At 66.7% G+C, this 113,144-nt stretch carries 107 protein-coding genes, 2 tRNA genes and 1 pseudogene (2 of these 110 only partly in view); 53 read left to right on the plus strand and 57 right to left on the minus strand.

Going from position 1 to position 113,144, the window contains the following annotated elements; genetic code table 11:
* On the minus strand, window positions 1-159 hold the beginning of the coding sequence (locus ACLQ2Q_RS13150) for an EAL domain-containing protein (RefSeq protein ID WP_425820904.1). It extends 603 nt beyond the left edge of the window; 159 of the gene's 762 nt are visible here — the first part of the coding sequence; the start codon lies at window positions 157-159; the stop codon falls past the left edge of the window.
* A gap of 166 nt (window positions 160-325) precedes the next feature.
* On the opposite strand from ACLQ2Q_RS13150, the gene ACLQ2Q_RS13155 reads away from it, so the two are divergent.
* The 7 genes from ACLQ2Q_RS13155 (at window position 326) to ACLQ2Q_RS13185 (ending at window position 9,836) form a co-directional block, all read left to right on the plus strand.
* Window positions 326-1,138, plus strand: coding sequence for an alpha/beta fold hydrolase (locus ACLQ2Q_RS13155; protein ID WP_425820905.1), 813 nt, complete (start codon window positions 326-328; stop codon window positions 1,136-1,138).
* A complete protein-coding gene (locus ACLQ2Q_RS13160; RefSeq protein ID WP_425820906.1) occupies window positions 1,135-2,538 on the plus strand; it encodes a sensor domain-containing diguanylate cyclase in 1,404 nt (467 codons plus the stop codon). The genes ACLQ2Q_RS13155 and ACLQ2Q_RS13160 overlap by 4 nt, the downstream gene beginning before the upstream one ends.
* 81 nt (window positions 2,539-2,619) lie before the next feature.
* Window positions 2,620-3,339: a hypothetical protein gene (locus ACLQ2Q_RS13165; protein WP_425820907.1), complete on the plus strand. Its 720-nt coding sequence runs from the start codon at window positions 2,620-2,622 to the stop codon at window positions 3,337-3,339.
* A gap of 1 nt (window position 3,340) precedes the next feature.
* On the plus strand, window positions 3,341-4,963 hold the full coding sequence (locus ACLQ2Q_RS13170) for a DNA polymerase Y family protein (protein ID WP_425820908.1): 1,623 nt from the start codon (window positions 3,341-3,343) through the stop codon (window positions 4,961-4,963).
* A gap of 108 nt (window positions 4,964-5,071) precedes the next feature.
* Complete coding sequence (locus ACLQ2Q_RS13175; protein ID WP_425820909.1) at window positions 5,072-8,620, plus strand: error-prone DNA polymerase; 3,549 nt, start codon at window positions 5,072-5,074, stop codon at window positions 8,618-8,620.
* 123 nt (window positions 8,621-8,743) lie between these two features.
* Window positions 8,744-9,709: an NAD(P)-dependent alcohol dehydrogenase gene (locus ACLQ2Q_RS13180; RefSeq protein WP_425820910.1), complete on the plus strand. Its 966-nt coding sequence runs from the start codon at window positions 8,744-8,746 to the stop codon at window positions 9,707-9,709.
* Between the two features lie 55 nt (window positions 9,710-9,764).
* Window positions 9,765-9,836, plus strand: a tRNA-Arg gene (locus ACLQ2Q_RS13185).
* A gap of 209 nt (window positions 9,837-10,045) precedes the next feature.
* Here the strand turns inward: ACLQ2Q_RS13185 and ACLQ2Q_RS13190 are convergent.
* Complete coding sequence (locus tag ACLQ2Q_RS13190) at window positions 10,046-11,176, minus strand: tyrosine-type recombinase/integrase (protein ID WP_425820911.1); 1,131 nt, start codon at window positions 11,174-11,176, stop codon at window positions 10,046-10,048.
* Window positions 11,177-11,555: 379 nt separating this feature from the next.
* On the opposite strand from ACLQ2Q_RS13190, the gene ACLQ2Q_RS13195 reads away from it, so the two are divergent.
* Both ACLQ2Q_RS13195 and ACLQ2Q_RS13200 read left to right on the plus strand, forming a co-directional pair.
* Window positions 11,556-12,803, plus strand: coding sequence for a hypothetical protein (locus ACLQ2Q_RS13195; protein ID WP_425820912.1), 1,248 nt, complete (start codon window positions 11,556-11,558; stop codon window positions 12,801-12,803).
* Between the two features lie 182 nt (window positions 12,804-12,985).
* Window positions 12,986-14,143, plus strand: coding sequence for a DUF4041 domain-containing protein (locus tag ACLQ2Q_RS13200; RefSeq protein WP_425820913.1), 1,158 nt, complete (start codon window positions 12,986-12,988; stop codon window positions 14,141-14,143).
* Window positions 14,144-14,173: 30 nt separating this feature from the next.
* Here ACLQ2Q_RS13200 and ACLQ2Q_RS13205 read toward each other — a convergent pair whose 3' ends face one another.
* Window positions 14,174-14,587, minus strand: coding sequence for a (deoxy)nucleoside triphosphate pyrophosphohydrolase (locus tag ACLQ2Q_RS13205; protein WP_425820914.1), 414 nt, complete (start codon window positions 14,585-14,587; stop codon window positions 14,174-14,176).
* Window positions 14,584-17,664, minus strand: coding sequence for a DUF3427 domain-containing protein (locus tag ACLQ2Q_RS13210; RefSeq protein ID WP_425821073.1), 3,081 nt, complete (start codon window positions 17,662-17,664; stop codon window positions 14,584-14,586). Before ACLQ2Q_RS13210 ends, ACLQ2Q_RS13205 begins: the two co-directional genes overlap by 4 nt.
* Window positions 17,665-17,799: 135 nt before the next feature.
* On the opposite strand from ACLQ2Q_RS13210, the gene ACLQ2Q_RS13215 reads away from it, so the two are divergent.
* Window positions 17,800-18,120: a nucleotide pyrophosphohydrolase gene (locus ACLQ2Q_RS13215; RefSeq protein WP_425820915.1), complete on the plus strand. Its 321-nt coding sequence runs from the start codon at window positions 17,800-17,802 to the stop codon at window positions 18,118-18,120.
* Entirely contained in the window at window positions 18,107-19,879 is a 1,773-nt protein-coding gene (locus tag ACLQ2Q_RS13220; protein WP_425820916.1) for a DNA/RNA helicase domain-containing protein, read from the plus strand. Before ACLQ2Q_RS13215 ends, ACLQ2Q_RS13220 begins: the two co-directional genes overlap by 14 nt.
* Before the next feature lie 96 nt (window positions 19,880-19,975).
* On the opposite strand, the gene ACLQ2Q_RS13225 is transcribed toward ACLQ2Q_RS13220, so the two are convergent.
* A complete protein-coding gene (locus tag ACLQ2Q_RS13225) occupies window positions 19,976-20,137 on the minus strand; it encodes a hypothetical protein (RefSeq protein ID WP_425820917.1) in 162 nt (53 codons plus the stop codon).
* Between the two features lie 85 nt (window positions 20,138-20,222).
* Here ACLQ2Q_RS13225 and ACLQ2Q_RS13230 point away from each other — a divergent pair, with 85 nt between their 5' ends.
* Complete coding sequence (locus ACLQ2Q_RS13230) at window positions 20,223-20,390, plus strand: hypothetical protein (protein ID WP_425820918.1); 168 nt, start codon at window positions 20,223-20,225, stop codon at window positions 20,388-20,390.
* A gap of 46 nt (window positions 20,391-20,436) precedes the next feature.
* Here ACLQ2Q_RS13230 and ACLQ2Q_RS13235 read toward each other — a convergent pair whose 3' ends face one another.
* On the minus strand, window positions 20,437-21,195 hold the full coding sequence (locus tag ACLQ2Q_RS13235; RefSeq protein ID WP_425820919.1) for a DUF6338 family protein: 759 nt from the start codon (window positions 21,193-21,195) through the stop codon (window positions 20,437-20,439).
* A gap of 357 nt (window positions 21,196-21,552) precedes the next feature.
* Here ACLQ2Q_RS13235 and ACLQ2Q_RS13240 point away from each other — a divergent pair, with 357 nt between their 5' ends.
* Window positions 21,553-22,551 carry an HNH endonuclease gene (locus ACLQ2Q_RS13240; protein WP_425820920.1) on the plus strand — a complete coding sequence of 333 codons (999 nt, stop codon included), beginning with the start codon at window positions 21,553-21,555 and terminating at the stop codon, window positions 22,549-22,551.
* Window positions 22,552-22,635: 84 nt separating this feature from the next.
* Here ACLQ2Q_RS13240 and ACLQ2Q_RS13245 read toward each other — a convergent pair whose 3' ends face one another.
* Window positions 22,636-22,782: a hypothetical protein gene (locus ACLQ2Q_RS13245; protein ID WP_425820921.1), complete on the minus strand. Its 147-nt coding sequence runs from the start codon at window positions 22,780-22,782 to the stop codon at window positions 22,636-22,638.
* A gap of 114 nt (window positions 22,783-22,896) precedes the next feature.
* Between ACLQ2Q_RS13245 and ACLQ2Q_RS13250 the strand changes: the two genes are divergently transcribed.
* From ACLQ2Q_RS13250 to ACLQ2Q_RS13270, 5 genes are all read left to right on the plus strand, one after another.
* Entirely contained in the window at window positions 22,897-24,348 is a 1,452-nt protein-coding gene (locus ACLQ2Q_RS13250) for a hypothetical protein (protein WP_425820922.1), read from the plus strand.
* 28 nt (window positions 24,349-24,376) lie between these two features.
* Window positions 24,377-25,318, plus strand: coding sequence for a hypothetical protein (locus ACLQ2Q_RS13255; RefSeq protein ID WP_425820923.1), 942 nt, complete (start codon window positions 24,377-24,379; stop codon window positions 25,316-25,318).
* 82 nt (window positions 25,319-25,400) lie between these two features.
* A complete protein-coding gene (locus ACLQ2Q_RS13260) occupies window positions 25,401-25,898 on the plus strand; it encodes a hypothetical protein (protein ID WP_425820924.1) in 498 nt (165 codons plus the stop codon).
* A gap of 669 nt (window positions 25,899-26,567) precedes the next feature.
* Window positions 26,568-26,723 carry an Lsr2 family DNA-binding protein gene (locus ACLQ2Q_RS13265; protein ID WP_425820925.1) on the plus strand — a complete coding sequence of 52 codons (156 nt, stop codon included), beginning with the start codon at window positions 26,568-26,570 and terminating at the stop codon, window positions 26,721-26,723.
* Between the two features lie 360 nt (window positions 26,724-27,083).
* Window positions 27,084-29,825, plus strand: a complete 2,742-nt coding sequence (locus tag ACLQ2Q_RS13270) for an AAA family ATPase (RefSeq protein WP_425820926.1) — start codon at window positions 27,084-27,086, stop codon at window positions 29,823-29,825.
* 212 nt (window positions 29,826-30,037) lie between these two features.
* Here the strand turns inward: ACLQ2Q_RS13270 and ACLQ2Q_RS13275 are convergent, their stop codons facing one another.
* The 7 genes from ACLQ2Q_RS13275 to ACLQ2Q_RS13305 form a co-directional block, all read right to left on the minus strand.
* Window positions 30,038-30,283, minus strand: a complete 246-nt coding sequence (locus tag ACLQ2Q_RS13275) for a hypothetical protein (RefSeq protein WP_425820927.1) — start codon at window positions 30,281-30,283, stop codon at window positions 30,038-30,040.
* Between the two features lie 430 nt (window positions 30,284-30,713).
* On the minus strand, window positions 30,714-31,892 hold the full coding sequence (locus ACLQ2Q_RS13280) for a Wadjet anti-phage system protein JetD domain-containing protein (RefSeq protein WP_425820928.1): 1,179 nt from the start codon (window positions 31,890-31,892) through the stop codon (window positions 30,714-30,716).
* The gene (locus tag ACLQ2Q_RS13285; RefSeq protein WP_425821074.1) at window positions 31,892-35,320 is read right to left on the minus strand and encodes an ATP-binding protein; all 3,429 of its coding nucleotides are present in this window, start codon (window positions 35,318-35,320) and stop codon (window positions 31,892-31,894) included. The genes ACLQ2Q_RS13280 and ACLQ2Q_RS13285 overlap by 1 nt, the downstream gene beginning before the upstream one ends.
* Before the next feature lie 2 nt (window positions 35,321-35,322).
* Window positions 35,323-36,090 carry a DUF4194 domain-containing protein gene (locus ACLQ2Q_RS13290; RefSeq protein WP_425820929.1) on the minus strand — a complete coding sequence of 256 codons (768 nt, stop codon included), beginning with the start codon at window positions 36,088-36,090 and terminating at the stop codon, window positions 35,323-35,325.
* Window positions 36,087-37,595, minus strand: a complete 1,509-nt coding sequence (locus tag ACLQ2Q_RS13295) for a DUF3375 family protein (RefSeq protein WP_425820930.1) — start codon at window positions 37,593-37,595, stop codon at window positions 36,087-36,089. The genes ACLQ2Q_RS13290 and ACLQ2Q_RS13295 overlap by 4 nt, the downstream gene beginning before the upstream one ends.
* Before the next feature lie 3 nt (window positions 37,596-37,598).
* Window positions 37,599-37,940, minus strand: coding sequence for a hypothetical protein (locus ACLQ2Q_RS13300; protein ID WP_425820931.1), 342 nt, complete (start codon window positions 37,938-37,940; stop codon window positions 37,599-37,601).
* An 802-nt stretch (window positions 37,941-38,742) separates the two neighbouring features.
* Complete coding sequence (locus ACLQ2Q_RS13305) at window positions 38,743-39,900, minus strand: ImmA/IrrE family metallo-endopeptidase (protein WP_425820932.1); 1,158 nt, start codon at window positions 39,898-39,900, stop codon at window positions 38,743-38,745.
* A 491-nt stretch (window positions 39,901-40,391) separates the two neighbouring features.
* Between ACLQ2Q_RS13305 and ACLQ2Q_RS13310 the strand changes: the two genes are divergently transcribed.
* Window positions 40,392-40,934 carry a hypothetical protein gene (locus tag ACLQ2Q_RS13310; protein WP_425820933.1) on the plus strand — a complete coding sequence of 181 codons (543 nt, stop codon included), beginning with the start codon at window positions 40,392-40,394 and terminating at the stop codon, window positions 40,932-40,934.
* Window positions 40,935-41,239: 305 nt separating this feature from the next.
* Here ACLQ2Q_RS13310 and ACLQ2Q_RS13315 read toward each other — a convergent pair whose 3' ends face one another.
* Window positions 41,240-41,398 (minus strand): hypothetical protein, encoded by a 159-nt coding sequence (locus ACLQ2Q_RS13315; RefSeq protein WP_425820934.1) that lies wholly within the window; start codon window positions 41,396-41,398, stop codon window positions 41,240-41,242.
* 298 nt (window positions 41,399-41,696) lie between these two features.
* On the opposite strand from ACLQ2Q_RS13315, the gene ACLQ2Q_RS13320 reads away from it, so the two are divergent.
* Entirely contained in the window at window positions 41,697-41,879 is a 183-nt protein-coding gene (locus ACLQ2Q_RS13320; protein ID WP_425820935.1) for a hypothetical protein, read from the plus strand.
* A gap of 372 nt (window positions 41,880-42,251) precedes the next feature.
* Here ACLQ2Q_RS13320 and ACLQ2Q_RS13325 read toward each other — a convergent pair.
* Window positions 42,252-43,038 (minus strand): annotated as a pseudogene (locus ACLQ2Q_RS13325) (IS256 family transposase); the annotation flags it as partial.
* 378 nt (window positions 43,039-43,416) lie between these two features.
* On the opposite strand from ACLQ2Q_RS13325, the gene ACLQ2Q_RS13330 reads away from it, so the two are divergent.
* Window positions 43,417-45,696 carry a hypothetical protein gene (locus ACLQ2Q_RS13330; protein ID WP_425820936.1) on the plus strand — a complete coding sequence of 760 codons (2,280 nt, stop codon included), beginning with the start codon at window positions 43,417-43,419 and terminating at the stop codon, window positions 45,694-45,696.
* Window positions 45,697-45,984: 288 nt separating this feature from the next.
* On the opposite strand, the gene ACLQ2Q_RS13335 is transcribed toward ACLQ2Q_RS13330, so the two are convergent.
* Both ACLQ2Q_RS13335 and ACLQ2Q_RS13340 read right to left on the minus strand, forming a co-directional pair.
* Window positions 45,985-47,028 (minus strand): hypothetical protein, encoded by a 1,044-nt coding sequence (locus tag ACLQ2Q_RS13335; protein ID WP_425820937.1) that lies wholly within the window; start codon window positions 47,026-47,028, stop codon window positions 45,985-45,987.
* Window positions 47,029-47,136: 108 nt separating this feature from the next.
* On the minus strand, window positions 47,137-48,660 hold the full coding sequence (locus ACLQ2Q_RS13340; RefSeq protein ID WP_425820938.1) for a hypothetical protein: 1,524 nt from the start codon (window positions 48,658-48,660) through the stop codon (window positions 47,137-47,139).
* Between the two features lie 82 nt (window positions 48,661-48,742).
* On the opposite strand from ACLQ2Q_RS13340, the gene ACLQ2Q_RS13345 reads away from it, so the two are divergent.
* Entirely contained in the window at window positions 48,743-50,095 is a 1,353-nt protein-coding gene (locus ACLQ2Q_RS13345) for a hypothetical protein (protein ID WP_425820939.1), read from the plus strand.
* A gap of 375 nt (window positions 50,096-50,470) precedes the next feature.
* Here the strand turns inward: ACLQ2Q_RS13345 and ACLQ2Q_RS13350 are convergent, their stop codons facing one another.
* Window positions 50,471-50,665 carry a helix-turn-helix domain-containing protein gene (locus tag ACLQ2Q_RS13350; protein WP_425820940.1) on the minus strand — a complete coding sequence of 65 codons (195 nt, stop codon included), beginning with the start codon at window positions 50,663-50,665 and terminating at the stop codon, window positions 50,471-50,473.
* Window positions 50,666-50,784: 119 nt separating this feature from the next.
* On the opposite strand from ACLQ2Q_RS13350, the gene ACLQ2Q_RS13355 reads away from it, so the two are divergent.
* The gene (locus ACLQ2Q_RS13355; RefSeq protein ID WP_425820941.1) at window positions 50,785-51,429 is read left to right on the plus strand and encodes a hypothetical protein; all 645 of its coding nucleotides are present in this window, start codon (window positions 50,785-50,787) and stop codon (window positions 51,427-51,429) included.
* A 475-nt stretch (window positions 51,430-51,904) separates the two neighbouring features.
* Here ACLQ2Q_RS13355 and ACLQ2Q_RS13360 read toward each other — a convergent pair whose 3' ends face one another.
* From ACLQ2Q_RS13360 to ACLQ2Q_RS13370, 3 genes are all read right to left on the minus strand, one after another.
* Entirely contained in the window at window positions 51,905-52,099 is a 195-nt protein-coding gene (locus ACLQ2Q_RS13360; protein WP_425820942.1) for a hypothetical protein, read from the minus strand.
* Window positions 52,100-52,175: 76 nt separating this feature from the next.
* Window positions 52,176-52,787, minus strand: a complete 612-nt coding sequence (locus ACLQ2Q_RS13365) for a pyridoxamine 5'-phosphate oxidase family protein (RefSeq protein ID WP_425820943.1) — start codon at window positions 52,785-52,787, stop codon at window positions 52,176-52,178.
* Complete coding sequence (locus ACLQ2Q_RS13370; protein WP_425820944.1) at window positions 52,787-53,377, minus strand: sensor histidine kinase; 591 nt, start codon at window positions 53,375-53,377, stop codon at window positions 52,787-52,789. The genes ACLQ2Q_RS13365 and ACLQ2Q_RS13370 overlap by 1 nt, the downstream gene beginning before the upstream one ends.
* Between ACLQ2Q_RS13370 and ACLQ2Q_RS13375 the strand changes: the two genes are divergently transcribed.
* A complete protein-coding gene (locus tag ACLQ2Q_RS13375) occupies window positions 53,372-53,836 on the plus strand; it encodes an AAA family ATPase (RefSeq protein WP_425820945.1) in 465 nt (154 codons plus the stop codon). The two genes, ACLQ2Q_RS13370 and ACLQ2Q_RS13375, sit on opposite strands and share 6 nt — an antisense overlap.
* Before the next feature lie 234 nt (window positions 53,837-54,070).
* Here the strand turns inward: ACLQ2Q_RS13375 and ACLQ2Q_RS13380 are convergent, their stop codons facing one another.
* The 4 genes from ACLQ2Q_RS13380 to ACLQ2Q_RS13395 form a co-directional block, all read right to left on the minus strand.
* The gene (locus ACLQ2Q_RS13380; RefSeq protein WP_425820946.1) at window positions 54,071-54,874 is read right to left on the minus strand and encodes an ImmA/IrrE family metallo-endopeptidase; all 804 of its coding nucleotides are present in this window, start codon (window positions 54,872-54,874) and stop codon (window positions 54,071-54,073) included.
* A 10-nt stretch (window positions 54,875-54,884) separates the two neighbouring features.
* Window positions 54,885-56,690 carry an HD domain-containing protein gene (locus ACLQ2Q_RS13385; protein WP_425820947.1) on the minus strand — a complete coding sequence of 602 codons (1,806 nt, stop codon included), beginning with the start codon at window positions 56,688-56,690 and terminating at the stop codon, window positions 54,885-54,887.
* 104 nt (window positions 56,691-56,794) lie between these two features.
* Window positions 56,795-57,754, minus strand: coding sequence for a hypothetical protein (locus ACLQ2Q_RS13390; RefSeq protein ID WP_425820948.1), 960 nt, complete (start codon window positions 57,752-57,754; stop codon window positions 56,795-56,797).
* Window positions 57,751-58,653, minus strand: coding sequence for a hypothetical protein (locus tag ACLQ2Q_RS13395; protein WP_425820949.1), 903 nt, complete (start codon window positions 58,651-58,653; stop codon window positions 57,751-57,753). Before ACLQ2Q_RS13395 ends, ACLQ2Q_RS13390 begins: the two co-directional genes overlap by 4 nt.
* Before the next feature lie 236 nt (window positions 58,654-58,889).
* On the opposite strand from ACLQ2Q_RS13395, the gene ACLQ2Q_RS13400 reads away from it, so the two are divergent.
* The 3 genes from ACLQ2Q_RS13400 to ACLQ2Q_RS13410 all read left to right on the plus strand — a co-directional run bounded on the left by ACLQ2Q_RS13400 (window position 58,890) and on the right by ACLQ2Q_RS13410 (window position 60,621).
* Window positions 58,890-59,462: a hypothetical protein gene (locus ACLQ2Q_RS13400; protein ID WP_425820950.1), complete on the plus strand. Its 573-nt coding sequence runs from the start codon at window positions 58,890-58,892 to the stop codon at window positions 59,460-59,462.
* A 543-nt stretch (window positions 59,463-60,005) separates the two neighbouring features.
* On the plus strand, window positions 60,006-60,206 hold the full coding sequence (locus ACLQ2Q_RS13405) for a transposase (protein ID WP_425820951.1): 201 nt from the start codon (window positions 60,006-60,008) through the stop codon (window positions 60,204-60,206).
* A gap of 37 nt (window positions 60,207-60,243) precedes the next feature.
* Complete coding sequence (locus ACLQ2Q_RS13410) at window positions 60,244-60,621, plus strand: hypothetical protein (RefSeq protein ID WP_425820952.1); 378 nt, start codon at window positions 60,244-60,246, stop codon at window positions 60,619-60,621.
* Here ACLQ2Q_RS13410 and ACLQ2Q_RS13415 read toward each other — a convergent pair.
* From ACLQ2Q_RS13415 to ACLQ2Q_RS13430, 4 genes are all read right to left on the minus strand, one after another.
* Window positions 60,538-61,047 (minus strand): DUF302 domain-containing protein, encoded by a 510-nt coding sequence (locus tag ACLQ2Q_RS13415; protein WP_425820953.1) that lies wholly within the window; start codon window positions 61,045-61,047, stop codon window positions 60,538-60,540. The two genes, ACLQ2Q_RS13410 and ACLQ2Q_RS13415, sit on opposite strands and share 84 nt — an antisense overlap.
* A 54-nt stretch (window positions 61,048-61,101) precedes the next feature.
* Complete coding sequence (locus ACLQ2Q_RS13420; RefSeq protein ID WP_425820954.1) at window positions 61,102-61,419, minus strand: cupin domain-containing protein; 318 nt, start codon at window positions 61,417-61,419, stop codon at window positions 61,102-61,104.
* A gap of 136 nt (window positions 61,420-61,555) precedes the next feature.
* The gene (locus ACLQ2Q_RS13425) at window positions 61,556-61,918 is read right to left on the minus strand and encodes an alpha/beta fold hydrolase (protein WP_425821078.1); all 363 of its coding nucleotides are present in this window, start codon (window positions 61,916-61,918) and stop codon (window positions 61,556-61,558) included.
* Window positions 61,822-62,292, minus strand: a complete 471-nt coding sequence (locus tag ACLQ2Q_RS13430; RefSeq protein WP_425820955.1) for an esterase/lipase family protein — start codon at window positions 62,290-62,292, stop codon at window positions 61,822-61,824. The genes ACLQ2Q_RS13425 and ACLQ2Q_RS13430 overlap by 97 nt, the downstream gene beginning before the upstream one ends.
* Window positions 62,293-62,589: 297 nt before the next feature.
* On the opposite strand from ACLQ2Q_RS13430, the gene ACLQ2Q_RS13435 reads away from it, so the two are divergent.
* The 4 genes from ACLQ2Q_RS13435 to ACLQ2Q_RS13450 all read left to right on the plus strand — a co-directional run bounded on the left by ACLQ2Q_RS13435 (window position 62,590) and on the right by ACLQ2Q_RS13450 (window position 65,069).
* Window positions 62,590-62,793, plus strand: coding sequence for a hypothetical protein (locus tag ACLQ2Q_RS13435; RefSeq protein ID WP_425820956.1), 204 nt, complete (start codon window positions 62,590-62,592; stop codon window positions 62,791-62,793).
* A complete protein-coding gene (locus ACLQ2Q_RS13440; RefSeq protein WP_425820957.1) occupies window positions 62,790-63,161 on the plus strand; it encodes a type II toxin-antitoxin system death-on-curing family toxin in 372 nt (123 codons plus the stop codon). The genes ACLQ2Q_RS13435 and ACLQ2Q_RS13440 overlap by 4 nt, the downstream gene beginning before the upstream one ends.
* A gap of 242 nt (window positions 63,162-63,403) precedes the next feature.
* Window positions 63,404-63,643 carry a Txe/YoeB family addiction module toxin gene (locus ACLQ2Q_RS13445; RefSeq protein WP_425820958.1) on the plus strand — a complete coding sequence of 80 codons (240 nt, stop codon included), beginning with the start codon at window positions 63,404-63,406 and terminating at the stop codon, window positions 63,641-63,643.
* 22 nt (window positions 63,644-63,665) lie between these two features.
* Window positions 63,666-65,069 carry a plasmid pRiA4b ORF-3 family protein gene (locus ACLQ2Q_RS13450; protein ID WP_425820959.1) on the plus strand — a complete coding sequence of 468 codons (1,404 nt, stop codon included), beginning with the start codon at window positions 63,666-63,668 and terminating at the stop codon, window positions 65,067-65,069.
* A gap of 93 nt (window positions 65,070-65,162) precedes the next feature.
* Here the strand turns inward: ACLQ2Q_RS13450 and ACLQ2Q_RS13455 are convergent, their stop codons facing one another.
* A complete protein-coding gene (locus ACLQ2Q_RS13455) occupies window positions 65,163-65,507 on the minus strand; it encodes a type II toxin-antitoxin system PemK/MazF family toxin (RefSeq protein WP_425820960.1) in 345 nt (114 codons plus the stop codon).
* Window positions 65,500-65,739, minus strand: coding sequence for a hypothetical protein (locus ACLQ2Q_RS13460; protein ID WP_425820961.1), 240 nt, complete (start codon window positions 65,737-65,739; stop codon window positions 65,500-65,502). Before ACLQ2Q_RS13460 ends, ACLQ2Q_RS13455 begins: the two co-directional genes overlap by 8 nt.
* Before the next feature lie 618 nt (window positions 65,740-66,357).
* Here ACLQ2Q_RS13460 and ACLQ2Q_RS13465 point away from each other — a divergent pair.
* Window positions 66,358-67,761, plus strand: a complete 1,404-nt coding sequence (locus tag ACLQ2Q_RS13465) for a plasmid pRiA4b ORF-3 family protein (protein ID WP_425820962.1) — start codon at window positions 66,358-66,360, stop codon at window positions 67,759-67,761.
* Window positions 67,762-67,890: 129 nt separating this feature from the next.
* Here ACLQ2Q_RS13465 and ACLQ2Q_RS13470 read toward each other — a convergent pair whose 3' ends face one another.
* The 3 genes from ACLQ2Q_RS13470 to ACLQ2Q_RS13480 all read right to left on the minus strand — a co-directional run bounded on the left by ACLQ2Q_RS13470 (window position 67,891) and on the right by ACLQ2Q_RS13480 (window position 70,594).
* Window positions 67,891-68,985, minus strand: a complete 1,095-nt coding sequence (locus tag ACLQ2Q_RS13470; protein ID WP_425820963.1) for a hypothetical protein — start codon at window positions 68,983-68,985, stop codon at window positions 67,891-67,893.
* A 162-nt stretch (window positions 68,986-69,147) separates the two neighbouring features.
* Window positions 69,148-69,642 carry a hypothetical protein gene (locus ACLQ2Q_RS13475; RefSeq protein WP_425820964.1) on the minus strand — a complete coding sequence of 165 codons (495 nt, stop codon included), beginning with the start codon at window positions 69,640-69,642 and terminating at the stop codon, window positions 69,148-69,150.
* Window positions 69,643-69,796: 154 nt separating this feature from the next.
* Window positions 69,797-70,594, minus strand: a complete 798-nt coding sequence (locus tag ACLQ2Q_RS13480) for a hypothetical protein (protein WP_425820965.1) — start codon at window positions 70,592-70,594, stop codon at window positions 69,797-69,799.
* A gap of 180 nt (window positions 70,595-70,774) precedes the next feature.
* On the opposite strand from ACLQ2Q_RS13480, the gene ACLQ2Q_RS13485 reads away from it, so the two are divergent.
* Window positions 70,775-71,860, plus strand: coding sequence for a hypothetical protein (locus tag ACLQ2Q_RS13485; RefSeq protein ID WP_425820966.1), 1,086 nt, complete (start codon window positions 70,775-70,777; stop codon window positions 71,858-71,860).
* Window positions 71,861-71,896: 36 nt separating this feature from the next.
* On the opposite strand, the gene ACLQ2Q_RS13490 is transcribed toward ACLQ2Q_RS13485, so the two are convergent.
* Window positions 71,897-72,562, minus strand: coding sequence for a LuxR C-terminal-related transcriptional regulator (locus tag ACLQ2Q_RS13490; protein WP_425820967.1), 666 nt, complete (start codon window positions 72,560-72,562; stop codon window positions 71,897-71,899).
* Window positions 72,563-72,705: 143 nt separating this feature from the next.
* On the opposite strand from ACLQ2Q_RS13490, the gene ACLQ2Q_RS13495 reads away from it, so the two are divergent.
* Both ACLQ2Q_RS13495 and ACLQ2Q_RS13500 read left to right on the plus strand, forming a co-directional pair.
* Window positions 72,706-72,993 (plus strand): GlsB/YeaQ/YmgE family stress response membrane protein, encoded by a 288-nt coding sequence (locus ACLQ2Q_RS13495; RefSeq protein WP_425820968.1) that lies wholly within the window; start codon window positions 72,706-72,708, stop codon window positions 72,991-72,993.
* A gap of 22 nt (window positions 72,994-73,015) precedes the next feature.
* Complete coding sequence (locus ACLQ2Q_RS13500; protein WP_425820969.1) at window positions 73,016-73,819, plus strand: DUF1206 domain-containing protein; 804 nt, start codon at window positions 73,016-73,018, stop codon at window positions 73,817-73,819.
* A gap of 209 nt (window positions 73,820-74,028) precedes the next feature.
* Here the strand turns inward: ACLQ2Q_RS13500 and ACLQ2Q_RS13505 are convergent, their stop codons facing one another.
* Window positions 74,029-75,108, minus strand: a complete 1,080-nt coding sequence (locus ACLQ2Q_RS13505; RefSeq protein ID WP_425820970.1) for a ScyD/ScyE family protein — start codon at window positions 75,106-75,108, stop codon at window positions 74,029-74,031.
* 228 nt (window positions 75,109-75,336) lie between these two features.
* Between ACLQ2Q_RS13505 and ACLQ2Q_RS13510 the strand changes: the two genes are divergently transcribed.
* A complete protein-coding gene (locus ACLQ2Q_RS13510) occupies window positions 75,337-76,260 on the plus strand; it encodes a S1C family serine protease (protein ID WP_425820971.1) in 924 nt (307 codons plus the stop codon).
* A gap of 76 nt (window positions 76,261-76,336) precedes the next feature.
* Window positions 76,337-76,702 carry a UBP-type zinc finger domain-containing protein gene (locus tag ACLQ2Q_RS13515; protein ID WP_425820972.1) on the plus strand — a complete coding sequence of 122 codons (366 nt, stop codon included), beginning with the start codon at window positions 76,337-76,339 and terminating at the stop codon, window positions 76,700-76,702.
* A 49-nt stretch (window positions 76,703-76,751) separates the two neighbouring features.
* Here ACLQ2Q_RS13515 and ACLQ2Q_RS13520 read toward each other — a convergent pair whose 3' ends face one another.
* The gene (locus ACLQ2Q_RS13520; protein ID WP_425820973.1) at window positions 76,752-78,386 is read right to left on the minus strand and encodes an FAD-dependent oxidoreductase; all 1,635 of its coding nucleotides are present in this window, start codon (window positions 78,384-78,386) and stop codon (window positions 76,752-76,754) included.
* 133 nt (window positions 78,387-78,519) lie between these two features.
* Here ACLQ2Q_RS13520 and ACLQ2Q_RS13525 point away from each other — a divergent pair, with 133 nt between their 5' ends.
* On the plus strand, window positions 78,520-78,858 hold the full coding sequence (locus ACLQ2Q_RS13525) for an ATP-dependent DNA ligase (protein WP_425820974.1): 339 nt from the start codon (window positions 78,520-78,522) through the stop codon (window positions 78,856-78,858).
* 11 nt (window positions 78,859-78,869) lie between these two features.
* On the opposite strand, the gene ACLQ2Q_RS13530 is transcribed toward ACLQ2Q_RS13525, so the two are convergent.
* Window positions 78,870-79,199, minus strand: coding sequence for a hypothetical protein (locus tag ACLQ2Q_RS13530; RefSeq protein WP_425820975.1), 330 nt, complete (start codon window positions 79,197-79,199; stop codon window positions 78,870-78,872).
* A gap of 195 nt (window positions 79,200-79,394) precedes the next feature.
* Here ACLQ2Q_RS13530 and ACLQ2Q_RS13535 point away from each other — a divergent pair, with 195 nt between their 5' ends.
* Entirely contained in the window at window positions 79,395-79,736 is a 342-nt protein-coding gene (locus ACLQ2Q_RS13535) for a hypothetical protein (RefSeq protein ID WP_425820976.1), read from the plus strand.
* Between the two features lie 99 nt (window positions 79,737-79,835).
* Here ACLQ2Q_RS13535 and ACLQ2Q_RS13540 read toward each other — a convergent pair whose 3' ends face one another.
* Window positions 79,836-80,513: a DUF6766 family protein gene (locus ACLQ2Q_RS13540; protein ID WP_425820977.1), complete on the minus strand. Its 678-nt coding sequence runs from the start codon at window positions 80,511-80,513 to the stop codon at window positions 79,836-79,838.
* Window positions 80,514-80,815: 302 nt separating this feature from the next.
* Between ACLQ2Q_RS13540 and ACLQ2Q_RS13545 the strand changes: the two genes are divergently transcribed.
* Window positions 80,816-81,163: a sugar ABC transporter ATPase gene (locus tag ACLQ2Q_RS13545; RefSeq protein WP_425820978.1), complete on the plus strand. Its 348-nt coding sequence runs from the start codon at window positions 80,816-80,818 to the stop codon at window positions 81,161-81,163.
* A gap of 78 nt (window positions 81,164-81,241) precedes the next feature.
* On the opposite strand, the gene ACLQ2Q_RS13550 is transcribed toward ACLQ2Q_RS13545, so the two are convergent.
* The 5 genes from ACLQ2Q_RS13550 to ACLQ2Q_RS13570 form a co-directional block, all read right to left on the minus strand.
* Window positions 81,242-83,644, minus strand: coding sequence for a polysaccharide lyase 8 family protein (locus ACLQ2Q_RS13550; protein ID WP_425820979.1), 2,403 nt, complete (start codon window positions 83,642-83,644; stop codon window positions 81,242-81,244).
* 173 nt (window positions 83,645-83,817) lie between these two features.
* On the minus strand, window positions 83,818-84,177 hold the full coding sequence (locus ACLQ2Q_RS13555) for a histone-like nucleoid-structuring protein Lsr2 (RefSeq protein WP_425820980.1): 360 nt from the start codon (window positions 84,175-84,177) through the stop codon (window positions 83,818-83,820).
* A 32-nt stretch (window positions 84,178-84,209) separates the two neighbouring features.
* On the minus strand, window positions 84,210-85,076 hold the full coding sequence (locus tag ACLQ2Q_RS13560) for a helix-turn-helix transcriptional regulator (protein WP_425820981.1): 867 nt from the start codon (window positions 85,074-85,076) through the stop codon (window positions 84,210-84,212).
* A gap of 160 nt (window positions 85,077-85,236) precedes the next feature.
* Complete coding sequence (locus ACLQ2Q_RS13565) at window positions 85,237-85,839, minus strand: DNA-3-methyladenine glycosylase I (RefSeq protein WP_425820982.1); 603 nt, start codon at window positions 85,837-85,839, stop codon at window positions 85,237-85,239.
* A complete protein-coding gene (locus tag ACLQ2Q_RS13570; RefSeq protein WP_425820983.1) occupies window positions 85,836-86,351 on the minus strand; it encodes a methylated-DNA--[protein]-cysteine S-methyltransferase in 516 nt (171 codons plus the stop codon). Before ACLQ2Q_RS13570 ends, ACLQ2Q_RS13565 begins: the two co-directional genes overlap by 4 nt.
* Before the next feature lie 309 nt (window positions 86,352-86,660).
* On the opposite strand from ACLQ2Q_RS13570, the gene ACLQ2Q_RS13575 reads away from it, so the two are divergent.
* Both ACLQ2Q_RS13575 and ACLQ2Q_RS13580 read left to right on the plus strand, forming a co-directional pair.
* The gene (locus ACLQ2Q_RS13575) at window positions 86,661-90,281 is read left to right on the plus strand and encodes an AAA family ATPase (RefSeq protein WP_425821075.1); all 3,621 of its coding nucleotides are present in this window, start codon (window positions 86,661-86,663) and stop codon (window positions 90,279-90,281) included.
* Entirely contained in the window at window positions 90,268-90,468 is a 201-nt protein-coding gene (locus ACLQ2Q_RS13580; RefSeq protein WP_425820984.1) for a hypothetical protein, read from the plus strand. The genes ACLQ2Q_RS13575 and ACLQ2Q_RS13580 overlap by 14 nt, the downstream gene beginning before the upstream one ends.
* A gap of 191 nt (window positions 90,469-90,659) precedes the next feature.
* Here the strand turns inward: ACLQ2Q_RS13580 and mscL are convergent, their stop codons facing one another.
* The 3 genes from mscL to ACLQ2Q_RS13595 are packed head-to-tail and all read right to left on the minus strand — an operon-like array spanning window position 90,660 to window position 92,064.
* On the minus strand, window positions 90,660-91,076 hold the full coding sequence (gene mscL, locus ACLQ2Q_RS13585) for a large conductance mechanosensitive channel protein MscL (protein WP_425820985.1): 417 nt from the start codon (window positions 91,074-91,076) through the stop codon (window positions 90,660-90,662).
* A 34-nt stretch (window positions 91,077-91,110) separates the two neighbouring features.
* On the minus strand, window positions 91,111-91,446 hold the full coding sequence (locus tag ACLQ2Q_RS13590) for an FmdB family zinc ribbon protein (RefSeq protein ID WP_425820986.1): 336 nt from the start codon (window positions 91,444-91,446) through the stop codon (window positions 91,111-91,113).
* Window positions 91,447-91,467: 21 nt separating this feature from the next.
* Window positions 91,468-92,064, minus strand: coding sequence for a 5-formyltetrahydrofolate cyclo-ligase (locus tag ACLQ2Q_RS13595; protein WP_425820987.1), 597 nt, complete (start codon window positions 92,062-92,064; stop codon window positions 91,468-91,470).
* 72 nt (window positions 92,065-92,136) lie between these two features.
* Between ACLQ2Q_RS13595 and galU the strand changes: the two genes are divergently transcribed.
* From galU to ACLQ2Q_RS13620, 5 genes are all read left to right on the plus strand, one after another.
* The gene (gene galU / locus ACLQ2Q_RS13600) at window positions 92,137-93,027 is read left to right on the plus strand and encodes a UTP--glucose-1-phosphate uridylyltransferase GalU (RefSeq protein WP_425820988.1); all 891 of its coding nucleotides are present in this window, start codon (window positions 92,137-92,139) and stop codon (window positions 93,025-93,027) included.
* 22 nt (window positions 93,028-93,049) lie between these two features.
* A complete protein-coding gene (locus tag ACLQ2Q_RS13605) occupies window positions 93,050-93,679 on the plus strand; it encodes a GNAT family N-acetyltransferase (protein ID WP_425820989.1) in 630 nt (209 codons plus the stop codon).
* A gap of 66 nt (window positions 93,680-93,745) precedes the next feature.
* Entirely contained in the window at window positions 93,746-94,603 is an 858-nt protein-coding gene (locus tag ACLQ2Q_RS13610) for a large exoprotein (RefSeq protein WP_425820990.1), read from the plus strand.
* 74 nt (window positions 94,604-94,677) lie between these two features.
* Window positions 94,678-94,750 (plus strand) — tRNA-Ala (locus ACLQ2Q_RS13615).
* A 606-nt stretch (window positions 94,751-95,356) separates the two neighbouring features.
* Entirely contained in the window at window positions 95,357-96,508 is a 1,152-nt protein-coding gene (locus tag ACLQ2Q_RS13620) for a GDSL-type esterase/lipase family protein (protein ID WP_425821076.1), read from the plus strand.
* Window positions 96,509-96,515: 7 nt separating this feature from the next.
* Here the strand turns inward: ACLQ2Q_RS13620 and ACLQ2Q_RS13625 are convergent, their stop codons facing one another.
* Entirely contained in the window at window positions 96,516-97,712 is a 1,197-nt protein-coding gene (locus ACLQ2Q_RS13625; protein ID WP_425820991.1) for a polysaccharide pyruvyl transferase family protein, read from the minus strand.
* A gap of 117 nt (window positions 97,713-97,829) precedes the next feature.
* On the opposite strand from ACLQ2Q_RS13625, the gene ACLQ2Q_RS13630 reads away from it, so the two are divergent.
* Together ACLQ2Q_RS13630 and ACLQ2Q_RS13635 are read left to right on the plus strand one after the other, a co-directional pair.
* Window positions 97,830-99,974: a glycosyltransferase gene (locus ACLQ2Q_RS13630; RefSeq protein ID WP_425820992.1), complete on the plus strand. Its 2,145-nt coding sequence runs from the start codon at window positions 97,830-97,832 to the stop codon at window positions 99,972-99,974.
* Window positions 99,971-101,281 carry a glycosyltransferase gene (locus ACLQ2Q_RS13635; protein WP_425820993.1) on the plus strand — a complete coding sequence of 437 codons (1,311 nt, stop codon included), beginning with the start codon at window positions 99,971-99,973 and terminating at the stop codon, window positions 101,279-101,281. The genes ACLQ2Q_RS13630 and ACLQ2Q_RS13635 overlap by 4 nt, the downstream gene beginning before the upstream one ends.
* On the opposite strand, the gene ACLQ2Q_RS13640 is transcribed toward ACLQ2Q_RS13635, so the two are convergent.
* Window positions 101,242-101,913, minus strand: a complete 672-nt coding sequence (locus ACLQ2Q_RS13640) for a hypothetical protein (RefSeq protein ID WP_425820994.1) — start codon at window positions 101,911-101,913, stop codon at window positions 101,242-101,244. The two genes, ACLQ2Q_RS13635 and ACLQ2Q_RS13640, sit on opposite strands and share 40 nt — an antisense overlap.
* Window positions 101,914-102,429: 516 nt before the next feature.
* Here ACLQ2Q_RS13640 and ACLQ2Q_RS13645 point away from each other — a divergent pair.
* Window positions 102,430-104,460, plus strand: a complete 2,031-nt coding sequence (locus tag ACLQ2Q_RS13645; RefSeq protein WP_425820995.1) for a glycosyl hydrolase family 28-related protein — start codon at window positions 102,430-102,432, stop codon at window positions 104,458-104,460.
* Window positions 104,461-104,535: 75 nt separating this feature from the next.
* On the opposite strand, the gene ACLQ2Q_RS13650 is transcribed toward ACLQ2Q_RS13645, so the two are convergent.
* The 4 genes from ACLQ2Q_RS13650 to ACLQ2Q_RS13665 form a co-directional block, all read right to left on the minus strand.
* Complete coding sequence (locus ACLQ2Q_RS13650; RefSeq protein ID WP_425820996.1) at window positions 104,536-105,006, minus strand: DUF427 domain-containing protein; 471 nt, start codon at window positions 105,004-105,006, stop codon at window positions 104,536-104,538.
* Entirely contained in the window at window positions 105,003-105,380 is a 378-nt protein-coding gene (locus ACLQ2Q_RS13655) for a VOC family protein (protein ID WP_425820997.1), read from the minus strand. The genes ACLQ2Q_RS13650 and ACLQ2Q_RS13655 overlap by 4 nt, the downstream gene beginning before the upstream one ends.
* Before the next feature lie 87 nt (window positions 105,381-105,467).
* On the minus strand, window positions 105,468-107,075 hold the full coding sequence (locus tag ACLQ2Q_RS13660) for an AMP-binding protein (RefSeq protein ID WP_425820998.1): 1,608 nt from the start codon (window positions 107,073-107,075) through the stop codon (window positions 105,468-105,470).
* A gap of 93 nt (window positions 107,076-107,168) precedes the next feature.
* Entirely contained in the window at window positions 107,169-108,248 is a 1,080-nt protein-coding gene (locus ACLQ2Q_RS13665; RefSeq protein ID WP_425820999.1) for a Glu/Leu/Phe/Val dehydrogenase dimerization domain-containing protein, read from the minus strand.
* A gap of 561 nt (window positions 108,249-108,809) precedes the next feature.
* On the opposite strand from ACLQ2Q_RS13665, the gene ACLQ2Q_RS13670 reads away from it, so the two are divergent.
* Window positions 108,810-109,757, plus strand: a complete 948-nt coding sequence (locus tag ACLQ2Q_RS13670; protein WP_425821000.1) for an endonuclease domain-containing protein — start codon at window positions 108,810-108,812, stop codon at window positions 109,755-109,757.
* Window positions 109,758-110,042: 285 nt separating this feature from the next.
* Complete coding sequence (locus ACLQ2Q_RS13675) at window positions 110,043-110,423, plus strand: VOC family protein (RefSeq protein WP_425821001.1); 381 nt, start codon at window positions 110,043-110,045, stop codon at window positions 110,421-110,423.
* Window positions 110,424-110,444: 21 nt separating this feature from the next.
* Here ACLQ2Q_RS13675 and ACLQ2Q_RS13680 read toward each other — a convergent pair whose 3' ends face one another.
* Entirely contained in the window at window positions 110,445-110,885 is a 441-nt protein-coding gene (locus tag ACLQ2Q_RS13680; protein WP_425821002.1) for a pyridoxamine 5'-phosphate oxidase family protein, read from the minus strand.
* A gap of 72 nt (window positions 110,886-110,957) precedes the next feature.
* Here ACLQ2Q_RS13680 and ACLQ2Q_RS13685 point away from each other — a divergent pair, with 72 nt between their 5' ends.
* Window positions 110,958-111,434: a YbaK/EbsC family protein gene (locus tag ACLQ2Q_RS13685; protein ID WP_425821003.1), complete on the plus strand. Its 477-nt coding sequence runs from the start codon at window positions 110,958-110,960 to the stop codon at window positions 111,432-111,434.
* Window positions 111,435-111,477: 43 nt separating this feature from the next.
* On the opposite strand, the gene ACLQ2Q_RS13690 is transcribed toward ACLQ2Q_RS13685, so the two are convergent.
* The gene (locus tag ACLQ2Q_RS13690; protein ID WP_425821004.1) at window positions 111,478-112,968 is read right to left on the minus strand and encodes a DUF3482 domain-containing protein; all 1,491 of its coding nucleotides are present in this window, start codon (window positions 112,966-112,968) and stop codon (window positions 111,478-111,480) included.
* Window positions 112,965-113,144: the end of a DUF2868 domain-containing protein gene (locus ACLQ2Q_RS13695; protein WP_425821005.1), read on the minus strand. The gene runs 1,284 nt beyond the window's last position; 180 of the gene's 1,464 nt are visible here — the last part of the coding sequence; its start codon lies beyond the right edge, outside the window; it ends in the stop codon at window positions 112,965-112,967. Before ACLQ2Q_RS13695 ends, ACLQ2Q_RS13690 begins: the two co-directional genes overlap by 4 nt.

Here is a 113,144-nt window from a genome sequence, read left to right on the forward strand (position 1 = left end):
CGCGATGAGACCGAGCTCCGGATGCCGCCAGCGGCAGAGCCCCTCGACGGCCACGAGGTCGCCGGTGTCGAGCGCCACCTGGGGCTGGAAGACGGCGAAGACCTCCCCTCGCGAGACGGCGCCGCCGAGCGCGGCGGTCCAGTCTTCGATGTCTTCCATGGTTCCAGTCAGTCCTAACCGGGGCGTGAACGCAATGCCACGCCGATTACCGGCAGGAGGCGTACAGTTCGCCCTGCCCTCCCGTAGCCGTTTCCGGCGCGGATTCGCTTACGATCTGACTGGACGAATTATGGGCCGGCAAAGGCGCGACTCCTGGGGAGGATCAGTGGCACCGACATCCATCGACGAGGTCCTCACGCGGAACAACGTTCTCGTGAGCGGCAACGCCGACGGTCGCGCGATGATCTTCGCCCACGGCTTCGGCTGCAGTCTCGAATCGTGGCGCCTCATCGCGCCGGAATTCGAGGAGGACCACCAGGTCGTGCTCTTCGATCATGTCGGCTCCGGCAACTCCGACATCGCGGCATACGACCGCGGAAAATACGACTCGCTCGACGGGTATGCGCAGGACGTGCTGGAGATCCTCGAAGCCCTCGACCTGCACGACGTGATCTTCGTGGGGCATTCGGTGAGCTGCATGATCGGCGTCCTCGCGGCCAACCGTGATCCGTCGCGCTTCGGCGAGCTGATCCTCGTCGGGCCGTCCCCCAGGTACGTCAACGACGAGGCGTATCTCGGTGGATTCGAGCGCGTCGACATCGAGGCGCTGCTCGACACGCTGGATGCGAACTACCTCGGCTGGTCGGGCACCATGGCGCCGGTCATCATGGGAAATCCGGATCGCCCCGAGCTCGGCGACGGCCTGACGGCCAGCTTCTGCAGCATCGACCCGGCCATCGCCCGGCACTTCGCGCGGGTCACGTTCCTCTCGGACAACAGGAACGACCTGCCCGAGGTGTCCGTTCCCACACTCGTCATCCAGTCGAGCGACGACGTGATCGCGCCTCTGGAGGTGGGTCACTACGTGCATCGCTCGATCCCGCGCAGCCGGTTGACGGTGCTCTCCACCACCGGGCACGTCCCGATCCTCTCCGGGGCTGCGGAGCTGGTCGCCGAGATCCGGCGACATCTCGCATGAACGAGGACGAGTGGGAGAGGCGGTACAACGAGTCACCCTGCGGGCTGCTGTCGTCGACGGCGGAGGGGACCATCCTCGAGGCGAACGCCACGCTGCTCGAATGGATGGGCTACGGGCTCGACGAGCTCGTCGGTCGCCCTTTCACGTCGCTGCTGGAGCCCGGCAGCAAGCTCTTCTACGCGACCCGGCACCTCCCCGTGCTGCACCTGCAGGGGCGCGTGGACCAGGTCGCGCTCACGATGGTGACAGCGGATGGAACGCCGATGCCGGTGCTCGTCAATTCGGTGCTCATCCCCGAGGGTGCGTCCGCAGTGGTGCGCACCGCGGTGTTCGATGCGACCGAGCGCCTGGAGTACGAGCGGGAGCTCGTGAACGCCCGCAGGTCGGCGGAGTCATCCGAGTCCCGCGTGCGCATCCTGCAGGACGTCTCCAGCACCTTCGGCTTGAGCGCGAACGACGAAGACGTCGTCGAGTCGTTCGCCGAGATCGCCCGCGAAGCCTTCGCAGCGACGCATGCCTCTGTGCTGCTCTACGACGAAGCCGGCGAACTGCACCTCGCCGCCGGGACCAACCCGCTCTGGGGCAATGTTGCGCCCGTGGAAACGCTGCGGCGTTCTCCGGTCGAGATCGTGGTCACCGTCGACGACGCCGACACGGACTATCCCGACCTCGCGGCGGGGCTCCGGGCAGCGCGGCTGGATGCCCTCAGCATCATGCCGCTGTCGACTGAGAGTGAGCAGCTCGGCATCCTGGTCTGCCTCTTCTCGCGGCAGCGGGACTTCGACGCGCAGTTCTTCGAACTGCAGCGCGCCCTCGGCAGGCAGGCGTCGCAGACGCTCGTGCGCGTGCGGCTGCAGCGACAGCTCTCGCACATGGCGCTGCACGACCAGCTGACGGGGCTCGCCAACAGGCAGCTGCTGCTGCAGAGCATCGATGCGGCCATCGCCGACGCGGAGCGGAGCGGAGACGCCCTGTCGCTGGTCTTCCTCGACATCGACGGGTTCAAGGCGGTCAACGACCGACTCGGTCACGCGGCGGGCGACGCGGTGCTGCGCGAAGTCGCGGAGCGGCTGCGCAACGCCGTGCGCGCGGACGACATCCTGGGCAGGATGGGCGGCGACGAATTCGTCGTCATCTGCCCGACCGCCGACGCCAGGGCGGCGGCATCCATCGCCGAGCGACTCCGCTCCTTCAGTCGTCACCAGATCGAGGCCGGCCCCGAACCCCTGTGGGTGTCGGCCAGCATCGGGGTCGCGACCTACAGCCCCGAGGTCGACGGCCGGCCGTCGCCTCAAGAACTGCTCATCCGCGCGGACGCGGCCATGTACGAGTCCAAGGGCAGCGGGAAGGACAACGTGTCGCACGAGCAGCTGCAGCCTCCGACTCTCGAACATAGTTGACGGAAACGGGCCTCCGGGTGTCGGAGGCCAGCCTTAGCATCGGCTCACTACGTTGACCGACTAGAACATCTGTTCTAGCCTGTGGGAGTGAGGGCGATCGTGGGGGCGCAGCAGGACGAACGCAGCGGTGACGTGCTGCGGCTCCGCGCGCAGCTCGAGCGGGCGCAGGGGCGCAGGCTCGATGCTCCGGTGCTCCCCGCGCATCCGGCGCTCGCGTCGCTCCTCCCCGGGGGAGGGCTGCGTACCGGGGCCGCGTACTCGCTCAGTTCGTCCGCGTCGCTGCTGCTCGCCCTGCTGGCACCGCCTTCGCAGGCGGGATCGTGGTGCGGGGTGGTCGGGATGCCGAACTTCGGCGCCGAGGCGGCCGAGAGCATGGGCGTCGAGCTGCCCCGACTGGTGCTCATCCCCGATCCCGGCGATCGCTGGCTCGCCGTGACGGCGACCATCGCCGAGGTGCTGCCCGTCGTGGCGGTGCGGCCACCGCGACGCGCGGCGGACGCCGAGGTCTCGCGGCTCGCCGCCCGGCTCCGCGATCGAGGCACCGTGCTGCTGGTGCAGGGCCCATGGCCGCAGACCGAGGCGTCGATCGGGATCGAGGAGTCGCAGTGGAGCGGCCTCGGCCCAGGGCACGGCTACCTCGCCGGGCGCGAGGTGACCGTGACGGTGACGAGCCGGCGCACGCCCGTGGCGCGGCGCGGCCGCGTGATGCTGCCCGGCGCCGACGGAGCGGTCTCCGCCATCGAACGCCGTGTGCGGGAGACGCCCTTGCCGGAGTACCAGCCCCTCGAGGCGGTGGGCTGACATGCGACCCGGAGCGCCGGTGCGAAGCCTGGTGCTGTGGTTTCCGGACTGGCCGGTCACCGCGCTGGCGCGCGAGCGTGCACAGCCGCTGGATGCCGGTCCGGCCATCGCCGTGATGGAGCACAACACGGTGGTGGCGTGTTCCGCGGCCGCTCGGGCGGAGGGCGTTCGCCGAGGGCAGCGGCGTCGCGATGCGCAGGCCCTGTGCCCGGGTCTCGCGGTCGTCGCGGCGGATCCGATGCGAGACCAGCGGGAGTTCGCTCCTCTCGTGGCGGTCGTCGAAGAGCGGGCGCCGGGAGTGCAGATCCTGCGGCCCGGCATGTGCGCGCTGCGCATCCGCGGCCCGGCGCGGTACTACGGGGGCGAGGTCGAGGCGGCGCGCGTGCTGCTGACGGCGCTGCGGAAGGGCGGGGGAGAGGGCGCCACAGGGGCGGAGGGAGGGGTGGAGGGTGTGCGGGCGGGCATCGCCGACGGCCCCTTCACCGCCGAGCAGGCGGCACGGATCGGCACCGGGGTGGCGGACCCGGTCTTCGTCGTGCCGAACGGCGGAGCGGCGGGATTCCTGGCACCGCTGTCCGTCGCCACCCTGATCGATGCGTCGGCCGCCGTCGGCTCCGGAGCCGAGCTGGTCGATCTGCTCGCCCGGCTGGGTGTCAGAACCCTGGGTCAGTTCGCCGAGATGGATCCGGATCGTGTGCGCGAGAGGTTCGGCGACCGTGGCGTGCGGCTGCATTCCCTGGCCGCCGGTCAGGATTCACGCGAGGTGGAGCCCCGGGTGCCGCCGCCGGAGCTTCATCGCGAGGTGGCGTTCGAGCCCGCCCTCGAGATGGCGGAGCAGGTGGCCTTCGGCATCCGGATCGCGGCCGACGAATTCGTCGCACGCCTGGGCGCCGCGGGGCTTGTCTGCACGGAGCTGCGAGTGGAACTCCGCGGAGATCGCGGAGAGCGCAGCGAGCGGGTGTGGCTGCATCCGGGGTCGTTCGACGCGGCATCCGTCGTCGACCGCGTGCGGTGGCAGCTGAGCGAGGCGGCGAAGGAGCCCGAGGGCAAGAGCGTGCTCTCCAGCGGCGTCTCGCTCGTTCGGATCGCGCCCGAAGCGGTGGACGAGGCGTCGCACCACGTCGCGGCGATCTTCGGCTCGGGACCCGAAGAGCGCCTGCACCACGCGCTCTCGCGGGTGCAGGCGATGCTCGGACACCGGGGTGTGCTCACGCCGGCGATCGGCGGGGGCCGCTGGCTCGCCGAGCGGCAGGTGCTGGTGCCGTGGGGTGACCGCGCGGTGCTGGCGAAGGAGCGATCGCGTCCCTGGCCCGGAAGCCTGCCCGACCCGCTGCCCGCGACGGTCTTTCCCGACCCCGTGCCGGTGCAGGTCGCCTCTCCCGCCGGGGCGCCCGTCGACATCGACGCCCGGGGGAGGATCACGGCACCCCCGGCGATGTTCCTGGAGGGCGGTCGCCGGATGGCGATCGACGCGTGGGCGGGGCCGTGGCCGATCCTCGAACGTGGATGGGATGCCGCTCGCGCCCGCCGCGCGCACCGGGTGCAGATCATCGACGCCGAGGGGATGGCGTGGCTGCTCGTCTGCGAGGACGGCGCGTGGGTCGCCGAGGCGCGCTATGACTGAGCGGATGCCGGTCCCTGAGCCCGTCGAAGGGTCGCGGATGCCGGTCCCTGAGCCCGTCGAAGGGTCGCGGATGCCGGTCCCTGAGCCCGTCGAAGGGTCGGCCTCCTGATGGGCTTCCAGAACCCTCCCGTGCCCTGGTCGGAGATCGAGCGGACCCTCAGCGACACCCGTCGCCCGCGGGGGGTTCCGGCCGGCGCAGACGGGGGCGACAGCCCGGCGTGGTCGCACAAACGGGGCAAGTACGTGGCGCCGGTCATCCAGCGGCCCGACGACGTCGTGCCCTACGCCGAGCTGCACGCCCATTCGTCGTTCTCCTTCCTCGATGGGGCGTCATCTCCCGAAGAGCTCGCCGAGGAGGCCGAGCGCCTCGGCCTGCACGCGCTCGCTGTCACCGATCACGACGGCTTCTACGGCATCGTGCGCTTCGCCGAGGCGGCCGAGGCGCTCCAGCTGAAGACGGTGTTCGGGGCCGAGCTGTCGCTCGGGAATCAGGATCGGTCTCCGAGTCCGGCGAGGGGCGGCGAACCAGACCCCACCGGAGCACACCTTCTCGTGCTCGCGCGCGGCGAGGAGGGGTATCACCGCCTGGCAGCCGCACTGACGCACGCGCAGCTGAGCGGCTCGGAGAAGGGGCGTCCCGCGTACGACCTGGAAGAGCTCGCCGCGCAGGCCGATGGTCAGTGGGCGGTGCTGACCGGATGCCGCAAGGGCGTCGTTCGGCGAGCCCTGGCCGACGACGGTCCGGATGCCGCGGGGCGAGAGCTCGACCGGCTGGCGACGCTCTTCGGTCCGGATGCCGTGCACGTCGAACTGCTCGACCACGGCGACCCGCTCGACACGCGGACGAACGACGTGCTGGCCGGGCTCGCGGCGGAGCGCGGCCTTCCCCTGCTGGCCACGAATAACGTGCACTACGCCGCGCCGGAGCGGGCGCGGCTGGCGGCGGCCGTCGCCGCCGTCCGGGCGAATCGGGGCCTCGACGAACTGGACGGCTGGCTCCCCGTGCACGCCGGGGCGCACCTGCGCTCGGGCGCCGAGATGCAGGAGCGCTTCTTCCGGTATCCGGGGGCCGTCGCCCGCACGGTGACCCTGGCGGACGAGCTGGCGTTCCCCCTGCGTCGGGCGAAGCCCGCTCTGCCCAAGCAGGAGGTCCCGCAGGGTCACACGCCGATGTCGTGGCTCCGGCAGCTCGTATGGGAGGCGGTGCCGCGGAAGTACCCGGACCTCGCGCCGGAGGACCGGACTCGCATCGAGAAGGAGCTCGGCGTCATCGAGCTCAAGGACTTTCCCGGGTACTTCCTGATCGTCTACGGCATCGTTCAGGAGGCCCGGCGCCGCGGCATCCTCTGCCAGGGACGGGGATCCGCCGCCAACAGCGCGGTCTGCTACCTGCTGGACATCACCGCCGTCGACTCGATCGCCTACCAGCTGCCGTTCGAGCGGTTCCTCTCGAGCCTGCGGGATGAGGAGCCCGACATCGACGTGGACTTCGATTCCGACCGGCGGGAGGAGATCATCCAGTGGGTCTATGCGACCTATGGCCGGGAACGGGCCGCGCAGGTGGCCAACGTCATCCAGTACCGCCCGAAGAACGCCGTCCGCGACATGGCGAAGGCCCTGGGTCACTCGCCGGGTCAGCAAGATGCGTGGTCGAAGCAGGTGGAGCGATGGGGAGCCACCCTCGACACGGGCGCCGACCACGACATCCCCGCCCAGGTGATCGAGTACGCGTCGGAGCTGCTGAAGGCGCCGCGGCACCTCGGCATCCATTCCGGCGGCATGGTGCTCACCGACCGGCCCGTCGGAGAGGTGGTGCCCATCGAGCACGCCCGCATGGAGAACCGCACGGTCATCCAGTGGGACAAGGACGACGCCGCGTGGATGGGCCTCGTCAAGTTCGACCTCCTGGGCCTCGGGATGCTGGCGGCCCTGCAGTACTGCTTCGATCTCATCCGGGAGGCGACCGGCGAGGACTGGGAGCTCGCCACCCTGCCGAAGGAGGAGAAGGCCGTCTACGACATGCTGTGCCGCGCCGACTCGATCGGCGTGTTCCAGGTGGAATCCCGCGCGCAGATGGGGCTGCTGCCGCGCCTGCAGCCTCGGCGCTTCTACGACCTCGTGGTGCAGATCGCGCTCATCCGTCCGGGTCCCATTCAGGGCGGCGCGGTGCACCCGTTCGTGCGCCGCAAGCTCGGCCAGGAGCCGGTGACCTACGCGCATCCGAAGCTCGCCCCCGTGCTCGAGCGCACGCTCGGGGTGCCGGTGTTCCAGGAGCAGCTGATGCAGATGGCGATGGCCGTGGGGGAGTGCACGGGGGAGGATGCCGATCTGCTGCGGCGCGCGATGGGCTCAAAGCGCGGGATCGAGCGCATCGACTCGCTGCGCGAGAAGCTCTACGAGGGCATGGCGACGAACGGGCTCGTCGGTCAGGCGGCCGACGACATCTACGCGAAGATCCAGGCGTTCGCGAACTTCGGCTTCGCCGAATCCCACTCGCTCTCGTTCGCCCTGCTCGTCTATGCGAGCTCGTGGATCAAGCTGCACTACCCCGCGGCCTTCCTCGCGGGCCTCCTGCGCGCCCAGCCGATGGGCTTTTACTCGCCGTCAACCCTCACGGCCGACGCCCGCCGGCACGGCGTAGAGGTCCGCCGCCCCGACCTCCTCCGCTCGGGCGTCGAGGCCACCCTGGAGCCGGTCGCCGAGCCTGTCGAGGCGTCGCCCACCCCTACCCCGGTCGCCGAGCCTGTCGAGGCGTCGCCCACCCTCTCCCCGGTCGCCGAGCCCGTCGAGGCGTCGCCCACCCTCTCCCCGGTCCCTGAGCGAGGGAGCGCAGCGACCGAGACGAAGGGCCCCACCGGACTCCCTTCCTGCGCCGAGCGCATCCAACCCCCTGTCGGAGACTTTCACCTCCACTCACCAGACGAATCCGCCGCCCACCGCCGCGACGGAGCCTTCGCCGTCCGCCTCGGTCTCGCGGCGGTCACCGGCATCGGCAAGACCGTCGCTGAGCGGATCGTCGCCGAACGTGAGGCCAACGGCCCCTACACCGACCTCCGCAGCCTCGTCCGCCGCACCGGCCTCACCGCGGCGCAGCTAGAGGCCCTGGCCACGGCCGGAGCCTTCGAGTGCCTGGGTCTCAGCCGGCGCGAGGCCATTTGGCTCGCCGGTTCCGCGGCACAGGACCGCGCCGAGTTCCTCCCCGACTCGCTCATCTCCGTGCAGCCGCCGCTGTTCGCCGATCCCTCGAGCTACGAGCGTCTCGCCGCCGATCTCTGGGCCACGGGCATCTCGACCGACGACCATCCCATGACCCACTACCGATCCGGTCTCGACGCTCGAGGGGTGCTCACGTCTAGCGATCTGCGTACGAACGAGACCGGCCGGAGGGTCGAGGTCGCGGGGCTGGTGACGCACCGGCAGCGTCCGGCCACGGCATCCGGGGTCACGTTCTTGAATCTCGAGGATGAGCACGGTCTCGTCAACGTCATCTGCTCCGTGGGGATGTGGAACCGCTATCGCCGCGTCGTGCGGGATGCTCCGGCCCTGATCGTCCGCGGGATCCTGGAGCGCTCGACCGAGGGGGTGACCAACCTGCTCGCGGACCGCTTCGAAGACCTCAGGGTCGAGATCGATCACCGCTCCCGCGACTTCCGCTGAGCGTCGGCTGCAGCGTCGACCCCTTTCCCCTCGCTTCGGACGCCTGCCTTGAGACAGGAGACAGAGCGACCCGTACGCTGAAGCCAGCGCCCGGTCACATCTCCGGGGGAACGGCGGATTGATGTGAAGGCCGTCGTGTACGACCACTATGGGATGCCCGACCAACTGCGGGTCGAGCAGGTCCCGACACCGTCACCGGGCCGGGGCCAAGTGCTCGTCGAGGTCGTGGCAACCTCGGTCAACCTCAGTGATTGGGAGGGGCTGCGGGGTTCGCCGATGTACGCCCGCTTCGGTGGACTGACCCGACCGGCTCGGCGCATCCTCGGCTCGGACATCGCGGGCCGGGTCGCTGCCTTGGGCGCCGGCGTCACCCGCTTCGCGGTCGGTGATGAGGTCTTCGGGGACAACCTCACCCGCATGGGCGGCTTCGCGGAGTACGTCGTGGCACCGGAGTCGGTGCTGGCGCCCAAACCCGCTGAACTGTCCTTCGCCCAGGTATCGACGATCCCACAGGCGGGTGCCATCGCGGCGCAAGCCGTCGGCCGCGCGCAGAGGGGAGAGCGGATGCTGCTCAACGGCGCCGGGGGAGGCACGGGCATGTTCGCCCTGCAGTTGGCCTCTGCCGCCGGCATCCACGTCACCGGCGTCGACAACGAGGGAAAGCTCGACTTCATCCGGTCGCTGGGCGCACATCGGGCGATCGACTATCGGGTCGAGGACTTCACGCGCACCGGTCCGTACGACGTGATCATCGATCTTGTCGCGTCACGCTCGGTCTTCGCCTACCGCCGGGCGCTGGCCCGCGGGGGCAGGTATCTCGTTGTGGGCGGGACGGTGCGCGCGCTGCTGCGGGTCCTCACGGTCGGTGCGGCACTCGGGCTGGTCACCGGTGCGCGCCTGGGGGTACTGGTTGTGCGAGAAGGGCCTCAGCACTTCGGGGCTGTGGCCGAGCGGTGCGTCGCCGGAGACGTGCGCATCCACATCGATCGGGTCTTCCCGCTGGAGCAGACGGCGGACGCCCTGGCGTATGTGGGCGGCGGTCGGGCGCTCGGGAAGGTGGTCGTTGCGGTGGCGGCGGACGCTGGCTGACCCGGTGCAGGGTTGCCAGTGGTCTCCGCGTGGATCGGTAGACTGGATGCCGCCAGCCTCTGTAGCTCAATGGAAGAGCAGTTCCGTCCTAAGGAAACGGTTGGGGGTTCGAGTCCCTCCAGGGGCACAGCCGTTTTTTGCCTCTGATCAGGGATTCCTTCTGTGGTCAGACCACACAAAAGGCATTTTTGCCCGCTTTTTGCCCGCATTATGAAAATTCGGCGCACCGAAAACACTCGTCTGCAACGGCCTTCGTGCGCCGTCTAAGAGCGCCAAGAGCGAGCGTTTTGGGCGGTTTCTGCCTCGTCGAAAACCTGAGCAATCTGCTCTCTGCGGTTAACCCGGTCGGGCGTAGCGGGTCTGCGGACCCGACGGCAGCGCCACCAATGGCATCTGGTCGTTCAATCGCGTTGCCACGGCATCGAGATCGTCGTCGAAGAGATCGGCGTACGTGTCGAGCGTCATCGCGGCCGACGCGTGGCCGAGCATCCGCTGAACGGCCTTCACGTTGGCGCCTGAGCTGATCGCGAGCGACGCGGCGGTGTGACGGAGATCGTGCGGGGTGACCCGCGGGATCGACGGATCGAATTCCTGCGCGCGCCGGACAGCGTTCGCGAACCATCCCTTCTCGCCCGAGTTCTTCATGTGGTTCACTCCGTCGCCGAAGAGCAATCCTTCCGGGCCTTTTCCGGCGCACGCGTGCTCGATCAGCGGAGCGAGCCGCTCGGGGTAGGGGACTGAACGCTTCTCATGCGTCTTAGGCGTACCGACATGGATCTCGTACGCGATCATCACCGCGTTCTCTTCGATGACGAAGCGCCGACGCAGCCGGTTCACGCTGCGCACACGCAGCCCCGTCACCTCACCCCAGCGCAGGCCCGTGTAAGCGAGAGTCAGCACGAGTGTCGGATACGCCGAGCACGCGGCCAGCGTCGCCACTTGGTCGTGCGTGAGGTAGACACGACGCTTACCCGGTCCGTGCCGGGGGAGGTTGCGCACATGCCGGGCAGGATTGCTCGCGAGGCGCCGATCGTCGATCGCGACGTCGAGGATGCCGGCGAGGATCCCCAGCGAGCGAAGGACGACCGTGCGCGACGTCCGCGACGCGAGATCGGACACCCAGTCCTGGACCTCAGAGCGCCGGATCGACGAGATCTCCCGATCCGCCCACACCGGAGCAACGTGGTTCTTCCACGCCCGCTCGAGCGTCATGTAGTACGACGGCTTCGACATCGGCGGCTGCTTGGACCGCAGCCAGCTGTCCGCGAACATCCGGACTGGAACTCTCGACGAGGACGGGTCGATGTAGTCACCCTTCGACTTCGACACCGTGACCATGGACAGGTATAGCTTCGCTTCACGCATCGTCGTGAAGCCGCGCTTCTCACCCTCGGTGCGATCGGGCTTGCGATAGCGCACGCGGTAGCGGCGGCCCTTCGCCGATTCGTACGGAGTGATGCTGCCCATCTCAACCTCCGCTCATGCGCGCTCGACGGTCAGTATCGGCCCAGTCTCGGACACTGGTCGGACACCGTCAACGCCGCCGATGAAAGATGTGGATAGATGAGGGAAGACGTCGTCAACTGGCGTTTGGGTAGAGGGGCGTCTCGCTCCGACGCGGAGAGTGTAGCGATCGGGTGCGGCTCCGTTCCGGGCTTTCGCGACATATGCTCCGTCCTCCGCTTCGCTCCGGCCCTGCGCTATTTCACGGTCCCGGCACTCCACCGCGCCCGCCCGCTTGATTGGCTGAGTGTCGGAGAGCCGGCTGCCGATGTGACGATGGTCTGACGCTGACCTCTTTCTCTCTGCCTCATAGACTGACCAACAGTCGAGCGTTGGAGGACAAGTGGCACGTCGTCGCGGTTTTTTCGCTGAGATCCAGCATCAGTCGAGGGTGGCCGACCAAAGGCAGCAGGCTGCACTTCGCCAGCAGGCTGCCGGGGCCAGGCGTGCGGAACAGGCTCAGCGCGCCGCTGAGCGAGCGCAGCTCGCCGCCGGGCGCGCGTCTGAAGCCGACCGTAAGCGGCTCGAAAAGGCGGCTGCGGATGCCCACGTCGCCGCCCAGCTTGCGGAGGTCGACGATTTGAACGCGGACTTGCGCGGCAAGTACGAGACGTTGGACTCGCTGCTTCAGGCCACTCTTGATGTAGACGATTTCGTCAACCTTGAGGATCTGCGCGCAGTTGTGGTGCATCCTGCGTTCGGCAGGCCGGATCTTCGGAGGCCCTTCCCCGTCCCAACGCCCATCGCTGACCCGCCGCTCCCTGTCAAGAAGACCCCTGAGGAAGTCAAGGGCCTCTTCGGCAAGAGAAAGAAGGAAGCTGAAGCGCTTGCGGCCGTTGAGCAGGAGTATGCGACCGACTACTACGCCTGGCAGGCAGCCGTGGAAACTCTGCCCTCCCGAAGGGCAGAACAGCTTCAGAAGCACGAAGAGGTTGAGCAACGTCGTTTGGAGCAGCTTGCGCTCGAGACGGAGAAGTATGAGGCCGAATGCGCACTCCGCGAGAAAGAAGCAGCAGAACAGAACGAAGCACTAGACCAGTTGATTGCTGGCTTGGGCTACGGAACCGTGGATGCCGTCCAGGAGTATGTGGGGATTGTTCTCGCCAACTCTGTGTACCCGGAGTGGTTCGCTGTGTCGCACACGGCAACCTTCGATCCAGCCACGGCCGAGCTAGCCGTCCGGGTACTGATCCCTGCTCCTGACTCTGTTCCGTCCATCAAGCACTACAAGTACGTAAAGGCGACTGACGAGATCGCCTCGGTCGCGGGGACCCAAAAGGACACAAAGGACCGCTATGCCGGGATCGTTCACAACGTGGCGCTCCGCACCCTGCACGAGGTATTCGAAGCAGATCGGCGCGGCCTCTTCAAAGGGATATCGCTAGAACTCGGAACAGAGACCACGAACCCTGCCACAGGTAGGCCGACATACGTCCCGTTTGTTGCGGTCGCGACCGCGCGCGAACGTTTTGAGGAGATCGACCTCTCTGGTGTCGTTCCCGGCATGACGCTGGAGCATTTAGGAGCAGCCCTGTCCAAAAACCCACACGGACTTGTGCCGGCATCCGTAGGGGGAGTGAGGCGGGCATAGTGACTGGCGGACCAAGCTTCAATCCACCTCCGGGCTGGCCCAAGCCGCCTGCAGGCTGGGTTCCGCCGGCGGGATGGGTGCCCGATCCCGCGTGGCCGGAGCCGCCTGCTGACTGGGTCTTATGGACCACTGTCGAGGGCGCATCCGATGCGGAGTCTCAGGGGGAGGAAACTCTGCCTGCGGTGTCTGTACTTGCTCCTGAGGTCGTTGATCCGGCGATCGCCTCTTCGGCTGAACTGGACTTCTTGAGACGCGAGAACAGCACGCTACGCGCTCGACTAGCTGAAGTGACCTCGCCGGACTATGTCGAACTCAGCGATGCTCGCGTCCTCCAAGACGTGGGCATCTACCGTTATCACCACCCGCTCGAGTCGGCGGCGGCCTATCAAGATCGTCTCGCCTCGATAGAGACTCGGATAGCTGAAGTGGTGAAGGCGGGCCGGGCGATCGTCAAGTCGGAGATGTTTACGTTCAACAACTCGCTCGCGCAGGGTCGGCGGATGACCGAAGACCTCGCAAAGCTGATGCTCCGCGCCTACAACTCAGAAGCGGACAATGCCCTTCGATCGCTGCGCGCGGGCAACGTCGTTACGGCGAAACGGCGACTCGATGCTTCGCGGAGCGCGATTGCGAAGCTTGGTTCGATGATGGAGATGCGTATCAGCGATGAGTTTCACGATCTTCGATTTGAGGAGCTTGAGCTCACAGCCGACTGGCTGATGAAGAAGCAAGAGGAGCGCGAAGTTGCCCGTGACGAGCGCGCGCGACTGCGTGAGGAGCAGCGCGTCGCCAGGGAGCTGGCGGAAGAGCGGACCCGGCTTGATAAGGAGCGGGCGCATCTTGCCAACATGCTCGCCGCGCTCGAAGAGAGAGGTGAACTCGACCCGGTCCTTGCTGCCCGACTCGCTAAAGTCGACGACGCGATAGCCCAGAACGACTTCCGCGCCGCAAACATTCGAGCTGGGTACGTATACGTGATCTCCAACGAAGGCGCGTTCGGCAGGGATGTTGTGAAGATTGGACTGACACGTCGGCTCGAACCGCGAGAGCGAATCTACGAACTTGGCGGAGCCTCGGTGCCGTTCCGCTTTGATACGCACACGCTGTACTTTTCGGAGGATGCGGTGACGTTGGAAGCAGAGCTTCACCGGCATTTCGCCATGCGCGCTCTGAATCAGGCAAACTCCCGCAAGGAGTTCTTCTTTGCCACTCCGGGCGAGGTTCGGGACGTGCTCATTGAAAAGGTCGGCAGCATGCTCGAGTTCACCGAGACGGCTGACGCCACCGAGTACCGGCAGTCTGTCGGCGCCTGGCCGGCAAGAGTCACGCCACCGACGTAGTACGGCGGCATAGCCGGTATCGCGGGTCCCTCAGTCTGCTTGGGCGAGCAATCGCACAACGGCCTGCTGTACGAATGGCAGTGCCAGCTGATCTGAGGGAAGCCAGCTAATCCGACCTAGATCGCTCGCGGGAAGCCATCGAAGCAGATCGTGGTCCGAGCCCGGTACCGGCTCGCCGGAGAGCACCGTGGCGAGAAAGAGTCGAAGGACGTGCTTGTCGCTAATGCGCCAGGGGCCGTCGTGATCGATAACCTCATCCAGCACGTTGATCGTTGAACTCAACTCCTCTTCGATTTCTCGGACGAGGGCGGCGGGCAATTCCTCGCCCGGTTCGACTTTGCCTCCGGGAAACTCCCACTTTCCTGTTAGTTCCGCGGGACGTGTCCGTCGCGCCGCAAGAACCAGACCGTCGCGGACGACGACCGCGCCAACCACGACGCTCATTGCGCCGCCACCGACGCTCTCTGAAAGAAGTCCGATGGCATGGGGCGATCGAGTCGCCAAGTGATCGCAATTGGCCGTTCGCCGGCGTGCTGAACCAGCCTTGCAGTCCCGAGAAATAGGTACGGCGCCGTACCGAACTCGTTCTCCTTATGCTCGCGAACGAACAGAAGAATGTCGCTCGATCCCGACAGGTACCGCTGGCCTGTGGGGGAAGCGATGGTGGTTCCCGACTGACTCTCCCAGTGGAAGAGGTCGTGACTGATCGGGTAGTCGCGGTACATCGTGGTAGGTGAAAACGCTGCAGCCGACTTCTTGAGCGTGATGAAGAACGCGTCTACGTTCTCCGGAGCGACAAACAGGACGCCCTCTCGGAATGAGTTTGGCCGCCGTTGGATGGTCGCGTAACGGAGCGCCGCGAGAGCCTCCTCTCGTTGGTAGCGAGCGTGTACTTGGAGCGGCGTCCACGCGAGCCTGCCGGGCATCGCGGTCGGAATGTGTCGCGCGGAGTCGAATCCGAGCTCAATTACCGCGGCGAGCTCCTCACGAACTGCTCGCTCTGCTTTGAGGGAGCGCAATCCGTCTTCGACGGAGGAGAATCCGCCACCATCGGGCCACAGCGAAAAGAACAGCATGTCGGCGAAGAGACGGCTTCGTGCGGACAGCTCCGCGTACTCTGACGAATCGTCCGCCAGTAGATCCCGATACTCCCGCGCGCGCTCTCTATCGTCCGCGTGGACCAAAGCGCGCACGCGCTTCAGCAGCTCAGTTTCCCGCTCCGTCCCGCCGGAAGTTGGAAGCCCAGCATCTCTTCGAAGCTGGGTCCACGAACGACCGCGCTGCCCTCTCTTGAGCACATCGGCGAGCTCGACTCCGGCCTCCCCCAGGAACTCCTCCAGCGTCATGTCGCCATAGGAGCGCAGCTCGGTGGCGAGCTGATGCCATCGATTGGCGACCTGCCCCTTCAAGTTCTCGAGGATGAGACGTTGCGACTGTCGGTCAAGCACGATTTGTGACCCGGACGGCAGAAACGGAAAGCCGTGTTGAACCTGGCGAGCGACTGCCTGACGTGTCAGCCCGGTGAGCGCACGCAGCTTCATGTCCCAACGAAACTGCGTGCTCTGATGACCCACGAAATCGAGAGCCGTAAGCACGGCCTTGTCAGCAGTGCGGCGCAGGCCCCGACCCAGCTGCTGGAGGAAGACGGTCGCGCTCTCGGTAGGACGCAGGAAGAGCACAGTGTCCACATAAGGCACGTCGAGTCCCTCATTGAACAGCTCCGCCGAGAAGATGACGTTGACTTCCCGACTGCGGAGCCGGCGAAGTGCCTCGTCGCGCGGCGCTTGTGAGCGCCCGTCACCGCTGATCATCAAGGCAGGGATCCCGGCCTCGTTGAACACTCGGGCCATGTACTCCGCGTGTGAGATATCAACGCAGAAGCCGAGTGCACGCATGCCGAGCGGGTCAATCACCTTATCGAGGAGCTCGCTGACCACGATCCGCGCGCGGGCGTCATTTCCTGTGAAGAGCTTCGAGAGCTGCGTGGCGTCATAACCGCCGCGCACCCACGCGATCCTCGTCAGGTCTGTGCCGTCCGCGATAGCGAAGTAGTGGAAGGGTGATAGGAGCTCCTGGCCCAGGGCATCCCACAACCGCAGCTCCGCCGCCACGCGTCCATCGAAGTACCCCAAGATGTCATTGCCGTCGGCGCGCTCCGGGGTTGCAGTGAGGCCGAGCAGCTCTTTTGGCGCGAGATGGTCTAGAAGCTTCCGGTAGGTTGCTGAGCTGGCGTGATGAAACTCGTCAATCACGACGACGTCAAAGGCGTGGGCAGGAATGTTCTCAACCCCGTAGGAGGTGAGTGACTGAACGCTCGCGAAGACATGTTCCCATCGCTCTGGCCGGCTACCTGCGACGTAACTTTCGCCGAAGTTCTCGTCGCCCAGCACCTCGCGGTACGTGCGAGAAGCCTGCGTGAGAATCTCCTTCCGGTGGGCAACAAATAGCAGTGAGCGCTCCGGGCCGCCGAGCCGCTGATAGTCGAATGCCGCCAGGACTGTCTTGCCGGTGCCCGTGGCCGCAACCACGAGATTTCGGTGGCGGCCGTGCACCTCGCGCTCTGCGTCTAGTGCGTCGAGCATCTCCAACTGGTAGGGATACGGGCGAACCTCCAGGCCCGATAGTGACACCGTCATCCGGTCGTGGCGCCGCGTCCCGGACGCCTCCGCGAGCGCATCGTCGAGTCGGTCCCGATCGTGATCTGGGTCGTACACCTCGTAGCTCGCGTCGTTCCAGTAGGTCTCGAACGTGGCCTGGAACTTCTCCAGCAGCGCCGGCGTACCCACGCCGGAGAGCCGGACATTCCACTCGACTCCGTCGAGCAGCGCAGCCTTGGAGAGATTCGACGAGCCCACGTACGCTGTGTTGAACCCGCTGCGGCGCTGAAAGAGCCAAGCCTTTGCGTGCAGACGGGTGCGCATCGCGTCGTACTGCACCCGAACCTGCGCGCCGAACTCACGCGCCAGGCGATCGATAGCGGCACGCTCCGTAGCCCCCATGTAGGTCGTCGTGATGACTCGGAAGGGGCGGCCCCGGCGCCGGAGTCGTGCGAGCTCCGCCTCCAGGAGTCGGACCCCGTGCCACTTCACGAAAGCACAAAGGAGGTCTACCTGGTCTGCCGTGTCGATCTCCGATTTCAGCTCGGCATTCAGGTTCGGCTCGCCCCGGGTGTTCGTGAGCAGCGCGGCCTCACTGAGGGGCGTAGTCGGACGGACGTTCTCATACGTCGAGATTCCCGGACCAACGGGCGGCGAGAGTCGCTGGAGTTGGCGCGCGGGAGCCACCACAAGGTCGGGAGACGAAGCTAGGTCTTCCAGCAGCCGGTTCACGAGATCGAGTCGTTCGCCTTCACCTGAAATAGATGAGAGCCGGCGAACGGCTTGCTCATAAATCAGTCGCGCGAGCACGTGGGGCTGGTCTGCTTCGTCGACAGGCTCAAAGGTAGGTAGAAGTCCATCCAGAGAGTGGAGGCGTCCCTGCAGGCCCGAGGTGACGAGCGTCTCATAGAGTCCAGCCTGCAATTCGGGGGATCCCGCCATGCTGCTCCTCCCACCGCCTGCTTGTGTGATTCACACGCTAGTGGAGCAGGCTGTCTGCAACGGCCGAATTGACCTTCGGGCGGAGGCCGAGTCGCGTGTCCTGATACGGTCGCAACCGTGACGAGTGAACGGGTTCGGAAGGCGCTGGAGGAGTTCGTTCGAGAGCGTGACTGGGCCCAGTTCCACACTCCGGCGAACCTCGCCAAGAGCATCGCGATCGAGGCGGGAGAGCTCTTGGAGTGCTTTCAGTGGAGCGACGATGCGGATGAGGCGCAGGTGCGGGCCGAGCTCGCCGACGTGGTGACTTATTGCACGCTGCTCGCTGCGCGGCTCGGGATCGACCTCGACGAAATCGTGCTCGAAAAGCTCGTCGCTACGGGGGAGAAGTACCCGGCCGATCGTGCACGGGGACGGAGCACAAAGTATGACGCCCTTTGAGGTCCAGCGACTGAACCTCACGTCGGGCGCGATCACGGGTTGGGTGGTGGGCGACGAGCGCCTCAGGAACTGGCCCGTCGTCTACGTGCTCGATGGTGCAAACCCGTCTGGGGGTGGGGCCGTCTACGTCGGTGAGACGGTCAACGCCGCTGCACGAATGCGCCAGCATCTCGCGAACCCCGCCAAGAGCGTATTCCGGAGCGTGCGCGTCGTCATCGACGACACCTTCAACAAGTCGGCGTGCCTCGACCTTGAATCTCATCTCATTCGCTGGCTCGCCGGCGACGGCCAGTTCACCGTGATGAACGGAAACGAGGGCATCATCGATGCTCGGTACTACGAGCGCGACCTGTATCGGGAGAGCTTCCGCGACATTTTCGAGAAGCTGCGATCAGACGGAATCTTTCAACGCAGCATCCCTGAGATCGAGAACAGCGATCTCTTCAAACTGTCGCCGTTTAAAGTGCTCACGCCGGAGCAAGCAATCGCCGTCGAGGACATTGTGGAAGGGCTCCTCGCCGACCTCGAGACTGGAGCGTCGTCCGCGAGCGTCATCGAGGGGCAGCCTGGGACGGGCAAGACCATCATTGCGATATTCCTGATGAAGCTCCTTGCGGATGTCCGCGACCACAGTGATGCAGATGAAGTCGAACCAGACTCTATGTTCGCCGAATTCTTCGTCCCCGAGAATCGCGCGCTGCTCGCAGGCCTTCGGATCGGGTTCGTTGTGCCTCAGCAATCTCTCCGCGAGTCGATCAAGCGGGTGTTCAAGAAGACGCCAAAAGTGACGGAGGGACAGATCCTGACGCCCTTCGACGTCGGAGCATCTGATCAGCCGTGGGACCTCCTGATCGTCGACGAGACCCATCGCCTGAACCAGCGCGCGAACCAGTCTTCCGGTGTCAACAACAAGCGATTCATCACCATCAACGAGAAGCTCTTCGGCGCCGACGATCCGTCGAAGACGCAGCTGGACTGGATCCGCGCCCAGAGTCGGCACCAGATCTATCTACTAGACGCCGAGCAGACCGTGCGGCCAGCTGACCTGCCCCAGATGGTGCTCCGATCACTCGTAGAGGAGGCCAGGTCGACCCATCGCCGGTATCCGCTGTCCACCCAGATGCGCGTTCGCGCGGGCGTCGACTATGTGCAGTTCGTGCGCGACGTCCTGCGCGGCGAGAGCCGCGCGAGCGAGCGACCTGACTTTGGTGACTATGACCTGAGGTTCTTCGACAACCTCGCGGCGATGCAGCGTGAGATCATGGACCGCAACGCCGAGCATGGCCTCGCGCGCCTGATCGCGGGCTACGCATGGGAGTGGAAGAGCAATCGCGACAAGGAAGCGTTCGATATTGAGCTGGATGGCGTGAGCCTTCGGTGGAATAGCCAAGCCAAGGACTGGATTAATAGTCCGGCATCCATCCACGAGGTGGGCTCAATTCACACCGTCCAGGGCTACGACCTCAACTACGCCGGCGTCATCATCGGCAATGACCTCCGCTACGACCCGCACTCGCGACGGCTATTCATCGACCGCCGCTCGTATCGCGACGCCAAGGGCAAAGAGAACAACAAGCAGCGCGGGATCGCCTACTCCGACGACGACCTGCTCGAGTTCATCCGCAACATCTATGGAGTGCTCCTGACGCGCGGGATTCGCGGGACTTACGTGTACGTGTGTGACCCAGCTCTTCGGGAGTACATCGCAGGTGTGATCGGTGATGACGGATCCGCGCGAGGCGGCTTCCTATGCAATTAGACAGTCTCAGTGGCCGACTCAGCAAACCGCCGCACGATGTCACCACCCAGACGCGTGGGCGGAGGACAACTCGGCCGTGCGGCTTCGACGGCGGAGCTACTTCTTCGACGCCCCCGAGTTACCGGCCGGCCCCTTCGGTCCGCTCGTTGGTGGGTTCACGCCCGCTACCTTGGGGGCGGAAGCCGTCGACGCGGGCTTGGCGCCGAACATGCCGTCCTCGTTGCGGCGAAGGTTGTAGTTGTCCTGCGTGCCAGACATCTCGCTACCTCGATCCCGCGCCGGAGTTCCCCGCCGAGCCCCTAGGGCCCGCGATCGGCGGTTTCACACCCGCCGAGGGCCTCGGTTGCGCGCCACGCTCCTCAAGAGGCCGATTGGGAACGCGCGGGGGGCTCTCACGCCTCTTGTCGTCAGCCACGGCTACTTCGCCGCCCCCGAGTTCCCTGCGCCGCCCTTCGGCCCGACGGTGGGCGGCTTCACCGCGGGCGCCGGGCTCGGCTTCGCCCCTGTCTGAGGCTTGGCGCCCTCCTCGATGTTTCGGCGCACCCCAGCGCCGCCAGTCAAGCTCTCGCCTCGCCCCGGCTGATCTTCTGCCACCACTTTCTCCCTTCGTTCGAACCTTCGTTCTCGTTGACGGCGATCCACTCCACCTGACACGACTCCGTAAGCGGTACCCAGACCCCAAGAGAATTGGCGAGAGGCTCCAAAAACTCGCCCTTCTTGCTCATCCGCCACTGGTGCGCGATGAAGATGTCCTTCTCATACGGATATGTACTCGAATAGGAGCCCTCGCCATACCACCCGCCGACGTAGACGCCGGTGTGGCTCAGCACGCGGACGAAACACGCGTCCTCCGCGCCGTATGCGGCGTGGTCCCAGGCTCGCGGCGTGGCCTGGTTCCGGTTGACGGTTGTCTTAACGACTTTCCGGCTCCCGTCCTCGCCGACGATCACCTTGGACTTGCGGCGCACCATGAGCGCCGAGACGACTCCCGGTATCACGACGAGGAGGACGATCGCCAGAAGCGCGAGCCAGCCCGCGGGAGCACCTTTCCAACCGTCCACGAGCCATGCCTGTAGCGCGCTCAGAGTGCCCACTCCGGTCCAGAGGGCGACGACCCCAAAGCCGACAGCGAGAAGACCCGCGTAGAGCACGAGGAAGATTGCGCTGACGTAGAGCGCCTCAAGGATGCGCGACCCTGCGCCGTAGTCTGGTGACCGCCATCCCACGTACCAGGTGCGCACGGCGACAAAGCTGAACCCAGGGACCAGCATGGCGATGAAGATCAGCACCTGCGGGAACGAATCGGGCACGGTCACACGCACAACATACACTCGGGCGCCGACGGGCCAGCGAGGACGAGCCCGCTCTACCTATCGAGGCGTGCGGCCCTGTCGAACGAAGCGGCGATTCAATCCCTCGGCGATGAGACACACCTCGAGGGGCTGCGCGAGACCGCCCCCGGTGACCAAGGCCGTAGCAGTTGAGTCGGCTCGCCGTGGGCCAAGTGCCCGCTAGTCGAGCACAGCTCATCACTGAGGGTCCTCGCTCTCAAACCTCGAGAGTCGTACACGCAATCCGATCCGCATCCGGGCATCGCGCGTGAGCGGGACGTATGCGTGCGCACGGGAAGGTCGGCGCGGGCGCGTGTAGCAGGTGACCGCTAGCATCGTGGCGTGCGGATCGTTGTCGGAGTGACTGACAGCCGCTGGGCCGCGTTCTTGCGGGACCGTGCCGCGATCACGGACGTGAACTTCTGGCAGCCTTCCCCACACGGCTTCAAGGCTCTCCAGGAAGGCGGACCCTTTCTATTCAAGACGAAGCGACCCGGTGCTTTCCGCGACGTTGACATCCCGGGCTACTCGCTCGTTGGCGGCGGCTTCTTTGAGGAGTACTTCGAGATGCCCGTCAGCGAGGCATGGACGATCTGGGGACAAGGAAACGGGGTTGACACCGAACAGGAGCTGCTCGACCGCGTGCGGGCATACCGTTCGAACAAGCGGTGGGCGGACGATCCCGACCCCATCATTGGCTGCATCATCCTCCGCAACGTGTTCTTCGCACCGCGCGGTGAGGAACTCCCGCAACCACCGAACTGGTCGCTCAACAACGTCACCATCGAGGGCTATGAGACGCTCGGCCGAGAACGGAAACCCGACTCGGAGTACGTGCTGCAGGCCTTTCAACTGATGCAAAGCAATGCTCGCGTTGACTTCAGCTGGGACACCGACCTTCGGAGCACGGCGATCGAGTGGGGCGGGCCGAAGTACGGCGAGCCGGTTCTCATCAGCCCACGCATGGGGCAGGGCAGGTTTCGTCGCGCGGTCGACGAAGCGTACTACTTCCGCTGCGCGGTGACGGGCAGCAAGACTTACCCGAGCCTGGAGGCCGCGCACATTCGCGACTACGCGCACGACACTGGCACCCACCAGGTGTCCAATGCCCTCCTGCTCAGGTCCGACGTGCATACCCTCTATGACCGCGGCTACCTCGGCATCGATGCCGACCTCCGCCTGCGTGTGAGTCCAGCACTCCGCGCGCGTGGATGGAACGGCGTCGAGTTCTACGAGAAAGAGGCCGCCGAGTTCAAGATCCGCGTGCCGGAGAACCCCCTACTCTCTCCTGACCGCGACGCGCTCGCTTGGCACCACGAGAACCGCTTCCGCGCCGCATAGCCGCTGAGTACAAGGGGAATCCCTGCGCGGGCACCGCGCGCAAGTGGAGCCCACACGTTCGCCGTGCGTGGCGTTGATGGCAGATCACAACTTGTGCGAGGAAGGGCGGTCAGCGGCTGGGCACCACGCGTAGTTGACGGTCTCCAGCTCGGTCGAAATGACGTTGAGGCCGCGCTGGCCCATCGCGATGTTCTGGCTCGACACGAACGGCGTGACCGAACCGGCGAGCACGGTGGGTAGTGGTCTACAGCAGGAACGCCCGTCCCCGCTGGACACCGACCAAATGCGTGCCTTCCCCGGTTCCATCGCTTCGGACGATACGTTGTGGATCACAGGAGGCTACGGATGCGGTTCACGGAATACTTCGCCGTCGAGCGAGATCACGACGACGACTGGTTCGACTGTGAGCTGAGCACCGACACTCCCCTGTACGTCGATCCGTTCCTCGTATTCGAAGACGAGGACCCTTACTGGGCTGAGACGCGGCAGACCGTCATCGACTTCTTTGGCCTCGCCCTCAGCTTCGTGGACGCTTCCGGTGGCGACGTGACCTCACCGCACTATCTCAAAGCGGTGCGGATGTTGAAGTTCCCCGAGCCGAGCGAGTTCGCCCTCGGGCTCTCGATGGGCCATCCGAAGGGTTCCGGAGCAGGCTTCAAGTACGCCGGGAAGATGGCCTGCGCGCTGAACCTCCTCTCCCAGCGCGGAGTCACCCAGGTTCAGCACATTCAGGCCTTCGCGCTGTTCTGTGAGGGGCTTGGCGTTGACCGCATCAGCGACATCTTCTGCGACATCGTCAAGGCGAGGTTCATCGAGTACACGCAAACGGTCGCCACTCGCCACGAACTCGGGCTCCAGGAGGTGCCGGTTCGCGCCGCACGGTGGAACCGCACGACCGGGCGCTGGGATCACATGCGCGCTCCGCTGCCTAAGAGCCCAGTCACACAGGAAGGCGTGCTCCTCGTCCCTTCGAGGTTCCTCAAGGACATTCCCGTCGTCACTCCGGAATCGTTCTGGACGTGGGCAGATGCCGGAGTGGGTGACGACCTCCGACAGGAACTCAACTACGAACTGAACGTCGCTCTCACGAAGGAAGAGCGCAAGGAGGCGGCGTACAAGGCGGCCTGGAAGCATCCCGACCTCGTAATGGATTACCTGAACGTCGTGTCCGAGACCGACACAGAGCCCTACGACGTCGAGGCCGATCCCAAGTTGCTCGTCGAGTGGGCAGAAGTCGGGCGCGACGCGGCGGCTGGGCAGGAGCCAATCGCAAGACTCGGGAACGAGTCCGAGTTCGCCGCCTGGGTGGTCGAACTCGCGAAAGAGTTCCAGCACGCAGTAGAAGAGACCGACCTGTGGAAGGCGCTCTGGGATGACGGCCTGCATAAGTATCGACCGGAGAAGATCGTCCAGGCCATCGCGGGGATGCTCTTCGCCGCGCACTGTCGAATGGCTGACGTGGACCTAACCCGAGAGAGCAATCTGGGTAGGGGGCCGGTCGACTTCAAGTTCTCGCAAGGGTGGCAGAAGCGCGCCCTCCTCGAAGTCAAGCTCATCCCGAGCACCCACTTCTTCACGGGGGCGTCGAAGCAGTTGCCCCAGTACATGACCACGGAACGCGCTTCGGTTGGCGTCTACCTCTGCGTGGGATACACCGACAAGGACTTCTCCCCTGAGCGCCTCCAGCCGATCGAAGACACCCTCCGCAAACTCAGGGAAGAATCCGGCTGGACCCTTGAGGTTATCTACGTCGATGCGCGTACGACGAACAAGGACTCAGCCTCCAAGCTGAAATAGCCCCTTTACGAGAAATCGAGGTTCAACAATGAGTTCTGGATTCAGGTCATTGCCCGAGGAGATGAAGGCCGAGATCGACAGCCTCGGTGAGGTGCAGTTTGTGTTCGGCGCGATGAGAAACTTCTCCGACCAGCTTCTGGCCGACTGGACTGGTCGTCTTGCACTGGAGCAAGTGGGCGACGACGAGTGGATCGGTCTCGCCCCTGCATCGACTGGTCGGTGGTCAAAGTGGAACGTCAACGGTCGGGAAGTCGTCCGTCGTGACTTGCCGAAGACCTACCACTCATGGACCATCGAGGCGCCCGATTTCCAGGGATCGGGAACTCACCCGATCACCTTCTCCCGAGAGGTATTCCGGAAGCAGCGCCTCTACGGCCAGCAGATTGAGGCGGCGGTTACGCGTCGTGACGAGCCGCGCGACTCCCTAGTCGGCACCGTCCTGCTGACGCTCCACGCACCCTACGACGAGGACGCCGAGCAGGCCTACCTCTACGCCGCTTCACTCGCCAGGACTTGGTTCGGTTCGGCCACCGCTTACAGCCTTGATGAGACAGGCATCCCGCAGGTCCCCGACCAGAGTGTGAGTTGGGACTTCCTGCCCGATGGCACCGTCGAGGAGATGCGCGAGGCGGTTGTGAGGAAGTTCGGCGGGTCGGCTCCTCCACAGGAGATCGAGATCATGATCGACCGTCTGGAGAAGGTTCAGTCACTCGCCCCGGAGAAGCGGTTAGTCGGGAGTTCCGGCCTCCAGCGCTACATCGGCTACATGTTCGGTGAGGACTTCGTGGCATTCGAGAATCCCCGAGTCGGGAACGCGCTCTACCTGATGTACGGGGATTGGGAGAGCCTGAGCCAGCTCTCGCGGTCCCAGCTCCTCGCGTCCCGTGAGGGCGACTTTGATCGGATCATTCATACCGCGCGCTGGTTCGAGCGGCTCCGTCTCGCGGTCTACAACTACCGGCACAACTGAGGCGAGTTCGTCGGCCCGCGCGGCAGCCACCGTGCGGACGTGCCTTCCGCTTGCGAACACGGCTTCCCTATAGCCTGCGATCGTGACCTTCGGCGACACGCTCCTGGCGACCCTCATCGGTGCGTTGGTTGGTGCCGTCGTGGGTGCGTTCGCGGCCTGGCTGTTTGCCCTCGACCTTCGACGGCGCGAGACCGAGGACAGCGATCGGGCTCGACTCGACGCGGCGGTGGCCGACGTGGTGCGCCTTCTTGGGGATGTCGGCGGGGCAGGTCAGGCATTCATGTTCGCTATCCAGCTCGGGAACCCAGCCGTGCCCGCTCCGCCCCCGCACCTGGCGCGCCAGCAGCTGCTCTCGGCAACCCTCGCGGCGCGTATGGCGGCGGGCGATGACGAGGGGCCACTTCTCGCGGTTTACGAGCTCGTCACCCGGAAGGACGACAGGACGGAGAACCGCGCGGCGATCGACTACGAGCACGCGGCCCACCTCCTTGTGCAGTGGCGGCAGGGCAAGGTTGCGACAGCCGACGCGCAGGCGCAGATCGCCGTCGGATCACCGCCGCCCGCCAGGCCCGAGGGCTGAGACAGCCACGGCGCGCGCTCCGTGGGGCCTTTCTCGACCTCGTGGAAGGTCGGCGGTATTGTGGGGGTTCGGACGCACTCAGGTCGGTGGAGATGCTTCCGTGACCGCGTGCTACCGGAACCACAAGGCCCCCGGTCGCCTGAGCGATACTGGGGGCCCGTCGCTGACCCGAGGACGCGGCGAGCGCGTTACCTCAGCGGGTCATCCCACCCACTGCGGCTGACCGATGCCAATCGCGTAGTCGCTGCGACTGTCGAGCAGGCTTGTTCCCAAGCTGATCGCCGAAGCAGACGCCGCGCGCGCCGCGCGGCTGAGCGCCAATCTCGGTCCGCTTCCTACCGACTGGGCATTCGGGGAGCCACTGCGGGTCGGCGACAAGGTCGTCTTCGCGGGCTTCGATGGGCGAGAGCGCGAACGAGCGCGGCTGGAGCGTCGGACCCAGGAGCTTGGTATTCGCGTGCTCGGGGCCGTTTCCGGCCTCACCGCGATGCTCGTGAGTGACGGGTCATTCGCGGGAGGCAAGCTTGCGCGAGCACAAGAGCTCGGTACCCGCATCGTTGACCCAAAACCTACGCCATCCTGCTCAAACAACTCCAGCCCGCCAAGGCCGCCGTGCCTAAGCCGAGACAGGCGCCGGCGACCATCACAGCCGTCGCAGGGAGCACGCCAGTGACGGTCCAGACGACCGCCTCTCCCGGTGAGATCCGCGCATGGGGCATCGACAACGGCTACACCGTCGGTGTTCGTGGCCCGCTCTCAAAGGAACTGGTGCAGGCCTACGAGCTTGCGCTACTCGATGCGCGGAAGGAGCCTGTAGGCCCGTAAGCCGGTCGGTCACCGCCCGCAAGCCTGTAGGCAATCGTTCGGCACCGTATCGTTGCCGAACCTCCCGAGCCGCTTCCTCGCGCACCGACTTCGATTCGCGGTAGACCGGCACGTGACGATGCGCTACGACCGCGCCACATGCGCGCAGGAGAACCCCTTCAAAGCGCGTTCCACTGGGGAGCACGGGCACGATGACCTCTCAACCCCTTCAAGACAGCGATGCGAAGTTCAAGAGCAATTCAAGAGCAATGCACGCAGGCACCCTGGGTGGGCGACGCCGTATAAAGCCATTCCGCTACAAGCACCCGCACCGCCGAAAAATCCCTGGATAATCCGGAAAACCTGCCCTACCCTGGCGGCATGCGAGGAGGTCTCGAGCGTTGGAAGAGGGGCGTCAAATCCCACGGCGTCCGGCAGGCGATCTCGTATGCGCTCGTGGGCACCTGCGACGCCCACCTGCGACACACGACCGGCACCGAAGCGCTCGAGGCATACAGCGCAGCATCCGATGCGACCGTGTCGCGGTTCATCGTCGACCATGGCGTCATCACATCCGACGAGCTCACAGCCGGCGGTCTTCGTGTCTGGCTCACCGGGCACGACCCGGTCACGGGAGAGGAGCGAGGTCACCAGCGGCTCAGCCCCGACGCCGACCTCCTGCTCGACGGCACACTCAACCACCCGAAGTCCTACAGCATCGCCGCCCTGCTGCATCCAGAACTTGCCGCCGAGTTCGAAGCGCTACAGGACCGTTTGCGTGAGCGGATCCTGCTCACATGGCAGACCGAGCTCAATGCGAGGCGTGGGCACGGCGGCCTCATCCGCGAGGAGATCACGCGCATCGAAGTCGTCGAGCTGCAGCATCGGCGCTCGCGTGCACTCGACCCCCACATCCACCGCCACCTGTGGCTGAACATCAAGGTGCTTGGCGCAGATGGCAAGTGGTCGAACCTCAACTCCCGCGTCGCGATGAAGCTCCACACCGTCGTCAACGCCGAGGGCGAACTCGCCGCCCGCACTGATCCCGCGTGGAGGGCCGCGCTCGCTCGCCACGGATACACGCTCGATGACGCGGGAGAGATCACCGAACTCACCAGCGCCGTCCGTCCGCTCTCGCGTCGGTCGGCGCAGATCGAGGCCAACCGAGCACGCATGATCGCGGAGTGGTCGACGGCGCACGGGGGTTCAGCGCCGAGCGTCGAGGTGCTGCAACAGATCGACCGACGTGCATGGGCGGTGTCGCGTCCGAACAAGCCGGCCGATCTCGACGAGCTGTCGTGGGAGGCAAGAGTCCGGGACGAAATCGCGGCGATCGACGCAGGCCTGGTCGCCGAGCGAGCAGCCGTCCGTGTCGAGGCGATAGACATCGACACTCTTGATCTCGATCTGCTCGCCGCCATGGCAATCGTTGACGCCGACGAACGGTCCACGTCATCCGGTGGACGGCTCAGCGCATTCGACATCCGCGCCGGCGCAACGCGCGCGCTCTCACGTACGGGCATCGTTGCGCCACGCGACGAGCTCGATGGCGTCATCGAGGAGATCGCCGGACGCGCTGCAACGGCCGTCGTGCGACTCATTGCAGAACCTGCTCCCGCGCACGTGAAGTCGTTCATGGCGACCGAGACGATGCGCGCGAAGGTGCGTCTTGCCGGTCGCCTCGACGCACTCGCCGATCCCGGACGATCCCTCCTGCCCGTGGAGCTGCATCAGCACGCGTCGGACGAGGACGTGTCGATTCTGGATGCCTCGCAGAACATTGCAGCGTGCGCCATCGCAGGAACGGATGGGCTCGTGGCGGTGACCGGTCCCGCGGGCACGGGGAAGACCACGATGCTGCGCGCCGCGTTCCACGCCCTAACGGCGCAGCGGCGACGGATGCTGGTGGTCGCTCCGACGCGCACGGCGGCCTCGGTTGCGGCTCAAGAGATCGGGACCTCGGCATCCAGCATCCATGCATTGCTTTTCGATCATGGCTATCGGTGGAGCACGGACGACGCCGGCGCGAAGGCATGGGCACGACTTGCCTGCGGTGATGCCGACCCGAAAATGGGCGGCATCTACAGCGGTCCTGTCCGCTGGGTGCTTCGTGCCCACGACCGGATCGTCGTCGACGAAGCCGGCATGGTCGACCTTCAGACCGCGAACGCGCTCACCGAACTGGCGCTCGAACTGCGGGTCGGTCTCGCGTTCGTCGGCGACCCGCATCAGGCGTTGCCGGTGGGGCACGCTGGGGCGATGGCATCCGCGATCCGGCACGCGAACGCATCCGTCGAGCTGGACACAGTGCATCGGTTCCGCGACCCCGAGTACGCGGCGCTCACGCTGCGACTGCGCAATGCGGTAGATCGCGAGTACGCACTGAAGGTCGCCGGGGAGCTGGCGAAGCGCGGTCACCTCGAACGCGTCGAGCACCACGACGCGGCGCGCGAGCGGATGATCGATGCCTACTTTGACTGGCACGCGCGAGGCAAGCGGGTGACGCTGGTGTCGGGGACCAACGCCGAGGCGGATGCCATCAACGACGCCATCCAGCAGCGCCGCGTCGACCAGGGCGAGCTCGATGCGAGCGTCATCGCTTGCGGGATGGCAGAGCAACGCATCCTCGTCGGCGACTCTGTCCAGACCCGTCGCAACGACCGCCTGACCGGCGTCGAAAACCGCGCGCGGTGGGTCGTGCGGGGAATCTACGACGAGTTCGTCTCACTCGTGTCCGTCAGCGACAGCGGTGAACTTCGGCACGTGCCCCACGAGTATGCGCGTGAGCACCTGCAGCTCGCGTACGCGTCGACCGTGCACGGGGTACAGGGCGACACCGCTGACGCGTCGGTCGTCGGTCCGGATGTGGATGCCGCCGGGCTTTACGTCGGGCTCACGCGTGGACGGCTGCACAACGTCGCGATCGTGGTGGCGCGGACGGATGCCGTCGCCCGAGAGCGGGTGGCGGAGTCGATGCACCGCGGCACGACCGAGGTAACGATGCAGGATGCGGTTGGAGCTGCCGAGGCCGAGATGCGCCGTGCCGCGCGGAACCGAGAGTCGGAGATGTGGAGGGCGCCGGGGATCGGGGCGCCGAGCTCTGGGCGTGGGATGGGCGTGTAGCGGGCTTCATCTAGCGGACGCTCGACGTGCACAATCTCGGGCCGATCTTACGCGCAGGTGCGAGGCCTCAGGAGGGTTCCCACTCCCACTCCACGAATCCCGTCGACGGACTCGACGAGCGACCGGCGTCTGTGCAGGTTCGACCCGCTTCTGCGGACGGCAAGCTGAGTCCGGCTCGCCGCGAGTCAGCGCAGCGATTTATGAAGGCGCCGTCAACGATCGTGGGGGCGCCTCCCAATCTGGATCCAAAGGTGATCGATCGGTGCTGAGCCCCGAGATATAAGCACGTTGGTTAGGTCGTCGATCCCGCGGACCAGGTCGTGCATTTCGCCTTCGCCGGTATAGGAGCCCGTGCCTACGTTCACGTAGCCCGCCTCTTCGAGCGCCCGCCGCGCCTGGTTCGTGGTACCGCTTCCGTAGTCCGCGTCGAGCGAAAACCGGACATTCGCGATCGCCATTCCAACCCTTTCCCGGAATTGTGTCACTCTCCGTGTGACACAGGCGTCGACCATACCCGAAAAGAAGAATTGAGGCAAATAGCGAGCGGGGCACGAAATGATGGGCAATATGATCTGTATCAATTCGACGCGTCGATGGTGGTATTGATTCAAATACCGATCAGATTTCTGATGCGAATATACCTCTCCGTAACTCGGGTCACTAGTTTCGAACACTCTGTCGGCGAATTCCAACACGCTCACACAATCACCCAACGTCGCAATACGCGCCCGCGCGCCGCGCGAGCGCCATTCGCCTTGCCGGGAAGTCGGTGCGCGATGGTGAACCGGCTGGCGCGCCGCGACACTGATTGGGTGCCGCGGGGGCTACAAGACTCTGTGCGCAGAGCCCGTCGTTACCCGATTACGACGGCCGGCCGGTTCAATGCCATCAGCTTGACAGCGATCCGATGAGGCGCTCAATCTCGGCGACCGCGCTCTCGCGCGGCAGGCGCTCCTGCTCGATTCGCAGCGGACCGCGCAGTGCTGGATCGCAGAGCTGCTCCAGTAGTCGAGCCTCGTCCTGTGTGAGGTGGGTCAGTACGGGTCGGGCGGGCAGCGGGAGCGGCTTGCCTGACCGGTCGACGGAGACCCCGAGGTGACTGAAGCGCAGGTAGGCGTGGTGGTCCATCAGCACGGTCGCGACATTCAGTCCGCGTAAGCGGTAGGTGTTGACTATCGACAGCCCGTCGACATCCATGTCGCCCCAGTACAGGACGTGGGGGCAGTGCTTGACCCAGTCGAGCTCGCCGATCAGCGCGGCGCCGGCGTCGCCGTCGCCCTCGAAGACGATCGTCCGCGCGCGACGGGGCAACTGCTGTGCGGAGTCAACGTTCTCGCAGATGATGACGAGGTCAGGGAGATACTCGGGGCGATTCACGTCGCCGGCCGCGGCGACATCGAACTGCCGACCCCCGGCATCCAGATGCCCAGCGTCCAGGTAGCGGAAGTGCCGGCGGGCCGGCCTGCCCACGGTGAGCCCGAGGTTGTCGCGGCCCAGCAGCAGCGTGATCTCGCGTTGCCTCGACGTCGTCAGCCACTTCGAGTTCATGCCCGGCACCGGAACCTCGCGGGCGGTCATCCCCGCTGCGGAGTGCTCGGCGAGCCACGCCAGCGCCGCGGCGAGCACGACGACGTCCCCGTCGTCCCACGAGCGGATCCGGTACACGACGCCGGCGACCTGTGCCGGGGTGACCTCCTGTGTCGTCAGCGGCATGAGTAGGGCCATCCGGTTGCGGTCGCGGAGGAAGTCCTTGCCGCGGCCGACGGCGGCGGCCGCCGTCTCGAACGAGGGCACGACGACCACCGAGGGCACCTCCTGCGTCAGCCCGGACGCCGAGCGGCGCGCCTGCTTCGTGATCGTGAAGCCGTGCTGTCGGGCGAATAGATCCACCGCCTGGCTCCAGGCGCGCACGTCGTTGAGCCGCCCGTCTAACTCGTTGCCGGCGGGTTTGCCCACCGGCACCCGCCACGGCAGTCTCAGGGATGCGGTCTCACCGGTGATCGCCTCTCGCCAGCCGGTGCGCACTCGCCGGCTGATCACGTCGAGGAGGTCGGCGGTGGACTTCATTATTCGTCCAGCCCGAGCTTCGCGCGCACCTCGTCTGCGCTCAGCTGGTCGCAGAACCCGCGACCCTTGCTGTCCTTGGACACCACGAACAGGCGCTGTAGATGCTGCTCCATCGCGGAGAACTTCTCCACGGGCGCCGCCACGATTAGCTGGAAGCCCAGCGCCTCCCAGGCCTTCACCGCGCGGCAGGTGAACTTGCCGTCGGCCTTGATGAAGCCTTCGTCGAGGAATACCGGCGTGTACGTCGTCTGCGCGCCGTTCGTGGCGCCCAGCCGGAACCGCAGCGCGGCGCCGGTGATGAACGCCGTCAGCTCCTGGGTCTCGCCGCCGGATTTCGCCGCGAACGACGAATGCGTGGCGATGATCTCCCCGGTCGTCCCGGACACCCGGTGCGCCGTGATGTACACCTGGCGCCGAACATCGAGGATGGCGTTGCGGGTGGTGTCCTCGCTGGTGTTGCGGGGCTTTAGGCGGGTCTTGTCAATCAGGGCGTCGATGCGGGCGAACCGCTCCTCAATCGCCCCGAAGCGGTTGTCCGGGTCTTCGATGGCATCCAGGCCGGTGAGGTTGTTGGACAGCTCCTGCAGGTCGCGCAGCCAGCTGAGCACGTCAGGCGGGATGCGGTCCTTCACCTGCAGCTGCAGCCGGTCGTCGGCCGCGCCGAAGGGGACCGTCTTCAGCAGGTCGGAGATGTTTGCGATGCGCTCCTTTATCTCCTCGCGGGCGCCCTTGAACGCCATGCGCAGGGTCAGTAGGTCGTCGGCACTCCAGCGCAGCGTGTTCTCGCACCAGTCATTGCGGACAGCCTCGAGGCCGCGGGCCTGCTGCGTCTGAAGGATCTGCAGGTACTCGTCGTACGCGCCGACGTCGGTGGAGTCATTCGCCTCGTCGCCCCACCGCGAGCGGTAAGTGGCGAACGTGTTCGTGAGTGCGATCATCGCCCGTCGCTCGCGCCCCTGCAGCGGGGCGATCTGCTCGAGCAGGTTGCCGTGCACCAACGAGAAGGTCTCGTCCAGGCGCTCGGTGCTCTCGGTCAGACCCACCTGCGCCGCCGCGGCGTCGCAGCAGGCCCGCTGGGCGTCGGTGAGGATCACCTCGCCCCGCTCGAGCTTGCCGAGGATCCACACCAGCGAAAGTAGCCGCTCGCGCTGAAGCGTGATCTCGCCTTTCAGGCGTCTCACGTCGACCTCAGCGTCGTACTTCGCTCGCCCTGCGGCCTCTTCGGCATCCTTCGCCGCGTTCAGCTGCTTCTCGAGGACCCGGATGCGGTCCGAGCTTGCTCGCACCGCGTCCAGCTGCGCACAGGCCGTCTCGTAACGCGCGACGGCGGCGTCGATGTCCAGGGCGCTCCATTCGGGGAATCCGCCGAGCGCCAGGACATTCTGACGGGACTGATCCAGCGCCTTGCTCTGGGTGTCGATCTCGCGGAGGTCGAGCTCGACCTGGTCCGCCTGCTTCGTCACATCAGCTCGCTGCTGCCTCTTCTCCGCGAGGAGGTCCTCGTTGGAGTAGCCGAGCACCCGGCTCCGGCCGCCACCGTGCGCACCCGCGGTGCGCTCGGAGACCTGGCCGGATCGCACGACACGGGACTCACCGTCCGTGATCGCGAGCTCCTCGACGTTGTCCACGCACAGGTGACGGCCGCCGGCGCGGTTGACCCGCCCCACCAGCCACGCCCCGAAAGGCGTGTCCGGGGCGAAGATCAGCCGGGAGATGAGTCGGCGCGGGTCGTGCTCGTCGACGTTCTCCCGCAGGCCCTCGGTCGTGGCGAAGTCGAAGTTGATCCGCGGGCCCAGCCGCATGTCGTTGACGGTCCGCTGGAACAGCCGACGCTGGTCGGCGGGGACGACCAGCCGCGTGCCGACGCTGCCGAACACCGCCTCGGCGGCCGTGCGCCACTCGGCGTGCTCGTCAGGAACGTCCATCAGCTCTGCGATGAACGGCAGATCAGTGCGCTTCCAGCCCAGCCGATCCGCGATGCTGTTGCGGGCCGTGTCGAGGTATTCGGGGAGCCGTCCGCTGCGGCCTTCCAGCGACCCGATCTCGCGACCGAGATCGGCATCCTGGCGGCGCAGCTCGCCCCTACGTTCGCCGAGCTCGACGGTGCGATCCTTCAGCCGCTGGCGCTGGGTGGTGATCCCTTCGTCCAGCGCGCTCCCGAGCGCCAGCAGTGCCGCATGCTCGTCCGCCGTCGCGACGACAGCTCCCAGCGCCTCCGCAAGGTTCTCGAACCGAGACCGGTTGCCGGCAATGCGGTCGCGGTCGGCTCGGGCGTCCTCGACTTTGTCGCGGAGCGCGGAAAGACCGGTATTCTCGTCGTCCAGCGCGCGTTCGAGGTCGCGCACCTGCCGGGCGGCCTTCACCTTGACGTCGTCGGCCTTCAGCACCTCGGTATCCGCCTGCGGGAGCGCGTCGGTGGCGGCCCGGAGCGCCTGCTCACGCCGGGACTGCTCCGTAGTCGCGCGCCATGCGGCGAACGGCGTGGCGCCGTCCTCTGCCAGGCGCAGCGAGTCCAGGTCCGCCAGCGCGGCGGTCGCCGCATCCAGCTCCGCCTTCTGGTCGGGGATGCCAGAGAGCACCTGGACGATCTCACCCACGGTCTTCATCTCGTTGTACGTCGCACGCAGGCCCTCGAACGAATCGGCGATGTCCTTGGCCAGCTCGAACGTCTTCGGCTCCTCGAGCACAGTCGACGAGAACAGGTGGTCGACCGAGGTGACGTCGGCGCCAGACTGGATGCGGCGCAGCAGATCCACGACATTGCCGCCGTCAGGCCCGAAGCCGAGCTTTTGGCACATCGCGTCGTGGAATGGCCCAGGGCCCTCGTATGGGTGCAGCCCGAGGGATCGCATCGCCCGCATCTCGAACTGCGACGCGGCGGCGTCGTGCAGCTGGCGCAGGTCGAAGGGGCCATCGATTGTCGCGCAGCGCTGCTTCAGATCGTTGCGGTTGCTGGCGGCGCGCGGCACGTAGTATGCGCGGACGAGGGTGTACCGCTCGTCGAGGTTGCTGCGGAACGTCATCGCGAGGGCGCCCCAGCGCGAGGTCTCGGTCACGGGGCGCAGTGCCTGCGGAACGTGCTCGCCGTCGGCGCGCTCGATGTCATCGAGCTTACCGATGAGGTAGCTCAGCTCGTCGCGCTGATCGCCGCTGCGGGCGCGGCCAGTCCCGGTGGAGTTCGAGGCGAAGTTGAACCTCGTCCGGGAAGGCTGCATGATCGCCAGCACCGCGTCGAAGATCGTCGACTTGCCCGAACCGGACTCGCCGGTCATCAGCGCCGATTCGCCGTCCAGATCGAGCTGGACGTGGCCGCTCATGTTGCCCCAGTCGACCAGCTGGATCGACTCGCCCCTCCACTGGCGGATCACGTCGACCGGCGTCGCATCCGACCAGTCGTCCAGCTCCAGCGTGGGCGCCGTGCTCTGCATCGTCACGCCGCGGCCTCTCCCGTCTCGTCGTCATCCTCAACCAGGGCGATTGGCAGCCGGCGCGCGTCAGCGTCGATCGCCGGGGCATCGGAGCCATCCCGATCGCCCGCGAACCATGCCGCCAGTTCGGCGAGCTTGTCCGTCGACAGCAGCAGCTCAATCACCGGGCTCACGCGCAGCCGGGTCTGCTCCGGCTTGCCCAGCAGCACGCCCAGCTTGCGGGCCTGTTCGACCGCGGTCTTCGCGCGGCTCCTGAGCCGATCCGAGCGGTTCTCCCCGATCGCCGGGTAGGTGAGCGCCAGGTCGACGATGTCGGCGACATCCAGCCACGCCTCCTCGCGCATCTGCCCGTCGCCGGTGTTGCCGGTGCGCGCCGCCAGCAGCGCCTCACGGGCAATGAACATCACCGCGGCCAGTTCCCTGGTGTACTGCATCGGACGGATCAGGGCGGCCACATCGCCGTTCTCCGCGGGCACCTGCCACTTCATGGCGATCTGCCGGCGCATGTCCACGCGCAGCTCGAGGAACAGGTCGTTCATGCGGCTGCGCAGCTCGCTCTCGAAGTCCAACACCGCACTCCAGTGATCGCGGTCGAACTCGAAGGAGATGTACGTCTTTCGCATCAGCTGCACGTAGGCGCAGCGCGCCGCGTAGTCCAGCGTGCCGGTGTCGCTGGGGAAGTGGCCACGCCTCTCCGGGTCGCTCTCCGGCTGCCCGCCGACGAGAGCGAAGTCCTCGTCGTCGGGCTGAGTGGCTTCGGGGTCGGTCACAGTGCTGCCTCCATGTCGGATCTGTCCAGCTCGAGCTCACCATCGTCGGTGAGATGGATCAGGGGGATGATGAGCGTGCGGGTGCTGCCGTCGTCACGGCGGGAGATGACGGCCTCCGTCTGATCGGCGCCGATGCGCGCGCCCACGGCACGGGCTTCGGCGATCAGGCCCACGAGTTCGACCGGGCGCGTGAGGTCCTCAGGCAAATGCGCGAACACCGTGCCGAGCGTGCGGGCGCCGTGCTGGCGCGCCAGCGCGGGCATCTTGTCGAGGACCGCCCTCGTGCGCGGGCCGCCCAGCGCCTTGAGCTCAGCCAGGGAGATGGGCGCGCCCCGGGAACCGGGGTCCGTCGTCGGCGCGGCCGGCGGCGCGTAGTCGTCGGGGTTGGGCCAGCTCACCGGAAGCCGCCCGAGATCGAGCGACCCCTGGTTACCGACGACCAGGTCGATGTTCTCGCGCGCACCGGCGGTCGCCATCCAGGTCTGCAACCCGACGTTCGCGTCGCGCAGCAGGCGTGCCACGGCGCGGTCGGCGTTCGGGTCGGCCGAGCGCAGGTAGCGGGAGAATGTGTTGGTGACCCGGCGATGCTCGGTGCGGACGACATCGATCCCGGTCATCAGATCGCTCTCCAGGCGGGCAAGTCCCGTCCGCTCGGCAGCGGTGAGCACCTCGGCGGAGGGATGCGCGAGAATCGCGGCGATCTCGTCGCCCATCCGCGCCAGGCGATCCTCCGAGCGGAGGATCTCGGTCGCCGAGCTGTACGCGCGCCCCTCGGCGGTCGCCGCCAGCCCGTCGTGGGCGGTGAGGTACTCGCGGGCGATCTGCCCCTGCGGGATGTCATCCGCGCGCAGCCGGGCCGCGACGTCTTTGTGGTTGGAGCGGATCGCCTCGGCCACCTTCGTGAACTGCTCGGGAAGGGTCCCCGTCATGTCCAGCAGATGGCTCGTCCGGTCGATGATCTCGTCCGTGCTGAGACCCTCCAGCGTCCCGCCGGCTTCCAGGCGCTCCAGCTCGATCGTCAAGACGGCGATCTGCTCGCGCAGCTGCTCCTTGCGCGCCTCGACGCTGCCGGAGGCGTGCGCGGCGAGCGCGGTGATGATCTCCGTGATCGCCGTCACGCGCGACTCTCCGAGCAGCGGCCGGACGTTGGTCTGGTCGTCGACGAACCGCAGCGCGCCGAGGGCCGCCGAAGTGAGCGTCAGCGTGCGGATGCCGCCATCGCCGTCGTCGGAGCGCAAGAGCCGGTCATCAAGCCACGCGGCGATGAGCTGGCGGCCGTCCTTCTGCGGCCGCTCGTCGTCGGGGACGAGCGCGATCACCTCGTCCAGCCGGCTGGCGACGACGCTGTACTCCGGCGACGCCTGGCTGGTGCCGAAGACGCTGCGCATCGCGGCGATCTGGAAGTCGGACGTGCGCGAGTTCAGCAGCGACAGGACGGGCGTGCCGTACGCGGCACGGACGCGCTCCAGCTCAGCGTGGATGCCGCTGTCCTTAGGCCCCGCCACGGATCAGCTCTCCCCGGCGGCGGGCTGCGCGGGCATCGGCAGTCTCGATGACGGCGCGAGAACCTGAACACCGACCCGACACCACCCTGATGCCGAGTGTCCCCGACCGGGCAGCCGCCACCACTGCGCGATCGCCTGCCGCACGGAAAAGTCTTGGGTGGGCCCAAGCATCGCGAGGCGCCCGATCATCGCGTAGTGCTCGGTGTAGTGGGGCGGTCGGCTGGGTCTTGGTGTCTCCGGCAGCGCCGTGCGGAACACCGCGATGCTGGACGGAGCGAGCGCTCCCCGCAGTAGCGACGTCGTCGGATCGTCGAAAGCGCCGAGCACACGGCCGTGCTCACTCATCACCGTGCTCATCTGGCCTCCCACCCCGCCCGGGCCGCGATGGCCATCCGATTGCGATAATGGCAAGCTACAAGATGCTTGCGAAATTCGCAACGCCCGCTCTAACCGCTCTCGGATCTGCTCGCACGGTGGCGACGCGACCCGATAGACCATGACCGAAGTGCGCGAACAGGCCACATTGCCCTCAGGAGAATGGGAGTCGCGTTGGGACCGGTCCCAGCTCCAACCGATCTCGACTGCGGAGGTGGTCCCGTCCGCTCAAACTTCGCAGAGAAGGGAGTCTCGAGGAGCTCCGGACACACAACATGGGTTACGGGTGTCGAGAACGCGCTGGGAAACTTCGAACGCCCGGTCAATGGAGAGAGGGAGGTAGCCGACCATTTCGCAGAGGATCCCGAACGTATGCCGCGTCGTGATGTGTTTGGCGCTGCGCGAAGCGATGAGACTCGGGGTCCTCAGTCGGCCAGATCGAGTCCGATCTGAAGAGTCCGCTCTCAGGAGGTGCAGCGTCTGACTCTCGCTAGGTGCTCACGAGGCTTCGCCTGGCCGCCGCCGAACACGGCGACGCGAATACCCTGGACGGCATGGATGCGCCTTACGCCGACGGTGGCAATCGGCTCACCGAACCATTCGCTGGTCAATGTTGGCCAATGCGAGGACGTGTCGTGCGGAGTCCGAAGCCTCGCGCGATACAGCGTCGACGACGTCGTTGCCCCGCAGATACTGCTCAAGTACATCCGGCTCGTCCGCTCGGGCAAACAAACCACAACCGAATTGTCCTGGAAGAGGAACTGCGCGGCGCCTACCCGAAATGCAGAGAACTGTCGTCCGCTGAGGCCTTGTCGAAGAAGTACATCTCGAGTTCGGCGAGGGGCTGCCCGAGCAACTGCGCAGCTGGCCGGAGTGTGGTTTCGCCGTCTCGATACGCGTCTAGATACGCGTCAACCAAACGCTGGGCGGGCCTCGGTACACCCGCAAGTCGCGCGCGGTTCGTGTATTCAGCAGCCTCGCCCGCACGCATTGCGGTAGCCCGAGCAGTTTGCTTCTCGAGTCGCCTCTGGTCCTCCTGCGAGATCAATCGCTCGTTTAGCAACCGCCACGACATTGCGTTTGGGGACATTTGGAAGTGAAGCACAAGCTCATCGAAGGCATCTACTGCGGAACGGCCCACGATCCGATTGACTATCTCAGTGCGCGGCGCTAGGAAGCTTGCCGCGAACGTGTCGGCCCGGCTCTCCGTCTGAGACTTCCTCGTCCAAAGTTGTTCCTCGATCACCTCGTTCTTCGAGTCTCCAAAGACTAGATGAGCCAGTTCGTGCGCCAAGGTGAAACGCTGACGGAACGGCGCGTCCGAGGTAGCAAGCACAATCGCGCGAACATCCCGATCCGAGAACGACAGCCCATCGCATCCCTCTGGTAGCCGCGTCACGACCAGATCTATGCCAAACGCGTGCTCTATCCGCCCCGCGAGTTCCGTGTTGGTAAGTCCGCCGACGTCCACGCCCAGCATGTTCAAGCAATCACTTGCTAGTCCTTGCGCTTGCTTAAAGTTGCCGCCAACGGACGGCTTGGTCGGAAGTGGAGGACGTGGCAAAGGACGATCCAAGAAGCGGAGACCCTCGAGCTTCTCAACGAGCATCTCGATCGTCCGCCTGCCAGCCAAGTCGTCCGCTTGGATAGCATGTTCCGCGGCTTTGTGAGCGAGGACCAGTTCACGCGTTGAATCACCGCTGAGCAACCAATCGACAGTCGTTCCGCCTTGCTCAGCGACTAGCGTCAACTCCAGAGAGGTGAATCTCCGTTTGCCTGCGAGCGACTTCGCAAGCTTTGGGCCATCAATCCCGATGGAGTTCGCGAAGTCCTTCTTGCTGAGTCGAGTGCGGTGAATCACGACGTTGACGCGCTCAATCACCCGGTCCTCAACCATGACTAGATCATCGCAGGCAATTGCGAAGATCACAATCTCATGGTAGGACCGCTCGCAGGCTTCAGATTGAGTGGTGTTCGTGCGCTTTGAGGGCGGTGTTCTGTCGAGAATGATGGCCGCCGCTCGCCCCAAGCCGGCTGGGTCTAGATGGTGACCTGCATCACGGAGCGCCTGCATCCAGTCGAGCCGGCCAGTCTCAGTCCGCATCGCGCCCTGCCGCCGAAAATACGATCGACGTGCATCCTTCAGCGGGCGGCCGTCATCGGTTCGTCAGCGCCCGTCCGGCCAACGGTGCCTAGCGATGTCAGTACGCGATGATCGAGATCTGTCGCCTCAACGGTCAGATCAATAGCACGCGAAGCTCGGTCCCAAGGTGATCGGTTGGGCAACCTCGCTCGAGCTCGACACCCACCGCACGCAATTGAGTCTGCGTCGTGCGCTCGTCGCGGAGCGCCGAACGAGCGCTACTAAACCGGTACGCGGGTGTCGCGCGTCAGTGTGATCAGTACCAGTAGCCTGAGCGCGTGATCCCGCTCCTTGACCCGTGCGCGAATGCATCCATGCTGTGTGCGATTCAAGACCTCACGGAAGCAGTGAAGGTAGATCCATGGCCCGTGTTTTGGTTGACGTTGGCTGCGACCTTCCTCGGTGCTGTGGCGGGTGCACTCGTGGTCTGGTGGCTTTCCCGCGGCCAACAGAAGCGGGATCGAGAAGATCGAAAGCAAGAGCGGGAGCAGGACCGCCTGGATCGCGAAGGGGAGCGCGCGCAGGCGATGGAAGACCGCCGATCCGAGATCGAAATCGAACGACTCGTCCGTCAAGCGGAGCGCGAACAGGACCAACGGGCCCGTTTCGAGGAGCGGCTCGACGTAGCCGTCGCGACGGTGGTCGAGAGGATTGGCGCGCTAGATGCCGCAGTGCGCGGATACCAATTTGCGTTGTCTGCGGGGGGCATGTCAGTTGAGCCGCCGCACGGCGCGCGTGGTCGGCTCCTCGCCTCAATACGAGTCGCTCAAATGGCCGCAGTCCGCGAGATATGGCACCGCTCGATGCGACGTTCGAGGTGATAACGGCGCGCACCGACAAGACGAATGAACAGCAAGCCGTGAAGTACCAGAACGCGGCGGAAACACTGGCTCAGTGGCGGCAGGGCGTCTTCACTGCGGATGATGCCGCCCAGAGGATTCGGTACCCCCCGCCGCCCGAGCCGCGCGCAGACGCGGGGGCGTAAGGGTCCGCGTCCGCCGCTGCGTGTTGTTTTTCCTGCACACGACGGAGCCCCCTGGGCCTTCTCAGACGTCCGGGCCCTCAACTCCCGGCGGGGAGTCGGTCAGGCGGCGACGATCCCCGGCTGGTGCGAGAGCCCCTTGGGCTACTCGCTGCCCAGAAGATCGTCCAGTTCTGCCCCGAGCGAGCCGATCTGGCTCTGGAGCTCGACCGCCCGCGTCATGTCAGCATCACTGAGATGCGCTCGCGCACGATTGATGCGGTCGCCGGTGATTGCAGTCAGCTCGTTCAAGAGAAAGGTCACGCGCACATCGTATGGTGAGCTGGCTCCGCGCCAAGAGACGACGCAATCGCGTGTGCTCAGAGGATGAAATCCCAGGGTCGCCACGCAGAGCGGTGCGTAGCCCACGCCGCTCCACCGGAGCGGGTATGCGCCCCTGATAGGCGGCTCGTCCGCGTCCGCCTGCGGATTGCGCGCGAACGCCTCTGCCCCCTCACCGCGCACTGCCCGGATAAGGATCCTCGAGGATGTCGGCAAGAGTGCCGCTGCGCCGAGCCGGGAACCGACGCTGGTTGCAGTTATCCGGGCCTAGCCTGTGCGTATGGGCGAAGACCTGACGCTGATCATCGAGAACGATGACGGCGTTGTTGAGCGTCGCATCGTTTCTGCCGTACCTCTCCCGCACGGCATCGAGCGGGGGGTCGCCGCCGAGAGTGCAATCCGGTTCGCAGCGGCGCTGTGGGGTATGCCCGACTTCATTTCATCAGCCCGCCCACGAAAGTAGCGGGAGCGGCGTTCGGGAAGTCGGAGACGGGATTCTTGTCACGAGCGGCACTGCCATCATGATTCAGTCCAAGAGTCGACTGCAGCCCAGCGGATCAGTAGAACGAGAGTCGAAGTGGCTGACGAAGAACATCATTAAAGCGCTAAAGCAGGGTGCCGGCTCCATCCGCTTCCTCTCTGCGAGGCCAATCGCGATGGAGAACCGCAGACCCACTGCAGTGGAGCCCCGCCCGTCTGTTGCGACTCTGAATGTGACGACTGAGCCTCACTGGGCCTTCGAGTAGCCTTACTGCCGGCTCAGCGGGCGGACTCGGGGCGTAAAACCACTACGTCCGGCGATCGCAACAATCGCTATTGACTACGAAGCGATTGGCATCGTGCGGATGGTCGACGCGACCATCGGGCCGGCGGTCTTGGGGACGTTCGCGACCACGTTCCGCATGAAATGCACCCGACAGCGCTGCCACGACGAGCCTTGGAACACGGTGGCGATCGCGGCGATCAGACCGGTGTGCGCGTCGGAGATCACCACCTTCACCCCGTCCAACCCGCGGGCCTTCAGGCTGCGGAGGAACGTCGTCCAGAACGGCTGCGACTCGGTGTTCCCCGACCTTGACGCCGAGCACCTCCCGCCGCCCGTCCCTCGCTTTGCAATACGTCGCGTCCAGAAACACGTACGGGTAGGGCTGGTCGGCGAGGGGCAGGTCCCGGAAACGCCGCCACGTCCTCGTCCAGGTTCGCGCAGATCCGAGACACCTCCGACTTGCTGATCCCGCTGTCCGCGCCGAGCGCCTTGACGGGGTCATCGACCTTGCGGGTGGAGACGCCATGCACGTACGCCTCCATCACCACGGCGAACAGCGCCTGATCGACTCGGCGGCGGCGTTTCAGCAACGAGGGAAGAAGGATCCCTGCCGCAGCTTCGGGATTCGCAATTCGACCTCCCCGGCTGTCGTAGTGAGCGGCCGTGGACGGGTGCCGTTGCGCTGCGCGACCCGGTCCGCGGTGCGTTCGAACGGGGCGGCGCCGATGAACGCGGCAGCTTCCGCGTCGATCAGCTCCTGGTAGAGCGTCTCGGTCGCGACCCGGATCCGGTCCCTGACATCGGTTAGTTTCAGTTCCCCGAGCAACTCGAGGAGGGCAGACTGGGCAAGAGCCATCGAGCGTATGTGTCCTTCCGTGAGATTCCTAGACAGTTCTCACTGACCATCGCACGATGGCTCACCACGTCAACGACGTGACACTCGAGCCGGGAAACTACACCACCCCCGGGGACGTCACCAGAGTTTGTCACACCAAGTGAGGGACGCACTCGTCACCGTGCGCGCACGGCTGGCCATTTTCTTAGCTTCATGCTTTGGTGTGTTATGGCCAACCGCAACTCAAAGCGCCGGAAGGCGAAACGTCGCAAGGCATACAGCCGAGCTAACCCCCTTGACATACACGGGCGCGCAATCGTCGAGTCTGTCAACCGCCATGCGCTGCTAGTGCAGGAGCTTGCGGATTCTGAGGTTCCTCTTGACGAACTAGACCGTCGCTTGATCACCGAACTCGCAGCACTTCGAGAAGAACTCGCGCCCCACAGACCGGAAAGGGTGGTGGAGCTTGCGCGCCTCGCTTGCCTGCCGTGGGCAGGGGCGGGCCAAGTGAAACCGGACGCAGAAGGGGGCGCGACTAAGGCTGAACTCCTTGCCCTGCTGGCGGAAAGTCTCTGCGCTGGGGAGGACGACGGTTCAGCGACCGATGAGACGCCGAACTCCTTGTACGAAGCGGCTCACCGCTGGGCCGAGTCGGCGGAACGACTCATCCTCTTGGCACAAACGCGAGAATTGCTCGCGATTCGCGATCGCCCAGTGGAGGAGCTGGCCTTCATCGCCTACGCTGCGCGCTCTGCTTCCGTCTGGATACGAAGCTCCTCGTATGCGGACATGCTGCTCCCCACATACGAAGCGCTGTTCGGTCAGGAGGAGGTCAAGAGCGCGCTAATTGCACACCTCGGGTTCGATGCGACCGATGCCATCGAAGTTCTTACCCGACTGCATGACCTGCAGGTTGACGCCATGAACGAGCGCTGGGAGGCGGCAGTCCGCGCGCCCATCGAAGCCTATGAGGCAACGGAGCGGGGGAGGCTACCTCTCGACGCTGAAACTCGTGACGAGGTCCGCGCGACCCACAACCGCGGATGGCAACCGACCGCTGACTTAGTGGCGGTTCCGGCAGCCAAGGTCGCCGCTTCCCTTGGTCGAGACCTGGCGGCGGTGAATGCAGTACTCGAACGCTTCAGCCTCGACTCCGGAAACCCAACTCCTCGAGAGGTCGTTGACCGGTTCATCGCCGGCGACAACCCTCTGCGAACGAACCCCGTGATGCGCACCGAGCGAGGAACGTTCATGTTGGTGCACGACGCCCTCGTTCTGCCTGCCATTCGCGAAAACCTAGAGCAGGAGCTGAAGGGGCTGCCCGAATGGGACAAGTATCAGCGGTGGCGCGGGACGCTGCTAGAAGACTTGGGGCGAAGAGCTTTTGAGGCCTTGCTTCCCGGGTCCGATGTCTACTCGTCGTTCGATTATTTCGTTCCGGCGAACGAACAAGAGGCGAACGGTGACGTCGCCGACTACACGAAGAAGGTCGAGGGCGACATCCTGTTCGTGCTCGACGACGTTGCCGTGATCGTCGAGGCCAAGGCGGTTGCGTTTACTCCTGCATCGCGTGCCGGAGAGACCCGTCGCCTGCGTCGGGATCTCACTGGCATCATTACGAACGCCTCGAAACAAGCCGGCCGATTGCAGGAGCGGATTGAGCATGATGGCGGGGTGAGGCTTCGCCCGGACGGATGGCTCGACCTAAGCCAAATCCGAGAAATTCATACTGTGGCACTAAGTCTTGAAGATTTGTCCGGCGTCGGGGCGCTAACGAGCGACCTGGTTGCCGAGGCGCTCCTCGATGCCGAGCGCATCCCCTGGGTGGTGTCGATTCACGATCTCCAAGTAATCGCGCAATTGGTAGACCGGCCCGCGGAGTTCCTTCTTTATCTTCGCCGTCGGCGCGATCCAGAAGTGTCACTCGCCTACACCGCGCCGGACGAGCTGGATCTGTTCCTCTACTTCTACGAGGCGGGCCTGTATGTGGCGCCGGACCCGACTGTCATGGTCGCGGAACTGCCTTACATGGACGCTCCGCGTCCTGCGGACTTGCGACGCCGAAAGCACCAGGTACGGAGCCTCATAACCAGCCGCACCGACCCGCTCGATGCCTGGCACTATGCCAAGCTCGTGGATGAGGGGACTTCTGTCCCAAAGCCCTCACTCACTGGATCGCCGATGGCCCAGTTCGTCGACGAGCTGCAGAGTCGCAATTCTTTCGGTTGGCTAAGCACAGGGGCGACGCTGTTATCTGCCTCCACCAAGACTCAGACCGACATGACCCGAATTCCGGTGAAGTTGCTCGCCGCGCCGAGCCCCAACGGGCGGGAACGCACGTATACAGTGCCGCTCGGTTCAAGGCTGAGCGACGCATGGTTGCTCGTGTGGATGACCAAGCCGGCGAGCCGTAGCCTCAGCGACATCACCAAATTAGCTCAGGACTACGTCCGCGCCAAGAAGTATCAGCTGAAGTTCGCTCGAGGCGCTGTGTTCATCTTCGACGAACAGGATCAAGCCCTGGCTGAGGTGGTCTATGAAGGCACACTCCCAACGCCCGATCCCGAGATGGATCGTCTAATCGAAGGGCTCTTTCCGCCGAACCGTATGTCGAGCCCACCACCGCCACTCCGTCCAAGCAAGGCTCGCCGCAAGAAGAGGCGGGGCAGACGCGGGTAATGTGTGCGCAGCCGACTCGAGACATGAACTGGCGACCCAAGAGTGGAGCGACGCGGCGTCCCGTGATCGACTTGAGGTCCTTACTTGACGAACCTGCGAAGCGGATGCAGAGGATTAGCCACAGTCGACGTGCCTGCCCGGTGTATCTTTCCTGGGAGGTGTGCCCACAGTTACGGAGGCGCATAGCCGTCTAACCGCACGCAGGCGATGCATGAAGGATGAGTAAACGAAGGACGTTGCGTCTCCAGCACACCCGATATCGAGTGGAATCAGACGCGCTGGCAAACCCTACGTCCTCGGAGCGGGAGTCGACAGCCCTGGGCCGAGCGAAAAGGTGGTAGCAAGCTCGTTGAGCGTTGGAACGACTCCGGACTCGTCGATCCGCGCTCGGGTGAACCCCGAGTGATACACCTTCACATCGCCCGAACCGTGAAGCCAGCGTATGTTTATCGCTGCTCGCCGGGCAAGCTCCTGCGTCGAGTCCGGTGCGAGATGGATCGCGTTCGAAGTGGCGCTAACGACGCCCAGCAATTGATTCGTGTGCAGTGCTCCGCGCACTTGGTTCGAGTGGTAGCACTCCAATGAACGGCGATGCCGGTCGGCGCTAGCGCGCGCGGGCGACCAGATCGCCCTGCTGTTCGAGCCTGCGATGCGCAGAGAGTCGTTGCCCTTGCCGCTCTTCGCCTGCAGAACTTCGGTCCACCCAGGAGGTTCCCCCGGATAGCAGAATCGGCGAAGCAGATCGGTAGCGGCCGCAGGGGTGAACGGTTCGCTCGTCCCGGTGATCGTGGTAATTATCGTCGGCTGGTCGTCGCGCTCTGAGACTCCGTGGTCGTCCCCGAGCAGTTCCGCCTCCCACTGATCCAGTAGCCAATGAAGCGTCGCGGTGACCGAGTGACGCCCGCCGGCGTCGTCTACAACCACGGGATCCCTTGCCAGTCGCCGCTGGACTTCGAGCGCCTCGTCGGGTTCCACCGCGCCTTCGCTGACCCCATTGACGGAGATGCTTGCACCGCCCGGGTGTGCGTATCGCTCTACACGAAGGGCTATTCCGGCGACGTCGGTGGCGAGCGGAGCTGGTGACATCCCTTTCAAAGGCACCTGCTTCTCCCATGCGCCGGATGCGTCGGCGTTAGGCACGGTGGCCCTCCAATACCGGCTGCGCTCCGGGTCGTCGCGCCACGGCGGCGCGAGATTGACTGCGCCCAGGCGGCCTGTCGAAAACGCATCGGCGTAGCTCGCCCGGCGTGCGAGTCCACGTCCGCCCCGGATGACAGCGGGAAGCGTCGATGAGAGCGTCCAACTGACGAGCATCCGATCAATCGTTGCCATGGTCTCCCTTTTCGTGGTATTCAGGTTAGTGACTGAACAACTCCTCTAAACAGACGAGTCGGGGCCGCCCGATGGCGGGCCATGGCCGGGCGTTCGCGCCCGGCCATTTCATTGCGTTCTGACCGTCTGCACGGTCCCGAATTCGAACAGCTTCGACGACTCCACTTCGCGGACCGCCGCGCCTTCCGGAACAAATGCAATCCAGCTCGCGGGACGCCCCTTCTTCAGCGCGTGATACACCCTGTGAGCGCTCCGCGTCTCAACCGCGGCGCTAAGCGCCGCTTCGTCACCGCTCACTTCCATCAGCGGTCCTACGAGTGAATGGTCGTGCGCGGCGCGAAGGACGGCTACCGTCTCAGTCGAGCCTCCCTCCGTGAGCACGGACGCTGTCGGAATATTGAGTTGCCTCGTTCGCCACCGCATCTTCCACAACAGTGACATCGGGGAGTCGCCCGCTTCATAGCGGAACGTTCTCACGAGTTGGCGGCCGAGGATCAGGAGCAGCCAGACCGCGATTCCTGCGCCAAGGGCGAAGAGCATGAGCCCGATCACATCTGCGAACCCATACACGTCCGGAAACTGCCGGTTGAACAGGGCGTTGTAGATCACCGGAAAAAGGAAGGCGGGGAAAAGCGCGACAATGCCAAGACCGGCTGTAGCGGCGAGTCCCGACCCGGTAGTGATGTCAAGGGACTTCTTCGGGAACATCCGTGTCCATAGGAACCAGACGACGAGTACGAAGAGGATTCCTGGGACGATCCAGAAAGCAGGCGCAAGGGCCGCCGAGAATACTGTCGCGACATCGGACTCACCAAAGACACTGAGAGTTAGAGCGTGACTGGCGCTCGCAAAACCTGTCGTCGAGGAGTCGACTTGGCTGTAGCTCATGTCAAGTACTATCAGCGCAGTGCCGGGGCGCACACCGTCGTCGGCCCTGACGTTCACCAGGAGAGTCACGCCACCGCCTGGGGCCACCACAATCGGATCGGCGAGCCGTAGTCTCCCATCCTCACCAGCGGTCTTCTCGTCGCTGACGCCGACGACGAGGAACTCCGGATAAGTGATTATGGCGGACTCGATTGTCTGCTCTGCGGTGCTGGAATTCCTAATCGAGAAAATCAGGTCGGTCGCCCCGGTGTCGACAAGGTTGGCCGGCCCCTGGGAAGACACTGTCAACGGACCCGCGGGTGCGGTTGGCCAAGTCCCCGGCGTGATCTTGAGTGTCGCGACGTCGTGCCGCACTATGTCTCCCAATCGGTACGTCACCTCCGCAACAAGCGTGGTCGCGCCGGGTAATTGGGCTACTACGGTTACATCAGTGCGGACGACGAGCGATCCGCCGCCGGGAATGCTCGCGGATGCATCGGTACCGACGGCATCGGATTCTTGGTCAAACACGACGGTGACGTCCTCCCGCCTGACATCTCCCACGCGCAATTGCGTTATCGCCATGTCGGAACCGTTTTCGATCGATAGCGCCACGGTGATTCTCTCCCCACGGACCGCGGTGAGTTCGTTCGGCGTGAACTCGATCGTGACACCGTCCGGCGGTGCCGCGGCAGCGGAGGCTCCCCCCGCCAGCGAGGCCGCGGCGAAGAGCAAGGCCAAGCTGAATCGGACTACGCGCCGCATGTCGGACTCCTTCGTAGGTAAGCGTCGCATGGGCACAACAGTATTGGGAACCGACGCTCGCCGGTCACATGATCCGCGTGCCATGCTGACGATCGTGGAAATCACACCGATCCGACCTATATCCCGCATCCGTTTCAACGCATTCGTGTCGTACGCGCGCAGCGCTGCAGTACAAATCATTTCCGAGGAGCTCGCCTGGTTCGAAGTCGGCAACAGCGACGTCTTCGCGACTCTTCTCGTCGACAACGAGGCGGAATTCGCCGTGATCGTGTTCGCCGCGGATCTCGCGGGAAAGTACCGCTGGGTGAATCAGACGTTGTTCGCGAGCACTCCGGCTGAAGCGATGGATGCCCTTCCGGCGGTGATTGCGGCGACGACGCAGGATCTTCAGCGTGCCCGCGTGCAGGGCGACGAGAGCCAGCCAGTCGACTTCTTCACGCCCGTCGTCCCGGAGACGAGACTCGATCCCGTCTTTCGCCGCCTCTTGGAGACGCAGGGATGGGCGCCCGCGCGGGAGATGATTGGGCTCCTCATGCGGTGGTATGAGAATCAGGATGGCAATTTCGTTCAACAGTTTCAGTCCGATGGCTTCGACGCTCGACTATGGGAGCTGTACACGTTCGCGGTCCTCGTCGAGGCTGGATTTGACCTCGACCAGCCGACGCCTGCGCCAGACTTCGAGGCAGTCGGTTTGCGTGGCAGGATCTTCGTCGAGGCCACGACACTCAACCCGTCGCGCGCGGGTCAATCCCCGGCAGCCTCGACGTTGCCCACACAGCGCGACGAGCTAGCCGCGTACATCGAAAACTACATCCCGATACGATTCGCCCGGTCCTTAATGGCGAAGCTACGCAGCGCTTACTGGACGAAATCATGGTGGCGGCCGCTTCCCTTCGTCATCGCGGTGCAGGACTTCCACGCTGGCCACTCAATGACGTTCAGCGCGGAGGCGCTGCGACGCTACTTGTACGCGCTCGGCGAAGCACACGGCGACAGCATGGGACCGCAACGGATCACCGAGCACGCATGGGGCAATCAGAGAGCGCAGTCGGGCTTTTTTGATCTTCCGGGCGCGGAGCACGTGTCTGCGGTGCTGTTCAATCCGAGCGGCACGCTGGCAAAGTTCAACCGAATGGGTGCGGCGGCCGGGCTCGGCGGTGCCCCACCCATGATTCATTCGGGCCTGCAATTCGACGCCGGAAGAGAACGAGCGACACGCTTCGCACGTGAGGTCGGCCCGGACTACTCCGAGGGCTGGATCGACGGGACCCAGATATTTCACAACCCGCGAGCGCTTCACCCCCTGGACCCGGACCTACTGCCCGATGCGGCACACGTGTGGCTCGGGCAGGACGGATTTCAGGAGCGAATCCCCGACGGGCATCTCCTCATGAGCGTCAATGCCATCGTGAATGTCGTGGCGGGCAACGGCTGAGCAAGGCATGCGTCCTGGCGCCTGTGCTCATCGCCCGTGCCCGACCTTGTCTGGAATCATGACAAGCGCCGAGGTTAAGGCTGAACCACCGAGCTGAGACTCGTGGCTAGACCCGCGGTGCTCCGTGCGAGCGCGAAGCGCCGGCGCAGTTGACTCCGTGTGCGGATCGCAAACGACACGAGATCAAGCCTGTGAACCATGAGCTGTGACATTCGTTGCCAGCCTCCCGAATGGAGGCTTCAATCGGTGCCGAGGGTGTCAACTAACGAAGGGCGAGCGCACTCTCGGCGATGCCGCGGCGAAGCCACAAGGCAGTTGTCAGAGTTCGATGTCGACTGCGTGGAGTCGTGTCGCCCCGCTCCAATCGCGAAAGCGCTATGAATGCTTACCCTGCGCGTCGATCCCGAACACGCGGAGCAGCGGGACGCGGGGGATCATCCGCCGCGGGCCGAGCTGTACCGTCGGGATAGTCCCGCTCTCGATGCCGAGCTTGATCGTGCGGTAGTCGACTCCGACGAGCTTGGCGGCATCCTTCATCGTCAGAGCAAGGTGCTCCGGTGAGTGGTTCATAGTCCTTCCCTTCTGTGAGCCAGCAGTGTCAGTCTCCCTTCGTCGCAAGGTACCACAGATGTGAGCCAAGATCGACACTCTTCTTCGCAAACCGGTGGCGACCTGGAATACTGGGCTTCATGGCAGACGTCGAGGCATATGACATCAGCGACGAACGCATCGATCTCGGCAGCCGCGTAACGCTGCCGAAGTCGTGGCATGCGCGCGTGTCGGGAGAGCAGGACGTGCCCGGCACGATCACGGTGCGAGTGGAGTGGGATGATGTGCTCGGCCGCTCTGCGGTCGTGTTCGCCGCCCTCGAGCGCGAAGGCGAAGGCGTCGACATCACCAGCCAGGTGCTCCGCGAGGTGCGCACGCATTGGATTATGACGAGGTCGGCGCTCGACGTAGTCACGGTCGACGTCAGCGGGGAGAGTGTCGGTGATCGCGACCGCCTCCCCGTGCGAGAGTTTCTCAGTCGCGTGCTGGCGGAGGAGGAGCGCGAACCTCTGGAATCCCTATACGCTGCGATCGCCGTCTATAGGGTCGCGACGGCAATCAGCTACCCCCCGCTCAAGCTCGTCGCCGACACTCTCAAGATCAGCCAGAGCACTGCGACCCGCCTCATGACCCGCGCCCGTGATGCGGGTCTCGCACCGGAAGTGCGGATACAAGAGCCTCGGCGGGCGCCCGCGGTTGACCCGTACAACCCGGGTAGGCCGTTCGACCCTTCTGCGCCCGACGTCCGGCCATCTCAGCCAGGAGGGCCGTCAATTGGGCGATAAGAAGGCCGCGGCGGACGCCATCTGACGGCCTGTTGCCGGTTTGGTGTCAACGAGATCGATTTGAGCGTTTTGCTCAACTGCAACGGCTTTTTGTCACGGGTGTTGAGCAATGTGCTCGTTTGGAGTCAATTGTAAAACCGGTCGATTTTCGATCCGGGCGGCGGGCTCGGGAGGGGTCCTACCTGCTTGGTTTTACGCCGATACTTGCCCGCATTTTGCCCGCAAACTATTTGTTGAGACCTGTTTTCAGCGGTTGCACGATGTCGCTCCAGTCGGCGTGCTTCCGCGTGATTCCGCGGTTCTTGTCGTTTGAGGGCTGATTGAGCATTATGCTCAGTCGTGTTTCGAGTCCCTCTGACGACAATCGGATGCGTGCCCGCACAATTCGCAACGAATGTCGACGCAAAATGCGCGCATCCCTCCAGGGTTGAGCCGACAGCCCTGATCGCCCTCAAGTTGGGGGCTGTCTGGCTAATCAATAGTCGACTCGAAATTCCCGATCGATGTCAAGTTCGGTCTCGTCGACGCACCAGGCAAGGAGCACTGCATCCAGCTGGCGTCGAAGCCATTCCGCGGACAAGGCGGTTCCGGCAAGCAGCTCGAGTTGTCTGATTCGCTCGTCGGCAGTTCCTGTCAAGTCGTCGGGTGGAGTCATGTTTGTGCTGGTCATGGGAAGTCCTTTCCGGTTGAGGATGACAGGCCGTGGGTGGTCGAGGTGGAAGTTGCCAACGGCGTCGGTGTGACGATCATGCGGCGCCCAACAGTGCCTCGAGCTCCTCGATTCGCGCTCGAAGCGGGGCTATGCGCGCTTCTATCTCGGCGAGGGTGAATCGCTGAGGAATGTGCTGCGGGCAGTTCCAGTCGAAGGCCGTCACGTTCACGACGATGGCCGCTTCGACGACCGCGTTGTAGTCTGGAACGGCGAGCGACGAGACGAGCTGCGGGTCGTCTTGAATCCGGACGACTCGGGCCATTCCAAAGAGCTTGAGCCGTCGACGCCTCGGGTAGTCAACCGCGATGATCGCGACGCGTTGATCGCCGACAAGGTTGCCTGTCGAGACGTGTTGCAGGTTGCCGCTGAAGTCAGCCCAGGCGATCGTGTGCTCGTCTGTGACATGAAGAAAGCCGGGCGGGCCCCCGCGGAACTGCACGTACGGCCATCCGGTCTGGCTGACGGTGGAGAGGTAGAAGCCGTCGCGCTCGGTCAGGAACGATGCCTCGTTGGGGCCGAGAGGATCGGACTCTTCTGCGCCATCAACTCGGCGCCTCATCCTGTCGTAGAACCCAGAACTGCCGTAGTCGTCCTGCACACCACGCACATCATCGGTAAAGGCGATGCATCCGTATTGTCTGCTCATCAGCTGCCTTCCTCATATTTGACCGCCGTCTCATCGATCGACTTGCCGGCCTGCTGTCGCCTGTCCGACGCATCGAGGGGGATGCGTGCGACGATCCGGGTGCCGCGTTGCGGGGGACTCGCAATCTCGATCGTTCCGTAGCTGGCTTCGATCCGGTCTTTGAGCCCGGTTAGGCCGGTGCCGCGGGATGGGTCGGCGCCGCCCACCCCGTCGTCTTCGATCGTGAGGATCAGGCCGTCGGCATCGGCGGACAGCACGCACGACACGTTGATCTGTGTCGCGTGCGCGTGCTTCACCGTATTCGTGATCGCTTCCGCGACGGTGAAGTACGCCGTTCTCTCGATGGCGGAATCCAATCGCGGGACGGTGAGTGCAAGGTGGACGGGGATCGGGGTGTCGGCGGCCAGCGACTCGATGCCCGGAGCGAGCCCGTTGCGGCTCAGTGCGGCGGGCAAGATTCCGCGAACGATATCCCGCAGCTGCCGATTCGCCTCTTCAGCGTGCGACAGCGCATCGGTGATCAGGTCGGTGAGATCACCCTCGCCGCCAGCAGAATCCCTGGCCAATTTGAGAATCAGGGTGGTGTGCACGAGACGCTGTTGCGCGCCGTCGTGAACGTCGCGCTGCAGCCATCGGCGTGCTTCGTCGGCCGCGGCTATCACGCGTGCACGGGATTGCGTGAGGCCATCCCGATGCTCGGCGTTCGCGATGGCCGCGGCCATCAGATCTGCGAATGGCTTGAGGCGGTCCCTTTGCGGGTCGGTCTCGCGTTCGTGGACGACACGAATCAGGCATTGCCGGTCGGGCATGCAGGGGCGATGGAGTCCGCGACCCGGCATGCCAACGCCTCCGTTGAGCTCGATGCGGTACATCGATTCCGCGATCCCGAGTACGCCGCGCTCGCATTGTGGCTTCGCAACTCTGGCGATCGAGACGCGCTGGAGGTCGCGGGCGAATTAGTGCACCGTGGCTACGTCGAACGGGTCGATCAACACGACGCGGCGCGAACGAACGATCGACGCCTGCTTCGACTGGCAGGCGCGTGGTGAGCAGGTGATGTTGGTGTCCGAACCAACGCGGAGGGGGACGCCATCGATGACTCCATCCAGCAGCGGCGCGTCGATTGACGCGAGCTCGGTGCGCGCATCATGGCACCGATCCGTGTAGCAGTCCCAGGCACGCCTCTCACTTGTGCGCATCGATTGAGCGGGGGTCCACTCCTGACAGGTTGCACTGAACACACGCGGGTGACGCGTCGCGATCGCAGGATACGCGTCACACACTCACGGGGAGTCGTCGGCGCCACTGAGCGGCAGGTCTAGCTCCACCTCCTGCGCACGATCGGCCAGCTGGACGATGACAATCGCGCGAGCGCGTGTACTTCTCCACATGACCGCTTCCAGGTCGCGCATCTCGGCGTGCTGGTACCCGAGTTGCTCGTTGGCGTCGGCCCAGGACACGATCCAGTGGTCGGGAGGTAGATGCGAAGCCACTCTGCCGGGGATTAGTGGCCTTCCAGCGGACCAGGCGATGCGAAGAGTAGCAGACTGGTGCTTCGCGCTGAATGTGCGCTCCAAGCCGAGCAGTTGGACTTCGTCGCTTACGTCGCAACTACGGCGTGCCGCGACCTGAATAGACACGTTAGCTTCGTCGACGAGCCGGAACACTTCGATCAATCGCGCGGACAGCGTCCAGGTTCCTCGCGTCAATCGGGCAAGGCGTCGATCTGGTACCAGGAGCTCGCCGGCGAATCGGTTGCACAAATCCTCCAGCCGCCAGTAGTCGCGGGTACGGACGGGTCGCGAGTCGGGATCCCAGTCGATCACCGCATGAGCGATTTCGTGTGCAACGGTGAATCGCTCTCGTGCTGTTAACGCTCGTCCCGTGTCACCATCTGTCCTGAACAGCACTGGCCTGGGGCTCCGCCCCGTGCGAAGAATGGCTCCGTGCCGATCGGATCCACGTTCAATGATCAGTGGCCCGAGCTTGCCTGCGGCAATGACTTGATCGAGGTCGACGGGCAGCTGACGCCATTCGCGCAGCAACGCTTTTAACTGATCCGGCAGATCACGTCCCTCGAGAGTCACGCGATCACGCTTACGGCTCTAGACCTACCAAGTAGCGCAGGCTTGGTGCGCCGGTCACGTACTCGACGTACGTTGAGGCCCGACCATGGACTTGGCCTCGAGGAACGAGCTCAAGGGAGGCCCCTTGGGAGTAGTCTTCATTATTCTTGAGGACGGTGGCGATGTTGTACGCGACATCGATTGCTCGTTCGGGGCCGTCAACGTTCACCCCGAAGACCAACTCTTCCACTGTCCACCCAAAGACATCTAGCAGCTCACTCTGCTTGAGCTTATCGCGCGCCTCCGGCGAGATCGACACTTGTGCACACCACAGCCCAGCGAATCGCCTGCCCTGTGCAACAAATAGTCCCCCTGTGTGAGCGGGGTCGCCTTCCCGAGAATCGAGCTCCGAGAGGCGTCCGATCTGCCCACCAACTACAACTTGTACCATCGCGATCTTCGCGTGCGGAGTTCGGGCGGGACAGTAGAGGACCACACTCCCCGGCTCCAACCTGAAGTCATGCTCTAGGCGACGACACATCGCGAGGCGATTCCCTTTTCCAGCGGCTCCGCCAAGGCGTCGCTCAATTTCCTCTCGTTTGGAGGAGGGCAAGTTCGACGTCTTGAACGCTCGCACCTGCTTATGGAGCTTCCGCAGCCGCAGTCTTCTTCCGAGATCGGAGGCTACAGCGATCCGATCTCGAGAAGATGCGATGTAATCAGTCGATATACTTTGGCGCTTCGTGCGACTAAGTTCAGTTATCAGTTCGGATGCACGCGACGTGAGGACCCCTGGCAACTCCTCGTCGCTACAGTCCAGCAACGTGTCCAATTGTCCTTCAAACCAGCCTGCGTCGACGCTTGCCGCGTCGGAGACCTCTGCGACTATGCGCTCCAGCATCGCGCTGGCGATCAGCTTCGTTCGATGGAACAGCGCGATCTCACCAAGCTGGTATCGCGCTTCCAAGAGTTCGAAGATGGCGGTCACGGCGTCGTGACGAACTTTGTCGCCTCCGCGAAGGTTTACCACAAGCTGCGCTGTCGAGGGATCCGCCCCCCGCTGCCGGATCTCGAAGTACTCAAGGATTCGCCCGTCGACTGGTCGGGGCTTTCCAAGATGATGAAAATCGCGATGCAGGTAGTCAAGAATGTCTGCGCATATCGTGTTGCCGACGATGTCGCGACAAACCTGAGTTCGTAGGCCATCAGAAGCAACGTCGTGCGTTGCACGCGACTTGCTCACGATGTTTAGGAAAATCTCGGAAGCAGACTCCTGGAGCCCAGTGTTCGCGGCTGCCGATGCATAGACAGAATCGATGAGTTCCCGAAGCGTCGCCAACTCGTGATGGCCTCGCCAGACCCGGCGATCCAGCACGTGATTCAGTCGATCGTCTGCGTCATGTGGCGTCAGGAGGCCAAGTTCATCCTCGAACGTATGACCCGCAGAGATGTGGCCGATGTCATGCAGAAGCGCTGAGAGGCGAACGAAGGCTACCTCCACGTCAGACAGCGGCTTGGCTCGAAGGTAGTCGCCGCTCAGGGGAGGTTCGCCCTTTTCTTCAGATTCGGCGAAGTTGCGCTCAATCGCATCACACATCATTGATGCCGCGTGGAGCGTCCCAAGTGCGTGCTCCCAGCGTTTGTGTGTTGCGCCTCGGAATACCAGGTGAGTCTGCCCCAATTGATAGATGTCCGCGAGCCGCGCGAAGGCGGGATGGTCAATCAGCTGCAACTCCATGGAGTTCAGACGAACTGGCCCCCAGACCGGTAGGAAAAACTCTTGGTAGGCACGCGGAATTTCCCAAGAGAGTTTGAAGCCGTCGAAGAGAGCATCCACCCGGCCAGAGTAGCGGCATCCGGATGGTGAGCGTAAGGCCGAATTGCGCCAATCTAGAAGACCGCGACGAGCGTGTCTCGGACACGATCTAGCGCCCTGCTTCCTCAGTCAGCTTCGGCGTTGTGTCGCCCGAACGCGCCGTAAAGCAGCCGTTCCTCGTCGACGGGCAAAACTCGGAGCCGGGCAACTCCAAACTCGTCGGCGTCCTTGAGGGCATCTATCAGCCCCGCATCGAGTGATCCGTCGCCACTCGGTGTCGTGAGCTCTTGCCGGACGCTCTCGATCAATGCCCACCCTGCAACCCGACGCAACGCAACGGAGTCCGACGACCAGTCCGACCGCACACCGTGGGCGAGCCGGTTGCGTCGTATCCGCCTGCTTCGAATGGAGTCAGAGACGCCCTCATCCCCCCAGCGAACCTCCGCGAGGCGACCCACACTCGACCCGCATAACGCCTCCAGCGCCGCGTGCAACAGCAGTTGGCTTGTGTCGTCGGTGATGAAATCACTTGCTGATTCAAAATATAACTCGAGCGCGAGAGCGAGTCTTCCTCGGCGCCGGAACGAACTGAGGAAGGTGAGCGCCTCGTATGCCCGAGCCCAGTCATCAACCAGTTCGCCTACGTCGACGCGGGGTCGAAGCTCATACCCGGCCCGCCCCCTTCGAGAAACTGTACGCGCCACGTCGTGGCCACGCCTTTGGTAGGACACAAAGTCGCATGGGTCGACAACGGGAACGGCGAGGTCAGTTGTCAACCGCAAAGCAAGCGTGAGGACTCGGACCTTCGCGATTCTCATAGTGCGCATAGACGCCGCAACATCCGCCTGAGAGGACAAACTTGGTTCGGCGAATATGCAAAAGTAAGGGGGTGACCGGTGCGCGTAAACGTCGGCCAGGTCGTCGGTATACCTGGACTTCTCAATCAAATGCCAATCGGAGAAAGGAATACGGCTCACAAGTACGTCGCTCACGCGGAACGCGTTCGCTTCTGCGTAAATCTCGGGCATCAGGAAGAGCTCGCACTCTGCGACGTTGTTGAGTTCGAAACCGAGCATGTGGGTCACGCGCCCAGTCCCTCGCCTTCGGGCTGCTGCAGTGCCAGCGTGCGACTGGCCACGGAAGCCGTAAGCAAACTCACGAGAAGAACAATGTCCGCTTCGAGGGGTAATGGCTCCCTGCGTCCATGTAAGAAATCACTCCTGTGGGCGTAGAGCGGCTTCATTCGCGAGCCGATGTCGGCGCTGCCCGCCGCAATCATCCTTTCTCTGATGTCGGCCGCGATCGGCCGAGCTCGCTTACCGTCGGTTCCCCCGAAGTTTAGCGAGGACTCAAGTGCGACGACGAGCAACGTGACGATTGCGCCAGCGCTTAGGGCCCCGCCCGCGACCGAAGAGACAGTTCTCAGTGGTCCCAGTAGGACGTGGTCAGACTCAAGGCCGGCGGCAACCCAACGTGACACCATCTCGGCCGCTGCCGCGAGACTTTCAGCTGAGATTCGGATTGAATCTTGAAGCGCGAGGACCCACGTCCGGTGAGCCAATCCCACCCGACGCGAGACTCCGCCGCTCGCGGGCGTGCGATACAACATCGACAGGCTCGGGGAGACCAGCAGCTCCGCCGATGCGCACACGATCGCGAGGTGCAGCAGTTCAGCGCGCTCCGTGACCGAGTCGAGGAGTTCGTCGGGGTAGTCCTCTTGCTCCCTGTACCAGTGTCGAACGCGGTCAAGATCTCCGCTCTCCACGGCCACGCGAAAGTCTGCCAAGTCGGATCGCCCCATTGTGTCGACAACCCAGAACACCCGCTGATGAGCCCGGTAGTAACGCTCAGAAGCCCAGTCGTTGTCCAGTGGCGCGTACTCCTCAAAGCCGACTTCACGCAGTGTGCCACCAAGAACCGACAACGGCGCAGGGATCGACAACTCGGGAAAGTGCACATAGAACGTCTGTCGCTCGTTAGCCACGTGTAGATCCTATGTGAGGGATGTTGACGGCTCGCCGACGCTTCCGCGTGCCGCAACCCATTGCGAGGAGGACCCGTCGCGGTGACGCCGACGTTGAGATCGACTTGCGAAGACTCTGTCCGCGCCGACTTCCTCCCGGGCCAAATGCGGTACCGTCGCGAGCGGGATCCCTCCAGAACCCGAGCACCGACGCCCTTCACGGGGGCAATCCAAGACATTCCCGGATAAGAACGGACGTGATTGAAACTTTGACGGATGCAGTCGCTACTGGCCTCGCGACGCTCGCGGGCGTTGCCCTAACCGGCTTGATCACCATTGTCGTCTTGCTGGTGCAGCGCCGCTGGACGGAGTCCGACCGCGCCGCAACACACCAACACGACGAGACATTGGTTCGGCTCACTCTCGGCGCGCAAGATCAGCAAGTGCAACAGACGCGACGCCTGGCGTGTGCTGCGGAGTTCCTCGCCGAGACGCAGTCTTGTTATTCGGAAGTGGTTCGCGCCCGCCGGAATCGTCGGGAAGCACGTGACGATGAAGTGTACCGCAGCGCGCTTCGTGCGATCAGCGGCAAGGCTGGCCAGGTCGCCCTCGAAGTCGTCGGTCTCCTCTTCGACCCTGATTCCACGGCAAGTGCGCAGCGCTTATGGACGCACATTCGCGGAGAAGCCGTTCCTACCGGAGTTGAGCTGGGAAGCGCGGAATGGGTCACATGGAAAAACCGCTACTGGGAACTCCGTGGCGACTGTACAAGCGCGTTCAGGCTTGCCCCACTTGGAGCCGACGCACCAGTTGGCTCTGGCCCCCGCTGACTCGGCGAGGGGCGAAGCGGCGTAGGAACAACTCGTGACCGATGGGCATGTCAATATGGCGAACCTGACTAGTCGTTGCTTCCAATTGTCTTTCACCAAAGTGCGGCATTCTCAAAGGCGCCGCTCTGCATGAGGCAAAGCCCGTCGTCTCGCCGATCACCCAAACGATTTGAGGACGCAAGCCTCGGACCTTTAGGGCGGGGACGATAACCACCTGTCCTCGATGGATCGTCCGCAGACAATTGAATCGGCTGACGCGACAGCGCGTGCGACCACTCTTCCCCACGCTGGTTGTCAATCACCGGCGTTTAGGTCGAAACGCGCCACGCCGCGTCGATCGGCGTGGCGCTTCGGGTCTCAGCCGAACAGGTCTGAGTAAGGTATCGGCATAGTGGACTTCAGCTCTCTGTCCTCGGCTCGCGCGCGGATGCGCTCGATCAGAAGTGCGTCCAAGCCCATGCGCAGCAACACGTCTTCTCGGAGCCTGACCCGCTTTCCCGGACACCTGAGCTGACGCGATGATCGTCTCGGAAGGAGTCCGTGATGCCCGCTAAACATTCGCCGGAGTTTCGGCGTCGAGCCCTGGACCTGGTCGCCCAAGGCGAACCGGTCAGGAGAACCGCGCCTGATCTCGGGATCAGCGAATCCTGTCTTCCGCACTGGATGTCCAAGGAAGCGATCGACAGCGGCCGCAAGTCGGGTCTGACGTCCGACGAGGACTCCCGACCCGTTCGCGTTCCCTGACGGAGGACGCACGACAGGCGACAACTTCGCCGGAACGGTGCTGCCCATCGTTGCGCAGCAGATCTCGATCACGGTGGCACTCGTGCTGTATGACCGACTCACCGCTGCTCTCGACCGGCCGCCGACACCGGTCGGCGTTCTGCGTCTTGATCTGGACCAACTCAGGGCGCTGGGGATGTCCCATTCCAAAGCCGCCTACCTTCACCACCTCGCCGACGCGGTTGTGGACGGCAATCTTGCGATCGACGCTCTCCACGCGATGGACGATGACGACGTCATCACTGCGCTCACTCGTGTGAAGGCATCGGACCGTGGAGTGCCGAGATGTTCCTCATCCACCAATTGCGGCGACTGGACGTCCTGCCGGCCGGAGATCTCGGCATCCGCACCGCAGTGCAACGCGCGTACACGCTGACAGACCTGCCACTGATCGCCGACGTGCGCCAGCGAGGCGCCGCCTGGTCTCCGTAACGAACTCTCGCGTCCACCTTGCTCTGGCGATCCCTGTGATGAACGGCAGTTCCGGCGCCGCGGTGCGCCGGATGCAGCGCCGCTCAGCGGCTGATGGAGGCCGAGAGGTCCTCGAGGAGGGCGGCGAGCTGATCCACCGGCAGTTGCGAGGGATCGAGCGCATACCGCTCGACGATGTCACTCGGGGAGATGTACGCCGACTTCGTGGTTCCATCGTCATCCAGATCAGGATGCGGAGGGGCAAATCGATTCCGGCGCGAGCGTTGTGCTGCATGAGCTTCGTGCCCAGCGCCGGATTGCCGAAGATCGCGACGACTTCATCTGGCAGCGCGAGCCCCGCGTCGCGCGCCGCGTCAGCGTGATCGATCACGGCAAAGAGCCCGACACCTCGTCTCTGAGTTGGGTCAGCAGTCGAGCAAGAACGTCATGCACTGACCCGACGCAGCTGCGCTCGACGAATCGTTCGTTCATACGTCACGCCCCGAACGAATCGCGCGCCGGCTGTCAGGGCTCGAGAGTTGCGATCGGCTTGCCCGTCTCCACGATGTAGGTCGACAACATCTTCCCCGGTGTCGGGGCCGAGGTCGGTCGCGTTGTGGGGGACTCCCGGCGGGATGAGGAAGCCGTCGCCGGCGATGAGGATCTGGGTGGTGGCGTCTTCGCGTTCCATGCGGACCTTGCCGGCGACGATGTAACCGACCTCCTCTCCGGGATGGTGGTGCCATCCGGACGACACGTCCACGGGGATCTCCGTGAGGACCTGGACGATGTCTCGTCCGGGGCATCCTGCGCTGGAGCATCCGGAGTGGAGGGTGAATCATTCATGATGTCTTCCTTCGAAGGTCGTTCTGAGTCAGTTCTGGAAACGGCGAATGCGGTTAGCTGCCGGTCGTGGTCGCGCCGGCGGCTTCGCGGATGAGGTCGAATACCTGCGCGGCTTCGGGGATGCCGACGGTATGCGATCCGCCCTTGAGCTCGATGGTTTTTCTGGAGCCGGCACGGTCGGCCATGAAGTGGTGCACGGCGACCGGAATGTTCTTGTCGAGCTCGCCGAACAGGAACCATGACGGGACCGACTTCCAGGCCGGCTCGCCCGAGGCCTCCCCGAAAGCGGACTCCTGAATGGGGCGTTGTGTGACGGCCATCACCGCGGCGACCTCGGCGGACGAATCCGCTGCGAACTGCGCATGGTACTTGTCCTGCTCGATGTACAGGTCAACCCCTCCGCCAGGCAAAGGCACCGGCGTGAGTGTTTCCGCGAGCGTCGAACCGGGCAGCTTGCCGTCCAGGTCTCCGGGCGTTTCACCTTCCTCCGGGCGAAAGCCCCGATGTACACGAGTGCTTTCACATTCGCGTTGCCCGCGCCGCCCCCGCTGATCACCGTGCCGCCGTACGAGTGGCTCACCAGCACGATGTCGCCGCTGATGTCGGCCAGCGTGGCCCGCAGGTAGTCGGAATCGAACGCCACGCCACGAAGCGGGTTCGCGACCGCTATCGCGGGGTATCCCTCATTCCGCAGGAGTGTGATCACTCCGCTCCAACTCGATGACTCGGCGAACGCGCCATGCACGAGCACGACCGTCGGCTTGGACGTGGATCCTTGGGTGATACTCATCTCGCCGTCTCCTCTATGGCAGTGAAGACAGTCGGTGCGCCGCGGAGTATGAGTTACTCCGAACGAGCCGCATCGTTGACTTCCTGCTCGCTTTGGTTGAGTTGACTAAGAGTTTCCGCGGCTGCGGTCCGAAACGCGCGCCGGTCAGCCGGAGAAGATTTCCGGAGAACCCTACGATCACTGGCTCGGACAGGCGAACCACGAAGACCTGACTTACCCGATGCGGGAGTTGCCTTCGTCCGTGCAGCGGCGCTACGTCGGCGGTATCATGATGACACCACGAGGGAAGGACCCGTCATGGCTCGCACCGTGCGCCTTTCGCAAGAGGCGGAAATGAAGCTCACCGAGCTCGCTTCGCTGATGGGGCAGAGCAAGAACAGCGTGATCGAGATGGCCGTGCTCGAGCTGGATGCTCGCACGATCCGACGCGAGCGGGTACGCCGCGCGTTCGATCGGGTCCGCGACCGCGACGCTGAGCTGCTCGACCGGCTGTCCCGGTGACGGAGTACCTCGAGCCGGAAGACGTCGACGAGCTCGTCGAGGATGAGGGATTCCACTACCGGGATCGCAATGGCCTGCTGTCCGCCCTTGCGTCGCCCATGCCAGTGTTCGGCGAGGAGGTCTACCCAGGGATTCACCAGAAGGCGGCAGCGCTGATCAGCGCGATCAACCACAACCATCCGCTGTTGGATGGCAACAAGCGGTTGAGCTGGTTCGTCACGGTCGCCTTCTATGACATCAACGGTTACGACCTGGGTGCCGACGCCGAGGACGCCGACCGCTACATCCGGCTCATCGCCGGCGCGAACCCACCGCCTCCGCAGGACGTCGAGCGGTGGCTTGACAAGCACACCTTCCCATTGGGCTAGTTGCGCAACTGCCTCTCGCTGTAAGGCTCGAAGCTTGCCGTCGTCGGCCGCACCACTGACGGTCACTGCTGGTCACCTGTCTGATTCCGCTCACGCGCAGAAACGGCGCATTCACGAAGCGCGGCCCGGAACCAGGGTGCCTGGCCGCCCAGGTGTCCTGAATGCTCTGGAGCGGGCAGAGCGGGTGAGGTCACCGAGCACGAGCTTCACGACTCTTTTGTAAGCGCAAGCTGGCGTGGACCTTGGAAGGCTGGGAAGACTACCTGCACTGGCAGGGTCAGGATGGCAAGACGCTCAGACGGATCAACACGCTCATCGCCGACTGCCCGCGAGATGACCCCTTCGAGGGAATCGGCAAACCGGAACCCCTCACGCATGCCCTTGCCGGCGCATGGTCCCGACGGATCGACGCGGTCAACCGCCTCGTCTACATTGCAGACGAGAACTACGTAACCATCCTGCAAGCTCGCTATCACTACTGAGTGCCTTCGGTACCGTTGACGGATGGCTGCACGTCGTTCTCGCCGCATCCTTCGCCTACGCGTATCGATCGTGGGCATCGAGCCGGAGATCTGGCGCACCGTCGACGTGGACGACAGCGTGTCGCTCGCCCAGTTGCACATAGTGCTGCAGGTGGCCTTCAACTGGTTCGGATCGCACCTGCATCGCTTCTCCGAGGATGATCCGTGGGCGAGGAGCAACGGCATCCCGCGTATCGGGCGGCAGCCTCGCGCGTGGGTGGATGCCTGGCCGCTGGCTGAGGTCGAGATCGAGGGTGAGGAGGATGAGGCCGACACGACCATCGGCGAGGCCATGCAGCACGACGGACCGTTGTGGTACGTCTACGACTCGGGTGACAACTGGTTGCACCGCATCGATCTGATCGACCGCGATGGTGCGCGGCCCGGCGAGCCGCTCGCGCAGCTGATTTCCGGTGAGCGGCGTGCACCGTTCGAGGACTCCGGCGGCATCACCGGCTACCAGGAAGTCGCCGAGATCCTCGCCGACCCGTCGCACACCGATCATCGGTCGACGAAGGCATGGGTCGCAACCGCCATCGGACCGTGGGCAACAGACGACCTCGAGGAGGCCGATCTGGACGGTGCGCGCGGCGAGATCGCCGCGCTGTTCACCCAGGAGGGAGTAGATCTCTCGGGACTGGCGGATGCCGCGACCGGCGTAACAGTCGACTCACCCATCGCTCAGTTCGCCTCCGACCTGCCCGTGCCGCTCAGGTCGAATCTGCGCCGGCACCTTCGGCGCAGCGAACTGCTCACACCCGAGCGGCTGCGTGATGAGGACGTCGCTGACGCCGTGAGGCCCTACGCCTGGCTGATCGATCACATCGGGGTCGAAGGACTGACGTTGACGAAGGCGGGTTGGATGCCGCCCGCCGTCGTGCTGGAAGGGATGACGACCCTTGGCTGGCGAGACGACTGGATCGGGGAGGCGAACCGCGAAGATTTGACCTACCCGATGCGCGAACTGCGCGCATCAGCTGAACGGCTGCGCCTGATCCGCAAGGTGAAGGGTCGGCTCGAGCTCGTCAGCCGCACCCGCCCCGCGATCGGACGACCCGCGGTGCTTGCCGAGCAGATCGCGCGGATGCTGCTGCGCCAGCGGATGACAGAAGGTCAGCGGGCCGCCAGCACCATATTCGCAATCGGCGTGGCCGACGCGAGCATCACAACGCGACGTGACGCCGAGCGCCAGGTGATCGACCTGCTGAACGAACTCGGATACGTCGACTCGCAGGGTCGAGAACTCGACCAGCGCTGGTTCACGTCACTGACCGAACCGGTGCTCGACGTCCTTGATGCACTTGGCCTCTGGCGGGCAGCGGGTCGGCGCCGCGACGTGCCGGCCACCGCCGCTGTTCGCGCGATCGCCCGCTTCGCGCTCAGATAGCGAGGCGGGTCGGACCCCTCTATCGGGCCGACGATTGCCGTGGCAGTGAGTCGGCCCACCGCTCAACTGCAGCAGACCCGCTTTGGGCGAATGTCAAAGGTCGAGGAAGTCGCCGAGCCAGGTCCGAACTTGGAGGAGGCATCCGTCACTGACGGCGCCGGCGATCCCTGTCAGACGTTCCCGGGTGAGGGTGCGCGGCTGCTCCGTCATGATCCACGAGGGGCGCTCGAGACCGCTTGCTCCCTCGACACGCACGTGATTCGGCCATCCTCGATCGACAGACGTAATCGGCAGGACGATCGCCAGAGTTGTCACCGCGTCGAGGTATCCCTCCGAGGCGACCACGAGAACAGGGCGGTGACCGCCTTGCTCTCGGCCGCGAACAGGCTCGAGTGCGGCCCAGGCTACGACTCCGGGCGCGAGCTCGAGGTCAGTCACGTGGGAGGTCGGAGAGTTCTACGAGCTCCCACGGCTCCGACTCCTCGGCGTGAGACGAGCGGTCTTCGATCGAGGACGCCGCGATTGCCTGTTTGAGCGATGCCATGCGATCGCGGCGGTCCGCAGCATCCGCGAGTACTGCGAGGTGTGCGCCGAGCGTCAGACCCGCGCGTGCGGCCTGCTCCTTGAGGCGATCACGCAATTGATCGCTGACCTTGATCGTCGTGGTCATACTTTCAGTATACCGGGGGTCCCGGCGCGGCACAGCTCGAGTATGCCCTCTCGACAACGGCGATCTTCCTGGGGTCAAGGAGGCCTTCCGCCCGTTCCGCTCCGGTCGTCCGACTCCCTAGTTGGAAGGTTCAGCTATGCTCAGCACTCTGCGCAACAGCCGCGGCTCTTGGCCCCATAAACTGAGCATTATGCTCAAAATCGTCATGTTGAAATTTGCTCTCGAATGCTGCTAGATGACGGCCCTCTCCAGAGGTCACTGACAGAGCGGCAGAACGGCTCGTTTTTGCCCGCATTTTGCCCGCATCCCATTTGCCGGTAGCTGTTTTCGGACGTGGATCGATGTCGCTTGACTCCCGAAGATCCGCGTAATTCCGCGGAATTCGCAGGTTCATGCTCTGATGCAAAATGCTCAAAACGTGTTCGAGTCCCTCCAGGGGCAAATGCAAACGTCCACCGACAACTGGGATCAAGAATCGTCACGGAACTGCTGGCGATGGCGGGTTGCGCCGCCTTCACGAGCCACCTCCCCGCGATCTCCGCGCTTAGGGTGCTGTGCGGGCGAGGCCGTTCATCTGGCCGCCTCCCACGGGCTTGAGGCGCCGGGTAGCGTTGACGCGTGCCCGCACGCCGTTCACGCCGGATCCTCCGCCTACGCGTCTCGATCGTGGGCATTCAACCGGAGATCTGGCGCACCATCGATGTCGACGACAGCCTGTCGCTCGCCGAGTTCCACATGGTGCTGCAGGTGGCCTTCAACTGGCTCGATTCGCACCTGCACCGCTTCTCTGAGGACGATCCGTGGGCGCGCAGCAACGGCATCCCGCGTATCGGACGGCAGCCTCGCGCGTGGGTCGATGCCTGGTCGCTGGCTGAGCTCGAACTCGAGGGCGAGGAGGATGAGGCGGAGACGACCATCGGCGAGGCGATGCAGCACGACGGACCGCTCTGGTACGTCTATGACTCGGGCGACAACTGGCTGCACCGCATCGATCTGATCGAGCGCGATGCCGCGAGAGCCGATGAGCCGCTCGCGCAGCTGATTTCAGGGGAGCGGCGCGCGCCTTTCGAGGACTCCGGCGGCATCACCGGCTACCAGGAGATCGCCGACATCCTTGCCGACCTCTCGCATCCCGAGCATCGGTCGACGAGGGCGTGGGTCGCCACGGCAGTCGGACCGTGGGGTGCAGACGATCTCGAGGATGCCGATCTGGACGGCGCGCGCGGCGAGCTCGCCTTGCTGTTCGGCCTGCCGGAAGCTGAACTCTCGGGGATGGTGAATGCCGCCACCGGCGTGACAGCCGATTCGCCCATTGCCCGACTCGCCTCAGACCTCCCGGTGCCGTTGAGATCGAACCTCCGACGGCACGTACGGCGCGGTGGGCTGCTCGGGCCGAACCGGCTGCGCGATGGGGACGTCGCTGACAGCGTCAGGCCGTATGCATGGCTGATCGACCGCGTCGGGATCGAAGGGCTTACGTTGACGAAGGCAGGGTGGATGCCGCCCGCTGTGGTGCTCGACGGGATGACAGCCCTCGGCTGGCACGACGACTGGATCGGCGAGGCGAACCGCGAAGACCTCACTTATCCCATCCGGGAGTTGCGCGCGTCGGCCGAACGGATGCGCCTGATCCGCAACGTGAAGGGGCGCCTCCAGCTGGTCAGCCGCACACGCCCGGCGATCGGGCGACCGGCGCTGCTGGCCGAGCAGATTGCCCGGATGCTTCTTCGACAACGGATGACGGATGGCCAGCGCGTCGCCGGCACGATATTGGTCATCGGTCTGGCCGACGGGACAATCACCACGCGACGTGAGGCGGAGAGTCAGGTGATCGACATCCTCAATGAACTCGGATACATCGACCCGCAGGGTCGAGAACTCGACCGGCCCTGGTTCTCCTCGCTGACCGAGCCTGTCCTCGAGGTGCTTGACGCGCTCGGCCTTTGGCGTTCGGACGGCCGCCGCAGAGACGTCCCGCCTAGCGACGCCGTTCGGGTCATCGCCCGCCTCGCACTCAGGTAGCGAGTCCGAGTCGCCATCTTCACAATGGGGAAGTGTGGGTATCGAGCCACAGTTCGATGTCCCTCAGAGGCAGATCGGCGCGGCCGCCTTCTGGTGCATTCCGGCATAGACCTCTTCGCCGAATACCAACTACCCGCCGAAAACCCCCGCCGCGGGCACCCGGAAGTTGTCGCCCTCGTACGTCCACACATTGGACCACTGCGAGATCACCTTGTCGCGCTCGCTCGGGCTGGCGGTGTAGAAGTGGTGGAGGACGCTCGGGCTCCAGAAGCGCGCGACCGGCACCGTGTCGGGTTGCGTCGACGTCGCGGGGTATACGAAGTAGGCGACGCCCTCATAACTCCACACGTTCTGCCAGACGGAGATCACCTGGTCGCGCTCCGCAGGGTCCGCGGTGTAGAAGTGGCCGTTCAACGCCGCGCTCCAGAATCGGTACAGCGGTACCGTGCCAGGGACCTGGCTCTTGAAGGCGGTGTACCGCTCTCCCTCGTATGACCAGACGTTCGGCCAGCGGGAGATCACTGTGTCGCGCTCGACGGGGTCGGCCGTGTAGAAGTGGCCGTAATAGACCGAACTCCAGAACCGGTACACCGACACGGGAGTCGCTGAGACCTCCCGCGGCGGCACGTCGGCGCCGCGGTACTCGACGTGGAGGTGGTCGCAGGTGTCGTTGAAGCGGGTCCAGCCGGTGGGCAGGGAGAAGTTCTGCCCGCAGTTGTACTGTCCCACGCCAGCGGGGACGGGCAGAACGCTCGCAAGCGAGCGGATCAATGCGACGTCCTGGGGTGTGGCGCCCGTTGAGGGCACGCCGTTCACCCGGACGATGTCGATCGCGTGACCACCGCCGTTCACGATGTGGTATTGCCACCAGATGGTGGGCTCGCTGCCCTCGCACCACCGGTTCAGGGAGCTGACCCGGATCGAGAAGCCATGATCGACCACGACCTTCTTCAGGGCATCGAGGAGGACGTCGTTGAGGTTGCACGGGCGATTGGTGAGGGGGTTCACGTACTCGTAGCCCTCGGCGTACGCCTCGACCTGCGACTGCGGAGACGACCACCCGAACGTCAACCGCCCGCTGGCGAGCAGCGCCTGCGCATTCGCCTGCGCCGCCGGATCCACCTCGGCGGCGCGCGCCGGCCGGGCCTGGCCGACGAGCACCGCCGCCAGCACAAGGAATACCATCCCGAGTGCTGCGGTCCGGAACCGGATGGAGTGCTGCATACGAAATCCTTCTGTCCAGGACGAGCAACCATGGCGCCGGTCAAGACTCGGCTCGGCGGCTAAGGCGATAGCGACTCCAGAGCGAACCCTATCGACGGGGCGGGCGGGGGGTATGTAGGCCGTTTGGTGGACAGTACCAGCCCGGCGCCCCGTCCCGCGGGATCAATAGAACCGACTCATCGAGGCTGCGTGGATGCTCGAGTCCACGATGTCATGCCACCCGAGCGCGGCATCACCACTGGCGCTGTGGTGAGCGCCGACCGCCTCCAGGATGCGGTCGCGGAAGAGTTCCCCGTTCTCCCACCCCGTCACATCCAGGGTCACGACGTCGATGTCGCGCCCTCGCGTGCGCTCGAAACCGGCGTGCAGCCGGGTGGCCGCCTGGGCGGCAGTGCCCAGGCACGACCCCTCGGGAAGCGACCCGCCGTGGGTGTACACCACGAAGAGATGCGCCATTCGCGGGTGGGCGGCGGAGTAGGCCCCCACCTCCTGGCACACCTTACGGAGGGTCTTCTGGGCCGCGTGACGCGACCGTTCGCGTGAGAGATCGACTCCCCAGACGAGAGCCTGCGGTGACTCCGCACCGGATGCCTGGACGACGGCGAGCGGGCCGAGGATGGGCAGGTTGTCGCCCCGGACGATCAATGCTGCAGTCACGATGGTGCCTTTCGTTCGGCGTCGTACGCGCCGACCGGACTTTCCGACTCACCACGCTCCGCACGGCGATCGTGCGGAACCGAAACGACACTACGCCTCCCCGGCGACTCCACGGACGGCGGCACGCAAGATGCCGGATCTGGTCCGCGAAGCGTCAGCCGGCGTCGACTGTGCCGCGCAAGACCGGAGGACGATGGGCGATGGGACTTGCGGATGCCGGGTCCAACGGCGCAATGGACAGGCCGGACACGAGGATGGAGGCGGGGCCATCGAAGCCCTGGACGAAGACGGTCGTGAAACCGAGGGTCGCGGTGCCGGGACCGTCGGGCAGATGTCCGAGGAAGACGATTGTTCCGCGTCGCAGCTGGCCGGCGGCGATGCTCTCGCTCCACGAACTGCGGAACGGGTCCGCTTCGAGAGTCGTGCCGTCTTCGGCGCTGAGGGTCGCGTTGGCGTACAAGGGGAGCGAGATCGTGTTGGCGAGTCCGTTCTGCACAGTCAGTTCCACGCGCGTGAAGTCCTTGGTGTGATCAAGGCTCTCCACTGTGGTCACGACGCCACCGGAGTCCACGGTGACCGGGGCGTTCTGCAGCCGCGGGACGCCCTCCTGATCACCGGTGAGGAATCCGGTCAGAGTCGCGACACCGTAGGTGACCAGAGCACCGGTGAGCCCGACGACGGCGACGATGACGAGGACGGCGATCGCCACGGGGGCCCCACCGCCTCGGGGGCCGGCCGCACCGCCCGGCCCCGGCGCCGTCGACCTCCGTCTTCCGGACCGCGCGACGACATACTCCCTTACGACCTCGCCCAGGGCGGCGACGACGGCGATGAGGGGAGCGGCGAGCCATGGCAGGCCCCACTGACCGGTCGCGAACTGGATGGTGACGCCGACCGCAAGGACGAGGAGGTTGACGACGATACCGACGACGATGGATTTCCAGATTCGCACCCGACCATGCGCGCCGCCGCGCGGCTGCGGTGCGGGCGCGCTTCCATGCGACATGGACACACCTCGGTTCCAGCGGAGACTTGGAGTCCGCGGATGCTGCGGAGGTTGATGCCAGGCTACTCCTGACGGACCGGCGGATGCAGGACTGTTCGGTCGCTGGACCGAATGGTACTTTCGGGTGTGTCAGGCTTCTTCGGGCCGCTCCCGACCGCAGGCGACGAGGCCCCGCTCACCGTGACGGGGCCCTCGCAGGTGCCGCTGCACATCGCTCCGCGAGGCATGGTGTCCTTCGATATCGCGAACCTGACCGCTCGTCCCGTCCGAGCTCGCGTCTCCGTCGATCCGATCGCCGGGGCCGAACTGTCGTGGTTCGACATCGAGGGTGGCACGCGACGCGACATTCCGGTGGGCGGCCAGGCGACGGTCGAGGTCAGCGTCCAGGTTCCGGGACATGCGCCGCCCGGGACGGCGTCGTTCCGGTTCGTGGCGGCTCTCGAGGAGGACCCGAGCCAGGCGACGAAAAGCCCGACGGTCCAGTTCACGGTCCCGAAGAGAGGTGACGGGCCCCGGCGGTGGATCGTCGTCGTCCTGGCCGCGGCTCTGGCGCTGACCGCGGTGGCGGCCATCGGCATCCTGACCTTCGGCCTCATCCGTGACGACGACGAGCCTCCGGCGGTGGCTTCATCGCCCGCGGCGGCGTGGCTCGAGAACGGCGGGGCGGTCGCCATCGTGACGTGGGGAGACGGGTCCTGCACGCCCGCCCTCGGTGATTCGACGCTCTGGGACAGCAGATTCGTCGTGGAGCTCATGGACCCCGTGGGGGAGGAGTGCTCCGGCGAATCGGTTCCCCGCCCGACTCTCGCTCCGCTCACCGAGCCGCTGGCCCTGACGGAGGAACTCGAGATCGTGCTGGCGGGCGACTACGAAGGCGTCATCCGGCTGGCCGGTGACCCGGAGCCGCCGCCGGAGGTGGGCTTCGCGGAGCCCAGCGCCGGCTGGTATTCGCCCGACGGATTCGTACTCCTGACCTGGGGCAGCTCCAGCTGTCCACCCGAGGTCGCGTCGACCGAAGTCACCGCCGAGGACGAGGTGACAGTGGTCTTCGTGGCATCCGGGGAGTCCCCGTGCACGGCGGACCTCGCCCGGCGCGCGACGATCGCGGAGGTCGACGAAGCGGGTCTTGGCGACGGTCGTGTGACGGCGATCCTCCAAGGCGACGGCTCCGACGACATCGAGGTGCCCATCGCGGGAGTCCGCCAGGAGTAGGCGTCGTCGAGGGCCTCGACGCCGCTGAGGGCCGGCCTACGGCCCTCCGCGCCAGTGGTCGATCCGGTGGGTGTCGGGGGAGAAGCCGTGGCGCACTCCGTAGAGGACCGCCTGGGTGCGACTGGTGGCGCCGATCTTGCGATACACGGATCGCACGTAGGACTTGACGGTGTTCGGACTGAGGTACGTGAGGCGCGCGACATCCGCGTTGCTCTTGCCCTGAGTGATCAGCGCGAGGATCTCCGACTCCCGGTCGGTGATGCCATCCAGCCGCCCGGGCCAGTCGAGCCCGGGCGCGCTCGGCGCCCTGTTGCCCTGGTCGCTGATCACGACCTCACCGGCATGGACGGCCTCGATCGCGGCCACCAGCTGAGGGGCGGTGAGGGTCTTGGAGAGATAGCCGTGCACCCCGAGCCGGCGGGCGGATTCGATGAGCTCGGGATGGAAGTTCCACGTGTAGACGACCACGCGCCGGGCGCGCGGGTTCTTGATGAGCTCGGCGACTTCGTCGTGGTCGGACTCCGGCTGGGCGAAGGAGTCGTAGAGCACGACGTCGACCGAGTCGCTCATCGCCGCGTTCGCGTCTATTTCCGCAACCACCACGCGATCGCTGTACTCATCGAACAGGTGGGCAAGGCCTTTGAGGACGACGTCGTAGTCGTCCACGAGGGCCACCGTGATGGGTCGGTGCGGCGAGGGCATGCCCTCAGCATTACACCCCCAGGGGTGTGCCGGTACACCCGGAGGGGTGGTTCAGTCAGATGTCGCCACTTCGTGTGGCGGCCGGCGCCTCACCCGGTGCGTCGCAGTCATCCGCCCCTCGGGGCGATCACAGAGGAGCAATCATGCTCGGTCTCATCATCAGCATCATCATCGTCGGCCTCATCGCCGGCTTCGTCGCTCGCGCGGTGATCCCCGGCAAGCAGGACATGAGCATCCTCATGACGATCGTGCTCGGCATCGTCGGCTCGTTCGTCGGAGGCTTCCTCGGCTACCTGCTCTTCCAGAAGGATGCGACGGACGGCTTCTTCCAGCCGGCCGGCATCATCGGCTCCATCATCGGCGCGATCATCGTGCTGCTCGTCTACGGCTTCGTGAGGGGTCGCAGCGCCACCTCGCGCCGCCGCTCGTAGGCGTCCGACACCACTCGAGCTCATGAGCGGCGTCAGAAGCGCGGCGCGAGCCGCGCAGGACTCGACGGGCTTCCGCGTCACCGCGCGGATCGGGTACGTCGTGCTCGGCATCCTGCACATCGTCATCGGCCTGATCGCCATCTCGTTCGTCTCCGGGGGAGGGGGCGGGGAGGCGGATCAGGGCGGTGCGATGGAGCAGATCCAGAACGCTCCGATGGGGGTGCTGCTGCTGTGGCTGATCGCGCTCACGCTGTTCGCACTGGCGCTGTCGCAGATCGCCGAAGCGTTCCTGGAACGCAATCCCGACTCGAAGCGAAAGTGGGGGTACCGGCTCAAGTACCTCGGCACGGCTGCCATCTACATCGCGCTCGCGGCGACGGCGCTCGTGTACGCGCTGGGTGGGCGGTCCGACTCGTCGGAGTCATCCCAATCGTTCAGTGCGCAGCTGCTCGCCACCCCAGCCGGCGTCGTGCTGCTCGTCCTCGTGGGTCTGCTGGTCACGGGGATCGGCGTCGCCTTCATCGTGCGCGGTGCCACCCGCGCGTTCGAGAAGCACCTCGACCTGCCGAACGGAAAGGCCGGGAAGGGGATCGTCACGTTCGGGGTGTGCGGATACGTCGCCAAGGGCATCGCCATCGCGGTGACCGGCATCCTCTTTCTCGTCGCAGCGCTGACGCGCGATCCAGAGACCGCCGGGGGGCTGGATGCCGCGCTGCACAGCCTCGCGGGACTTCCGTTCGGCGCCCTCATCCTCTGGGTCGTCGGTGCGGGTCTCATCCTCTACGGGCTGTTCTGCTTCGCACGCGCGGCATTCGCCCGCATGTGAAAACCGGTCCGGCAGAAGCCCTCGAGCCCCGGGGGGAGGGCGACGGCTTCTGCCGGACCACATCCTCGCCGTCGCGTGCGAACAACATCGCGGCGCAGAAACAACACCGCGGCGCAGAAACAACACCGCGGCGCAGAAACAACACCGCTGCGCGGAGACAACAGCGCCCGGCCCGGCGGTAGCCGGGCCGGGCGCTGTTGTCACCTGCCCTAGAACGGCAGGAGCACCACCTGACCGGCCGGCGGATCGCTGAGCGCGTTGACCGTCGCGTAGATCCCCTTCGTTCCCCACTCGACCGCGGCCCCCTGGGTCGCCTCACGGAACGGCACGGCCTCCGACGTGCCCTTCTTGATCACACCGATGTGCGGGCCGAACAGCTGAGCGACGTAGATGTCGCCCCTGGGGCTGACGGCGAGGTCGGTCGCCGTCACAAGCCCCGACGCCACAGGAACGACCTTTCCGTTCAGCAGGTTCACCTTGACCACGGCGCCCCGCGCACCGAGCTCAGGGCCTTCCGGCCCACCGGGGAGCAGCGAGACGTACAGCCAGCCGTCTGGGCCCAGCTCGACATCCGTCGGCACCGGCTCGAAGTTGTACGTGTACCCGATCGCGCACTCCGGCAGGCCCAGCGCCAGGGCCGCCTCGTCGACGACGTAAGGCTGAGGCGGAAGGACGGCGAGCGTACGGACCTTGCCTGCACGGTCCACCGTGAACAGGGCGTTCGAGCCGGCGTCGGCGACGACGGTGCCGATCGGCGTGCCGAGTGTGGCATACGGGTGCGAGTCCTGGATGCCCGCGTAACTGCCGGGGATCTGCGCCGGCACCTGCGCGAGGCAGTCCGCCGGAAGGTCGGTGAATCCGTACTGCGCCTTCGCATCCGGGTTCGCCTGATTCTCGTACGCACGGATGTCGGCGAGGTCGCTGACGTTGCCGTGCCGGTCGATCTTCTTCAGGTAGGACTCGACCGGCCCTATGTTCGGGTCGATGACCGTCTCGGTGAAGTACACCGTTCCGAGGAAGGCCGAGACACCCCCCACTTCGGCCCCGTTCTCGCTCGTGTACAGCGGCGTCTGGGTGCCGTCGCGGGCGATCTTCGTCAGCTGGCCGGCGAAGTTCTGCGTCACATAGATCGAGCCGCCGACGTCGACGGCGAGCTTGAGGGGTGACACCAGGTTCTCCGCGCGCACCTGCGGGGGCGGGGGAGCCGGCGCCGCGGTGGCGGCGGTGCCGGTGAGGGCGAGTGGGATCGCGAGAGCGATTCCGGCCGAGAGTGCGAGCGAACGCTTCATTGACATTCCTTCGACTAAGGGATGATGGGCGCGCGTCTATCGACATTCCGGCCCCCAGCACCCGGTGTGCTCTTTCGCGCGCATGCTATCGGTGCGGCCGCGGGCAATTCAAGATGCTTCCATCGAGGCGCCCGCCTGTGAACGGCGACTCGACGAACTTCCCCGCGCATGTCGTGCGCCCTGGGCGAACTCGGCCGCTGCCGGCTTCGGCGGTGCTGAGATGGTCGCATGGACTCCGAAGACGCCCTGGATGCCTACTCGGCTGCGGTCGTGCGGATCGTCGAGACGACGCTGCCCTCCGTCGCGGCCGTCTCCGTCCGTTCCGCCCGCGGCGCCGGTGCGGGCAGCGCATCCGTCATCTCGACCGACTCGCACCTGCTCACCAGCGCCCACGTCGTGGCGGGAGCCGACCGCGCGGAGGTGGCGTTCTCCGACGGCTCGGTGCTGCCCGCCCGCGTCGTCGGGAGCGACCCGCTCTCCGACCTCGCGGTGCTGCGCGCCGAGGGCTCCACGCCACCGCCCGTCCCCTGGGGTGACGCATCCAGGCTGCGAGTGGGTCAGCTCGTCGTCGCCCTCGGGAATCCGCTCGGGATGGCGGGGAGCGTGACGGCGGGCATCGTCTCTGCGCTGGGACGGGCGCTGCCGACGCAGGCGGGCCGGGTGGTCGACGAGGTCATCCAGACGGATGCGTCGCTGAACCCCGGCAGCAGCGGCGGAGTCCTCGCCGACAGCGCGGGCCGGATGGTCGGGGTGAACACGGCGGTGGCCGGGGTCGGTCTGGGGCTCGCCGTGCCGATCAACGCGACGACACGCGAGATCATCGACGCGCTGATGACCCGTGGCCGCGTTCGACGGGCGTGGCTCGGCGTCGCGGGCGCTCAGATCACGCTCAGTCCGGAACTCGCCGCACGCGTCGGATCGCGCACGGGCATGCAGGTGGCCTCGGTCGTTCCGGGAAGCCCGGCGGCGACCGCGGGGGCGCGACGAGGCGACATCGTGATCTCGGTCGACGGCACTCCCGTCACCAGTGCCACCGGCATCCAGAGGCTGATGGTCGAGCATGCGATCGGGCGCCGGATGGAGCTGACGGTGTGGCGCAACGGCGCCCTCGTGGACATCGTGGTGCAGCCGGAAGAGCTTCGGGTCCCGTAGCGCGGCCGTGCCCGGGGTCGGCCGGGTAGCATGGCGCAGGACACCGCCGGTGCGGGAATGCAAGCGGAGGGGCAGGATGCCGACCCAGGAGATCGACGTGACGGTGGCCCCCTCGGGCACGGGATGTCAGGAGTGCCTCGAACAGGGCAGTTGGTGGGTTCATCTGCGGCGGTGCGCGACGTGCGGGCACATCGGATGCTGCGACGACTCGCTGAACCGGCATGCCACCGCCCATTTCAGGGCGACGGGACACCGGTACATGCGCACCTTCGAACCTGACGAGTCGTGGTTCTGGGACTACGTCGAGAACAAGGGCTTCCTCGGCCCGGCGCTCGCGCCGCCGGAGAGCAGGCCGATCGACCAGCCAGCGCCCGGCCCCGCGGGTCGCGTCCCGGCGGACTGGCAGGACGTGCTGGAGAGGCGCAACGAAGCCGAGGGGTGAGAGCGGGGCGGAGGGCTGAGGCCGCCGGCCGTCTGCCGGAGGCGCCGGGTCAGCCGGCGAGCGCCCGGTGCACGGACGCGACGGCGCTCGAGCCCTCCCCGACGGCGGCGGCCACGCGCTTCATCGACCCTTGCCGCACGTCGCCCGCGGCGAACACACGAGGGATCGACGTCTCGAACGGCAGCGGCTCCCGCCCGAGTGCACCCCACGCGCCGCCGAGGGCGCCGGCGGTTATGTCGCTGCCCGTTCGCAGGAACCCGTCGGGGTCGCGATCGAGGGTCTGCAGCCACGACGTGGCAGGCACCGCCCCGATGAAGCAGAACAGCCCACGCGCATCCACCTCTCCGACGCGATCGATGCGCACGCTCTCAAGCGACGTGCCGCCACCCAGCCCGACCACCTGCGACTGCGTGTGCACCTCGACCCGGGGATCCTCGACGAGGCGGTCGACGAGATAGGACGACATCCGGGTGCCGAGCTCCGAGCCCCGCACGACAAGCCGCACCGGGCAGCCGTTGGCGGCGAGATACAGCGCCGCCTGACCGGCCGAGTTCGCGCCGCCGACGACGACCACGGGGGAGTCGATCACCTGGCGCAGCTCGAGCTGGGTCGCGGCGTAGAAGATGCCGGCCCCCTCGAATTCCGACCACCGGTCGAGGGTGAGCGTGCGATACGCGGCCCCCGAGGTCACGATCGCGCTGCGTGCTCGCAGAACGCGGCCATCGCTGAGAGTCACATCGAGCTGATCGCCGGCGGGCTGCAGGCGCACCGCCTCGCACGGGGCATAGACCCGCACGCCGAACTTGAGGGCCTGCAGCGACGCCTGTCCGATCAGGTTGTCACCGCTGACCCCGAACGGGAAGCCGAGGAAGTTCTCGATCCGGGATGTCGCGGCGGCCTGCCCGCCGGGCGCGACGGCGTCGAGCAGCACCGTGCTCAGGCCCTCCGACGCGCCGTAGATCGCCGAGGCGAGACCGGCGGGACCCCCACCGACGACCACGAGATCGACGACCTCGTCGGCGTCGCCCTGGTAGCTCAGGCCGAGCCGGTCGGCGACGATGCCGGGAGTTGCCCGCAGCACCGGTTCGCCCTGGATGAACGCGACGGGGAGGTCGTCGGGCGTGAACCCGTGCTCGCTGAGGTAGCCCAGCCGGCCGTCGTCGAGCTCCACCGACGAGTGCACGAGGTCGAGCCGCTCGGCGAAGCGCCGGAGGAACATGAACTCACGCGAGGAGTTCAGGCCGACGAGCTTGAGGGTCAGCGCGGCGGGCCCACGGCGCAGCACCTCCCGGCGCGCCCACAGCGCGTGCAGGATGATGTCGCACAGCTCGTCGTCTTCGGCCATGATGCGGCGCAGGGCGGCCCGATCGACGCGCAGCACGCGGCCGGGTGACACAACCCGCGCCGACAGGAAGGCGCCCTGACCGTTCAGCAGGCCCAGTTCGCCGACGAACGAGTGGGCACCCATTCGCGCGAGGACCGCCTCCTCCACCCAGCCGAGCGAGTCGCGCACGACCTCGACCTCAGCGGAGTCGACCAGGATCAGGTCGTAGTCCGCGTCACCCGAGCGGAAGAGATGGTGGTTGGTATCAACATCCTCCGGTACGCCGAAGGCGACCAGGCGTGCCCACTGGGGATCGGTGAGCGTGGGATTCTGGACCGGGTCGAGGCTGCTCGGCTGCACGACTCCGAGGGTACCAAGGCCACCCGTGGGCGGGGCTATGCGGTCGATACCGTCTGCGCTCGACCTCTGTCAATCCCCGAGCGCTCCCGGCGCCCGTGGCGCACCATCGATCCTTGAACGCAAGGGGTCGAGGTTGGGCAAATTCCTGTACGACGGCATCGTGAAGGTCGATTTCGAGGATCGGCTGCTCGCCCACCTCCACCTGGTGATCGGCTCGAAGATGCGGCGCGGTGAGTCGTTCCACTTCTCGTGGAAGGACGATACGAGCATCGGCGACGGGCGCACCACCGTCTGGATCCACCCCCGCTGCTCCCTGGTGTACAAGTACTACGGCAGCAGAACGCCCGCGCTGAATCGCGCATGGATCGACGCCCTGGTGCACGCGGCGAACTCGCCCTCGGGTCTGTATGCCCTACCCGAGCCCGCCCCGTACGCGGCGGTGGAGCGGCAGGAGCCGGATGCGATGACCTGAGGTGTCCGCGCTCAGTACTCCTCGAGGAAGGCGAGCTCGAGAGGGTCGTCGGGCCGGGACGGAGGGGGCGCGTTCAGCATGCGCGTGCGGGAGCGCATGTACTCGACCGCCTCGTCATTGTCGGGTTCCGGGATGGATGACGTGGTGGTCTCGGCCATGATGACGACGCCCGCGTCGAGCACGAAGGTCGCCTCGACATCCGCTCCGTCCGCCCCGTAGGCGGAGAGCGTGACGGTGTCGGCAGTGGCGTGAGCGGCGACGGCAGCCGCATACTCCGTCAGCGCGTCGGCGGCGGCGTCGCCGACGAGCAGGGACTTCTGCGCGTAGGTGATGTGCTTCATGCCGAGAGGATAAATCGCGTCGCGAGCGGCGCATGCATCCCTTGACGGATGCCGACTCCGACGCTAGCCGACGCCTGTGCCCTATGTCGATGGCACGGCCCACTCCTCTTAACACGCACACGGACGGGTGTTAAGATTCAGGAGACCCCAGACCCCGGTCGAGCGTTCGTCCTTCGCCGATGAGAGGTCGGGGTCATGAAGCTTCTTGAAACAGCGCACGGTTACTTCGAGACGGGTACCGAGATCGCGGATGCCGTTCTCCGGCGTCATGAGGAACGGTCAGCCGCCTTCCAGGTCGATTCGGTCGTCGTGCCGTTCCGCGACGGCATGGGCGTTCTCGGAAGCGTTCGCATCATGGTCGGCAGGCCGTACACGATCGGCTCAGCAGCCGTGCCGTCGGAGCTGCCCGAACTCAAGGACCCCGACGCGCTGGCCCGCATCCTGGACGACACCGAGGACGACCCGTTCGACGAGATCGCCTATATCAGTGCGGAGCTCGACCGGCTGGAGCTGCCCGCCGAGGTATGCGCACCGTGAAGCGGATCGACGTTCACTACGGCGGAGAGCTCATCACGCTCATTCCGGTGCCCGACCCTACGGCGGAGATTGGGGAAACGCCGTAGGGCCGGGCACCATTCACTCGGACTCGACCGCCGTCGCCTCGTGCGGCGCTCCGACCGGCTTGGACTCGGCCGACCCCCGCTGGCGCAGGTAGATCGAGAGCGCGACCATCGATCCGACGGCGAGGAACTCCGACTGCCAGTTCTGCAGCGTGCGGTTCCAGAAGTCGGGATTGACGAGGTACTGCGCCCAGGAGATGACGGATGCGCCGTGCTCGAGCTGCTCCTGGTTGTAGACCACCACGCCGGCGATCGATTGCACGAGCCAGGACGCCAGAAACACGGCTCCCATGACGAACAGCAGCGAATTGGAGTAGACGAAGTTGCGCCAGTCCGTCGCTTGAGCCCACTTGGGTGAGTCGGGTCGGGCGTGCTCTCCGACCATCTCGCTCTTGTCATCGCCGACGCCCGCGTCCTCCACCTTCTTGGATTCCGGTGAACCCCTCTCGACGAGCCAGACGGTGGCCAGGATGAACAGGAAGAACTGCAGATACTCGGACTGCCAGTTCTCGGCCACGTCGACGACGAACTCGGACGACGTGATGAAGTCGAGGTACGAGACCGGCGCGGCCCCGTGTGAGAGCTGCTCCTCGTTGAAGACGAAGAGGCCGGCGATCGACTGCCCGAGGAGGGCGAGCAGGAAGATCGTCCCGAAGAAGATGCTGAGCCCGTGCTCCTTGATGCCCTTGAGCATGAGTCAGCGCCCCGACAGCGCGATGACGAACATGTAGGCGAGACCCAGGACGATCACGCCCATCCAGAACCCGAACACGATGCGCATGCCACGACGATAGGCACCCTCCGTGCTGCGTCGCGCTGGCCTTGACGCGCGGGCCGGAGTGGGCTAATCGGTTTCCCCGGGTGCAGCGGCCGCCTCCGGATCATGGCACCGCACGCAGGGTCGGTCAAGCCCCTCCGCGCCGCCAACCGTCTGCGTAGCGTCAAGTGGCGCGGTCACGCCATGACGCGTTCCGCGACGTCCACGAGAGGAGCACCATGACGAGCACACCCGAGGAAGGCCGGTCGACGGGCATCGCCGAGTCGGAATCCGACATCCAGCCCCTGCGCGACGGCGACACGTCGATCGAGCCGGATGCCGCGGAGGACCCGGCGCAGGCGGAGTGGGACCGCACGACCCTGCTCGATGCCGGCGTGCCGCCGGAGGACCTGGCGGGAACGACCGCCACCGGCGACGACCCGGATGAGATTCCTGACGAGGACGATGAGATCCCCTCCTACGACCTCCCGACCGATGCCGAACAGCCCGAGAGCCAGGGCCTGGATCCGGTGATCGCCGACCTCGGCGAGGAAGGCGAGGGCGACCTCTCCCCGAACGACTACTGATCCGCGCACCGCGATGGGACATCGTTCCCCGGCGGCCGGGTCCGACTTCTCGGTGGGCCCGGTCGCGACGGGTGCGCGTCAGTACCCGAGTTTCACCGCGAAAGGTGCACCCGCTGCGCCGGCGGTCGCGACCTCGATGATGACCGTCGGTGACAACTGCACGACCCGCACACCGGGAGATGCCGACAGAACCGACTTGGCTGGTCGGTTCAGCGTGACGGTCAGCCCGGCGGTGTTCGCCTGGGTCGGGTCCGTGACGGTCAGCGAGATGCCGGATGCCGTCGCCTCCGTCATGACGACTGCCTTTCGGGACGCCGACAGGAAGTTCACGCCCCCTACCTTGACGGTCGCCGGTGCATCTTTCCAGAACACGGCGCCGACGGCGTTCAGCTTCGTCTCCTTGACGGCCGAGACAGCCGTCGTGTTCGTGAGCACAATCGTCTCCGGCGCGGCGGCGTAGGACTGCGTCCGAGCAGTGGACGCGTTCGGCAGCACGACATATGAGTACGTCGCATTGCTCGGCGCGACGCCGTGGTTCACCCAGAGTGCGAAATACGAGTCGGTCCGCTTCTGCGTCGACCCGGTCTTCGCATTGATGTCGAACCACGATCCGGCGTTCGAGGTCTTCGCCGCTCGCAGCGATTCAGCGCCGGGAAAGGTGTAGCCGATCTGCCCGCGGCTCCCGGAAAGCTGTGCCCAGCGGGGATTGCTGAACGAGATGGCCGTCGCGGAGGTGATGCCCTTACCGTCGACAGTGAGCTTCTGATCGGCCGCCTCGAGCCGGCGGTTGTCGATGATCGACTCGACGTGCACCGGGGTGGAGTCCCATCCGGTGCCCGACAGCGCGGGGTCGTTGATGCCCGAACCGAGGGCCACTATCTCGTTGTCGAAGCTGAACCACGCCTTGTTGGCAAGCAGGTTCGTCTGTGCGCCGTCGAGGATCATTCCGAATGCGCCCGCTGTGCCTGATGCGGATGACAGGCCGCCGGCGAAGTTCTGCCGGCTGAGGTAGTTGCGCCCGTCGTTCACCCCCTTCTTGCGGGTGTCCACGGTGGTGCCGGGGAGGCGGTAGCGATTGACCGTGGCCCAGTAATTGCCCGTGTATTGCGCCGTGTCGTCGGTGTAGAGATACGTCATGCCGTCGCCGGTGTACCAGGCCTTCTGGTTTTCACCCGTGTTAGCCGTTTCGAAGTTGGTGATCCGCGAGCTGGAACCGCTCACCGCGAAGTCGTATGTCTTCGCCCTGTGCACGAACCTGTCCATGGACGAGAAGGCGAAGGCGCCGACCGGCGCGGTACCGGGCACGACGGCGGGGTCGTTCAGCACAGCGGCGGCGAGCTCGAGATCGTAGATCGAGCTGGATGCCTGATAGGCCGGCAGTTCGGCATCCAGCAGCAGTCGCTTGAGGCCCGATCGCAGCTGGCGCGCCACGGTGTCCGGCGCGGACTCTGCGAGCAGCCCGATGGCCCTGATGGTCGTCGATCCAGCGTCGCGATCCTGGTTGTACTCGCGCGAGATCTCCCGCCCGCGCACGCTGTCCATCTTGACGCCGTCGGTCAGGAACGGCGCGTGGGTGACCCGCACCGCATTGTAGATGTTCATGGTCGCCGGGTCGGTCACCTCCCACGGGGACCCCTCGAACAGGTACATGACCTGGCTCACCAGGCGCAGGGCGGAGGTGCCGTAGCCGCCCGCGTACGGGACAGTCGAGTGCTGGATGAAGCCGCCTCGTTCGTAGTACCCGTCACCGGTGGTGACGAACTGCATCACGGGCACGATGCCCTTCTGAGCCTGGGTGGTCATGGCGGGGTCCTTGGCGATGACGCCGCGCAGGGCTACGACCATCACGGACCATGCCCGGTTGGCGCCGGTGGAGTACGGCCCGCTCGTGTAGACGCCGGGAAGGAACCGCGTCTGTGCGGCGATATAGCTCTGGATGCGGGTGGAGCCGAGCTTGTCGTACAGCAGGACGGTGATGTCGTTCAGCTCGAGCGGGATACCGAGTGCCCAGTACCAGGTGTTCGTGTCGCGTACGGTCTGCGTGTTGTAGCGGTTCGCACTCAGCCAATCCAGTCCGACGAGGAGGGAGGCGAGAAGGTCGGGGTTCCCCCTCAGGGCGGATCCCTTCGTCGCGTACGCCACGGTCATCTCCTGCAGGCGAATGTATGACTCATGGGTGTCGGCCACGCTCGTCGCCGAAGAGAGATCGGCCCAGAGCTCGGCCTCGGGCGTGCGGTCCATCGCGTCCCAATGCTCGCGAGCCGTCGCCGTGACGCGAGCCACGGCGTCGGCGTACGGTTGCGCTGCCGGGTCGAAGTCCGCACCGCCGGTCAGGTAGTCGGCCCACCGCTGGCGGGCATCGGCGAACGAGTCAGCGGCGTGGACTCGTGGCGGCGACCAAGGGAACACCGATGAGGACACGACGCCCAGGAGGACGACGGCGAGCAGGGCGCGCAACAGCGGGTGGTGAGAACGGATCACGGATGCTTCGCTTTCGGTCGTCGCCGGGGGGGCGGTGCAAGTGGATGCAGAGGCAGGCCCTGCCCAGTCACGGTAGCGGTTCCCGGCGGCGCCTTGGTTTCGGCGAGGTATCAGACGTGAGAAGGTGCGACGACGAGCACACGACCCTCAGCGGCGCGCCGCGGAGGCGTCGATCAGTGAGCGGCCTCATACGCCTCGACGACGGCGGCCGGCACCCGGCCGCGCTCCGACACCTGGTACCCGTTCTCCCTGGCCCAAGCCCGGATGGCGGAGTAGTCCTCCTGGCCGGGGCGGCGACGCTTTCGCCCACCCGCGTTGGACGCGCCCGAAGAACCGGAACGCCCGCTGGATACGGACCGACCGGCCCCGACGTACGGGGCGAGCGCGTCGCGGAGCGCGGCGGCGTTCGCGTCGGTCAAGTCGATCTCGTAGGCGGTCCCATCGAGCGCGAAGTAGATGGTCTCACCCGATCCGACCTCGAGGACGGTGCCGTCGATGTCGTCGACGAGCTGATGAACAATCTTTCGGGCCATGGCGCCACACTACCCACGGCCCCAGGCGTTGGCTACGGGAGCAGACCCGCGCGGCGCGCCCGCGCCACGGCCGCGTGGCGAGTGGATGCCTCGAGCTTCGCCATCGCGGAACCGAGGTATGCCTTCACCGTTCCCTCGCGCAGCTCCAGGGTCGCGGCGATCTGGGCGTTTGTGGCGCCGAGCGCCGCGCACGCCAGCACGTCGATCTCCCGGGGCGACAGCCGCACGTCGAGGAACGGCCCGGTCGTCGGGTGCTCTTCGCCGGAGAGTGCGGCCAGGCGCCGTTCGAGCTTCTCCAGCCGCTCGCGCAGCGCGGCATCCTGAACGCTCGCGGCGATGCCCCGCAGCTCGGCGTAGCTCTCGCGGAGCTCTTCTCGCTGCGATGCGGGTAGAGGGCCGGATGCCGGAGGCACCGCGGTCGCCATCGAGTCCACGCGCCGGCGCACCTCGTCGCGGATCCGCAGTTCGGCGGCCAGGGCGTCGGCGACGTGGAACGCGGGGGCGGCGACGACGTCGCCGACGTTCGCGGAGTCCCATGACCCGCCGTAGAGCACTCCTCGGGTGACGCCGTCGACGACGACAGGGACGGCCAGCAGCGTCGTGATGCCCTCACCGAGCACGTGCACGTCGTAGTCGTGGGTGATGTGCCGGGCCGTGCGGTAGTCCGGGGTCATCCGCGGCCGCAGCTCCGTCATGGCCTTGCCCCCGAGACCCCTGTCGCGGCGCACGGTCAAGCCGTCGAGGCTTCGCGTCCTGTTGCCGACCACCGAGCTGATGCGTACGGCCCCATCGACCTCGAGTCCGCCGAACGCGACGGGAAAACGGGTGCGCTTCGCGATCTCGCGCACGGCCCCGGCTACGAGCTGGGTGTCGGTTTCTGCCGTGTCGACGCTGAACAAGCCACTACCTACTCTCGGGGGTGCCGTCGCCCCTCGGCCGTTTCGTAGCGTCGACCATACCACCGGCCCGCGGGCGGTCCGGGGTGGCGGACGGGAGGCGCGCGAGCGCCGCATCCCATCCGTGGGATCCGCTCGGGCGGGCTCGCGGCCCGCGGACGGCCTACACGTCCGCGGGCCACACCCCGCTCGACCCGCGCCGGTGACTTCCCACCAGGTGCGTGTCGACGATCCCCGTCGCCTCCATCAGTGCGAACGCCGTGGTGGGGCCGACGAAGCGGAATCCGCGGCGCTTGAGCTCCTTCGCCAAGGCGACGGACTCCGCCGAGGAGGACGGGATGTCGGCCAGCCGCTCGGGCCTGAGCGGTTCGGCCGGCTGGAAGCCCCACACGAGCTCCGGCAGCCCTCCCTCCTCCCGCAGGGCGATGGTGGCGCGTGCGTTGCCGATCGTCGCCACGATCTTCGCGCGATTCCGGATGATCCCGGGGTCGAGCAGCAGGCGCTCGACGTCGGACTCGTCGAAGGCCGCCACCGCGTCCGGATCGAAGCCGGCGAATGCGGCGCGGAAGCCCGGGCGCTTGCGCAGCACGATCGCCCAGGACAGCCCGGACTGGAAGGCCTCGAGGCTCAGGCGTTCGAACAATCCGTGCTCGTCGCGTACGGGCATGCCCCACTCCGAGTCGTAGTACTCGCGCATCATCGGATCGGTCGCCGCCCACACCGGGCGGGCGAGACCGTCGTCGCCGACGATCAGGTCTGTCGTCATCGGGGGAGCCCTCCGGGGTTCTCGTGCTCGATCAAAAATCGTTTCACATCGGGCCGCGCGCCGTATTCCCCGATCGTCCCGTCGGAGCGCACCACACGGTGCACGGGAACCACCAGTGAGAACGGGCTCAGTCGGCACGCCGTGCCGACCGCCCGCGCGGCGCCGGGTCGGCCTGCGGTGATCGCCACCTCTCCGTAGCTGGCCGTCTCGCCGTATGGGATGTCGCAGATCGCCTGCAGCGCGTCGCGGTGGAACCCCCGGGTCAGACTCCAGTCGAGTGGGATGTCGAAGTCGCGGCGCGCGCCCTCGAAGTATTCATCGAGCTGCGCGATCACGGATGCCGCGGCCTGCGGATCGAGAGCCGGCATCTCGCCGAGCTCGTGCGAGAGCCCGGCGAGCTCCGCCTCGACGTCGCGTTCGCCGAGCCGTAGGGCGATCATGCCCGTGTCGGTGAACGCCATCAGCGCCTGCCCAACGGGGGTTTCCGTGACCGCGTAGCGGGAATTCGTCATCCCCCCATCATCACGGTGGCGTGGGCCCCGGACCGTGTCGCGCTGCCTCCTGGGGAGACTCCCTGGGCGGAAGGGGCTGGGGAGGAACCGCTGATCGCGACGGCGTGTCCCCCGGTGTCCACCGTCCGGCGGTCACGGTGCCAATCGAGCGAAACTCGGTCCACCTGCGTGCGTGCGGTGCGGACCGCGCATAGTGTGGCGTGTGTGTGGCGAGCCGAAGGAAACGCCGTGGTGGGGGAAGAAGACGACCGGCCCGCCGCATCCGTGAACCCCGGGGAGCTGGGGCTGTCGGAGGTGGGAGTCAGCGTCATGCACATCGCCGAGCCCGACCGCGAACGGCTGCGGGCCGAGGCTCGCGGTCTCGGAGGACCCTCGCCGCTGTTGCAGTACGTTGACGCCCCCGAGACGGGCATCGACATCACGAAGGCGCATCCCGGCAGCCTTCCGCCGTTCATCACGGGCAAGTCGACTCTGCTGTCGAACCTGTTCCGTGACGAGGTGGCCCTCCGAAATGCCCGACTTGCCGCCGAGCGCATCACCGCCAAACACGTGGAGCTGCGCACCGTCCGGGGCATCGATGCCGTGAACCTCGCGGTCGGCCTCGCCTCGTGGCGGGTCGGCGGCATCGCCTACGCGGCGCCCGTGCTGCTTCGGCCGCTCGCCATCCGTCGCCACCACTCCGACTTCGAGCTGAAGCTGCACGGCCGGTTCCAGGTGAACCCCGAGCTGGTCCGGGCGGTGCGCTCGGCCTTCGGGATCGAGCTCGACGGTGACGCGCTCGCCACCCTCGCGTACGACGGCGGGGTCTTCAAGCCACAGCCCGTGATCGACCGGCTGCGCGCCGCAACGGCCGCCATCGAGACGTTCACCGTCCTCCCGCGCCTCGTGGTCTCGACCTTCGCGGACATCGGCGGGGCCATGGGACGCGACGCGACGGATCTCGACCACCCGGTGCTGAACGCGCTCGCGGGGCACGCCGATGACCGCGAGGCCCTGACGGTACGCCGCCCGGACCCGCAGATCACCAGCGCGGATGACCGGGCTCCTGCATCCGACACACTGCTTCTGGATGCCGACGCCGAGCAGGAAGCCGTGCTTGCGCGCATCACCGCGGGGCATTCGCTCGCGGTGCACACGCTGCCCGGAACCGGCGGCACCCAGACCATCATCAACGCGGTCGGCGCGCTCGTGCAGGGCGGCAAGCGGGTGCTCGTCGTCAGCGCCCGCCGGTCGAGCCTCGAGGGCGTTCGTCATCGCCTCGCGGGCATCGGCCTCGGCGGGCTGGCCGTCTCGCCGTCCAGCCTGCAGCGCGACCTCATCCGCGCGATTGGCCGCAACGAGAAGGCGACGCAGCCCAAGGTCGCCGACGTCGATGACGCCCTCGTGCGCCTGCGCACCGTACTTCGCGACTACCGCCGGGCGCTGACCGCGCGGCATCCGTCCCTCGGCGTCTCCGCACTCGACGCGACCCGCGCCCTGACGACGCTCGCCGCCCGCGAACCCGCACCGTCGACCACCGCGCGCTTCGACCTGCCCGCTCTCGAGCGTCTCTCGCAGCACCGCGGCGAAGCGGCCGCCAAGCTCGTGCAGGCGGCGCGGCTCGGCGAGTTCCGCTTCGGTCCCAACGATTCGCCGTGGTACGGCGTCTCGTTCGCCAGCACCGAGCAGGCCCGTGCGATGCACGCGCTCGCGGGGCGCCTGCACCGGGTCGACGTGCCGGCGCTGCTCGAGCGCGGCTACGCGCTGATCGCACAGACCCGGATGCGTCCGTTCGCCACGATCGATGAGCTCGGAGACTACCTGCGACTGCTGCAGGGCATCCGCGACTCGCTCGATCGCTTCAGTCCGACCGTCTTCGAGCGGCCGCTCGGCGAATTGATCCAGGCGCTCGGCTCGCGCCGCGACGCTCCGGGGATGAGCGGCACGAACCGGCGGCGGCTGCGCCGGCTCGCGAAGGAGTACGTGCGGCCTGGAGTGCACGTGCCCGACATGCACGAGGCGCTCGTGCGCATCCAGCAGCAGCGCACATCGTGGCAGCGTTTCGTCGACGCAGGGGTGACCCCGGAGGTCCCCCTGGGGCTTGCCGATGTGCAGGTCGCGTGGCAGCGGGTCGAGGCAGACCTCGGTGAACTCGATCGCCCACTCGGGCGGGAGCGCGCCGGGCGGTTCGGGAGCCTGCCGGTCGGGCAGCTCGTGCGAACGCTCGCGGGACTCGCCGCCGAGTCCAAGGTGTTCGACAACCTCGTGGAGCGCGCCACCCTGCGCGGCGAGCTGTCGCGGCTCGGCGTCGAGCCCCTGCTCGCCGAGCTCTCCGTGCGTCACGTGCCCGAGAACCTGGTCGCCGGCGAGCTCGAGTTCGCGTGGTGGCAGTCCGTGCTCGAGCACCTGCTGCAGAACGACCGGGCGCTGCTCGGCGCGAACACCTCGGTGGTCGACCGGCTGGAGCGCGACTTCCGGCTCGTCGATGAGGCCCACGCCGCGGCATCCGGGCCGCTCCTCGCGTGGCAGCTCGCCACCCAGTGGCGGATCGCGATCGTCGACCAGCCGGCCGAGGCCGCTGCCCTCAAGCGCGCCCTCGTGCATCCGAGCCCGGCATCGCCCCGCGACATCGCCCGTGTCGCGCCGACCCTTCTCCGCACGCTCGTCCCCGTCTGGCTGTCGTCGCCGTACGACGTGCCGCTCGTGCCGGATGACCAGCCCTTCGACGTCGTGCTGATCGCCGACGCGGCCGCGCTCAACCTCGCCGAGGCCACGCCTGCCATCCGCCGAGCACGCCAGGTCGTCGTGTTCGGCGATCCGGTGACGCAGAAGCCGACGCCCTTCGCGACCGCCACCGGTCGTGCGGCCGACGAGAACGCCGACGTGCCGTTCGACGACGTCTCGGTATTCGAGCGCCTGGCGGAACTGCTGCCGGTCACCACCCTCACCCGCAGCTACCGGGCCGGCGGCGAGGACCTCGCGGAGCTCGTGAACGACGCGTTCTACGGCGGTGAGATCGTCTCCCTGCCCTGGGCCGGTTCGTATCTCGGCCGTGGCAGCCTCGCCGTCGACTACGTCGAGGGCGGCAGCGGGGCCCCCGATCCCGTGACCGGGGCCGTCGAGAGCCCGGATGCCGAGGTGGCCAGGGTGGTCACGCTCGTCGTCGAGCATGCCGTGCACCGATCCACCGAATCGCTCATGGTGGTCACTGCCAGCGCCAAGCACGCGGAGCGGGTTCGCGCGGCCGTCGGCACGGCCTTCGCGGGCCGGGCGGATGTCGCGGACTTCGTGTCGCGCGATTCGGCGGAGCCGTTCGCCGTGCTGAGCCTCGAGGAGTCGGTGGCTGAGAGCCGCGACCGCGTGATCTTCTCCCTGGGGTTCGGTCTCACCAAGCACGGACGCGTCCTGAGCGACTTCGGCGACCTCTCGACCCCCGACGGCGAACGCCTGCTCACGGTCGGGATGACGCGGGCCCGCCGCTCGATGGTGATCGTGTCGTCGATCAGGCCGTCGGCCTTCGACGACGGGCGCCTCGAGTACGGGGCGGCGACGTTGATGAACATCCTCTCCGGGGTCGCGGCGCGCGCCAGGGAGGCTCGACTCGAGGACCTCGCCGACCCGCTGACCCGTGCGCTCGCGCGCGAGCTTCGCCGCCTCGGCGTGCTCGTGGACGTCGACTACCGCGGGCTCCTCCCGTTGGTCGCCCAGCACGGCGGCAAGGCGGTGGTGGTGGAGAGCGACCCCGAGTCGCGGCCGGAGTCGCTGCGCGAGACGCTGCGCCTTCGCCCCCATGTGCTGCGCCGGCTGGGTTGGCACTACGTGCGTGTGCACGCGTTCGACCTCTACAGCAACCCCGCCGCGGTCGCCGCCCGCATCGCGGGGCTGCTCGGCGTGGAGCCGGAGGCCCCGACCGTCGACACGGACACGCAGCCGATCGATGTCGTCGAGTGACGAGCACGGTGCTCGCCAGCACGTCGAGCGCGTGCGCGGTGCCCGGCGGGCGAAGCTGACCCCCGCCCCCGGTACGGCGGCGGAGCCGGTGCCCGCCGACGAGCAGCACGAGGCGGATGAGGGGGACCGGAAGGACTCCGGCCCGAACGACGCGCAGCTGCGGCTCGACGTCCCGCCGCACTATTAGCGGGCTCTCCTACTGCCCGAAGCTTCACATCTCGCCCTTGCGCGGAGCCGTGGCTGATGGGCACCTACCGCGACGAGTGCACGGGCTGCCGCCGAGCGCACGGCTTCGTCGCGTTGCCAGGCCGTGCGTTGGGCGGGAAGCCGTGCACCCGGCAGCATGCATGCGATGCGCGAGCGAGCGGGCGTGTGCCGCTAGGCGCGCGGCGTGTCCTTGGCGAGCAGGTCGCGGATCTGGATGAGGAGCTCCTGCTCGTTCGGCAGGGAGGATGCCTCTTCCTCGGCGATGCCCGCCCGCGCGGCGGCGCGTTCCTTCGCCCTGTTCATCGGCACGACGAAGACGAAGTACACGACGACGGCGACGGCCAGGAAGTTGATGACGGCGCTGATGATCAATCCGATGTTGAAGTCCGTCACACCGCCTCGGATGTTGGGGATTCCCCAGACGATCTCGCCCAGGCTGTCGGCCTGGAAGATGAGCGCGATCAGCGGGTTGATGAGCCCGGCGACGATGGCGTTCACGATGCCGGTGAACGCGGCGCCGATGACCACCGCGACCGCGAGGTCGATGACGTTGCCGCGGAGGATGAACTCCTTGAATCCCTGGATCACGTGCTGCTCCTCGCTCATCGCCGGCGTGCGCCGGTCACTTTCCGGTCGGTGGGGGCGAGGCCTTGGCCTCGGATTTCGATGATGCCGAAGAAGAGCCGGAGTCGCCACCGGACGAGCCGGTTGACGAGCCGGATGATCCGGACGCGGACGTGGATGACGATGAGCCGGCGGCATCCGCGGCCTTCGTCGCGGCGGCCCGCGAGTCGGTGCGGTAGAAGCCCGAGCCGTTGAAGGTCACGCCGATCGACCCGTACTCCTTGCGCAGCGGCCCACCGCACTCGGGGCACTCCGTCAGGGTCGGCTCGCTGAAGGACTGGACGGCGTCGAAGCGGTGTCCGCACGACTTGCAGGCATAGGCGTAGGTGGGCATGGGTCCTGTATCCGTCGAGGGTCAGCGCCGCGTGGGCGCGAGGGTGATCGTCTGGGTGGGGGTGACGACGCCGGTCACCGGCTGGTCGTGCACGTCGCGCGGCACGCGGTCAAGCATCTCCGAGTCGAAGATGACCGCGTAGACCGGCGGGCAGCGCTCCATCGATCCGATGGTCTTGTCGAAGTACCCGCGGCCCCAGCCGAGGCGCATTCCGGAGCGATCGATGGCGGCCGCCGGGATGATCATGAGGTCGACGTCGTTGACGGCGATCGGCCCGAGCAGTTCGCCCACCGGCTCCGGAAGCCCGAACAGCCCCTCGGCGATGTCGCCGCCCGGCGTCGCCACCGACCAGTCGAGCAGGCCGTCGGCACGGGTGATGGGCAGCAGAACGCGGATGCCGCGGCGAACCGCCGCCTCGACGAATTCGCGTGTTCCCGGCTCCGTCGTGGTCGAGAGGAAGCATGAGACGGAACGAGCGCCACGCGCGTCGACAAGGGCGTCGAGCTGGGCGCGCACACCCGCGGCGGCGGCGTCCCGCTGCGCGTCTGAGAGCAGCTGGCGTCGCTCACGAAGCTCGGCGCGGAGGGCGCGCTTCTCGTGATCGACGTCATGCGGCATGTTCCCGATTCTAGGCGGCGCCGTCGTCGCCTCCGACATATCCCGTTCACACGCCGCCGTTAGAGTGATTCCATGTCCAAGAAGTCAATGAAAGCCGTCATCCCCGCCGCAGGTCTCGGTACGCGGTTCCTTCCTGCCACAAAGGCCATGCCGAAGGAAATGCTTCCTGTCGTCGACAAGCCGGCCATCCAGTACGTCGTCGAAGAGGCCTCGCAGGCCGGCATCCGCGACATCCTGATCATCATCGGACGCAACAAGAACAACCTCGCCAACCACTTCGACTCCGTCCCGGAGCTCGAGGAGAAGCTCAAGGACAAGGGCGACCACGATCGCCTTCAGCGGGTGCTCGAATCGAGTGACCTCGCCGACATCCACTTCGTCCGACAGGGCGAGCCGAAGGGTCTCGGGCACGCTGTCCTCCGTGCCCGAGCGCACGTCGGCGACGCGTCGTTCGCCGTGCTGCTCGGCGACGACCTGATCGACGAGCGCGACCCGCTGTTGACCACCATGATCGACGAGCACGACGCCCGCCATGCGAGCGTCATCGCCTTGATGGAGGTCGACCCCGACCAGATCCACCTCTACGGGGCCGCCGCCGTCGAACCAACCGACAACCCCGACGTCGTCAAGGTGACGGGCTTGGTCGAGAAGCCTTCCAAGGAGGACGCCCCCTCCAATCTGGCGGTGATCGGCCGGTACGTCCTGACCCCGCAGGTCTTCGACATCCTGGAGCGCACGGAGCCGGGCAAGGGCGGCGAGATCCAGCTGACCGACGCGTTGCAGGAACTCGCCACCACCGAGGGCGAAGGCGGCGGCGTGTACGGCGTCGTTTTCCGGGGTCGGCGGTACGACACCGGCGATAGGGTGGACTACATCAAGGCCATCGTGCAGCTCGCGGCCGACCGCGAGGACCTCGGACCCGAGCTGCGACCCTGGTTCAAGGAGTTCGCGGCAACGCTGTAGCCGCCCGTTCGAGGGAGGTCGCATGGATCTCTCTGTGCCGCGCCGCCACGGGGACATCTCGATACGTCTCGTGCGGCCCCGTGACGCCCGGGTGCTGCAGAACGAGCTTCTGAGCAACCGCTCGTGGCTGCGACCTTGGGAGGCGACGAGCCCCGACGGGCCGGTGTCGTTCGACATGAAGACCGGCATCCGCCGCCTGCTGCAGCAGTATCGCGACGGCAACGGCGTGCCCTTCGTCATGGAGGAGCGCGACGAGGTCGCCGGCCAGCTGAACGTCTGGGGCATCGCGCGCGGATCGCTCGCGTCGGCGACCATCGGCTATTGGGTGAGCGAGCGCTTCGCGGGTCGCGGTATCACCCCGACGGCGGTCGCCCTGGCCACCGACGTGTGCTTCACCGAGCTGCACCTGCACCGTATGGAGATCTGCATCCGGCCCGAGAACAAGGCCAGCCTGCGCGTGGTCGAGAAGCTCGGATTCCGCTACGAGGGGCTGCGCCGGCGCTACATCCACATCAACGGTGACTGGCGCGACCACTACGCGTTCGCACTCGTGCGCGAAGAGGTTCCGGAGGGCGTCCTCCAGCGGTGGGTGCAGGGGCGGGCTCCACAGGATGCCGCCACCGTGCCGCCGGCCGACCACCTGCACGCCTGAGCCGCGTCGGGGCGACACGCGCCGGAGAGATCGGCAACGGGCCCGAGGCCGCTTACCGTGGAGCACATGGGTGGGCCGGTGATGGGCGGGGGAGTGATCGTGCTCGTCGCCGCGCTCCTCTGGTTGGTGTATCTGCTGCCCTCGTGGCATGGGCGGCACCAGTACAACGCCGCCGAGCGCAATGCCGTTCGTCTCAATCAGGCCCTGCGCGTGCTCGCCGAGACGAGCGAGACGCCGGACGAGGTGCGGCTCGAACTGAACGCCCGCACCGCGTTGGCGCAGCAGCGACTGGCGCGGCGAACGCGGGCGGAGCTGGAGAGCGCCGAACTCGAGGAGGCCCGCCGCGCGCTCGCCGCGGCGCGCGCCATGCCGGCCGCGCGGATGGCACGGGCTCGACGCCGTGCCCGGCTGCTCACCACCCTGATCGGGTTCTCCGCCGTCGCCCTTGCCGTGTGGGGTGGCTGGCTCGTCGTGTCCACCGGGAGCCAGGTCGTGCTCTGGTCGGGTGTCGCGCTCGCAGGGGTCTGCGGGCTGCTGCTGCATCGGATGTCGCGTGTCGGCGCCAGGGCTGTGGCCAGCGTCGAGACAGCCGCACCCGTGCCCGAGGCCGAGGTTCAGGACGTCGAACTGGCCGGCGCCGTCGCATGGACCCCACGCCCCCTTCCACGCCCGCTGTCCTCGTCTGCGGGATCGCGCGCGGCCGCCGTGCTCGACGCCGCCGAGGCGCTGCGTGTCGCTGCGCGCGAGGAGGCGCTACGTGCGCACGCCGCCGAGCGGCAGCCCCCGTCGATCGCCGTCGCGCGTCGCGTGCACGAGCAGGCGGCGGCATCCGCCCCTTCGCCTTCCGGGGGTCCGCGGAACGTCGATGATGCGGAGATCGAGGCGCACGTGCGCCAGCTGCTGGCGCGTCGCGCGGCAGGCTGATTTCCCCGACCGTTCCTCCGCTCTGCGGTGCGCAGGTCCGCCCCGTGGGCCGTGATAACCTATCGGAGGTTCACGGGCCTGTGGCGCAGTTGGTAGCGCGCTTCGTTCGCAATGAAGAGGTCAGGGGTTCGAATCCCCTCAGGTCCACCGTGTGATGTCTCGCGACATGGGAGTCATCTGAGTCGCGACATCGCGTCATATCAGGAAGAGCCCGGCCATCGGCCGGGCTCTTGGTGTCGGTCGCCGCAGTAGTCGCGTTCGGGCTCGATCTCGTGGGTTCGGGGCGCCCCCGTCGCTTCGGGGCCCACATCTCCGCCGCGAAGAGCGTACGGCGCCCCACACCCGCCCAAGGTGGTGGAGGTCGACGGACTACGCCGGGCTTCGCGTCGATCGGCAAGGGAGCGGTGTCCCCCACATGGGGGACGCTTCACCGATCTTGGTCCCCCAAAAGGGGGACGAACCCCGTGATCCGCCCAAAATAAAGGGAAAATTGCCCGTCTGGATGAGAGGAAAACGACGGATCCGGTGCCGCCCGGCTGATACGTTCCATCTAAAGCGCTCGGTCGGACGTCGGGCGCAACGAAGCGCAGCGTCGCGTTCCTCCCCCCAGTAGATCGGACGCACATGCCGCGCAGTCATCCCTCTCTTCGTCATGCCCTCGGCGTTGTCCTGGCCGCCGCCTTGCTGGTACCCGCCGGGCTCGCGATCCCCTCTCCGGCGGTCGCCGCAACGCTCGCTGAGCCGCCCGAGGTGATGGTGGCGCTCGGGGATTCGATCAGTCGGGCTGGCGCTGCCGATGGGACGAGCGGCGACAACCTACCCAACAGCTGGTCTACGGGAACTGCGGTTGACGTCATGTCGCATCGTGCTCGCATCGCCGATCTCTTCGGCGCCGCCCCGACGGCACACAACCTGGCTCGAGGCGGCACTGAGACTTCGGATCTACCTCGCCAGGCATCGAACGCGGTGTCCGAGTCGGCTGACTACGTGACGATGCTCTCCGGCGGCAACAACATATGTCACGCCTCGAGCGTGACGGAGCTCCCCGCCGCGAGCTCAGTGGGCGCCGACTACGCTGCGGCGCTCAAGATCATCAATGCCGGGCTTCCGAACGCAGAGGTCCTCGTCTCCTCCATCCCCAGCATGATGAGCCTCTACCTGGCCGGGCGGGATTCCTGGATGGCACGAGTCGTATGGGCTGCCGTCGGCGTGTGCCCGGTGATGCTCGCGGATCCGCTTGATCTGTCCGGGACCGCCCACGGTCGCCGTGCCACGGTCGAGTCACGGGTTGATGCCCTTAACCTCGCCATAGAGGAGGCATGCGCGGCCGCTCTGAACTGCACATACGACGACGGCGCGGTCAACGACATGACGGTGATCTTCTCCGATCTGTCGACTCGGGACTACTTTCACCCGTCGGTGGCGGGACAGGCCAAGATCGCGGCCCAGACATGGGGGAAAGTGATCGAGAAAGGCACGTTCAACTCCGCACCGACGGCACTGCCGGGCGCACCGATGACCACGGTCGTGGATGAGACGTCTTCCCGGATCGAGTGGACGGGGTCATGGGCGACGAGCGCTCACCCGAGCGACAACGGCGGCTCGGTGCGATACCCGCGGATTGCCGACTCCGGCTACTCGTTGCGGTTCAACGGAACCCGGATCAGCATCGAGGCGCGAAGGACACCCTCGTCCGGCATCAGCGAAGTCCGGATCGACGGGGTGCTGGTCGGCCGGATCGACGGCTACTCGGCCTCTCGCGAATACCGCCAGCTCGTCTTCGTCAGCAGGGGGCTTCCCGCGGGCCCCCACACCGTCACAGTGTCGGCCACGTCGGAGAAGAACCCGGATTCGACGGGCCGCAACTCCATCGTCGACGCTCTGATCGTGGAGTCCTCGTCGTGACCGTGGACTACGCGACGCCCGCGGACGAGAGCCGGTCTGCGACCAGATCCCACCACGACGACGCATCCCGCCGATGGAGGGGTCGTCGCTCGGAGGCCTCCGCCTGGATGTCAGGACGCCGGGCGCGAAGGGATCCCACCAGGGGGATCCCTTCTCGCTCGGCCCTGGTGATGGGGACGACCGCCCCCTGACCCCAGTGTTCGAGCGCGCCGCGCTGCTTCACCGCCGTGTACTCGTCGGTCACCAATCCGAGCACCGGTACGCCCGCCGGGGCTGCGAAGACGGCCGGGTGATAACGGCCGGTGATGAGGAGACCCGCCCCGCGGGCGAGAGCGGCCGCGCCGCCAGAGCCACCCGTCGGGATGACGAGCGAGGGCGTGCGCATCTCCGCGCGGACCTCATCGTGCAGCACCTCGTCGCCGCGCCGGGTCCCGCCGTGCTCCGGTCCGAAGTGCGCGTGGAAGACCACGCGTCCGCCTTCGGCATCGGCCGCGGCATCCAGCAGCCGGGCGATCGCCCGCACCGTCTGCGCCCGTGGTGCGTCGCCGAGCGACAGTGAGAGGCTGACGAGCACACCGGACGATGCGCCCGCCGGCGGCGACGGGGCGTCCCACGCAAGGAAACTGGCGTCATCGACGCCGACCCGCGCTTCGACGCCCAGCTCAGCCGCCAGCGCCCGCGATGCGCTCTCCCGCACCCCCACGAGCGCGGCCGACCGCAGCATCCCGCCGACCAGTTCGCGATCCCGGCCCTCGAGGCGCGGACCGAACGTCTGGCCGGTGATCACGAAGGCTCGCCCGAGGCGCTCGGCGATGCCGGCGAGGGCCGCGCGCTCGTAGACGTGCAGGGGCCAGGTCGATGCGAGGTTGCCGCCGCCGGCGACGACCACTCCGTCCGCCGAGGCGACGGCGCTGATCACGGCCGCGGCGGGGTCGCCGGCCGCCAGGGGCGCGCCGCCCTCGGCCGCCGCGAGGACCGCGGCAAGGCGTGCTTCGGAGGCGCTCCGATCCAGGCCGGTGAATCCGATGCGGGCGATCGAGCGGATGCCGTACCGCGCCGCCGTCTCGTGCGGGGCGGAGGAGAGCGCCACGATGTCCGCCCCCCGGGCGGTCAACTCGTCTCTGAGCGCCTCGAACATGGCCTCGTCGCCGATGTGCATCATGTCATCGACGACCCCCACGTCACCGATCACCACCAGTCGCATGAAGCTCCTTCCGTGCGCCGAGAACCCGACCCACGCTAGACCACCCGCGGGTTCACTCCGGAGCGTTACCATTCGAACTGCGGCCGTCCCTCGTCACGGCCGGTGAGGGGATCAACGATGGGTGTGCAGACGGCCCTCGACGCGGTGCGCGAAGCGCCCGGAATCATCGACGCGATGCGCCTCGCGGATGATCTGGCCTTCGAGGCCGGCCGCAATCCCGGCGTCCGCACGCTGCGCGTGCTCGCCTCGGCGCTGAACGGCGATGACGAGGTGACCGCGATCGCGGCCGTGCACGCCCTGGCCGGGATCTTCGACGAGCAGGCCGGCCGCATGCTGACCGGCCTGCTCTCCGATCGCCGGGGAACCATCCGGGAGCACGCCGCGTGGGCACTCGGTGCCGGCCTGCCCCGCTTCGACGCCATGGGCCGTCTCATCGGTCAGGTCGCCGCGGGCGGGTTCACCGGGATGCTCGCCCAGCGCACCCTCGAGCAGTGGTCATCGGCGGTGGCGGAGAGCCTGACCGTCGGCCTGGAGACCGCCCTGCTCGGGGTGAGAGAGCCCGCGGCCCGGGCTCGGCTGGTCGAGACCCTCGGGCTCGTGCGCCCCTCGATCGCCACACGGCTGCTGGTCGGGATCGCCGCGAACGCCCGCGAGCACGAGGACGTGCGGATCGCCGCGGTGGCGGCGCTCGGGCAGCGAAGCGGCGACGAAGGCATAGGCGCTCCCCTCGAGGAGCTCGTCGGCGGGGAGGGGCGGCTCGCCGATGTCGCACGGCTCGCGCTGATCGACCTCGAGGCCCTGCCCGCCCGGCGCACCGCCAGGGACCGGGGCTTGACGATCGCGCAGCTCTTCCTGCATGCCGACATCGATCCGGCCCTCTCATCGGCCGGGGCAGGTGACAACGGGGGCATCGCCACGCTGCTCGTCCGTCTCGGAAACGCCCTGGTGGCCGATCCGGAGACCGGTGTGTCGCGGGTCATCACGCTCTCGCGCGGGCCCGTGCCGCAGGCGGCGGTCGACCTTCTCGAGCTCGGCTCGCTGAATGAGGGACACGTCTACGGGCGGGTGCCGCTGCGGGCCGACCCGGTGCCGTCGGCTGCCGCCTGGCCGCTCCGCGTGACGGCGCGGCGCGGCATCCGGCGCATCCTGCGGGCGGCCGGGCAGGTCGATCTGCTCCATCTGCGAATGGCGGATGTCGGCAGCCTCGCCGCCGCAGACGTCGCGCGAGAACTCGGCATCCCCGTCGTCTTCACGGTCGCGCCCGACCCGCACGCCGTCATCCAGTCCCTCGATCGCGCCGGCTCTCTCACACGCGAGGACTTCGGCGAGGTGGATCTGCGTGAGCACTTCTGGTTCCGCACGAGGCTCGTGCAGAGCCTCGCGTCCAACGCCGCCCACACGGTGCTCTTTCCCCGGCCGGAGCTCCAGCGTGACATGAACCAGCTCGTCGGCATCGACATCACCTCCCACCCTGAGAGGCACACGATCGTCGCCGAGGGTGTGGATCTCGAGGTGATCGATCGCGCCGTGAGCGATCGCAGCGCAGGATCGGGCGACAGCGGCGCGATGGATGACCTTCGCGTCGCGCTCTCCGGGCTGCCCGAGGATCGCCGGCACCTGCCCTTCGTCGTCAGCGTCGGGCGCCTGCACCGCGTGAAGGGCATGGCGACGCTCGTCGACGTCTGGGCGAGAAGCGGGCTGCGCGAGCGGACGAACCTGCTCATCATCGGCGGCGACCTCGAGCGGCCGTCTCTGGACGAGCGGGAGCAGCTGGAGCGCATCGACGCGGTGATTCCGGAGGCCGGCCGCGCGGAGGCGGGGCTCATCCTCGCCGGTCACCGGCCCAACGACATCGCCTCACGGTGGCTCGCCGCCGTCCGCCTGGGCGTGCCGGGCGTTCTCGCGCCGCGGGGCGTCTACGTCTGCGCCAGCCTCAAGGAGGAGTTCGGCATCGCGCTGCTGGAGGCCATGGCCACCGGTCTCATGGTCGTCGCGCCCGACGGCGGAGGACCCGCGACCTACATCAAGGACGGTGTGACCGGCGTGCTGACCCAGACCTGGGATCCGGTGCGGCTCGAAGCGGCGATCGAGCGCGCCCTCGACGTGGCTGCTCTGGATGACGATGGGCGTGTGGATGCCGCCCACGACATGGTGCGTGATAACTTCACCATCCAATCGATGGCCTCGGCCCTGGGGCCGGTGTATCGCGGCGTCGCCGTCGAGGAGGCTGCGCTTCTGAAGTCCGCCGGAGCGTCGGCGTGACGCTGCTGGTCATCAGCCCTGATTACGCGTCGCACCTCCTTCCCCTGGCCACCCTCGCGACCGCGTGGCGAGACGCGGGGGAGCGGGTCGTCGTCGCCACAGGCCCGGCCACGGATCCGCTCGTGCGCGAGTTCGGCCTCGAGCGGTACGACCTTCCGCTCGGCCGTGGCAGCAATGCCCGCGTCATCCGGGCCGACGACCAGCCCGACGAGGAGGCCGACTCGCTGCGCGGGTTCTTCGACGCCACGCGCCGGGGCATGGTGCCCACCCTGAGCTATCAGGCCGGTGAGCGGCTGACCGACCTGATGTGGCAGCCCGTGGATGCCGGGCGCCGGACTCTCGCGGCCGTCGAGGCGGTGCGCCCCGATGCCATCATCATCGACCACCTGGCCTTCAGCGCGCGGCTCGCGCTGCAGACGGCCGGCATTCCCTTCGGCGATGTCGTGCTGGGGCATCCGACCGCCCTTCCGGTCTCGGGGGAGGTCTACGGATACCCGCCGTTCTGGCCGAAGGCGTTCCGGCCGGACGCGGGCGACCTCGGATCGCTGCGTGCGCTCTGCGACGAGGTGTCGGCACGGTTCACGGACGAATGGAACCGGACGGCGCGCGCCCTCGACCCGGGGGCGGTGCCGACCGCCGACGCATTCGGCGAGCACGGGGATCTCGTGCTCTACAACTACCCCCGCGAACTCGCCGAGGGCGATGGGCGCGCCCTGCCCGCGCACGAGTTCCTCGGATCGACCCGGCGCGTCGAGGCCCTCGACGCCGAGGTCGAAGACTGGATCGCCGGCGCAGGGGATTACGCCTATGTGAGCTTCGGCAGCTTCCTCTCCGTGCGGGGCGACGTGCTGGCGCGCGTTGCGCAGGCGCTGTCCCGGCTGGGGATGCGGGCCGCCATCGCGACCGGATCTACGCCGATCGCGGACATCGGTGGCGTGCCGCAAGGGTGGCTCGTGCGGGACTACCTGCCACAGGTGCGGCTGCTCGGCGGCGCGCGGTTGGCGATCACGCACGGGGGCAACAACTCGGTGACGGAGGCCGTGGGGCAGGGCGTGCCCCTGCTCGTGCTTCCCTTCTCGACGGATCAGTTCGCGGGCGCCGCGGCGATCGAGCGCACGGGGACAGGTCTCGCCCTCGACCCGAACGCGGCGTCGGTGGAGGAGCTGGCGGAGGCGATCCGTCACATCGGGGAGCTGGAAGCCGCCGAGCGGGCGCTCCTCGACGCGGTCGCCCGCGAGCAGCGGCGCCGCCCGGGGCCGGCGATCGCCTACGAGGTGCTGACCGCGGGGCGCTCCGCGACGAGCTGAGCCATCGCGTCGACGTCCCCGGCCGCGGCGCGGTAGCGGTCCATCAGCGCCGCGTTCGCGTCGTACCGGGTGCCGGCCCGCACCTCGGCAACGTGGTGCATCGCGTACACGCGGCCGTCGTGGCGGATGGGCGGCTCGCCCAGCAGCGTCTGGTGCGCGAGATACCACGCGGCATCCTCGAAACCCCAGCCACGGAAGCGCTCGTCCTGCCCGCCGTGCGCCGCCCACGTGCGGGGGGTCGTGACGTACACGCCCGAGCAGGCGCCCCGCACCAGGTCGAACGCGCAGTCCTCAGGGGCCGTGCCTGCGCGCAGCTGGGCGGTGCCCTCGGCGCCGAGCCAGCGGTACTCCGTATAGGGCAGGTGCACCCGGCCGCTGGTCGCGGCGGCCGCCACCGCGGCGCGGAGCGCGGCCGGCTCCGGGAGCGTGTCGGCGTCATTGATCACCACGACGTCGTCGAGCCCGGCCCCGCCGACGCCGAGGTTGCGGCACGCGGCAAGCACGAACACATCGTCGTCGGTGTCGACCGGTCGGAGCGCGAACTCGGGAAGGTGCCGGACGTACCACGAGCGCACGAAGTCGAATGCCGGGACCCGTGAGGGCGTGGGGCGCCATGGCACGACGACGGTCACGGCCGGCACGCTCCCGGCCGGGACACTTTCGGATCGGACGCTGCCGGCACGGGCACTGGTGGAGGGCGATGGTGCAGAGGGGACGTTCGCTGGGGCACCGGTCCAGCGTACGGACTCGGAGGGGCGCACCGGCGGCGCGAGACACGAAGGACGGGCCCGGGCGCCTGCAGCCTCGGTCTCGGGGCTCGGTAGGCGTTCGTATCCTCAGGCGCGGGTTTGGGGCGCCTCAATCCCTTTGGGGCGGAAGTCGTGCGCCCCAGAGCGCACCGGTGCGCCCCGAACCGGAGAGCAGACGGGTTTGGGGCGCGTTGCGTTCTTCGGGGCGCAAATGCCGCGCCCCCTAGGCGACTCTAGTGCGCCCCGAATGAGTAGGGCGCCGCGCAAGATCGGCAAGACCGCGCAAAAAGTCGACGGTTTCTCGACAATCGTGGACACGACCTTGTAGAGACGCCGCCCGTCCCTTAGATTCGAGGCACTTCGGCGCCCGGGCGCCACCCCGAGTGAAGCGAGTCGACAATGACACGTCCCCCTTTCCGACCGCACCGGCTTCTGAGCGGCATCGTCGCCGTGGCTCTCGTGACGACGACGCTCGTCGCGGTCGCGGCCCCCGCATCCGCCGACCCCGCCCCACCTCCTGCGGTGGTGACCCGTGCGGCGCTCGACCCTGCGCTGGTGGCCGGCCGTGGCGCCGACGTGCCCTTCCTCGAGCAGGAGGCGGAGAACGGCGTGACCGATGGAGCCCTGGTCGCCGCGGATCGCACGGCCTACACGCTCGCCGCCGAGGCGTCCGGGCGGAAAGCGGTGAGTCTCGCGCCGGGGCAGTACGTGGAGGTCACGCTGCCCGAAGCCACGAATGCGGTCACCGTGCGGTACAGCATCCCGGATGCCGCCGGCGGCGGCGGCATCACGGCCCCGCTGCAGATCGGTGTCGGCGGTAAGAAGGTGAAGACGCTCACGCTGACGTCGGCGTACGCGTACCTCTACAACCAGTACCCCTTCACCAACGATCCCGCGGCCGGCCTGCTGCACCCCGACTGGTGGGTCACGGAGTGCGCCTGCGTGCCCGCGTTCACCACTCCCGCTCCGACGTTCGAGACGCCGTTTCGGCCGATGAAGTACTTCGACGAGGAACGGCTGCTGCTCGGCAGGACCTACAAGGCAGGCGAAGTGCTTCGCCTCACCGCCCCGGTGGGCACGCCGGCGGCCAGCACGGTGATCGACCTGATCGACACCGAGCTCGTGGGCCGCCCGCACGCGCGCCTCGCCGCCTCCAACGTGCTGCTCTTCGGCGCGGACCCGTCGGGCGGAAAGGACTCGGCGCCGGCGATCGAGAAGGCGATCGCCGCCGCCAAGAAACTCAAGCTCAAGGTATACATCCCACCGGGCACCTACCGCGTCGATCGTCACATCCTGGTCGACGACGTGACGATCGAGGGAGCCGGCAGCTGGTACACGAAGATCAAGGGCCGCGAGGTCGCCCTGGCGAGCCCGTCGCCCGACGGGTCGGTGCACACCGGCGTCGGGTTCTACGGCAGGGATGCCGCGGCCGGGGGCTCGCGCAACGTGCACCTGTGGGGCTTCGCGATCGAAGGGGACGTGCGTGAGCGCATCGACACGGACCAGGTCAACGGCATCGGCGGAGCGTTCAGCGACTCGAGCTTCTCGAGGCTGCACATCCAGCACACGAAGGTCGGCATCTGGCTCGACGGGCCGATGGAGCGCGTCACCGTCCGCGACAACATCATCGTCGACCAGATCGCCGATGCCGTAAACTTCCATCGCGGCGTCACGAACTCGACCGTGTCGAACAACTTCGTGCGCAACACGGGCGACGACGGTCTCGCGTTGTGGTCGGAGGGCACCGCCAACGCAGGAAACACGTTCGAACGCAACACCGTGCAGTCTCCGACGCTCGCAAACGGCATCGCCGTCTACGGCGGCACGGACAACACCGTCTCGGGCAATCTGGTCGCCGATCCGGTGCGGGAGGGGAGCGGTCTGCACGCCGGTTCGCGGTTCGGTGCCACGGCCTTCGAGGGAACCCTCGCTTTCACGGACAACACCACGGTGCGGGCCGGAACCTACGAGCTGAACTGGAACATAGGACTCGGCGCGATCTGGATCTTCGCGCTCGACCGCTCGATCGAGGGCGCGATCCGCGTGACCGGCGACCATTACCTCGACAACACCTACAACGCCATCATGATGGTCTCGGACTGGCCCGTGAAGGACGTCGTGAAGATCACGGACGTCGCCTTCGCCGACGTGCGCGTCGACGGCACCGGCACCTCGGTGCTGAGCGCGCGCGTGGCCGGAGGGGCGTCGTTTTTGAACGTGGACGCGCGCAACGTCGGGGCGGTCGGCATCAACAACTGCGGCTCGTTCAACTTCCTGCCGAGCGGTTCGGAGTTCGCGGTCACCGACCTCGGCGGCAACGACGGCGCCGGCACAACCGGCCCGTGGATGGCGGCCTGGGAGCTGCCGAACACCATCACCTGCGACGACCGCCCACCGGTGGTCAGCCCCCCGCCGCCTTCGACGTGGTGAGCGCGAGTCGCGCACGGTGACGGGTGGATGCCTCGGCCGGCCGGCCGGGGCATCCATTCGTCTGCGGCGCGGGCGCTACCAGCCGCGCGTTCCGGGAGCACCCTTGAACGGGCCGGTGACCCAGGACGTGATCCAGCCGCCGTAGAAGTCGCCCTCCTGCGGCGTCACCGGCTCGCCCGCGACCGTGCACGCATCCATCCGTCCGGGATACAGCGCGACGCGGCCGCGCAGGATCTCATAGCCCTTCCACGGGCTCGGGTACGTCCAGCCGGCGGCTTCGGCCGTGCGGCCGCCGGCGGCGACCGACAGGTAGCTCGCCGCCCCCTTGAACTCGCACAGCGAGGCGCCGGCGGCCGGGGCGAGCGCGCCCGGAGGGAAGGCATCCATCGGCAGGTAGTAGACAGGCGGATGCGACGTCTCGAGCACCCGGACGACGTCGGTGGTGTCGATGAGAACCTCCCCGCCGAACATCACGGTGACGCGATCGTCGACGCGCTCGACCCGCGGCGGGCGCGGGTAGTCCCAGACCGACTCGACGGGCCTCATCCCTGCATCACGGCGAGAACGTTGCCGCTCGGGTCGGCGAACCAGGCGATCTCGGGGCCTTGGTCGGGGTTGGCCGGACGGACGACGCCGCGCTCGTCCTGGTGCATGCCGTCGTAGCGCAGCATCTCCACGCCCTTCCCGGCGAGTTCATCGACGGCCGCGTCGAGATCGCCGACCTGGAAGTTCAGCACCGTGTGCTGGGCCGGCACGTGGTTGTCCTTGCCGTAGACGAAGAGCTCGCCGCCGTCGCCGAGATCGAGGGTCAGGAATCCGTTCTCTTCGGTGACGGGCAGGCCGAGCACGTCGGCGTAGAAGGCGCGGGCCGCCTCGATGTCTGAGACGGCCAGACCGGGAAAGATCCGTTGAGTATCCATGCGACCAGATAACCATCGGGTGGGGACAGTGGCAACGGGTGGCGGCCGGTGAGAGCCGTCACGGGGCGACCAGCGAGGAGAACCCGCTCAGACGGTCGCCGTCTCCCGCGCGCGCAGGTCTTTGCGCAGGATCTTGCCCGCGGTCGACTTGGGGATCGCCTCGATGAACTCGACCCGGCGGATCTTCTTGTGGGGAGCCACGTTGTCGGCGACGAAGGTCATCACCGCGTCCTCCGTCAGACCGGAACCGGGCGCCGGCACGATGAACGCCTTCGGGATCTCCTGTCTCTCGTCATCGAGCACGCCGATCACTGCGGCATCCAGCACCGCAGGGTGCGACAGCAGCAGCGCCTCGAGCTCGGCGGGAGCGATCTGGTAGCCCTTGTACTTGATCAGCTCCTTGACGCGGTCGACGATCGAGAAGTAGTCGCCCCGGTGGTACACGCCGATGTCGCCGGTGTGCAGGAAGCCGTCGGCATCCAGCGTCTCGGCCGTCGCCTCCGGCTTGTTCAGATAGCCGAGCATGACGTTCGGCCCCTTGATCCAGAGTTCCCCCCCGGCAGTGCGGCCGTCCTCGCCGATCTCGGTGATCTCCTCGCCCGTCTCGGTGTCGATGAGCTTGCACTCCTGGTTGGGAAGCAGCGTTCCGACCGAGCTGACCGGGATGTCGTGCCGCTCGTACGGCATCGCGTGGGAAACGGGGCTCAGCTCGCTCATGCCGTAGCCCTGCATCATGCGGGCGTGGATGCGGCTCCCCGCTAGTTGCGCCGTATCGCCGTCGAGCGGGGCGGCGCCGGAGAAGACGGTGTGCACGCTCGAGATGTCGAACTCATCGACGACGGGATGCTTCGCCAGGGCCACCGCGATCGGCGGCGCGATGTAGAGATAGGTGCACTGGAACTTCTGGATGTTCGTCAGGAACTCCACGAGGTCGAACCTGGGCATCGTCACGAGGCTCGCCCGCTGGCGCAGCGCCAGGTTGAGCAGCACGGTCATGCCGTAGATGTGGAAGAAAGGCAGAACGGCGAGCACGCGGTCGGTCTCGGTCAGCTCGATGTTGCTGCGGCACTGCTGCACGTTGGCGACGAGATTGCGGTGGCTGAGCATCACGCCCTTAGGGATGCCCGTGGTGCCGGATGAGTAGGGGAGCACGGCGACATGCGTGGCGGGGTCGAAGCTCACCTCGGGTGCGGGGCTCTGCTCCATCAGCAGCTCGCGCAGGTTCGGGTGCCGGTCCGCGCTCTCAGAGCCGGCCCCATCGAGCACGATGACGTGGTCGTCCGGGATGCCGCAGGCCTCGGCGGCCGCCGAGGCGCCGGGGAGCAGCGGCGTGACCGTGATGAGCCAGGTGGCCCCGGCATCCCGCAGCTGCTTCTCGATCTCGCCCGCGGTGTAGAGCGAGTTGATCGTGGTTACCACCGCGCCCGCCCGCAGGATCCCGTGGAACACCGTCGCGAAGGCCGGGACGTTGGGGCAGAGCAGACCGAGCACGCTGTCGGTGCCGACCCCGCGAGCGGCGAGGGCGCCGGCGAATCCGTTGACCTGAGCGCGCAGCGCGCCGTACGTCGTCTCCGCTCCGGATGCCGGGTCGATCAGGGCGACGCGCCCGAGGTCTTCGTCGGCGAGGGTGCCGAACAGGTAGTCGTAGATCGAGACCTCAGGGATCTCGACGTCGGGCAGCGGGCTCGTGAACATGGCGTCTCCTTCGACCCGTTCATCCTGCCATCCCGGCGACCGAGTGTCACGACCCGCGGAACTCAGTCCGAGCACCCTCGCCGGGCGGAAGGCTCACGCCAGGGCGTGCTCCCGCACGGTCGCGCCTGTGCGCAGCCGCTCGGCGGCGAAGGCCTCGGCGGCCTCGAGCGGCGTCACGCCGGCCGACTCGGCCTCGTCGAAGATGCGGCGCACGGTATCGCCGATCCCGGCGACGCGCTCCATGATCTCCTCGCGGGTGCCGAGCTTCTTCGCCTCGAGATCGAGGTAGATGACGCCCCCGGCGTTGACGACGAAGTCGGGGGCGTAGAGGATGCCGCGCCGGGCCAGGCGGTCCGCGCCGGAGTGATCGGCGAGCGGGTTGTTCGCCGGTCCGCAGACGGCACGGGCGTCGAGGGAGTCGATCACCTCGTCCGTGAGGAGGCCGCCGATGCCGGCGGGCACGAAGACATCGGCGGGAATGAGGTGCTCCTCGCCGGGGGCGATCCACTCCGCGCCGAGCTGGCTCCCGAGGTCCCGCTTCGCCGGGTTGACGTCGGTGACGGTGAGGCGGGCGCCCTCGGCGCTGAGGCGCACGGCGAGTCGGCTGCCCACCTGACCCATGCCGGAGATCGTGATGCGGCGCCCCTCGACATCGGCCGAGCCGGTGACGCGCTCGAGCGTCGCGCGAAGCGACTCGTAGACCCCGAGGCTGGTCGGGCCGGCCGGCTCGCCCGACCCGCCGCCGGTTTCGGGAAGGCCCACCACGTGGCCGGTGCGCTCGCTGACGATGAGCATGTCTTCGGTCGTCGACCCGACGTCCTCGGCGGTGCGATAGAGGCCGTGCAGCGACTCGACGGCGTCGCCGAGATCGAGGAACGCCGCGCGGCGGCGCTCGGCATCCAGCACGGTCCCTTCGGGCAGCTGGATGACGGACTTGCCGCCGCCCGCGTCGAGGCCCGCCGCCGCGTTCTTCAGGGTCATGGCCGCCGACAGGCGCAGGGCATCGCCGAGGGCATCGCTCCAGTGCGGGTACGTCCAGAGGCGAGCCCCGCCCAGTGCCGATCCCAGCACCGAGGAGTGCAGCGCTACGGCGAGAAAGAGTCCGCTGCGCCGGCCGGTGAGGGTTTCGACGCGTTCGTGGCGGAAGTCGGGCAGGGGCAGGCTCGCAGACATTGTGGTCCTCGTTGATCAGTCGGCCCCGATCTTCGTGGGATCCGGGCGGAGCGTGTGCGATGCGCGTCGGTGCGGCATCCCTTCCATTGGACCACTGCACGGCCGATTGTTCAACGTGGCGCGCGAATACTGAGCACACTGCTCAGCTGGAGGGCGGTCGCGTCTCCGGTACTGAGCTCCCTGAGCCGTGCTCCGGGGTCGGCGGGTTTCGACTGCGGGCCGGATTCAGGCTCGCCGTGACGCAAGCGCCCCTACGTGGCCGCGCCGAGAGTGCACCACGGGGTCGAGCCTGAATGCGGCACACGGATCGCGGCACTCGGAAGCCTGACGGCGGGACACGGGATCACTGGGACTCGCGGGCCGGAATCAGGCTCGCCGTGACGCAAGTGACCCGATGAGGCGGCAACGGCAGCGCACCAGACGGTCAAGCCTGACTGCGGTACACGAATCGCGGCACCGGGAAGCCTGCGGGCGGTGCGCGGGTCGTGGGATCGCGAAGCCCCGGCCTCCTCCCCAGCGGACGAGCTAGCGGCCCGCGTCCACAGTCGTCGTCCCCTGCCCATGAGTAGTTCGGGCGGCGGTCAGGGTGGGCGGATGCTGATGCGCGACGTCGACCCACTGCAGGAGATCCTCTTGTCCCGGCCGCAAGGCGTCGTGGACCTGCTGTTCCGCACGAGCGACCTACGTGTTGCCGGCCTGAGCCGGCGCCAGATCGCCGGTGCGATCGACGGCGATGCGCTGGTTCGGGCGAGGGCCGGTGTCTATCTTCCGGCGGACGCTTCGGTGGAGAGCCGGTGCGCCGCCACGGTCGGCGGCCGTCTTGCGTGCGTCTCGGTACTGGCGCGCATGGGCGTGTTCGTGATCTCGAACGGCACCGTGCATGTGCACCTGCCACGTTCGGCCTCACGGCTCCGGGACACGGGTCAGAGAGTGCGCCTGCACTGGGCGTCGCTCTGCCGGGAGCCGCATCCGCGCTCCGCGCGGGTTGAGGTGATGGATGCGCTGATTCAGGCGACGAACTGCCAGCCGCCGCGCGCCGCCGTGGCGACGCTCGACTCGGCTCTGCACCTGCGACTGATCGATGAGTCGAATCTGGATGAGATCTTCGCGCACGTGGTGCCTCGGCGCCGAGTGCTCCGCCGGCACCTGGACGGGAGGGCAGAATCGGGTCCGGAGACCCTCGTGCGGCTGATCGCCCGAGCGCTGGGGTTCGAGGTCGAGCTGCAGGTCGCGATCGATGGCGTCGGGCGCGTCGACCTCGTGCTCGACGGGTGGCTCGTGATCGAGTGCGACTCCGAGGCGCACCACGCCGGATGGCGTGCACAGAAGCGCGACCGCCGCCGCGACCTCGCACTCGCAGCGCTCGGTTACGCGACCATTCGCCCGATCGCGGAGGACATCCTGTTTCACCCAGAGGTGGTGGTTGCCGCACTGACAGGGATGAGGAGCGGCCGGCGCGCTCTCCTCCCCGTCACCCGTACCGGACGCAGGCTGATTGGGGTGGGATGAGTCTCCAGAGGAGACGCGGCGCCGATTCCCACCGGTTGCGCCTGAATCGCGCACCGAGGCGGGCGCGGCCGGCGGTGGGCCTGCCAGGTGAGGAGGCGCTGGGTCGGAACTTGATGATCGTGCCGTCCACCGCCGCGCGCAGATGCACGAGCACCCGCGGGTCGGCAGAGCGCCCGGTTGCGCGCGCCCGCCGCGGCGTCGCGCCGGTGGACGTCTATCGGGCCGGGCTGCACCGGAGTACCGTCTGCGCCAGGGACGGGGAGTCCCAGGGATGGGGGAACAGCCATGTTCGAAGATGCACAGGGCGCGGCAGTGATCGCCGCGTCGGATCTGGAGCGAGCCCGATCGTTCTACGAGGGGGTTCTGGGGTTGGCGGCCGAGCAGGTCGACGAGGAGGCGGCGTCGGTGTTCTACCGGCTCGGGGGGGTGCCGGTGATGGTCTACCAGACGAGCTACGCGGGGACGGCGCAGAACACCGTGTTCGCCATCGAGACAGAGGACCTCGCCGCTGCCATGTCCGCGCTGCGGGAGAAGGGCGTGACCTTCATGGATTACGACTTCCCCGGCCTGACGACGGTCGACGGGGTCGCGGAGCTGCCCGGCGAGCGAGCCGCATGGTTCGCCGACAGCGAGGGGAACATCCTGGCGCTCAGCGAGAGAGCCTGATTCGACGCCGCGCCGTCCGCCTCACCAGGCGAGCAGGTGCCGGGGTCGGAACTCGATCAGCGTGCTGAACTTCTGCGCGAGTGCCTCGGCGGGGATGCCGAACGCCGCGATGGACTCGGCGTACTTGGCCGTGTACGGTTCGCGGAACCGCTCGATCCATCCGGCCGCGCCATCCGGCGTCAGGGTCGCGGTGCCGCGCAGCACGACGACGTCATCCCCCGTCGGACCGCCCGCATGCAGGTGCACGAGCACCCGCGGGTCGGAGCGGATGTGCGTCACCTTGTGCGATACCGGCTCGCTCAGGATACTTATCGTGCCGTCGTGCCAGAGGAACCAGACGGGAACCGCCCGGGGCGAGCCATCGCTTCCCAGAGTCGTGATCCACGCGATCAGGTCGCGGTCCAGCATCCCGAGCGCTTTCGCGTGCGCCGGGTTGTCCGGATCGAAGATGTTGTCGGCCATGTCGTCCCTTCATCGGCTCCCCGCGGTCACGAGGCTACGACCGACGACCGACACCGCCAATAGGCTGGAGACGTGACCGTCGCACTCCCCGAACGCAGCCGCATCGTCGCCGAACGCCTCGCCGAGGCCGGCATCCGCGGACAGATCGTCGTGCTTCCGGATGCCGCTTCCACGGCGCCGCTCGCGGCCGCAGCCCTGGGCATCGAGGTCGGGGCGATCGCCAACAGCCTCGTCTTCTGGTCGGACGGGGAGCCGCTCCTCGTCATGACGAGCGGCGCTCACCGGGTCGACACGGCGGCGCTCGCCGGACGCCTCGGCCGCGGGAGCATCGCGCGTGCCACGCCGGAGCAGGTGCGCGCGGCAACGGGGCAGGCCATCGGGGGAGTGGCACCGACCGGTCATCCGGTGCCGCTGACGACGGTCATCGATCGCGACCTGGCCGTGTTCCGCGAGATCTGGGCGGCGGGCGGCACACCGCACACCGTCTTCCCGATGACCTTCGACGAACTGGTCGCACTGACGGGCGGCACGGTCGCACAGGTCGACTGACTCGGGCAGGCCTCCTCTCCCGCCGAGGCTCGCTGCACTCCGATCAGCGCGCCCGGACAGCGGCGGAAAGCGCGCCGGGATACAGCTTGTCGAAGAGCCGGACCGCCATGTCGCGAAGCAGGCCATGGAGCTCCCGTTCCAGGCGCTCACCCCCGTCGCTCTCGGCGCGCAGCGCCCACACCGCTGCGAGCCGCTCGGCGTTGTCCAGTACCGCATCGACGACCAGCGGCCGCCAGAACGGCGGATACTCGCTCTCCTTCCACTCCCCGCGACCTCGGCCGTAGTGGGCGATCGCCAGGTATTTCAGCAACGCCGAGGTGACCAGTCCGTCGAGGAAGGCCTCCTCCCAGCGCACGCTCGATTCGTTCTTGCCGCGCACGACGTTGACGCCACGGGCGATGCCCGCGCCCCCGAGCGCGCCGATGATCGCCCCGGCCACCATGCCGGCTCCGAACGTGAGTCCACCGGCCATGAGGTCGGCGCCGAGCCCCGTGAGGGCACCGGACACCACGCCGGACAGGGCTGCGGTCCGCCCCGCATCCACCGGAGTTTCCACCTGCACGTCGCTCGCCACCCGCTGCAGCACCTCGCCCACCGCACGGCCCTCGAGGTCGTGGATCGCGATGAGGCTCTCGGTGGTGAGGCGGAGATCGAGCTCGAGCCGCTCGGCCAGGGTGCGCTCCGCCTCGCCGCGAGCCTGTGTGCGCGCCACGTTCTGCAGACCGACGGAGCCTCCGATCCGGGCCGTGAGGGGCTCCGGCGGCAGCACGACCCGGTCCCGGGCTGCGGCCGCGATGGGGACAGCCAGCGCTGTCATGGCCGCATCGAACTGCGCCATCCGCCGTTCGCCCCACGCGTGCAGCAGCCGGGTGAAGGCCGCGGTCTTGTCGTCCGGCAGGGCAGCGCCGACGGCGGCGAAGAGGGTGAACTCCTGCACCCAGCAGCGCGCGAACGCGTCCAGCGTGAGCACGCCCCGCACGTGCGGGGCGCCCGTGACCGCCGCGCGCCACCGATCCTCGTCCGCGTCCGCGCCTCGAGCACGGGGCGGCCCGGTCTGGTTGAGGAGAACCACGACGGGCTTGCCGATCCATCCCAGCACCTCGAGTTCGGGCTGCAGGTAGCCCGCGTCGTCGGGCTCCTCCGCCGCGCTGACGAGGTAGAGCACGACGTCGGCCTGCTCCGCAACGTTGCGGACCGCCAGCTGGCTGAGCCAGAAGGGCCGATCCCGGTAGCGGTCCCAGACCTGGGAGAGGAACCAGCCGATGGGGCTGCCGTTCTGACCGAGGCGCCGGGCGAGCCGCACGCTGTCGCCGAAGCCCGGCGTGTCCCAGAGCGTCAGCAGGTCCCCTTCGGCGGTCTGTACGAGCGGAAAGGGTGTCGCTTCGTCCGTGACGTGCGGCGCGTCGCGCACCTCGCCGACGTCGCGGCCGAGAAGCGTTCGGGCCAGTGTCGTCTTCCCCGCGTTGGTGTGCGAGATGAGCGAGAGCGAGATCGCCCCGGCATCCATCCCGGCGACGGTCACGGCGTCGCTCACCGCGCACTCCGGGGCGGGCCGTCTGGTCGTCCGGCGGATGCCCCGACCAGCGCGGACTCGGCTTTCGCCAGATCCGGGGCGCTCAGGTCGACGAAGAGGGCCGTGGCGCGGTGCTCGTCGAGGAGGTCGCGCCACGCCGCACGGCGGCCCGCGATCTTCTGCTCGTCGTCGTGCCA

Source organism: Microbacterium sp. DT81.1 (assembly GCF_049844955.1).
Classification (GTDB): domain Bacteria; phylum Actinomycetota; class Actinomycetes; order Actinomycetales; family Microbacteriaceae; genus Microbacterium.

Excerpts from the sequence above, each read along its gene's own strand:
- ACLQ2Q_RS13160 (WP_425820906.1), top strand. The coding sequence starts at position 1,135 with ATGAACGAGGACGAGTGGGAGAGGCGGTACAACGAGTCACCCTGCGGG.
- ACLQ2Q_RS13535 (WP_425820976.1), top strand. The coding sequence starts at position 79,395 with ATGAAGCTTCTTGAAACAGCGCACGGTTACTTCGAGACGGGTACCGAG.
- ACLQ2Q_RS13450 (WP_425820959.1), top strand. The coding sequence starts at position 63,666 with ATGGCTGCACGTCGTTCTCGCCGCATCCTTCGCCTACGCGTATCGATC.
- ACLQ2Q_RS13335 (WP_425820937.1), bottom strand. The coding sequence starts at position 47,028 with ATGGCAACGATTGATCGGATGCTCGTCAGTTGGACGCTCTCATCGACG.
- ACLQ2Q_RS13555 (WP_425820980.1), bottom strand. The coding sequence starts at position 84,177 with ATGGCCCGAAAGATTGTTCATCAGCTCGTCGACGACATCGACGGCACC.
- ACLQ2Q_RS13515 (WP_425820972.1), top strand. The coding sequence starts at position 76,337 with ATGCCGACCCAGGAGATCGACGTGACGGTGGCCCCCTCGGGCACGGGA.
- ACLQ2Q_RS13595 (WP_425820987.1), bottom strand. The coding sequence starts at position 92,064 with ATGCCGCATGACGTCGATCACGAGAAGCGCGCCCTCCGCGCCGAGCTT.
- ACLQ2Q_RS13430 (WP_425820955.1), bottom strand. The coding sequence starts at position 62,292 with ATGAGTATCACCCAAGGATCCACGTCCAAGCCGACGGTCGTGCTCGTG.
- ACLQ2Q_RS13220 (WP_425820916.1), top strand. The coding sequence starts at position 18,107 with ATGACGCCCTTTGAGGTCCAGCGACTGAACCTCACGTCGGGCGCGATC.
- ACLQ2Q_RS13275 (WP_425820927.1), bottom strand. The coding sequence starts at position 30,283 with ATGGCGATCGCGAATGTCCGGTTTTCGCTCGACGCGGACTACGGAAGC.
- ACLQ2Q_RS13630 (WP_425820992.1), top strand. The coding sequence starts at position 97,830 with ATGGGTGTGCAGACGGCCCTCGACGCGGTGCGCGAAGCGCCCGGAATC.
- ACLQ2Q_RS13510 (WP_425820971.1), top strand. The coding sequence starts at position 75,337 with ATGGACTCCGAAGACGCCCTGGATGCCTACTCGGCTGCGGTCGTGCGG.
- ACLQ2Q_RS13300 (WP_425820931.1), bottom strand. The coding sequence starts at position 37,940 with ATGAGTGAGCACGGCCGTGTGCTCGGCGCTTTCGACGATCCGACGACG.
- ACLQ2Q_RS13565 (WP_425820982.1), bottom strand. The coding sequence starts at position 85,839 with ATGACGACAGACCTGATCGTCGGCGACGACGGTCTCGCCCGCCCGGTG.
- ACLQ2Q_RS13190 (WP_425820911.1), bottom strand. The coding sequence starts at position 11,176 with ATGGGCAGCATCACTCCGTACGAATCGGCGAAGGGCCGCCGCTACCGC.
- ACLQ2Q_RS13175 (WP_425820909.1), top strand. The coding sequence starts at position 5,072 with ATGGGCTTCCAGAACCCTCCCGTGCCCTGGTCGGAGATCGAGCGGACC.
- ACLQ2Q_RS13280 (WP_425820928.1), bottom strand. The coding sequence starts at position 31,892 with ATGAAGTCCACCGCCGACCTCCTCGACGTGATCAGCCGGCGAGTGCGC.
- ACLQ2Q_RS13360 (WP_425820942.1), bottom strand. The coding sequence starts at position 52,099 with ATGACCAGCACAAACATGACTCCACCCGACGACTTGACAGGAACTGCC.
- ACLQ2Q_RS13225 (WP_425820917.1), bottom strand. The coding sequence starts at position 20,137 with ATGTCTGGCACGCAGGACAACTACAACCTTCGCCGCAACGAGGACGGC.
- ACLQ2Q_RS13610 (WP_425820990.1), top strand. The coding sequence starts at position 93,746 with ATGGGTGGGCCGGTGATGGGCGGGGGAGTGATCGTGCTCGTCGCCGCG.
- ACLQ2Q_RS13540 (WP_425820977.1), bottom strand. The coding sequence starts at position 80,513 with ATGCTCAAGGGCATCAAGGAGCACGGGCTCAGCATCTTCTTCGGGACG.
- galU (WP_425820988.1), top strand. The coding sequence starts at position 92,137 with ATGTCCAAGAAGTCAATGAAAGCCGTCATCCCCGCCGCAGGTCTCGGT.
- ACLQ2Q_RS13170 (WP_425820908.1), top strand. The coding sequence starts at position 3,341 with ATGCGACCCGGAGCGCCGGTGCGAAGCCTGGTGCTGTGGTTTCCGGAC.
- ACLQ2Q_RS13645 (WP_425820995.1), top strand. The coding sequence starts at position 102,430 with ATGACACGTCCCCCTTTCCGACCGCACCGGCTTCTGAGCGGCATCGTC.
- ACLQ2Q_RS13620 (WP_425821076.1), top strand. The coding sequence starts at position 95,357 with ATGGTGGCGCTCGGGGATTCGATCAGTCGGGCTGGCGCTGCCGATGGG.
- ACLQ2Q_RS13355 (WP_425820941.1), top strand. The coding sequence starts at position 50,785 with ATGGCAGACGTCGAGGCATATGACATCAGCGACGAACGCATCGATCTC.
- ACLQ2Q_RS13545 (WP_425820978.1), top strand. The coding sequence starts at position 80,816 with ATGACGAGCACACCCGAGGAAGGCCGGTCGACGGGCATCGCCGAGTCG.
- ACLQ2Q_RS13405 (WP_425820951.1), top strand. The coding sequence starts at position 60,006 with ATGCCCGCTAAACATTCGCCGGAGTTTCGGCGTCGAGCCCTGGACCTG.
- ACLQ2Q_RS13680 (WP_425821002.1), bottom strand. The coding sequence starts at position 110,885 with ATGGCCGACAACATCTTCGATCCGGACAACCCGGCGCACGCGAAAGCG.
- ACLQ2Q_RS13625 (WP_425820991.1), bottom strand. The coding sequence starts at position 97,712 with ATGCGACTGGTGGTGATCGGTGACGTGGGGGTCGTCGATGACATGATG.
- ACLQ2Q_RS13655 (WP_425820997.1), bottom strand. The coding sequence starts at position 105,380 with ATGGATACTCAACGGATCTTTCCCGGTCTGGCCGTCTCAGACATCGAG.
- ACLQ2Q_RS13660 (WP_425820998.1), bottom strand. The coding sequence starts at position 107,075 with ATGTTCACGAGCCCGCTGCCCGACGTCGAGATCCCTGAGGTCTCGATC.
- ACLQ2Q_RS13340 (WP_425820938.1), bottom strand. The coding sequence starts at position 48,660 with ATGCGGCGCGTAGTCCGATTCAGCTTGGCCTTGCTCTTCGCCGCGGCC.
- ACLQ2Q_RS13205 (WP_425820914.1), bottom strand. The coding sequence starts at position 14,587 with ATGAGCGTCGTGGTTGGCGCGGTCGTCGTCCGCGACGGTCTGGTTCTT.
- ACLQ2Q_RS13670 (WP_425821000.1), top strand. The coding sequence starts at position 108,810 with ATGAGTAGTTCGGGCGGCGGTCAGGGTGGGCGGATGCTGATGCGCGAC.
- ACLQ2Q_RS13605 (WP_425820989.1), top strand. The coding sequence starts at position 93,050 with ATGGATCTCTCTGTGCCGCGCCGCCACGGGGACATCTCGATACGTCTC.
- ACLQ2Q_RS13505 (WP_425820970.1), bottom strand. The coding sequence starts at position 75,108 with ATGAAGCGTTCGCTCGCACTCTCGGCCGGAATCGCTCTCGCGATCCCA.
- ACLQ2Q_RS13255 (WP_425820923.1), top strand. The coding sequence starts at position 24,377 with ATGAGTTCTGGATTCAGGTCATTGCCCGAGGAGATGAAGGCCGAGATC.
- ACLQ2Q_RS13650 (WP_425820996.1), bottom strand. The coding sequence starts at position 105,006 with ATGAGGCCCGTCGAGTCGGTCTGGGACTACCCGCGCCCGCCGCGGGTC.
- ACLQ2Q_RS13575 (WP_425821075.1), top strand. The coding sequence starts at position 86,661 with ATGCACATCGCCGAGCCCGACCGCGAACGGCTGCGGGCCGAGGCTCGC.
- ACLQ2Q_RS13460 (WP_425820961.1), bottom strand. The coding sequence starts at position 65,739 with ATGACCACGACGATCAAGGTCAGCGATCAATTGCGTGATCGCCTCAAG.
- ACLQ2Q_RS13320 (WP_425820935.1), top strand. The coding sequence starts at position 41,697 with ATGGGCGAAGACCTGACGCTGATCATCGAGAACGATGACGGCGTTGTT.
- ACLQ2Q_RS13580 (WP_425820984.1), top strand. The coding sequence starts at position 90,268 with ATGTCGTCGAGTGACGAGCACGGTGCTCGCCAGCACGTCGAGCGCGTG.
- ACLQ2Q_RS13470 (WP_425820963.1), bottom strand. The coding sequence starts at position 68,985 with ATGCAGCACTCCATCCGGTTCCGGACCGCAGCACTCGGGATGGTATTC.
- ACLQ2Q_RS13495 (WP_425820968.1), top strand. The coding sequence starts at position 72,706 with ATGCTCGGTCTCATCATCAGCATCATCATCGTCGGCCTCATCGCCGGC.
- ACLQ2Q_RS13500 (WP_425820969.1), top strand. The coding sequence starts at position 73,016 with ATGAGCGGCGTCAGAAGCGCGGCGCGAGCCGCGCAGGACTCGACGGGC.
- ACLQ2Q_RS13435 (WP_425820956.1), top strand. The coding sequence starts at position 62,590 with ATGGCTCGCACCGTGCGCCTTTCGCAAGAGGCGGAAATGAAGCTCACC.
- ACLQ2Q_RS13490 (WP_425820967.1), bottom strand. The coding sequence starts at position 72,562 with ATGCCCTCGCCGCACCGACCCATCACGGTGGCCCTCGTGGACGACTAC.
- ACLQ2Q_RS13530 (WP_425820975.1), bottom strand. The coding sequence starts at position 79,199 with ATGAAGCACATCACCTACGCGCAGAAGTCCCTGCTCGTCGGCGACGCC.
- ACLQ2Q_RS13665 (WP_425820999.1), bottom strand. The coding sequence starts at position 108,248 with ATGTCTGCGAGCCTGCCCCTGCCCGACTTCCGCCACGAACGCGTCGAA.
- ACLQ2Q_RS13365 (WP_425820943.1), bottom strand. The coding sequence starts at position 52,787 with ATGAGCAGACAATACGGATGCATCGCCTTTACCGATGATGTGCGTGGT.
- ACLQ2Q_RS13250 (WP_425820922.1), top strand. The coding sequence starts at position 22,897 with ATGCGGTTCACGGAATACTTCGCCGTCGAGCGAGATCACGACGACGAC.
- ACLQ2Q_RS13285 (WP_425821074.1), bottom strand. The coding sequence starts at position 35,320 with ATGCAGAGCACGGCGCCCACGCTGGAGCTGGACGACTGGTCGGATGCG.
- ACLQ2Q_RS13570 (WP_425820983.1), bottom strand. The coding sequence starts at position 86,351 with ATGACGAATTCCCGCTACGCGGTCACGGAAACCCCCGTTGGGCAGGCG.
- ACLQ2Q_RS13270 (WP_425820926.1), top strand. The coding sequence starts at position 27,084 with ATGCGAGGAGGTCTCGAGCGTTGGAAGAGGGGCGTCAAATCCCACGGC.
- ACLQ2Q_RS13590 (WP_425820986.1), bottom strand. The coding sequence starts at position 91,446 with ATGCCCACCTACGCCTATGCCTGCAAGTCGTGCGGACACCGCTTCGAC.
- ACLQ2Q_RS13675 (WP_425821001.1), top strand. The coding sequence starts at position 110,043 with ATGTTCGAAGATGCACAGGGCGCGGCAGTGATCGCCGCGTCGGATCTG.
- ACLQ2Q_RS13345 (WP_425820939.1), top strand. The coding sequence starts at position 48,743 with ATGCTGACGATCGTGGAAATCACACCGATCCGACCTATATCCCGCATC.
- ACLQ2Q_RS13350 (WP_425820940.1), bottom strand. The coding sequence starts at position 50,665 with ATGAACCACTCACCGGAGCACCTTGCTCTGACGATGAAGGATGCCGCC.